Raw genomic sequence first — 112,372 nt, forward strand, 5'->3', positions numbered from 1 at the left:
CGGACGCGGCCCGCGAGGCCGCCCGGCTCCTGGCCAGAGGCCAGCCCCACGAAGCGGCGGCCGCGGTTCACGAGATAGCCCCGGCGGGCGCGAGCCTCGACATCCACCGGGCAGCCGACGCGATAACGGTCCGGGTAAGCGCCCACCCGGCAGGCGGTCTGCTCCCGGCGATCGACCTGAACGCGACGGCCTACGCGGTGGCCGAGCCGGGCACGGAGGCCACCGATGCAGCCGGCTGACCCGCGCCTGGAGGACAGCCGTGACAGCGGCGTGGCCACGATCTGGACGGCGATGGCGGTGGCCGCGCTGACGGGGGTGGCGGTCTTCGGCTGCTGGCTCGGCGTGGCGGTCCTGGCCCGCCACCGAGCAGAAAGCGCCGCGGACCTGGGCGCGCTCGCGGCAGCCTCGCACGCGGCGGAGGGCCCGGCCCGAGCGTGCGAGCGCGCCAGGTGGATCGCGGACCGGATGGCGGTGAGGCTTTTGACCTGCCGATGGCAGCGCCTGGACGCCTTCGTGGAGGTCCAGGCACCCAGCCTCGGCTTCGCCGGACTGCCAGGCCCCTCGGGTCGGGCCCGAGCCGGACCCACCGGCCAGCCACCGTGAGCCGCGGAAACAGGCGCGCTGCCGTGGGCAGTAGGGCGTCGGCACTCCGGGGTTGCGATCGGCCCGGCCCGGCCTCGCTCGGTCCGCCCACCGGCCCTTCCCCGTCTAGCCCCGGCCCATCCCCGGCGGCAGGCCCGCGCGCCTGTGACCCAGCCCACCTCGAGCCGGCCCAAGTCCTGGCCGCGACCCCACTCACGGCGACCGGCGCTCACCCCCGCTGCCCGTTCACCGGGACACCTCCCGCCACCGCCGCTCAGCGGACGCCGACTGGTCGGTATGCCGCGATGACCGGCTGATCCGTCCGGGCGGACGATGAGCGGCCGAGGGTCACGGGCAGCGGTCGGTAGTGCACGGTGAGCGGTCGAACCCGCCGCCTACCTGGGCCGATAGGACGCGTCTCGGCGACCACACGCCCCGCGGAAGGGCGCTCGATCCTGGGTTTTCGCACGACGAACGGTCCGTGGGCGGCTGCCGTTCACCGTCGACGGACGCCGCCGGGTTCGGTCGGGCCGTAGGGCTCACTGGGCGTTCATCGCGGCGTAACCACCGGTTGCCGCGCGGGGGTTCCGGGCAATGTGCAACTTGCCGTTAAGTGAGATGTGCGACACCACGACAGCGTTTAGCTCCGGGGTCGCGGAGAACCGGAACCTAAGGCAGGAAGACAATGTTGGACGCGAATTGGCCGGACAGCTGGCGCGGCGCCTTCCGCATCGAACTGCGGGCGGAGGCGATCGGCCTCGCTTGGCGCGGGTGGCCGGTGCTCCCGGGCGTCAACCCCGCTCCGCTCACCGGCGGCGACGACCTCACCTGGCGTCGTCCGGTCCCGGCCAGTGACAACTGGCGCGAGCAGATCGGCACCCACGCCCACGAGGTCGCCACCTGGTTCTCCGACCGGACCCACAGCCTGCTCGTCGCCACCGGCACCGTGCTCGACGCCATCGAGGTCGACGACGAACTCGGCAAGCGCGCCTGCCGCCTGCTCCGCACCCTCGGTCACCCGGCGCCGATCATCGCGCTGCCGAACGGCCGCTGGCTCTTCCTCACCACCGTCGCCGAGCACGTCCCGGCCGAGCTGGCGACCTGCGCTTCGATCCAGTGGCACGGCAAGGACAGCTACATCCCGCTGCCCCCGTCGCCCTTCCAGCACGGTGTCGTGCACTGGCGCGTCAAGCCGGAGGTCTGCGGCTGGCAGCTGCCGGACGCCGCCGAGGTGCACGACGTCCTCGTCCGCGCCCTGGCCGGTGCCGACGCCGCGCAGCTGGTTCAGACCACCGCGGCCTGACCCCCGAACCACCGCCGGCGGCCGGTCCCAGCCCGGCCGAGGCGGAGCAGGACACAACTCCATGAACCACGAAGTGGCCGTCTAAGCGCCGTGTTGACGCAACGCCCCGAGCACGGTGCTCAAGACAGCCACTGCCCCCGCCTTGTCCAGCGGATCGTTGCCGTTCCCGCACTTCGGCGACTGGACGCAGGACGGGCATCCCGTCGGGCACTCGCAGGAGACGATCGCCTCCCGCGTTGCGACCAGCCACGGGACAATCGCGGCATAACCGCGTTCGGCGAATCCCGCACCCCCGGGATGGCCGTCATGCACGAACACCGTCGCCTCCCCGGTGTCTTCGTGCCACGCGGTACTCACCCCGCCGATGTCCCATCGGTCGCACGTAGCAAAAAGCGGTAGCAGGCCGATCGCCGCGTGCTCGGCGGCATGCAGGGCACCGGGGACCCGTGCCGGAACCAATCCGGCACCCCCCGGTGCCCTGCCACCCTCGTGAACGGGCCCCCGACCGTTCGCCAGGGGTTCCTCCCCGGTCCCCACCGGCCCCGCAGATTCGGTCCCCACCCGATGGCCCCCGGTCCCCGCCTCGCCATCGGCCCCGGAAACGCGGACGCCGCGGCCGCCCGTGCGGCGCGGCTCCGCTGGCCCGAGCAGTTCCGACGAAACCGTGTACCAGACCGCCCGCGTGCGCAGGCTCTGCTCCGGCAGGTCGAGCGGAGTGTGGTCGAGCACCTCCCCCGACGGACGTCGCCGCAGGTAGCCCACCACCTGGGACGTCACCGCCACCTCGCCGAGGCACACGCTCACCCCGCCGAAGTCCTGCTTCTCCTGCGTGCTCAGCACCGCGATGTCCACGACCTCGCGCGGGGTCGTCGTCCAGTCCGGGTTCTCCGCGTGCACCATCGCCAGCCCCTGCTCCAGGTCCAGCTCGTCGACCACGTACGACGACCCCTGGTGCAGGTACACCGCGCCGGGGTGGACCGCGTAGCACGCCGACCCCGGATCGACCGTGCCCAGCATCCGCCCGGAATCCGACTCGACGACGGCGACCTGTTCGCCGCCCGTCCCGCGGAGCCCGACCTCGGCGTGCGGCCGGTCCCGGGACGTCCAGTACCAGCCGCTCGACCTGCGCCGGAGCAGCTTCTGCTCCGCCAGCTCGGTCAGCACTTCCTGGGCGGCCGTGCCGCCGAACATCTCCAGCTCGGGGACGGTCAGCGGCAGTTCGGCCACGGCGCAGGCGAGCTGCGGCCCCAGTACGTACGGGTTCGCCGGATCGAGCACCGCCGTCTCGACCGGACGCTCGAGCAGCGCCGCCGGGTGGTGCACCAGGTACGTGTCGAGCGGATCGTCCCGCGCCACGAACACCACCAGCGCCGAATCACCGGAGCGCCCCGCCCGCCCGGCCTGCTGCCAGAACGACGCGAGCGTGCCCGGATAGCCGGCCAGCACCACCGCGTCCAAGCCCGCGATGTCGACGCCGAGCTCCAGCGCGTTGGTCGTCGCGACACCCAGCAGGCGCCCCGACAGCAACGCCGCCTCCAGTGCCCGCCGTTCCTCCGGAAGATAACCGGACCTATATGCCGCAACAGTTTCCGACAATGCGGGATCCACTTCGGACAGTATGCGACGCGCACCCAGCGCGGCCAGCTCCGCGCCCCGCCGCGACCGGATGAACGCCAGTGACCGCGCGCCTTCGACGACCAGGTCGGCCAGGATCCGCGACGTCTCCGCGCCCGCCGAACGCCGGACCGGCGCGCCGTTCTCCCCGGTCAGTTCCTCCAGCAGCGGCGGCTCCCACAACACGACCGTTCGAGCGCCGCGCGGCGACGCGTCCTCCGTGACCGCCTCACACGAAACCCCGGTCAGCCGCGAAGCGAACGAAGCGGGCGAAGCCGTTGTCGCCGATGCGAGCACAAACACCGGCGAAGCACCGTAATGCTCGGCAACGCGCCGAAGCCGGCGAAGCAGCAGGGCGACATGGGAGCCGAAGACGCCGCGATAGCTGTGGCACTCGTCGACCACCACGCAGCTGAGCCGCCGGAAGAACCGCGCCCATCGCCCGTGCTGCGACAGGATCCCGCGGTGCAGCATGTCCGGGTTGGTGAACACCCAGTTCGCGTGCGCGCGCACCCAGTCACGCTCCACCATCGGCGTGTCCCCGTCGAACGACGCCGCCCGGACACCGGGGACGTCCAAAGAGGACACGGACCGCAGCTGGTCCGCCCCCAGCGCCTTGGTCGGCGACAGGTACAGCGCGTTCGCCTTCTCGCCCGCGGCCAGCCGGGACAGCACCGGCAGCTGGTAGGCGAGCGACTTGCCCGACGCCGTGCCGGTCGAAATCACGACATGACGACCCTCGTACGCGTGCGAAGCCGCTTCCGCCTGATGTGCCCAGGGAGCCTCGACCCCGCAGTCACGCAGCGCAGTCACCACTGCCGGATCGACCCATGACGGCCACTCTGCGTAGCGCGCGTTCCGGCCAGGAAGGTCCGCGACGTGCGTGACCGGATCTTCGCGCGACGGGATGCCGGCGGTCACCCGCCCCAGCAGCCGCCGCCCCCGTGAGTCGTCCACCAGCCGAGCTTGGCACAGGGGTCCGACAGTTCCCGCATCCCCAACCGCCCCAACGGATCGGCGAAGGAGTGATCGATCAAGTGAGGAGCCTCACAAGGTAACGGAATGTACCGTCACCGGGACGGCGTGAAGACGCTGGTTGCGATACCAATACACTCCCGCAATCCACACCCTCTGTGGTGAGCGTCATGTGAGACGTGCGTTGCTGCCCGGCTAGCGTGTCGCTCCGTACAGGGTCCATGCCAGCGCCGGCCGTGTCGAACCCTCGGCTTGCCGTCGACGCTGGCGATCGGCGACGTCTCCTGGAGGACGAATGTCACGGCAGTTCCTCGCGGAGGGCGGGTCCATCACGCTCTCCGGAGGTGGCTACACGATTGTCGGTGTAGTCGCCGTGGTCGCGCTTGCCGCACTCGTCATCGGCTACGTCCTGCTCAAGGAGGTGCTGGCCGCAGGCCAGGGCACCGCCAAGATGCAGGACATCGCCAAGGCGGTGCAGGAAGGCGCGGCCGCTTACCTCAAGCGGCAGCGGAACACCCTCGCGATCTTCGGCGTGATCGTGTTCCTCCTGCTCTTCGCACTTCCCGCCGACGACTGGAACGAGAAGATCGGCCGTTCGATCTTCTTCCTGGTCGGGGCGGCGTTCTCGTTCGCGATCGGCTACCTCGGCATGTGGCTGGCCACGCAGGCGAACCTGCGCGTGGCCGCCGCGTCGCGTGAGGAAGGCGGGCGCGAGATCGCGATGCGCGTCGCGTTCCGCACCGGTGGCGTGGTCGGCATGATCACCGTCGGCCTCGGCCTCTTCGGCGCCGCGGTCGTCGTGCTCGTCTACACCGGCCAGGCGCCCAAGGTGCTCGAGGGTTTCGGCTTCGGCGCCGCGCTGATCGCGATGTTCATGCGTGTCGGCGGCGGTATCTTCACCAAGGCCGCCGACGTCGGCGCCGACCTGGTCGGCAAGGTCGAGCAGGGCATCCCGGAGGACGACCCGCGCAACGCCGCGACCATCGCGGACAACGTGGGCGACAACGTCGGTGACTGTGCCGGCATGGCCGCGGACCTCTTCGAGTCCTACGCCGTCATGCTGGTCGCCGCGCTGATCCTGGGCAGCACCGCCTTCGGCGTGCACGGCCTGATCTTCCCGCTGATCGTGCCGGCCATCGGTGTCATCACCGCGGTCATCGGCGTCTACATCACCAAGGCGCGCGCCGGCGAAAGCGGCCTGGTCACGATCAACCGCTCCTTCTACATCTCCGCGGTCATCTCCGCGGTCCTGTCGGCCATCGCGGCGTTCGTGTACCTGCCGAGCAGCTTCTCCGACTTCGGCGCGGGCTACGAGAACGCGGGCAACCCGGCGGTCATCGCGACCATCGCGGTGATCATCGGCATCGTGCTCGCCGCGGTCATCCTGAAGCTGACCGGCTACTACACCGGCACCGAGTACAAGCCGGTCAAGGACGTCGCGCAGACGTCGGAGACCGGCGGCGCGACCGTCATCCTCTCCGGCATCTCGGTCGGTTTCGAGTCCGCTGTCTACACCGCGCTGGTGATCGGCGCGGCCGTGTTCGGGGCTTACCTGCTCGGCGGCGGCGTCGCGCTGTTCGCCGTGGCGCTGGCCGGCACCGGCCTGCTGACCACCGTCGGCGTCATCGTCGCGATGGACACCTTCGGCCCGGTTTCGGACAACGCGCAGGGCATCGCCGAGATGTCGGGCGACGTCGACGAGAAGGCCGCGCAGATCCTCACCGAGCTGGACGCGGTCGGCAACACCACCAAGGCCATCACCAAGGGCATCGCGATCGCCACGGCTGTTCTCGCGGCGACGGCGCTGTTCGGGTCCTACTCCGACGCGATCGCGAAGACGCTGTCGGGCATGGGCTCCGGGATCGCCCAGGGCATCTCCGGGGCGAACTCGTTCGTCAACGAGATCGTCAGCCCGAACACGCTGGTCGGCGTGATCATCGGTGCGGCCGTCGTGTTCATGTTCTCCGGCCTCGCCGTCAACGCGGTCTCCCGCGCGGCCGGCGCGGTGGTCTACGAGGTCCGTCGCCAGTTCCGCGACATCCCGGGGATCATGGAGGGCACCACCCGCCCCGAGTACGGCAAGGTCGTCGACATCGTCACGCGCGACTCGCTGCGTGAGCTGACGACGCCCGGTCTGCTGGCGGTCTTCGCCCCGATCGCGGTCGGTTTCGGCCTGGGCACCGGCGCGCTCGCCGGCTACCTGGCCGGCGCGATCGCCTGCGGCACCCTGATGGCGATCTTCCTCGCCAACTCCGGTGGCGCGTGGGACAACGCGAAGAAGCTGGTCGAGGACGGCAACCACGGTGGCAAGGGCTCGTCCGCGCACGAGGCCACCATCATCGGTGACACCGTGGGCGACCCGTTCAAGGACACCGCCGGCCCGGCGATCAACCCGCTGATCAAGGTCATGAACCTGGTCTCGGTGCTGATCGCGCCCGCCGTCGTCCAGTTCTCGATCGGCCCGGACGAAAACGCCGCGGTCCGCATCATCATCTCGCTGGTCGCGGTCGCCATCATCGTGGCGGCGATCGTCGTCTCGAAGCGCCGGGGGACGGTCCTTTCCGACACCCCGACGGAGATCAAGGCCTGACGCAGCAACCGTTCCGGGCCCGGCACGCAGCGTCGCGTGCCGGGCCCGGGGCGTGTCAGCTCATCCCACCCAGGCTCGGCGACTTGCGAAGCGGCACCGAGTCGGTACCGTCGGCCCTTCCGGGACGTCGTCGAGCAGGAGGTGTTCAGGTGCGGCCGCGGTCAACCGTCTTCGCCGCCCTACTGCGCCGTTCGTCACCGATCCGACCACAGTCACGGCCGAATCGGCCCCTGGCAAAGGTTACGTGCCGCTCGCGGGCCGGCCTGCTGTTGGCCGGATTGGCGACCGCGACGATCAGCATCGGCCTCGCCGGCTGCGGGCAGCAAGCCGCCACGCAGTCGCCGGCGCGGGATCAGGGTCTGTCGGTGACGACCGTGGTGCCGCAGGCCGATCCCGCGGCGAGATGGGCGGACGCCTACTGCGGCGCGGTGACGCACCTGGTCCGCAGCCTGGCTTCGCTGCCGGCCGTCGACCCCAGCACACCGCAGCAGGCCTCCCGGACGTCCAGTGATCTCCTGACGTCCGTGGTCGGCGGGCTCGACCAGAGCCTCGCCGGGTTGAACGCGCTCGGCGCGCCGCCGGTGCCCTCGGCGGACGGCGGTCGCAAGGACGTCATCGGGCAGTTCGCCGAGATCCGTGAGCAGGCCGAAAACGCGCGTCAGCGCATCGAAGCCGTCCGTGGCGACGCGGCGGCGACGAAGGAGGCCCTCGGCGAGGCCAGGGCCACGCTCGACCGCATCGACGCGCTCGACTACCTCAAGGGCCTCAAGGAGATTCCGGCCCTGGAAGCGGCGGAGCAGCGCGCCCCCGCCTGCCACCAGCTCGATCAACCACCTCGGTGAAGATCCGTGTGACTATCGCCATCTATCGAACTTGTGTTCTAGTATGGCGCGGTGGATCGGACGATCTCCCTCTTCTCCGCCGAGGCCAGCGGGCCGGGGCTGGGCGACCTGGCCGGGCTGTTGTGCTGCCACGGCCAGATCACCGGCTTCGGGCGCACGGCCGCCCGGTTGTCGGTGGTCGTCGAGGAACCGTGGCGGGCACACATCCTGGCGCGCGAGTTCCGCTGCCGCGGCGCGGACGCCCAGGTCTCGAAGGCCGACTGCGGCAACCCGCAGGTCCGGACGTCGTTCCGGGTCGACCTGCTCCCGCTGGCGCTGCGGTGGCTGCGTGAGGGCTGCGCGGGGCCGGCCGAGGACGATTCGGGCAAGGCGGTGCCGGACGGTTTCCGGCTGAGCGGGGCGATGCTGCGGATGTGGGCGCTGGCCGGCGGCCGGCCCGGCACGCAGGGCTACCTGCTGGGCGTCGACCCGCTCGCGCCCGGCATGCACGAGCGGCTGGTCGAGGCGCTGACGCCGTTGGGGGTCGCGGCGAAGCTGACCGGCCCGAAGGTCGAGGTCCCGGCCGTCAAGGTCACCGGGAAACGCCGGTTGGAGGCGCTGCTGGAACTGATCGGCGAACCGCCGCCGGGTGCCGAAGCGGCGTGGCCCGGCGCGGAGCCGCGGCCGGTCCCGCACCCGGAGGCCGTGACGAGCACGGCCTGACCGGGCGCGGGCGGCGCGTCAGGGCCGGGGCAGGGTGCAGCCGGCCTGGGTGAGGGCGATTTCGTTGGCTGCGGTGAGGCACGCGGGAATGCCGTAGGTCTCCTGGCCGTAGTTCGTCTTGTAGTGGACGGTGACGTTGCCGGCCTGGTCGACCTCGCACGGGTTGTTCTCCGTGCAGCGCGCGCCGTCCTCGTTGCCGGTGTTGTTCACGCCGACGACCTTGCCGCCGGAGACGATCGGCGAGCCCGACGTGCCGCCGATGGTCTGGCAGGCGGACGTGTAGCGGATCGAGTCCTTCCAGGTCCAGCTGCCCTCCTTCAGCCGGTAGACGAAGCCGTCGACGTTGCAGGAGTAGATCCGCTTCCAGTAGCCCGAGACGACGTCGATCGCGGAGCCAGCCGTCGGGTGCGCGTTGGACAGCTCCAGCGGCGAGATCCCGTAGCTCGACTTGATCTGCGCGTAGGTGGTGGTGAGCTGGTAGAGCGACACGTCGGTGTCGGTCATCGTCCCGTAGACGATCTTCTTCGCGCGCAGGGTGCCCGCGTTGCCGCCGCTCGCGTTGAGCAGCGTGAACGTCCGGCTGGACGTGCGGTTGGTGATGACCTGGCCGGGGGCGGGGAACCCGGTCTCGAGGCAGTGCCCGTTGGACATGACGAGCGCGGGTGCGGTGTCGGGTGTCGCGGCGGGCTTGACCACCGAACCCGAGCAGTTGGACAGGGCTACCGTGCCGGCGAAGTTCGCCGCGGCCGCACTCGCCGGGGTCGTCCCCAGTAATACTGTGGCGGTCGCGGCGGTGAGCAGGGCGCCGAGGAGGCGTCGGGTCATGGCGGATCCTTTCGGCTGAACGGGGAATTCAGTGAACCGGTCACGTCCCCGCGCCCACCACCGTCGAACGGAGGGTATCCACCCGGTCACGCGCTAGGCTGCGCGGGACGTGGCCGAAATCACGTGGCAGGTACGTTGGGGAAACATCGTCGAGGTCAGCGGCGATGCGCAGGGCACAGGACCGGCGGCGTGTTGGGCCACCTCCGCGCCGTCCGGGCCGGACCAGCGTGCACACTGGCAGGTCGAGACACGGGCCCGGACCCCTCAGGGGGACGGGGCGCAGTGCAGTCCCGCGGCGGTGGGACGAGATGAGCGGAGAGCAGGACAGCGTGGCAGGAGCAGGGACCAAGAAGAACGGAGCCGGGGCGGACAACGGCGCCGGGCACCGGCGGCTCGTGATCGTCGAGTCACCGACCAAGGCCCGCAAGATCGCCCCCTACCTCGGCGGCGGCTACGTCGTCGAGTCCTCCGTCGGGCACATCCGCGACCTGCCGCGCGGTGCCGCCGACGTCCCCGCCCAGTACAAGGGCGAGTCGTGGGCCCGGCTCGGTGTCGACGTCGACAACGACTTCAAGGCCCTCTACGTGGTCACCCCGGACAAGAAGTCCAAGGTCACCGAGCTCAAGGGGCTGCTGAAGGACGTCGACGAGCTCTACCTCGCGACGGACCCCGACCGCGAGGGCGAAGCCATCGCGTGGCACCTGCTCGAGACGCTGAAGCCGAAGGTCCCGGTCCGCCGGATGGTCTTCCACGAGGTCACCGAGCAGGCGATCCTCGCGGCCGCCGACTCGACCCGTGAGCTGGACGCCGACCTCGTCGACGCGCAGGAGACCCGCCGCATCCTCGACCGCTTGTACGGCTACGAGGTCTCGCCGGTGCTGTGGAAGAAGGTCATGCCGAAGCTTTCGGCGGGCCGTGTGCAGTCGGTGGCGACCCGGATCGTGGTCGAGCGCGAACGCGAGCGGATGCGCTTCACCTCGGCGTCGTACTGGGACATCTCCGCCACGATGGACGCCGGCGAAGAGGCGTCGCCGCGCAGCTTCCCGGCTCGCCTGGTCGCCGTCGACGGCGCGCGCCTGGCCACCGGCCGCGACTTCGGCTCGGACGGTCAGCTCAAGTCCTCGAACAACGAGATCCGCGTGCTGGCCGAGGCCGACGCGCGGCGCCTGGCCGACGCGCTCAAGCAGCGTGACTTCAAGGTCTCGAGCGTCGAGGAAAAGCCGTACACGCGGAAGCCGTACGCGCCGTTCATGACTTCGACGCTGCAGCAGGAGGCGGGCCGCAAGATGCGGTTCACCTCGGAGCGCACGATGCGGATCGCGCAGAAGCTGTACGAGAACGGTTACATCACTTATATGCGTACCGACTCGACGACCCTGTCGGAGTCGGCGATCTCGGCGGCGCGCAGCCAGGCCACGCAGCTGTACGGCAAGGAGTACGTCTCGCCGTCGCCGCGCCAGTACACGCGCAAGGTCAAGAACGCGCAGGAGGCGCACGAGGCGATTCGGCCGTCGGGCGAGGTCTTCCGCACACCGGGCCAGGTCGCGAGCGAGCTGGACACCGACGAGTACCGCCTGTACGAGATGATCTGGCAGCGCACGATCGCGTCGCAGATGGCGGACGCCAAGGGCACCACGATGTCCGTGCGCATCGTCGGCAACGCGACTTCGGGCGAAGAGTGCACCTTCGCCGCTTCGGGCCGCACGATCACGTTCGCGGGCTTCCTGAAGGCGTACGTCGAGGCCGTCGACACCGAGACCGGTGGCGAAGCCGACGACAAGCAGAGCCGCCTGCCGGTGCTCGAGAAGGACCAAGACCTCACCGCGACCGAACTGAGCCCGGACGGCCACACGACGTCGCCTCCGGCGCGCTACTCGGAGCCGAGCCTGGTCAGCAAGCTGGAAGAGCTGGGCATCGGCCGCCCGTCGACGTACGCGTCGATCATCAAGACCATCCAGGACCGCGGCTACGTCTGGAAGAAGGGCTCCGCGCTCGTTCCGTCGTGGGTCGCGTTCGCCGTGATCGGCCTGATGGAACGGCACTTCGAGCGGCTCGTCGACTACGACTTCACCGCCGGCATGGAGGACGAGCTCGACCGCATCGCCAACGGCGACGAGCAGCGCGGCCAGTGGCTGTCGAAGTTCTATTTCGGCGGCGACATGGGCGTCGACGGTTCGATCGGCCGCCTGGGCGGGCTGAAGAAGCTCGTCGAAGGCAGCGTTGAGGACATCGACGCGCGGGAGATCAACTCGATCCCGCTGTTCAGTGACGCCGACGGGCACACCGTCGTGGTCCGTGTCGGCCGCTACGGGCCCTACCTCGAGCGCGAGGTCGACGGCGAGTCGCAGCGCGCGAACCTGCCCGAGGACCTGCCGCCGGACGAGCTCACGCAGGAGATCGCGGAGAAGCTGTTCGCGACCCCGCAGGAGGGCCGCACGCTGGGCAATGACCCGGTGAGCGGGAACCCGATCGTCGCGAAGGAAGGCCGCTTCGGGCCGTACGTCACCGAGCTGCTGCCCGAGATCGAGATTCCCGAGGACGCCACGGCGGCGCAGAAGAAGGCCGCCAAGGCGAAGGCGCCGAAGCCGCGTACGGGATCGCTGTTCAAGTCGATGGACATCGAGACCATCACGCTCGAAGACGCGCTGAAGCTGCTTTCGCTGCCGCGCGTGGTCGGCAAGGACCCGGAGTCCGGTGACGAGATCACCGCGCAGAACGGGCGCTACGGGCCGTACCTGAAGAAGGGCACGGACTCGCGTTCGCTCGCGACCGAGGACCAGCTCTTCTCGATCACGGTCGAAGAGGCGCTCAAGATCTACGCCGAGCCGAAGCAGCGTGGGCGGTCCGCCACGGCGAAGCCGCCGCTCAAGGAGCTCGGCGAGGACCCGGTGTCGAAGAAGCCGATGGTGGTGAAGGACGGGCGGTTCGGCCCGTACGTGACCGACGGCGAGTACAACGCGACGCTGCGGAAGGGCGACGAAATCGAGTCGCTGACCGCCGAACGGGCGTCCGAGCTGCTCGCGGAGAAGCGGGCGAAGGGCCCGGCGCCGAAGCGGAAGGCGCCGGCGCGGAAGCCGGCTTCGACGACGGCGAAGACGGTCAAGGCGGGCACGAGCAAGACCGCCAAGACCGCGGCCGCGAAGTCGACCACGGCGAAGCGCAGCTCCACCGCGACGAAGGCCAAGTAGCACGGTCCGATGTTCGTGAAGGCCTCCTTACCGGCCATAAGAGCCGGTAAGGAGGCCTTCACGGCGTTTGCCCACACTTTCGGGTGACACCTCGAACGGATGTTCGGGAAATTGTCGGTGGTCCCGGGTTTCATGGACGTGTGACCAAGACACCACGCACCGTGCACACGGTGACCACCAAGATCCTCAGGCCGGTCCGGCAGGCGGCCCTCGGCAGTGCCACCGCCATGGAGCTGATGGAAACGCTCCCCGGCTTCATCGGGACCGGCGGCGTCTGCGGCGTAGCTGTGGCGATGTCCGACGAGCCGTGGACGGCGGCGTTCTTCGACGACGGCGAGAAGTTCGGCGTCGCCGGGGACGGCCTGAGCCTGTCCGGGCCTTCGCCGGGCTCGGTCGCGGAGCTGCTCCGCTTGGCGCTCACGCGCCTGCCTCCTCTGCCGCCGGCGCCGGGCGAGGGCGTGTGCCTCGACGCCGACGAGCGCGGAGTGCTCGAGCCCGAGCAGGAGTGTCTCGTCCTCGGCGTGCTGGATGATCTGCGGCGGACCCGGCTCGGCACCGTCCAGATCGACTTCGCCCGTGACGGCGACGGGCGGCCGTGGGAGATGCTGGCGTTCGTCGACGACGGCCGCGGCCGGCACCTGGCGGCGCTGGGCGGACGCCGGGGTGGCCACCGCCGGTTCTGGTGGCTGCCCGGGAGCGTGGAGGGGCTCGCGGACTTCGTCGAAGGGCGGGTGCCGGAGCATGTCTGAGCCGCTCGCCGACCGCTCACCGACCGATGTCACCCGGTCGAACATATGTGCGAGAAATTGTCGGTGCCAGGGTGTTCAATCTAGGGGTGAACACTTCAGTCGCCGTCTTCGACGTCATCGACGAGGTCATCGCCCCGCTGTCGGCCGAGGTGCCGGAGCGGCCCTCGGTGATGGAGTTCTACGACCCCGAGTTCGAGATCCCGCCGGTGTTGGCGGACACCGAACCGCTGCCGGGCCGTCGCTCCTCGCCCGCGCGGAGCCTCGCCGACGAGGTGGAGCAGTACACCCGGTTCGTCGCCGGGATGGCCGCGATCGGCCTCGCGCCGGGTGGCGAGGTCACGCCGGAAGCCGTCGGGCTGTACCGGGCGCTGCGGGGCGGTTTCATCCGCGGCGTGGTCACCGGCGTCTTCCCGGCCCGGCGGGAGCCGTGGGAGGTGCGGTTCTTCGGCGACGAGGACTACACCACGGTGCTGCACAAGCTGGGCAACCGCGCGCGCCTGCGGTCCGGCTTCCTGAGCGAACTGCCGGGCTGGGTGTTCGACGGCCTGCCCGACCGGCCGCCCGGCCCCGGGCAGCACCTGCGGATCGAGACCGACGAGGGCGGGCTGATCCCGCGCCGGTGCGAGCGGGCGGTCGAGCTGATCCGCGAGTGCGCGGCCCGGCCGCGGCTGGGCACGGTGCTGGTCGACCTCGCGGTGCGCGACGCGATCCTGGCCGAGTACCCGCACGGCGCGTTCGGGCTGGTGGACAACGACCTGGGCCGGTACCAGTTCAGCGCCGCGGTCGGCCGGACCGGGCGCTGGACCGTCACGTGGGGTCCGGCGTCGCGGAGCACGGCCGAGCAGTGGATCGTCGAGGCGGTGCAGAGCCATGCCTGAGGACGCGGTGGTGCGGACGACGGCCGGGGAGGGAGTGGATCGCGTGGTCGAGGCGGCGCCGAGGGACCTGACGGTTCGCGAGGCGATCCTCGCGGCGGCCGAGCTGAACGGCGGCGTACCGGAGCCGCGGGCGGACGCGGGCCGTTCGGAGGTCGAGTCGGGCGAGAGGAGGTGCCATGGCTGACCGCACGGCGGCCCGGGAGCTGCTCGAACTGGCCGCCGGTCCGGTGCTGGCGGCGATGCCGGATCGCGAGCCGGTCGACCGGCTCTACAACCCGGAGGTCAGCGACCACGACATCCTCGTGCACGGACCGGTCTCCGACGATCCCGCCGACCTGGTGGCCGAGGTCGAGCGGCACACGGCGTGGGCGGCCTGGATCGACGGCACACCGTTCGGCGTGGACGGCGAGCTCAACGAGGTCGGCTTCGAGGTGGTGTCGCTGATGCTGCGCGGTTCGGTCCGGGCGGCGCTGTGCGGCGTGTTCGACGAAGGCCCGGAGACGGCGGACATCCGCTGCTACGCGGACGGTGAACGGGCCTTCATGATGGGCTCGCTGCCCGGCCGCACGGCGATCCACCTCGCCGACTTCGAGGAGCTGCCGGAGATGCTGGTGGCGGAGCTGCCGGAGGCCCCGTTCGGCGCTTCGCCCCGCGCGATCTGGGTGTCGGTGGACGCCGACGGCCTGGTCCACGACGGCCAGGACGCCGACGTGGGTGCCATGCGCGAGCTGCTGGGCCGCCCGCGCTCGGGCACGGCGGTGCTGGACATGCTGGCGTTCGGCGGCCTGTGCGCGGAGTTCCCGGACCACGGGTTCGTCCTGGTGGACACGGACCTGGGCCGGTTCGCCCTGGCCGCCCTCGACCGCGGCGACGGCCGTCGCCAGCTGGTCCTGAGCCCCTTCAGCCGCGGCATGCTGCGCGACTGGTGCCGGAAGATGGTCGACCTGGGACAGGAGGAGATCCCCTGAGAAGAGGAAGGCGGCGGACCGGCCGCCGGTGACACGCCGACCCGACCGTCGGCTGGCCGCCGAGTTGCGGGAGGGGCCGATGCCGACCCGCGCGCTCGTGCGGAGGGACGGCGTTGGTCCGCGCGGCGGGGGACGGGCGGTGCCGCCCGTGCGGAGGACGGCTTCGGTCCGGCGCGGTGGCGGGACGGGCGGTGCCAGGCCGACCAGGTCGCCAGTGTGGCCCGTCGGGCTCGCGCGGTGGCGGCGGGAGGTCGCCGGCTCGGCGCGCCATCGAAACAGTCAGTGATCGCGCCCGCCTGGGCCGATGCTCCGACCGGCCGCTCCCGACCCGCCACCCGGCGCACTCCGTCCATCCGGCGCCTCCAGGCAAACCCGTCCCCGACCCGAGCGCGAACCGGCAAACTGGTCACCGGAGGCCCGTCCCTGGCCAGCCCCGCCCGAAGCGCCTTGTGACCCGACTCACTACGATCCGTCACCATTGGCGGTCGACCGGACCACCGGCGGACTGGACACTGCAGGGGGTTCGGGCACGGGCTTGCGCTGCGTGACCGACCCTCCATTACAGACAGAGCCATTGGGCGGATGCGTTATCCGCCATCGTCGCTACCCTGGAAAGGCGAGGACATTCAGTAGTGAGGTGGTCACCATGAGCGCGAACGGTGAGGCTCCCTTCTTCAATGCCCCCGAGCTCACTCAGCGCGACGGCACGTTGTCCGAAGCCCCCGGCGAAACGTTCGCCGACCCCGTCTCGGGACTGGTCACGGCGGCGCCCGAGCCACGCACCGCGGTCGCCAATGGCCACGAGCCCGCCGCCTTCCCGGTGGCCGGGCCCGTGCAGCACGACGAGGAAGCCGTGCGCCGGATGGTCGAGGAGACCCTCCGGGAGGAGGAGTCCGGGGCCCCGAGGCCGATTCCCCCGGCCGGCACCACGAGCAACGTCGGCGAAGAACCGTCGCCGCCGATGGGGCTCCTGCCGCGCCAGCGGAACCGGCGGCGCACCTGGCCGAGCCGGCCGCCGATGCTGCAGCGGCCCGTGCGGCAGAAGGCACCGGCCGAGGACGGCTTCGACGAAGACCTCGAGGTGGTTCCCGTCAAGCGGCGGCGGCTGCCGTCGATGTCGATGCCCGCCTTCAACCGGCCGTCGTCGAGTGCCGCGGGGGTCATGCTCGCCGTGGTGTTGCTGATCGTGTTCGGTTTCGTCGCCATCGAGCTGGTGTCGAGCCTGGTCAGCAGCGTGACAGGACTGTTCGACTAGCGTTCGCTCGCTGTTCCCCGCCCCACCGGCACCTCGGGGCCGTCCGCGAGGCAAGGGCCGATCGGGCTACCCTGACTTCACGGTCGGGCGACCTCACGAGGGCGTCCGGCGCCGCGGTGACTAGTGGGGTGGGCGTATCAGCGAGGGCTTGCGATCGGTACCCGGGGCCGGCCCGGGCGGATCGTCGGGCGCCGAAGCGTCCACGATCAACCGGGTCCGGCGGGTACTGGCGATCAAACCGTTCCGGCGCCTCTGGGGCGTCACGTACCTGTGCAGCGTGGCCGACTGGCTGAACATCCTCGCCCTGACCGGCCTGGCCACGAAGCTGACCGACAACTACTTCGCCCAGAACTTCGCGTTCGTCGGCGTGGTGCTCACCGGCCTCGCGCCGGGGCTGCTGTTCGCGCCCGTCGGCGGGCTGCTCGCGGACCGGTTCGACCGGCGCAAGGTCATGATCGTGGCGGACCTGCTGCGCTGCGGCTTCCTGCTGTCCATCGCCTTCGTCAGCGCGCCGTGGTGGCTGCTGGTCGGCAACTTCCTCGTCGGCAGCGCCGCGAGCATGTGGATCCCCTCGAAAGAGGCCGCGGTCCCGAACCTGCTCCGCCGCCCGGACCAGGTGGAGACGGCCAACCAGCTCGGCATGGTGATGACCTACGGCCTCGCCGTCGTCACCGCGGCCGGCGCGAACGCGATCATCACCGGCGTCAACACGACTTTCCACCTGTTCGGGGACAACGCCAGCCTCAGCATCGCGAAGCTGGTCGTCGTCATCACCGGCCTGCTCTACCTGTCCAGCGCGATCCTCATCGCCACGCGCATCCCCGAGCTGTCGCTGCGCAACGTCCACGCGCTGCCGGAACAGAAGGTCAAGCAGGCCGACGAGGAGAAGCTCGGCGTCGGCACCATGATCGCCGACGGCTTCCGCTTCGTCCGCAGCACGCCGCTCGTGCGCGGGCTGCTGGTGGGCGCGTTCGGCGCGTTCGCCGCCGGCGGCGCGGTGATCGGTTCGGCCAAGCCGTACTCCTCCAGCCTGCTGGCCGGCGACTCGGCGTTCAGCCTCCTGGTGCTGGCCGTCTTCGTCGGCCTGGCCTCCGGCATGGCGTTCGCGCCCAAGCTCGCCCGGCGGCTCCCGCACGACCGGCTGTTCGGTGTCTCGATCATCGCGGCCGGGCTTTCGCTCGCGCTGGTCGCGTTGTCACCGCACCTGTCGGTCTCGCTGATCACCGTGGTGCTGGTCGGCTTCTGGGCCGGGACGGCGTTCCTCACCGGTGTCACGATCATCGGCTCGCGCGTCGAAGACGCCATCCGCGGCCGGATCAACGCCATCTACCAGCTGATGATGAAGCTCGTGCTGTTCGGCACCACGGTCACCGTCCCGGTGCTGGTCGGTGTCATGGGGACGAGCACCTTCAGCGTCTGGGGCGGCAAGGTCTCGGTCGACGGCACCCGGCCGATCATGCTCGCCGGCGCCGCGATCGCGCTGATCGCCGGGTTCTTCGCCTACCGGCAGATGGACGACAAGCGCACCGAACCGATCCTGTCGGACCTGCGCAACGCGCTGCGCCGCACGCCGCGGCGTGTCAACGGCTTCCTCATCGCCGTCGAGGGCACCACCGCGATCAACACGGCGATCCAGGCCGTCAACCTCGCCGACTGGATGCGCGGGGGTACCCGGCCCGTCGTCGTCGCCGCGGATCCGGCGCTCGACGACAAGCGCCTCACCGCCCTCGTCTCCGGCGCTTCGCTGACCGGCGCGCGGGCCCAGGCGCTGGCCGCCGCCGCGGTGCGGGCCGACATCGTCGAGCGGCACGTGCAGCCGGCGCTCGACGCCGGTTCGGTCGTGGTGATGGAACGGTTCGTCGACTCGCCGCTGGCACACCTGTCGGCCGTCGCCGGGCTGGACAGCGACGAGCTCGAAGGCCTCGCCGACTGGGCGACCGGACGGCTGCGGCCGGACCTGACCGTTCTGCTGGACTCGGCCCCGAACGGCGCGCCGCGCGACCGGTCGACCACGATGAACGACCAGTGGCGCGTCCAGCACCTGCTCACCGAAATGGCCGCGGCCGACCCGGAGCGGTACGTCGTGGTCGACGCCGACGGCACCGACACCGAGGTCGCCGAGCGCATCCGCACCGCCCTGCGCGCGGTGTTCGTCGGCCGGCTGTCCGCGCTGGCCCCGCTGGCCGACGCGCCGGTCACCGGAGACCCGGCGACCACCGACGGGCCGACGACGGACCGGCCCACCGTCCGCCCGCTGGACATCGACGACCCCCTGCCCGTCGAGACCTCGGAAGAGCCTCGCGTGGAGGCGAAGTGACGACGACCGAACGCATCGGCGTCTGGAACCAGCTGGTCGGGCAGGAGCCCGCGGTCGAAACGCTGGCCACGGCGGCGTCGGCCGCCGCGAAGATCGTCGCCGGCGAGCCGGCCCCGTCCGGCGCGATGACGCACGCGTGGCTGCTCACCGGCCCGCCCGGGTCCGGCCGCTCGGTGGCCGCGCGGACGTTCGCCGCGGCCCTGCAGTGCAGCACTGGCACCGGCTGCGACGCCTGCCCGGGCTGCCACACGACGATGGCGGGCACCCACGCCGACGTCCGGCTCGTGGTGCCGGAAGGCCTGTCCATCTCGGTCGCCGAGATGCGTGCCCTGGTGCAGGCGGCCGCGCGCCGTCCGACCACCGGCAAGTGGCAGGTCGTGATCATCGAAGACGCCGACAGGCTCACCGAAGGCGCGTCGAACGCGCTGCTGAAGGCCGTCGAGGAGCCGCCGGAGCGCACGGTCTTCCTGCTCTGCGCGCCATCGGACCACCCCGACGACGTCTCGGTGACGATCCGCTCGCGCTGCCGCCTGGTGACGCTGCGGACGCCGCCGCCCGAGGCGATCGCGGACGTCCTGGTGCGCCGCGACCACGTCGACCCGGAGCGTGCGCAGTGGGCGGCTTCGGTGTGCGGCGGCCACGTCGGCCGCGCGCGCCGGCTCGCCACCGACGAGGCCGCGCGGCAGCGGCGGGCCACCGTGCTGCGGATCCCCACCGGCCTGCGCCGGCCCAGTGACGTCTTCACCTGCGCCGACCAGCTGATCAGCGCGGCGGAGGCCGACGCGGGCGAAGCGAGCAAGGGCCGCGACGAGGACGAGCGCAACGAACTGCGCACGGCGATGGGCGGCGACGGCATCGGCAAGGGCGTCGCCGGAGCGAAGCGAGCCGCCGAAGCGGCGGTGAAGCAGCTCGAGAAGAAGCAGAAGTCCCGCGCGACGCGCACCCAGCGCGACACGCTCGACCTCTCGTTGATCGACCTGGCGGGCTTCTACCGCGACGTCCTGGTGACGACGACCCGCTCCGGCGCGACGCTGAACCACCCCGACCACGCCGACCAGATCGCCGAAGCGGCGTCGGCGTGGACACCGGAATCGACGCTTCGCCGCCTCGAAGCGGTGCTGGAATGCCGCGAGGCGATCGACCTGAACGTCAAGCCGCGCATCGCCGTCGAGGCGATGGTCACGACGCTTCGCCAGGGCTGAGCACAAAGAAACCCGCCGAGAGCCGGAGCTCTCGGCGGGTTCCTTCACTGCCCCCGGGGCTGCCTCAGGTCACTCGCGCGGACGCGGTGACGGCTTGAACGGCTTCTCCTCGGCCGCCACGGCCAGCGGGCGACGTCGCGCGCCCGGCATCGCGGCCACCATGACCACGCCGAGCAGCAGCATCGCGGTGCCCGTCCAGAACAGCGGCACCGTGTCGTACGCGCCGCCGGTGTAGGCGAGGTTCTTCACCGGTCCCTTCGGGGCCTGACCACCCGCGGGCGGGGCCGACGTCGTCCCGCAGACCACGCCGCCGGTCGGCGCGTAGGCCCGCGCGACCTGCTCGCCGAGCGACAGCTGCGCCAGTGACGACGGCAGGTTCTTCGCCTGGTCGGCGGGCAGCAGGCTCTTGAGCTTGGTCGTGGGCAGCAGCTGCAGGTCGAACAGCCGCGCCGACGCACCCAGCTGGAAGCCCTTGAACGGCGTCGTCATCTGCGCGGACTTCTGGTCCAGCCCGGCGATGCTCAGCCGCAGGACCCCGAGGTCCAGCACGGTTCCGGCGGTGTTGCCGACCTGCTGGATGCCCTTGGTGAGCGTCGAGACCAGGCCGCCGACCACCGGGATGTCGTTGAGCTGCCCGAACTGGTCACTCAGCCCGGCCAGCGGCAGCCCGATCGGGATGTCCTTCGTCGGGTGCGCCGCGTCCAGCGTGTACAGCGTCTTGCCGGCCGCCTCGATGGTCAGCACCGGCGCGGTGTAGTCCACCTTGGACGTCTTCGCGTCGCCGGTGGAGGTCACCTTCAGCGTCGGCTGGCTGGCCACCTTGATGCTCAGCGCCAGCGGCGTCCCTTTGAGGATCTCGATGTCCGCGGCCTGCAGCGTCGACGTCGACTGCACGGCCTTGTTCTTCGAGCCCGGGACGTCGACCAGCTTCACCTGCGAACGCGACGACAGCGTGTTCGGCAGGCTCAGCAGCGAGCCGGCGCCGTTCGCCGCGGTCTGGCCGCCGCCCTGCAGCAGCCCGCCGAGGCTCTGCAGGCCCTTGGTCAGGTCGAAGCCCTTCGCGAGCGTGCTCGGGTCCAGAGCGAGCTTGTCGAGGCCCAGGTTCGGCATCGACGGGATGACGTTCAGCAGCGACAGGCTCGCGACCGACGTGCTCGCGTCCGCGATGGTGTCGACGCACGGACCGAGCGTCGGGCTCCACCGCGCGTGCGCACTCCCATTGAGCAGCCCCACGTTCAGCAGCGGATTCGGCGGCGCGTTCAGCCCACCGCTGATCGGCTGCGGGTTGTCCGGCAACGCGGTCTGCACGACACTGCCCGGCGTCTGCGGCGCGTTCCCGCCCACCGACAGCCCGAACGGCGACGCCTGCGCGATCGCCTTCTCATAGCTCAGGTAGGCGTCGGAGTTCGCCGACGCGCTCGAGAGGCCCATCCCGGCCTCGAGCGCCGACTGCTTCGGCAGGGTGTCGCCGAACCCGGGCAGGATCGTCTTCGTCGGCACGGCATTCGGCAGCAACCGGATGATGCCGAGCGCGGTCCCCGCATCCCCGACGGCCTGCCCCAGCGGCTGCGGCCCGATCGGCGCCGAGATCGGCGCCTGCCCCGGGTTCGCCGGCTGCGGGATCGGCGTCGTCGGATAAGTCGGATCGGCATGCGCCGGCGCCGCGCTGAGCAGGAGCAACGCCGCAGCCGCCGGCAGGGCCACCGAACGGGGCAGTCTTCGCCGCATGTGCCAGAGCCTCCAGATAGGTCGATCGGCGGATGAGACCGACGTCATAGGGCCCTAACGACAGTCCCCCCGGAAAGTGACGCAGACAGCCTCCGCTACACTTGTCGTCGTCGCCAGCGCGAGCCGGAGACATGCCGCCTTAGCTCAGTCGGCCAGAGCGATTCACTCGTAATGAATAGGTCAGGGGTTCGATTCCCCTAGGCGGCTCCGCAGGTCAGGCCCCATCCGAGACACCTCGGATGGGGCCTGACTCGTCTGGTGGGTGACTAAGTGGGTGACTACGACGCCCGGTCGGTGGGAGAAGAAACTTCCGCAAGTTCACCCGGCGCGGGGAAGCCGGTCCATCGCGACCGCACCCGACTCGACCACCGGCCTGATCTGCTTCCGGTAGACCAGCTCGTCACGGCCGTGCTGCTGTGCCCAACCAAACGCGAGATCTCCTCGATCGGCGTATCCCACGCCGAGCCTGTCGGCGTCGGCCTACAAGCCCACGCGTGTCGAACCGGGGGTGTTCAGAGGTTTCTTACTTGTTGAAGCGGCTCTCCGGGGCCGCTGAGCACTGTGTTTGACCCGCGGGCAAGCCCCGCCAGGGCGTGTGGGCCGGCGCCCGGTCCCCGGCGGTCGCCCGCGCAAGGAGCCCAGCGACCACCCGCTGACGGGGCACGCGATGTCCACTACGCCCCGATGAAGGCGCCGGTCACTGCCGGCGACTCATTGCTCATGAGTTCGATGCTGGACTCGGCGCGGTGCACGTGAGACTTCTCGTCTCGCCACGGGCCAGCAGCTTCACAGGTGACGATCGCTGTCACTGCAAATGCGGCCGAGACCCAGAAGTTGACGTGGGCTTTCATTCGCAAGTCAAACGAGTTCGACCTCCTCAAGGGCTATCACGTCGTGTCAAGGGGGCGGACGTCGCAGGCGGGTTCACCTGACGTCAATGCGCCCCCTCGACGCGATGTGACCGGGCTCTGTCAGGTCGACGAGGTGCCGAAAGGCCATCTGCTAGTTGATGGAGACGGCTGGGGTGTAGCTAGGCGGCGACCGCCAGTGCCACACGCACAACTCGGAACTTTGCGCGTGCCACCTCGCGTCCATCGATCTCTGCAGTCACGCAGTAACTCCGGGTTTGGGAGCACGTCGCCCCGCCGTGTGCGGTACGGGGCGACGTGCTGTGGTGCGTCGGGCGGGACCTTCCCCGTCTCGTCCAACGCACCTCACCGTAGAACATGTGTTCGACGGTGTACAAGTCGAAATGATCGATGGGTGATGCGTCGGGAACATGTTATGTCTGCCTAAGCAAGTCCTCGGCGCCCGCCTAGCGGTGCTAGAGGTTGCAAGATTCATTCTCGTATTGCGGAAAAACCTACGAATCTTTGGTTTCTGAGTGAGTTTCACGACGAAATCTCTGCTATTTCGTTGAATTGCCTCCTTGTTTGTTGACGTGATCAAGTCACTCAATCGGCGGTGTCCCGGTGAGAGAATCTTGTGCTTGCCTTGGAGTCGTCGACGGCTAGTTGACTCTTGAAAGAGGGGAAATAGAGAAATGAGAAAGATTCGAAGAAGCTTGCCGTTTTCGATGATGAGGGTAGTGCTTGCAAGTCTGCTTCTGCTGCTGTCCTCGGTAGGACTTGTCGGCGTAGCGAATGCAAGCGAGGATTCTCAGCCTGTGAGCGTTGAGAAGAAATCGGTTACGACTGCGCACTTTAAGGCTGGCATCAAGAAGGCTGGCGCGAGTACAAATTCTTTGGAGGCTGACCCTCCTGGTGGCGGCTGCGAGGGGATAATTCAGTTCGAGACTACTGCCCACTATTTGAATGGTGCGCTCACGGATAGTCGTACGCCGTTCTACGGCAACGTGAATTGCACGACGACCGCTGATGGGCAGTTCATGGCCGAATTGAGTACTGCGTCATCACTTTTCATTGACGGGCGCACGCTCACGGATGCCGAGCCTGACGTCTGCGTGAATAGCAACAACTGTACTTCTACGACTGTGGGCTACTGTATTCAGCCTGAGCAGGTTTGTTCGGGAACATACTATGCGACGAATGTTATTACGATGTTTCTGCCTGACGGCTGGTATTGGACCGGCCCGCCGTGGGAGCAATGTACGGTGATCGGCGATGTTGAGGCATACTGCCCATTGAGGTCGACCGACGCGTATTTCCCGCCGTTCATTTAGTAGTAAGGTTGGTGTCGGGCGACGGATACGCTTGCTGGTTCGTCGCCCGGCATCGGTCAGGACAGCGTGTCGTTTCGAAAGGTCGTGCCATGGCTACCAGCTTCTTCGAAGTGGTCGGAACCCGGACGCTGCAGCTCTGGGTTCCGCCTGCGGGAGACTTCTTGCCGGCTGTCGTGCCGATCGAAGACCGTCTGGTCCGCAGCGATCATGCCTGCGTCGCGATCGAGAGCGCGGCAGTGTGGCCGTCCGGGATCACTCTGACGGTGGTGGTGCTGCTGCGAGAGGACCTGGCGGCGGGTGAGTCGTTGCCTCAGGTGGTGCGACACCCGGCCCACCAAGAAGAGGTGGGTGAAACCGGCCTGCTGTTCGGCGTAGCTTTTTCTGACGACACGGCCGCTACCAACGTCGACCGACTTGAGCACGATCGTCGGCTGACCAGCGGGCCGACGCTGGATCCGGGTGTTACTCAGGCGGGAAAGCGATCACTGCGTCAGCAGGTTCACCTGCGGCCACTGCCGCCCGAGGGGCCGCTGACGTTCGTCGTTCGCTGGCTCGACCGCGGCATTGAAGAGACCACCTTGCAGGTGGATAGCGGCCCGCTCCTTTTGGCGGCGGAACGAGCCCGCCAGATCTGGTAGTCGCTACCCAGGTAGCTGTCGGGGCCTGAGGCCCCGGACAGGCGGACTCGGGCCGTGGAGTGCATCAAATTCGGCGGCCTGAGAGCGCCGTACGTGAGCGAACGCGAGTGCGCTGGTGAGGTTGGGACCTCAGTGGCCGGAGCAGGCCCTCTCAGGGCCGATTTCCGGCGGCGATTGTCGCCGACGACTCGCTTGCACCGTGAAGCGTGGCCGAGTGACACCCCCAGGTGTAGAGACTGTCACACCTGTCACTCTGTCACTCTAATCCGTCTGACCTGCGGATTTAGGTGTGACAGGTGAGTGACACCTATGGTGATAACTTCTCCCACTCTACTACTGTGTCTCTAGTCACGAGTAAGTGAAAGCGGCTGGAACACGGTTAGGGTGAGGACGTCCTCGCCTAACCGTGTCCAGCCGCTTTGGTCTGAGATGGGTGTCTAACTGGGTGGCAATCCGGGTGACTAACCCCGGACGTATGTGGACGTTCAAGGACCATGGACGCACAGGTCAGAGCTCTGCGATCAAGGTCAACAAGTGACGAATTGCGCTCGTAATGAATAGGTCAGGGGTTCGATTCCCTAGGCGGCTCAGCAAGTGGTTGGCCCCTGCCCCTCGAGGGCAGGGGCCTTTTTCTTGCTTCGCGTACCTTGCGGGGCTCCGCCCCGCGCCCCGTCCGGAGGGCTCCGCCCCCGGCCCCCCGCCCTGGTTGCGTTTGGGGGTTGGCCGGCGGAATTTGTTCACCAGAACCACTCTTATGGGTCAAGAGACGACGAAGGCCGCCTCTTGTGGAGGCGGCCTTCGGTGGGACAAGGGGGCTTACTTCGGGGGCGTTACCTTCAGGACCGTGGCCTTTGCGTCGCCTCGGGGGGTTCGGTAGGTGATCTCGTCGCCCGCCTTGCGGCCCACCAGGGCCAGGCCCAGGGGGCTGTCGGAGGTGATCGCGTCCGCGTCTTCGCCCGGGACCGTCACCACCTGGAACGTCTCTTCGTCGCCGTCCGAGAAGCGGAGGGTCACCGTTGTTCCGTCGGGGAGCTGGGCGTTGCCGTAGCCGCCGTGTTCCATCTTCGCGGCCAGATCCGCGATCTGGCGGTCGAGCCGGGCCGCCGCCTCCGCGCGGTCGATCACGTCCGCCTGGTCCGCCGCGTCGCCCGTGCGCTCCTGCTCGCCGGGTTGCGGCGCCAGCGCTTCGCGTTGAGCGCGCAGGTTCGCGATTTCCTTCTCCAGCTGGCTGCGCGCAGCCGGGCTGAGCCCCTTGTCCCCTGAGATCACCATGCGCGCATTGTCCGCCGACAAGACCGGGGTGGCCAATCCGGTTTTTCACCCCGAGGCCACCCGCAGGACGTCTGCCCTAGGATTCGGGGCTGCCGTCCAGGAAGAAGGTAACGAGAATCACCGTGAGCGCAGTCCCCGGTCGCAGCGAGCGGCTCTCTCCCAACCAGCTGGCCAAGCAGGAACAGATCGTCGAAGCCGCCCGCGTCGTCCTCGCGCGCGACGGGCTCGCCGGGTGCACCGTGCGGGCCATCGCCGACGCCGGACCGCTCACCAAGAGCGCGATCCACTACTACTTCGCCGACATCGACGTCCTCATCGACCGCGCCATGGCCGCGCACATCACCGCCTTCGCCGCGGGGCTGCGCGAGGTCGCCGCGAAGCACGACGAGCCCCGCAAGCGCCTCTTCGCCGTCCTCGAGGAGTACCTGAGCGTCTTCGCCGCCAACCCGAACGCGGCGTTCCTCTGGTTCGAGTACTGGATCGCGGCCGGCCGCGCGCAGCACCCGCAGGCCATCGACGTCATGCTCACGTCGCTCACCGAGCTGCTGGCCGAGCTGCTCGCCCCGCTCGACGTCGACGACCCGCGCGCCCGGGCCCGCGCGCTGCTGTCGTACCTGCTGGGCACGGTCGTCCAGCAGCGGGTGCGCCCGCGGCCGTTCGCCACACTGCGTGCCGACATCGAGGCGCTCTGCTTCGCCAACTACGGCTAGCAACGCCCTATAGATCCGTAGACGTACGGATTGCGCGGTACGTCCGGCTCCCGCCAAGGTCGAAGCACCCCCGAGGGCAGGAGACGTGATGCGCCCACGAACGTGCATGGCGGCGGCCGCGGCCGTCCTTCTGATGCTCGCCACCGGCGGCCAGGCCGTCGCCCAGCCGGCCGGACCGCAGGTGTACGAGGTGACCGGCACCGGCACGGCCCAGCAGCGCACCGAGGTCGCGAAGACCGGTGCCGACATCCTCGACAGCACGAACGGCACGACGACGGTCATCGCCAACCCGGGCGAAGCGGCCCAGCTGCGCGCGCTCGGCTTCGGCGTCAAGGCGCTCGGCGCGGTCGACCGGCCGCAGGGCACCGCGACTGTCGAGGACTTCCCGGCCGGCTACACCGGCTACCACACCTACGCCGAGACGCAGACGGAGCTGCAGAAGGCCGTCGCGAACTACCCGGCGCTGACGAAGCTCGGCAGCGCCGGCACGTCGTACGAAGGCCGCGCGCTGTCGCTGCTCAAGATCTCCGACAACGCCGCGACCGACGAGAACGAGCCCGAGGTGCTGTTCACCTGCAACCAGCACGCGCGCGAGCACCTCACCACCGAGATGTGCCTGCGCATCGTGCAGCGGCTGACCGGCGGGTACGCCACTGATCCCGCGATCAAGCGGCTCGTCGACAGCACCGAGATCTGGGTCGTCCCGAGCGTCAACCCGGACGGCTCGGAGTACGACATCTCCGGCGGCACGTTCCACAGCTGGCGCAAGAACCGCCAGGGTCCCGGCACCGACACCAACCGCAACTGGGGCTACAAGTGGGGCTGCTGCGGCGGCTCGTCGGGCTCGACGTCCAGCGAGACCTACCGCGGCACGGCGGCGTTCTCCGCCCCCGAGGCCCGGGCCGTCTCGAACTGGGTGAACTCCCGCGTGGTCGGCGGCGCCCAGCAGATCAAGACGCACATCGACTTCCACACCTACTCCGAGCTGGTGCTGTGGCCCTTCGGCTACACCTACGACCGGACCGCGCCCGGGCTCACGGCGGCCGAGGCGACGAAGTTCGAGACGCTCGGCAAGCAGATGGCGGCGACCAACGGTTACACGCCGCAGCAGTCCAGCGATCTCTACATCACCGACGGCAGCGTCAACGACTGGATGTGGGCGACGCACAAGATCTGGAGCTTCACCTTCGAGATGTACCCGAAGAGCAGCAACCCGGGCTTCTACCCGCGCGACACCCAGATCGTCCCGCAGACCACGCGCAACGACAAAGCCGTCGACATCCTGATCAACGCGGCGATCACGGGCTGACCCACGGTGCTTTCCGGGGGTTCCGGGTGGCGGAGCCCCCGGCCCGAGGCGGAGCCTCGGATGTCACAGCGCGGTCTAGGGTGCGGGCATGCCTCTGTTCTCGTTCGAAGGGCTCCGCCCGCAGGTCCACCCGGACGCCTGGATCGCGCCCACCGCCACCCTCATCGGCGACGTCGTTGTCGAGAAGGGCGCCTCGGTCTGGTACGGCGCCGTGCTGCGCGCCGACTTCGGCAAGATCATCGTCCGCGAAGGCGCCAACATCCAGGACAACTCCGTCGTGCACGTCAACGTCGGCAAGGTGTGCGAGATCGGCAAGAACGCCACCGTCGGCCACCAGTGCCTGGTGCACGACTGCACGGTCGGCGAGCAGGCCCTGATCGGGAACGGCTCCACGATCCTGGACGACGCGAAGATCGGCGAGCGGACGCTGGTCGCGGCCGGCGCCACCGTGACGCCGGGCACCGAGGTGCCGTCCGAGGTCGTCGCGATGGGCAGCCCGGCCAAGAAGTTCGTGCCGCTGACCGACTCCGCACGGCTTTGGGTGGAGCACAACGCGCCCGTCTACCAAGACCTGGCGAAGCGCCACAAGGCCGGCGTCGAGGCGCTGGATTGAGGTTGACTCTCCAGTAGCTGGAGACTCTAGCTTCGGGGCATGGCTCCGAAGAAACTCACCCACCAGGTCACCCTCGAACTCAGTGCGGGCAACGCCCCGGTCGTCGACCTCGGCAAGATGCTGGGGCAGACCGGGGTCAACCTCGTCGAGATCAAGAAGGCCTACGACGCGGCGACGGCGGCCCAGCGCGGCGACATCGTGCCGGCGGTCGTCTCGGTGTTCGAGGATCGCTCGTTCGCCCTGCGGCTCAAGACGCCGCCGACGTCGTTCCTCATCAAGAAAGCGCTGGGGGACAAGGGTTCCTCGCGGCCGGGGCACGAAGTCGCGGGCAAGATCACGACGCAGCAGCTGCGGGAGATCGCCGAGCGCAAGCTACCGGACCTGAACACGCCCGACGTCGAGAGGGCGATGCGCACGATCGCGGGCACGGCCCGGTCCATGGGCGTCGCGGTCGTGGACTGAGGCACGCGGTCGTGCTGGACTAGGCTCTTGCGTGCAGCAGCGACTGGCGCCATCGAGGTGGAGCACCACCGGGAAGCGACGACGAGGCCGGCACCGCGCGCCTGGGTGAAGGCCACTCCAGAGCCGGAGTACGCCATGACACACCAGCCGAAACTGAACGCGCTCGCCGCCGCCGACCCCGCGATCGCCGGGCTCGTCGAGGACGAAGCCAAGCGCCAGCACGACAAGATCCGCCTGATCGCGTCGGAGAACTACGTCTCGCAGGCCGTGCTCGAAGCGACCGGCACCGTGCTCACCAACAAGTACTCCGAGGGCTACGCGGGCAAGCGCTACTACGAGGGCCAGCAGTTCATCGACCAGGTCGAGCTGCTCGCCATCGAGCGCGCGAAGGCCGTCTTCGGTGCCGACCACGCGAACGTCCAGCCGTACTCCGGGTCTCCGGCGAACCTGGCCGTGTACCTCGCGTTCGCGCAGCCGGGCGACACGGTGCTCGGCATGGCGCTGCCGGACGGCGGCCACCTCACGCACGGCTGGAGCGTCTCCGCGACCGGCAAGTGGTTCACCCCGGTGCGCTACGGCGTCGCGAAGGAAACCGGCCGCGTCGACCTCGACCAGGTACGCGACCTCGCCCGCCAGCACCGGCCGAAGCTGATCTTCGCCGGCGGCACGGCCATCCCGCGCACGATCGACTTCCCGGCGTTCGCCGAGATCGCGCGCGAGGTGGACGCGGTGCTCGTCGCCGACATCGCGCACATCGCCGGGCTGGTCGCGGGCGGCGCGCACCCGTCGCCGGTCGGGCACGCGCAGGTGATCACGACGACGACGCACAAGACCCTCCGCGGCCCGCGCGGCGCGATGATCCTTTCGGACGCCGACCACGCGAAGGCCGTCGACAAGGCGGTGTTCCCGGGCCTGCAGGGCGGCCCGCACAACCACACGACGGCCGCGATCGCCGTCGCCCTCGGCGAAGCGCAACGCCCGGACTTCTCCGAGTACGCGCACGCGATCGTCGCGAACGCCAAGGCGCTGGCCGACGCACTGCTGGCGCGCGGGTACGACCTCGTGTCCGGCGGCACGGACAACCACCTGCTGCTGATCGACCTGACGAACAAGGCGGTCGCGGGCAAGCCGGCCGCGCAGGCCCTCGATCGCGCCGGCATCGAGCTGAACTACAACACGGTGCCGTTCGACCCGCGCAAGCCGTTCGACCCGTCGGGCATCCGCCTCGGCACGTCCGCGATCACCACCCGCGGTCTGCGGCCGGAGCACCAGGTCCAGGTGGCGGAGTGGATCGACCGCACGGTGACGGCGGCCGCGGCGGCCGACGAGTCCTCGCTGGACTCGATCGCCGCGGAGATCCGCGAGTTCCTGGCACCGTTCCCGATCCCGGGTTACTCCGCCTGAGTCCAAGTTCGTGAAGGCCTCCTTACCGGCTTCCAGGGCCGGGAAGGAGGCCTTCACGGCTTTGCGGGCCGGGTGAGGTGGGTCACAGGGAAGTTGGTTGCATCATACAAGCTTTGGGGCAATACTTGGCTCAGGCAAGTAGTTGGCAGGTACAAGCAACTACGGCGAAGGCTTACCAAGGGAGACCACCATGAGCGACACCACCACGGCGGAAGGAGCAGCCGCTACGAACGGCAAACTGTCCCACCGCCAGATCCTCACCGTCCTGTCCGGGCTGATGCTCGGCATGTTCCTCGCCGCGCTCGACCAGACGATCGTCTCGTCGTCGATGCGCACCATCGCCGACGAGCTCCACGGCCTGTCACTGCAGGCCTGGGCCACCACGGCGTACCTCATCACCGCGACGCTCTCGACGCCGCTGTACGGCAAGCTGTCCGACCTCTACGGCCGCAAGCCCATGTACCTGACGGCGATCTCGCTGTTCCTGGTCGGCTCGCTGGCCAGCGGCATGGCCACGTCGATGTACGAGCTCGCCGCGTTCCGCGCGTTCCAGGGCCTCGGCGCCGGTGGCCTGATGTCGCTGGCGCTCGCGATCATCACCGACATCACCGCGCCGCGTGAGCGCAGCCGCTACCAGGGCTACTTCATGGCCGTGTTCGGCATCTCGAGCGTCGCCGGCCCCGTCGTCGGCGGCTTCTTCGCCGGCATCGACACCTTCGCGGGCATCACCGGCTGGCGCTGGGTCTTCCTGGTCAACGTCCCGATCGCGCTCGCCGCGCTGGTCGTCGTCACCAAGGTGCTGAACCTCCCGCACACCCGCGTCGACCAGAAGGTCGACTACTGGGGCGCCGTGGCGCTGGCCGTGGGCCTGGTGCCGCTGCTGGTCGTGGCCGAGCAGGGCCGGGAGTGGGGCTGGGGCTCCGCCGCCTCGATCGCGATGTACGCCGTCGGCGCGCTGGGCGTGACCGCCTTCGTGTGGATCGAACGCCGGATGGGCGACGCCGCCCTGCTGCCGCTGCGCCTGTTCAAGGCCCCCGTGTTCCGGATGTCCACGCTCGTCACGGTCGTGCAGGGCGCCGGGATGTTCGGCGCGATGATGTCGCTGCCGCTGTACCTGCAGATCGTCAAGGGCGCGACGCCGACCCAGGCCGGCCTGCAGATGCTCCCGCTGACGCTCGGCATCATGCTCGCGAGCCTCGGCAGCGGCGTGGTGATCTCCCGGACCGGCCGGTACAAGATGTTCGCGGTGGCCGGGATCGGCCTGATGGCGGCGGCGCTGTTCGCGCTGGCGACGATCACCGTCGACACCTCGCTGAGCCTGGTCATGGTGATCGCCTTCGTGATCGGCCTCGGCCTCGGCGCCTCGATGCAGACGCTGGTGCTGGCCGCGACCAACGACGTCCGCCCGCAGGACATCGGCGTCGCCACCTCGGCGGCGACGTTCTTCCGGCAGATCGGCGGCACGGCGGGCACCGCGGTGTTCCTGTCGATCCTGTTCGGCACGGTCGGCGACAAGATCGCCAACGCCGTCCGCTCGGCGATGACCACGCCGGCCTACACCTCGGCGCTGGCCCAGCACCCGGAGTTCGCGCAGCAGATGAAGAGCGGCCTGGACGTCAACGACACGTCGTTCCTGTCCACGCTCGACCCGACGCTGGCCCGGCCGATCCTGCAGGGCTTCGCCGAGTCGATGAGCACGGTGTTCCTGGTCGGCGGGATCGTGCTGACCGTCGGCTTCGCGCTGGTGTGGTTCCTCAAGGAGAAGCCGCTGTCGGACAAGTCGGCGATGGAGCAGCGCGCGGACGCCGAAGCGGACGCCGCCCCGGCTCTCGCCCTGGCGCACTGACCCGCTGAAACAGAAAGAGGCCCCTCGGAACCGAGGGGCCTCTTTCGCGTGACGTCAGTGGGCCGCGCCGCCGTTGGCCTTCTCCTTGGCCAGGCGGTCGGTCTCGCGCTCGTACGACCGGGCGATCTCCGACTCGGCCTCCGTGCGGCCGACCCAGGACGAGCCTTCGACGCTCTTGCCTGGCTCCAGGTCCTTGTAGACCTCGAAGAAGTGCTGGATCTCCAGGCGGTGGAACTCGTTCATGTGGTGGATGTCGCGCAGGTGCTCGAGGCGCGGGTCGTTCGACGGAACGGCGATGACCTTGTCGTCCGGGCCCTTCTCGTCGGTCATCCGGAACATGCCGATCGCGCGGCAGCGGATCAGGCACCCGGGGAAGGTGGGCTCCTGGACGAGCACCATCACGTCCAGCGGGTCGCCGTCCTGGCCGAGGGTGTCGTCGATGAAGCCGTAGTCGGCCGGGTACTGCGTGGCCGTGAACAGGGTCCGGTCCAGCTTGATGCGGCCGGTCTTGTGGTCGACCTCGTACTTGTTGCGCTCCCCTTTGGGGATTTCGATCGTGACGTCGAACTCCACGGCGTCCTCACTGCTTCTTTTCGATGGATCCGGCGTGCCCACGCGTCGCGGGCGGCAACCTTAGTGACTGTCTTGACGTCTCCTAGTGTGGACTACGCCCTGTCTCGCGGTCGCATCGATGTCGGCCTCGCGGCATGTGAGCTTGGCCCCTTCCGGGGCAGGTGAGAAGGAGTGGTGGGTGCCGGAAAACGACCAGCCGATGTGGCCTTCGTCGGACGAAGATCGCTCGTCGTCCGGCGCGCGGAAGACCACGCCGATGTCGCTGCCCGACCCGCCCGCGAGCGCTTCGGGCGAGTCCGGCGTGCCCAAGGTCACAGGCAGTGAGGCGCCGAAGGGGTCGTGGTTCGCGCCGAACGTCGAGCCCGAGCCGATCCCGGGCCTGAACGCGCCCGCCGAGGAGCCGCCGCCCCCGCCGACGCCGGCCAAGCAGGACCTGGCCGACCGGCTCGGCTCGCGCAAGCCGGAGCAGAAGCCGGCCGAGCCGGAGCCGGAGTCACCGCCCGAGCCCGCTCCGGTCGCGGAGTCCACCCAGTACATCGAGGTGAAGCAGAAGCTCGAGGAACCGGCCGCGGAGAGCACCCAGTACCTGGAGGCGGAGCCGCAGTCCGATGCCCAGAGCACGCAGCACATGGCGCCGCAGCAGCCCCAGAAGGCGCCGTGGGTGCCCGTCGAGCGCAACGTCTGGCCCGGTGAGCAGCCGGATCGCCCCGCCGAGCCGCAGCCCGACAAGCCCGAAGCGCAGCCGTGGCGGGAAGAGCTGCAGCTGTGGCGCGAGGAGCAGCAGCGCCGCGAAGAGCAGCTGAAGCGCCCGGAGCCTCAGCAGCGCCCCGACGCACCCTGGGCGCAGCGCCTCGACGTGCCGGACGACCGCCGTCCCGCGCTGCCGCCGGAGCCGCCGCGCGGGGTCGTCCCGCCGGCGTCCGCGGGGTCGCTGGCCCGGCCGATGCGGATCGAGCCGGACGGGCAGCGGTTCGACGCCGAGGCGACCGTCGGGATCGAGCGGCCCACCCAGTTCCCCGGAGCCTTCCAGCAGCAGCCGCAACCACGCACCGACGCGCCCGCTGAGCCCCCGCCGCCGGCCGAGCCGGCGTCCGCCTCCGCGGAAGAGCCGCCGAAGAAGAAGCGCAAGGGCAAGATCATCGCGCTCGTCGTGGTCGCCCTGCTGGTGCTGGCCGGCGGCGGGGTCGCCGCCGCGACGCCGAAGGTGTCGAACCGCCTCGGCCTGCCGTGGGCGCCGAACGCGCCGAAGGGCGACAGCCCGGACCCGGCCGCCGCCACGCGCCAGCTGCAGGGACCGGATACGGCCGGGCAGGCGCCGACCGCGAACGGCGTCAAGTCCGTGCTGGCCGGCCCGGCCGGGAACGGCGCGCTCGGCCAGCTCAACGGCAGCGTCGTCGACCCGGTCAGCGGCACCACGCTCTGGGACCACAACGCGTCGGCGGCGGTGACCCCCGCGTCGACGACGAAGGTGCTGACCACGGCGGCCGCGCTGCTCGCGATGGACCCGAACACGCGGCTGTCGACGAAGATCGTGCAGGGCGCCGACCCGGGCACGGTGATCCTGGTCGGCGGCGGCGACGTCACCCTCACCGCGCTGCCGCTGGGCACCGAGTCGCCGCTCTACCCGGGCGCCGCGCACGTCGACGACCTCGTCGCGCAGGTGAAGAAGGCCAACCCGAACGTGAAGAAGGTGCAGGTCGACCTGAGCCTCTTCAAGGGCGCGACGACCGCGCCGGGCTGGGCCGCGGGCGACGCGCCCTCGACGTTCGCGACGCAGATCGGCTCGGTGATGGCCGACGCCGGGCGCCAGGACCCGAAGAACAACAACTCGCAGCGCGTGCCCAACGCGGGCAGCGCGCTGGCGTCGACGATCGCGTCGAAGCTCAGCGCCTCGGGCGGCGGCCAAGCGACCGCACCGAAGGACGCGAAGGTCCTCGCCGAGGTGAAGTCGGCACCGCTGACCGAGCTGGTCTCCGACACGATGGAGCTGTCCGACGACGTCCTCGCCGAGGCCCTCGCCCGGCAGGTGGCGCTGGCCACCGGCCAGGAGGCGACCTTCGCCGGCGGCGCCGCGGCGACGATCAAGGTGCTCAAGGACCACGGCTTCGACACCACCGGCGTCAAGCTCTCCGACGGCAGCGGCATCTCGACGGACAACAAGATCCCGGCGAAGCTGCTGACCCAGCTGATGGCGGCCGCGGCGGCGCCGGAGGGCAAGAACCCGAACACCGCGAAGCTGCGCGCGATGCTGGCCGGCCTCCCGGTGGCCGGCGGGTCCGGCACCCTCGCGGACAAGCGGTTCGAGACGCCGGCGTCCCAGCCCGGCCGCGGCTGGGTGCGGGCGAAGACGGGCACGCTCACCGGCGTCAACACGCTCGCGGGCCTGGTCCTCGACCAGGACGGCCGGGTGCTGGTGTTCGCGTTCATGTCCAACGGCTCCGACCAGCAGCCGGGCCGGGACGCCATCGACGCCCTCGCCACGAGCCTGCGCAAGTGCGGGTGCTCGTAGCCGGGGGTCACCGAACCGTACGAAGATCGTGGCCGGAAACCCGTCCGGGCCAGGTAGCGTCGGAAGGGTGAGTCAGGAAACCGAGACCCGGCCCATGGTCGACTGGGCGCTCGCCGCGCAGACCGGCGCGTTGCTCGTGCGCGGCGGCCCGCAGGTTCCGCGCGAAGAGGCCGAGGCGGCCGTCACCGACCTGCGTGAGCTGACCATGGAGGCCGAAGGGCACGTCCGGCAGCTGACGAACCTGGGTCTCGACCTGCCGCTGCTGCCCGGCGAGGTCGTCGACCGACCCGGCTGGGTGCGCTCGGCCGCGGCCGGCCTCGACGCGCTCACCGGGCGGGCGCTGCCGCAGCAGGGCGGGCCGTTCGGGCCGATCCTGGCCGGTGGCGCCGGCGTGCAGACCGGGCTGGTGCTCGCCTTCCTGGCCAGCCGAGTGCTCGGCCAGTACGACCCCTTCGGCGGCCCCGACCGGGAAGGCCGGCTGCTGCTCGTCGCGCCCAACGTCGTCGCCGCCGAACGCGCGATGGACGTGCCGGGCCACGACTTCCGGCTCTGGGTCTGCCTGCACGAGTGCACCCACCGGCTCCAGTTCACGGCGGTCACCTGGCTGCGCGACTACTTCGCCGACGAGGTCGAGCGGCTCGTCGCCGGGCTCGCCGGCGGCGGCACCGACAGCCTCGCCGACCTGGTCGGCCGGCTGCCCGAGGCGATCAAGCAGGGTCCGAAGCTGAACCTCGCGGAGCTGCTCCAGTCGCCGAAGGAGCGCGCGGTCTTCGATCGGCTGCTGGCCCTCTCGACGCTCCTGGAGGGCCACGCCGACTTCGTCATGGACGCCGTCGGCCCGCAGGTCGTGCCGAGCGTCGACACGATCCGCGCGCGGTTCACCGCCCGGCGCAAGGGCGGCGGCGTCTTCGACCGGCTGCTGCGCGCGCTGCTCGGCGTCGACGCGAAGATCCGTCAGTACGAAGAAGGCGCGAAGTTCACGAAGCACGTCGTGGACGCCGTCGGCATGGAAGGGTTCAACGCCGTCTGGCGGTCGCCGAACACCCTGCCCTCGCGCGCCGAGATCGCCGACCCGGCCACGTGGGTCCGGCGCCTGCACGGATGACCGGGCCGGCGGTCGCGGCCGTCCGCCGGGCCGTCCGCGCCTTCCTGGACGCGGTCGAGGCGCCCCCCGAGCTGTGTGTCGCGGTCTCCGGCGGCGCCGACTCCCTCGCACTCGCCGAGGCCACGGCGTACGTCGGGCGGCACCGCGGCCACCGCGTCCGCGCGCTGGTCGTCGACCACGGCCTGCAGGAGGGCTCGGCGAAGATCGCGCGCGACGCCGCCGCGGCCGCGAAGTCCCTCGGCGCCGACGAAGCCGAGGTGCGCCGCGTCGACGTCACCGGCCCCGGCGGCCCGGAAGCCGCCGCGCGCAAGGCCCGTTACGGCGCGCTGGCCGGCCACGACCTCGTCCTGCTCGGCCACACCCTCGACGACCAGGCCGAAACGGTCCTGCTCGGGCTCGGCCGCGGCTCGGGCCCCCGCAGCGTCGCCGGGATGCGCCCGCACGACCCGCCGTGGGGCCGCCCGCTGCTGGCGGTGCCGCGCGCGACCACCCAGGCCGCCTGCGCCGAGCTCGGCGTCGAGCCCTGGTCCGACCCCCACAACGCCGAACCGCGCTTCACGCGGGTCCGGTTGCGCACCGAAGTCCTGCCGTTGCTCGAAGACGTCCTCAACGGCGGGGTCGCCGCCGCACTGGCCCGCACGGCCGCGCAACTGCGCGAGGACAGTGAGGCGCTGGACACAATGGCGGACATGATCTTCACCCGCGCGGGCGGCCCCGAAGGGCTGGACGCCGGCGTCCTCACGGCCGAGCCCGCGGCGATCCGCCGGCGGGTTATCCGCAGGTGGCTGCTGCAATCGGGTGTGCGCGAGCTCACCGACGCGCACCTGCGGGCGGTCGACGACCTCGTCGCCCGGTGGCGTGGTCAGGGCGGCGTCTGGTTGCCGGGCAACTTGGAGGCACGGCGGCGCCGTGGCAGGCTCTGCGTCACCTCCCAACCCACCACCCGAGGGGAATGACCCGTGTACGAGGGCGAAATCGCCTCCGTGCTCGTCACCGAGCAGCAGATCCAGGACAAGATCGCGGAGCTGTCGGCGCAGATCGCCGCCGACTATCCGGCCAACGGGCAGGGTGAACTCCTGCTGGTGGGTGTCCTGAAGGGCGCGGTCATGTTCATGACCGACTTCGCCCGTGCGCTGCCGCTGCCGACGCAGCTGGAATTCATGGCCGTCTCCTCCTACGGCTCGGCGACGTCGTCGTCCGGTGTCGTGCGGATCCTCAAGGACCTCGACCGCGACATCGCGGGCCGGGACGTGCTGATCGTCGAGGACATCGTCGACTCCGGCCTGACGCTGTCGTGGCTGCTGAAGAACCTGGCCAGCCGCAACCCCGCGTCGCTCGAGGTCGTCTCGCTGCTGCGCAAGCCGGAGGCGGTCAAGGTGGACGTCCCGGTGAAGTACATCGGCTTCGACATCCCCAACGAGTTCGTCGTGGGCTACGGCCTGGACTACGCCGAGCGCTACCGCGACCTGCCCTACATCGGGACGCTGGATCCGAAGGTCTACACGGCGTAGTTCACCGACCGTTCACCGCATCTACCGGATCCGCGGAACCCCGGCTTCGCGGATTGCGTCATAGGCTCTGATCACGTGCGTTAACCTATGCGAAGACCATTCGTGCCCGCGGTGACCGGGTCGGGGGAACGGGAGAGAGCTCAGATGGGGAACAGCAGCGCTGCCGACGCGAACGCCTTCAAGGCCGCGGCCGCGGCGGGTCAGGTCGGAATCGACCCGGACGCCGCGCAGACCGTGCTGAACAAGATCCGCACCGGCAAGGACGCGGTCGAGGCCCTGCTCAGCGGAGCGGGCACCCTCGCGCAGCCGCCGAAGCTCGGGGACAACCCGGTCGGCAACGCGATGGCCGCCAAGTTCGTCCAGCGCGCCGACGGCGGGAACGACTCCTACGCCGCCGCGCTGCAGAACCTGCTCGACCAGTACACCGCCGCCGAGGAGGGCATCGTCACGGCGATGTCCCGGTACCACGAGATCGACCAGGCCGCGGCCGACCCGTTCCGCAACGCCTGAGCCCAGAGGGGGACTCGAAATCATGGCTCCGAACCACAGCGACCAGCCTTCGTCGACCGACCCGGGCTCACTGGTCCCGCTCGGCGACAACTCGTCGGCGCAGAACATCGTCGACAACGCCCGCGGCAGTGCCGGCGGCTTCGACATGGGCAGCGACCGCGCGATCGCCAACCCGCCGAACTGGAACGCGCAGGCCAGCCAGCAGCTGTACGAAGGCGCGGTCAACAACAACGACCCCGGCACGGCCGAGGCGACCGGGCACGCCTGGGCGCACCACGGCACCGAGCTGAAGCAGGTGTCCGACCACCTGTACAACGCGATCTCCGAGCTGGGCAACGCGTGGGTCGGCCGCGGTGCCGCCGGTGCGCAGGGCGCGCTGGTGGCCATCGCCAACTCGGGCTCGCAGGCCTCCGACGCCGCGCACACGATGTCCGACCGGCTCGCCCGGCAGGCCTCGGCGGCCGCCGAGGTCAAGAAGATGCCGGCCCCCAAGGACTACGACCCCAAGCAGGCCATGGCGGCCGCGCTGGCGGGCGGCCCGGCGGCGCTGATCGCCGACCAGAAGGCGCAGGCCGACGCGGCCAACGACGTCAAGGCGCAGCAGGTCGCGTTCTTCAACGCCTACACCAAGTCGATGAGCGAGGTCGACGGCTCGACCCCGAGCTTCGGCCCGGAGTCGCTCGGCATGAAGCCGACGGGTTCGCACAACTCCATCTCGTTCAGCGGCATCAGCAGCGTCGGCAGCACCGGCCCGGTCCAGGGCCTGTCCGGTGCGGGCGGCGCGGTGTTCGCTTCCAGCGGCTCGGGCTTCGGCGGCCACGGCGGCGCGTTCGACGCGCAGCACGCGGGCGTCGCCGGCCCGAACGGCGTCCACGGCGCCGGTGCCGGTGGCTTCGGCCAGGACGCGGCGGCGCTCGGCAGCGACGGCCCCGGTGGCCCCGGTGGGTCCGTCGCGGGCCCGGGTACGGCCACCGGCGCGGGCCACGCGGGCTCGGGCGCCGGGCAGCCGGGCGGCGGCAACCCGCTGAGCAAGATCGGCATGGGCCTCGGCCTCGGCGGTGCCGCCGGCGGCCTCGGCGCGCTGGCTTCCCGCGCGCTGGGCAAGGGCAACCGGTCCGGCGCGAAGGCCGAGAACGAGACGTCGCTCGCCTCGGCCGAAGGCCAGGGCCAGAGCGCCGCGTCGGCCCAGGCTCCGCAGCAGGGCCTCGTCTCGTCGGCGGGCACCATCGGCGGGCAGACCCCGCCGCCGATGAACCCGGGCGGCATGGGCGGCATGGCCCCGCACGGCGCTCAGGGCGAGCAGGACGAGGAGCACACGCACGCGTCGTTCCTCATCGAGGCGGACCCGGACGCGGCCTTCGGCGCGAACCAGGCGACCCCGCCGCCGGTCATCGGCGCGTGGTCCGAGGACGACGAAGACCGCTGATCCTTTCGGCCGGGCACGCCGACGGCGTGCCCGGCCGGTTTCTCATGGGGGTGGCTCGATGCCGAACGCGGAGCTGCTCACCCCGGCCGAGGTCGACTTCCTGTGGGAGTCCGCCGGGCTGGGCGAGCTGCCGTACCCGCTGCGCATCCGTTCGCACGGCGAAACCGTGGACGAGCGGTCGATCCTGCGTCAGCGCACGCTGGAGGGCTTGGTCGCACGCGGGCTCGCCGACGGCCGCGGCCGGCCGGAACCCCACGTCGAGGACTACTTCGGCGTGCTGGCGCAGTCCGAGCTGAGCCTGGACGCGGTCCAGCTGATCGCCCCGGACGCCGAACCGCTGCTGGCGATCGCCGGCGTGCTGGGCGGCCAGGGGCTGCTGGCGGTGCAGGACACGCGTGGCCTCCACCTGCAGCCGTGCCCGGTGGACGGGCTGGCGAGCGCGATCGTCTCGCTGCTCCCGGGCGCCCCGCGCGGGTCGGAGAAGTCGGTCACGGTCCCGCTGGAGCAGCTGGTCGGCGCCCACGGCGTCGACTTCCTGTCCCGCCGCGGCAACGGCGACGAGCGCGCTTCGGCCGATGAGGACCGCAAGGCGCTGGCGAAGCTGCACGCCCAGCCACGGCTGCGCGGCGGCCAGATCGCGGCCAACGCGCGCTCCCGCATGGGCGGCCGCACCCGGACCCCGGTGCTGAGCTGGTTCGACACGGAGACGGGCCGCTACTTCACCCAGGCGACCCGCGGCCACGACGGCCGGGACTGGATCACGATCGCCCCGGCCGACGCGGCGACGCTGCGCCACCGGCTCGGCGAGATGCTCGCGGGAGCGGCAACGACCAGCACGGTCTGACGCCGTCTCTCCCGCACCGCCCGCGAGGATGCCTTTCCGCGCACCGCGGCCACCGGTGGGTCCGCGCTCTCTGCCAAGATCGGGCTCCGGCTTCTCCGAGCGTGCCCGGCCGACGAGCACTTCTTGTCGGTGGTGCGGGCTACGCTGAGCAAGAGTCCGATCCGGGAGAGTAGTGATGCAAGAGTTCTTCTCGCCGCTGGCGTTCGACTTCCTCTGGGAGTCGGCGCAGGTCGGCGAGCTGCCGTACCCGTTGCTGGTCAGATCGCACGGCGCGACCGAAGACGAGCGGGTCTCGCTGCGCCACCGCGTCGACGTCGAGCTGAAGGCCCGGGGCGTCCGCGAACCGCGCGGCAGGCTAGCGCCGCCGATCGAAGACGCCCTGCACCTGCTGGCCTTCGCCCCGCTGACCATCGACGCCCTGCACATCCCGCAGTTCGAGGCGCCCACCGTCGGCGTCCTGGCGGCGGCCGACGACACCCAGGGCGTCCTCGCGGTCCAGGACGCCGCCGGCATCTGGCTGCGGGACGTCCCACCGGACGGCCTGGTCTCCGCCGTCGTCGGCGTGCTCCCGGCCGGGCCGCGCGGCAGCGAGGCGTCGGTCACACTTCCGCTGGACGACGCCCTGCGGACCGCGCCGATCCGGGTGCCCGTGTCCTTGCCGTCGAACCCGGCCGAAGAGCGGGGCAAGGCGCGCCGGACACCGCTCAGCGAACGCGTCACGGCCGACCCGCGGGAGGCCTACGGCCGCATCTCCGGGCAGCCGAGGCAGCGCGGCGGTCAACTGGCAGCGAACAGCCGTTCGCAGGTCGGGGCCAAGCAGCGGTCCCGCGTGCTGGCCTGGTTCGACACCGCGACCGGGCGCTACCTCAGCCTCTCCCGCGCAGGTACGGACGGCCGCGAGTGGGTTACGGTCGCTCCCGCCGACCCGGCCACGCTGCGGACGCGGCTGGGCGAGATGGTGAGCAGTGTGTCGGACGGCACGCGCTAGCGTGACCGGTGTGGACGCCGGGCGGGAACCCGGGCGCGGTATCGCCCGTTGACCTGCGAGAGGCTCACAGGGGATGAACGCGGCAGCGGACGGTACCCTGATGGGACGGGTGTCCAGGCACCACGGGTTGTCAAGATCGTGATGGCGGGTATCACAGGAGCCGCCCAACCAGGGAGGGTCGAGGCCACCAGGGCCGAGTCGTATGAACCGGAAGAGCGTGCTCAGGAACCCACTGCTGTGGATCGTCGCGGGGTTGCTGGCGTTGTTCGCGTACAACACGATCTTCGACAGTGATCGTGGGTACACCCAGGCACCCATCTCGGTGGCGAACTCCCAGATCTCCTCGAACAACGTCAAGGAAGCCAGCCTCGAGGACAAGGAACAGCAGCTCAAACTGCTGCTGGCCAAGCCCATCGACGTGGACGGCCAGCAGGTCACCCAGATCATTTCGCAGTATCCGGCGGATGCCACCCGCCCGATCTACGACTCGCTGACCGCGGCGAAGGCCGGCAGTCAGCCGATCAAGTTCACCACCAAGGTGACCCAGCAGGGCGTGCTGACGCAGATCCTCATCTTCGCCATCCCGCTCGCCCTCGTGCTGGGCCTGCTGATGTGGATGATGAACAACGCCCAGGGCGGCGGCAACCGCGTCCTCAACTTCGGCAAGTCCAAGGCCAAGCAGCTGAACAAGGACATGCCCAAGACGACCTTCGGGGACGTCGCGGGTGCCGACGAGGCCGTCGAAGAGCTGTACGAGATCAAGGACTTCCTGCAGAACCCGGCGCGCTACCAGGCACTCGGGGCGAAGATCCCGAAGGGCGTGCTGCTCTACGGGCCGCCCGGTACGGGCAAGACGCTGCTCGCGCGAGCCGTCGCCGGCGAGGCGGGCGTGCCGTTCTACACGATCTCCGGCTCGGACTTCGTCGAGATGTTCGTCGGTGTCGGTGCCTCGCGTGTTCGCGACCTGTTCGAACAGGCCAAGCAGAACGCGCCGTGCATCATCTTCGTCGACGAGATCGACGCGGTCGGCCGCCAGCGCGGCGCCGGCCTCGGCGGCGGTCACGACGAACGCGAGCAGACGCTGAACCAGCTGCTCGTCGAGATGGACGGCTTCGACGCCCGCGGCGGGATCATCCTGATCGCGGCCACCAACCGGCCGGACATCCTGGACCCGGCGCTGCTGCGCCCGGGCCGGTTCGACCGGCAGATCCCGGTGTCGGCGCCCGACATGCGCGGCCGTCGCGCGATCCTCGAGGTGCACGCCAAGGGCAAGCCGATCGCGCAGGGCACCGACCTCGGCAGCCTGGCCAAGCGGACCGTCGGCATGTCCGGCGCCGACCTGGCGAACGTGCTGAACGAGGCCGCGCTGCTCACCGCCCGCAAGAACGGGCACGTGATCAGCGACGTCGAGCTCGAGGAGTCCGTCGACCGCGTGGTCGGCGGCCCCGCCCGCAAGAGCCGGATCATCTCCGAGAAGGAGAAGAAGATCACGGCCTACCACGAGGGCGGGCACGCGCTCGCCGCGTGGGCGATGCCGGACATCGAACCGGTCTACAAGCTGACGATCCTGCCGCGCGGCCGGACCGGCGGGCACGCGCTGCTCGTCCCGGAAGACGACAAGGACCTGATGACCCGCTCCGAGATGATCGGGCGGCTGGTCTTCGCGATGGGTGGCCGCACGGCGGAGGAGCTCGTCTTCCACGAGCCCACCACCGGCGCGTCCTCGGACATCGAGCAGGCGACGAAGATCGCCCGCGCGATGGTCACCGAGTACGGCATGAGCGCCCGGCTCGGCGCGGTCAAGTACGGCCAGGAGCAGGGTGACCCGTTCCTGGGCCGCTCGGCCGGCCGGCAGGCGGACTACTCGCTCGAGGTGGCGCACGAGATCGACGAGGAGGTGCGCAAGCTCATCGAGACGGCGCACACCGAGGCGTGGCACGTGCTCAACACCTACCGCGACGTGCTCGACGAGCTGGTCATCGAGCTCCTGGAGAAGGAGACGCTGACCCGCAAGGACCTGGAGCGGATCTTCGCGACGGTCGAGAAGCGCCCGCACATCACCGTGTTCAACGAGTTCGGTGAGCGGACGCCGTCGGACAAGCCGCCGATCAAGACCCCGGGCGAGCTGGCGATGGAGCGCGGCGAGCCGTGGCCCCCGCCGGAGAAGGAGAAGCCGGTCCTGAAGCCGGAGCCGACCCCGGTCGGCACCGCCCAGGGCGCGGGCGACCTGCCCGGCGGCCCGCCGTACCCGGCGCCGGCCGACCCGAACGCCAACCCCTACGCCCCGCCGCAGCCGGGTGCCTACCCGAACGGCGGCCGTCCCTACGGCGGTCCGAACGGTGGCGCCAACGGCACGGCGCACTGGCCGCAGAACCACGGCAACCAGCAGGCCGGCGGTTACCCGGGTGGCCCGGTGGGCCAGAGCGGCCCGCCGAACTACGGTGCCCCTCCGGGCTGGACGCCCGCGACCTCCCCGGGCGGTCAGCCGGGCCAGTCGTGGCGGCCCGGTGGTGAAGAACGCGCTCGCGAGCATGGCTGGTTCGCCGACCAAGCCGGCGGCAACCAGCAGCAGAGCGAGGGGGAGCAGCGTCGTGACGCGGATGGACCAGACAAGTCCCAGTGACGCCGACCGCCCGGTCTTCGACCAGGACCGGGCGGAAAAGGCGATCCGCGAGCTCCTTCTGGCGTGCGGCGAAGACCCGGAGCGGGACGGTCTCAGGGAGACCCCCGCCCGGGTGGCCCGCGCGTACCACGAGATGTTCGCCGGCCTGTACACCGAGCCCGACTCGGTGCTGGACCGCACCTTCGACGAGGCCCACGAAGAACTGGTGCTGGTCACGGACATCCCGATGTTCAGCCAGTGCGTGCCGAGCAAGCAGACGGTGAACGCCGTCGGCGGTCGCAAGCGCGCGATGGACGTTGAGGTCGGCGACAAACTGTGGACGCTCGTTGGCGGCAACGTCGAGGAGACCGAGGTCACCGAGGTCAGCTCGCACCAGGTTCGCGAGCTGGTCGAGGTGAAGACCTCGGTGGGCAAGTTCCAGGTCACCCCGGACCATCCCTTGGCGACTCCCGAGGGCTGGAAGGAAGCCAAGGACGTCGAGGGCACCTTCATCGAGTGGACGCACGCGCGGAAGCTCTGCCGTGATCGCTGGAGGCCGACCCTCGGGTACGACTTCGGCTATGTGGTCGGAACCGTCTGTGCCGATGGCACGGTCGCCGACCGGTATGTGTCCCTCGTGGTCAATGACCGGGACTACGCGAAGAAGTTCGCCGAGTCCCTGCACCGTGCGTTCGGCATCGACGCGAAGGTCGAATCGGTATCCCGACCCTCGGGCTATCTCGGACGACCTGCCCCAGGATTCCGGGTGCGTGTGGTGTCCTCATACCTCGCTGATCTAATGCGGCAGTACGTTGGCGGCGACGCTCACCACATGCGACAGCGGTTCCCCGTGGTGGTCCTCAATGACTTGTCAACTTTCAACGGTTTCCTCGACGGATACATTGATGGGGACGGTTGCGATGACAAGCGTCATCCCGCCCGACTTGCCACGAGCGCCAACATCCCATTTCTCGAGGATCTAGCTACCATCATCGGGGCGCGGTTCACGCCGAGGAAGGCTCCGGCCTCGGTGTTGTACGTTGCCGACTCGTGGTTTCGTAAGCATGGCTTCCCGCAGGACGACTACGCGACCGATCTCATCGAGTCGGACTACGTCGCGGTCGAGTCGGTCACGCCGGTGACAGCGACGGGCACCAAGCCCTACACTGTTTACAGTTTCAAATGCGATCCGCATCCGACATTTTTGATTTCTGGACATTTGACTCACAACTGTGAACACCATTTGGTGCCATTCCACGGCGTCGCGCACGTCGGGTACATCCCGAACGCCGCCGGCAAAGTCACCGGGCTCTCCAAGCTCGCCCGGCTCGTCGACCTCTACGCCAAGCGCCCCCAGGTGCAAGAGCGCCTCACTTCCCAGGTCGCCGACGCCATCGTGCGGAAGCTCGAACCGCGCGGGGTCATCGTCGTGATCGAGGCCGAACACCTCTGCATGGCCATGCGCGGCATCCGGAAGCCCGGCGCCCGCACGACCACCTCCGCCGTGCGCGGGCAGCTGAAGAACTCCGCCTCTTCCCGGGCGGAGGCGCTCGCTCTGATCAGGGCGCGCCGGTGAGCGTGGGGCTTCCCGCTCCCGGCCGGTGCGTCGTGATGGGCGTGCTGAACGTGACGCCCGATTCCTTTTCGGACGGTGGCCGGTACCTCGGGCTCGACCAGGCGCTGGAGCACGCCCGCGGGTTGTGGGCGCGCGGGGCCGACCTGATCGACGTCGGTGGTGAGTCGACCCGGCCCGGCGCGGCCCGGGTGGATGCCGACACCGAGTTGCAGCGCATCATCCCGGTGATCCGCACCCTCGCCGGCGAAGGCATCCAGCTCTCGGTCGACACCACGCGTGCCTCCGTCGCCGCCGCGGCGCTCGGAGCCGGGGCGAAGGTGATCAACGACGTCTCGGGCGGGCTGGCCGATCCGGACATGGCGCGCGTCGCCGCGGAGTCCGGGGTGCCGTGGGTGCTGATGCACTGGCGGGGGCACAGCAGCGGCATGCGGGCCCTGGCCAAGTACGAGGACGTCGTCGCCGACGTCCGCGCCGAGCTGTTGTCCAGAGTGGACGACGCGCTCGCCGCGGGGGTCGCCGAGAGTGCGATCGTGCTGGACCCCGGGCTGGGCTTCGCGAAGGACGCCGAGCACGACTGGGCGTTGCTGCGCGGGCTGGATTCACTGCTCTCCCTGGGTTTCCCGGTGCTCGTCGGCGCTTCGCGCAAACGGTTCCTCGGCCGGCTGCTGTCCGATAAGGACGGCACGCCGCGGCCGCCGGACGGCCGTGAGGACGCCACCGCCGCCATCTCCGCGCTCGCCGCGGCCGCGGGCGCGTGGGGTGTGCGGGTGCACGAGGTCGGGGCTTCGCTCGACGCGGTCACCGTGGCCGCCGCATGGTGGAAGGGTTCGCCGGATGTCTGACCGGATCACGCTGACCGGCCTGCGGGTGTTCGGCCGCCACGGCGTGTTCGAGCACGAGAAGCGGGACGGGCAGGAGTTCGTCGTCGACATCACCGTGTGGCTGGACCTCGGGCCGGCCGCCGCGTCGGACGACCTGACCAAGACGCTGCACTACGGCGAGCTGGCCGAGCTGGCGGCGGGGATCGTCGCGGGCGAGCCGTACGACCTCATCGAGAGCGTCGCCGGGAAGATCGCCGACGAGGTCCTGCGCGACGAGCGGCTGGGCGCGGTCGAGGTGACGGTGCACAAGCCGTCCGCGCCGATCCCGCTGACCTTCGACGACGTCGCGGTGACGGTGCGGCGGGACCGATGAGCCGGGCCGTCCTGTCGCTGGGCTCGAACCTCGGAGACCGGCTCGGCTTCCTGGAGCTGGCGCTGGACGCCGTGCGGCCCGCGCTGGTCGCGGTGTCGAGCGTGTACGAGACCAAGGCGTGGGGTGTCGAGGACCAGCCGGACTTCCTGAACGCGGTCTGCGTCGTCGACGACCCGGCGCGCGACCACTGGGCGTGGCTGCGCACGGGCCAGGCGGCCGAGCAGGCGGCGGGCCGGGTGCGCGAGCTGCGCTGGGGCCCGCGGACGCTGGACGTCGACGTGGTCACGGTGGACGGCGTCACGTCCGGCGACCCGGAGCTGCTGCTGCCGCACCCGGGGACGCCGGACCGTGCGAGCGTGCTGGTGCCGTGGGCGGAGATCGAGCCGGCCGCGGTGCTGCCGGGGCACGGCCCGATCGCCGCCCTGCTCGCCGCCCGCCCGGCGGACGAGGTCGCCACGGTCCGCCGGACGGACTTGCCGCTGCGCTGACGCCGGGCCGGGTCGGGGCCTGTGGACAACTCGACTGCGTGGGCCCGGAATTGTCGGTCCCCGCGAGTAACGTTGAAACCGGGGGTCCCCCAGCGGCCGGCGGTCGGAAAGACCGCCTATCGGGGAACCTGAGGTGGCCGTTACCGGTCACCCCCGGTTCATCGCCGAGTCGCCGTTCCCGTGCGGTCAGCCGCGCAGCGCTTCGATCATGAACCGCACCGCGGGCTGGGCCGTCGGGACCGGCGGCCAGCCGTTGATGATCGCCAGCAGCTGCCAGTAGCGCTCGGCCCGCGGGTCGCCGCTCGTGGCGAACCGGTCCGCCATCTCCGTGCGGAACTCCGCCGACGCCGGGTCCTGGTCCGGCCGGGCCGTGGCCGCCGCGATCTCGGCCGCAAGCGCTTGCCCCGTCTCCGACGTGGGGGATTCCCCGGCCGCCAGCGCCGTCTCCGCGCGGGAAACCCAGCCGGGCCAGTTCTGCTGCCAGGCGTCCGCGGGCTGCTGGAACTCGCCTTCGCGGATCTGCCGGGCCTGGGTTTCGCTCATGCCGCGGATCAGTGCCCGGAACTCCGGGTCCTGCACCAGCTCGGCGAACTCGATCCAGGCCTCGAGCTGCTCGGGCGTCGGATCGTCGGGCAGCTCCGGCTTGCCCGCGCGCATGCGCTCGTAGAACTGCTCGTCGATCTCCAGCCCCGAGACCATCTCGTCCCAGAACTCGTCGACCAGCCGTTTGCGCTCCTCGTCGGACATCGACGCGAGACGGTTCATCAGGTTCACTTCCTCCAGCTCGGAATCACGCTTGGCCACCGCGCGCAGCACCGCCCGGCGCAGCCGGAGCCGCCGGATCTGCTCGTCCAGCGCCTCGACGTGCCGGGTCGCCAGCTCGCCGACGGTCGCCGACTGCGTCAGGGCCGCGGAGACGTCGGCGAGGCCCAGGCCCAGCTCCCGCAGGGTGCGGACCAGCTCGAGCCGGGCCATCGCCGCCGCGTCGTAGAGCCGGTAGCCGGCGTCCGTCCGGTCGGTCGGGGGCAGCAGGCCCTCGTCCGAATAGAACCGGATGGTCTTGACGGGCAGGCCGGTCCGCCGGGCCAGCTCGCCGATGGTGAAGATCGCGGTGGTGCCCACAAGACGCATGATGAACTCTCCAGTAGGGGGAGAGTCAACCTTATGCTCTCGGAGAGGTCGGGGCACCGGATGTCCCGGCTCGGTACGGTTGGGTCATGCACTTCACCCGGCCCCGTGACCTGGTGGTGGCCGGCCTGCTCGGCCTGGCCCTCGGCTACCTGCTCTTCGTGGTGGCGTACGGCTCACTGCCGCAGCTGCCGACGTTCGCCGGCGTCACCTTCGCCGTGCTGGCCGTGGTCGAAGCCGGGATCGCGCTCTCCATTCGTTCCCGGATCAAGCACGGCCGCGTCGTCGCCGCCATCGGGATCGCCCGATCGGTGGCCCTCGCCAAGGCTTCGTCACTCGCCGGAGCGTTCATGGGCGGCGCCTGGCTGGCCGCGCTGGCCTACGTCCTCCCGCGACGTGACGAATTCGTCGCGGCGGTGCTCGACTCTCGCGCCGGCGTCGTCGGCGTGGCGTCCTCGGCGGCGCTGGTAGCAGCGGGTTTGTGGCTGGAGCACTGCTGCCGGACCCCCCGTGACCAAGACCGGGAGCACACTCGCGGGACGACCGGTTAGCGCTGGAATCCCACCGCTCGCGGGACCGAGTAGGTCTCGTTCGGATTACGAGCAGGTACGGTGTCAGGCATGACCGGCGTGGGTGACGACTCGCGCGGCCGCCTACTGGGCAGGCCGTGGCTCGTCGTCGGATTCGTCCTCGCCATCGGAGCCACCCTCGCACTGGTGCTCAGCGACGATCTCCGCTATCTCAGGCTCGGGATCGTCGCCGCCCTCTGGGCTGCCCTGATCGGCGCTTTTCTCGCCGTGAAGTACCGCAAGCACGCGGCACAGAGCGAGGACGCGGTTTCCGAGGCGCAGGCTGTGTACGAGCTGGAGCTGGAACGCGAGATCGCGGCCCGGCGCGAATTCGAGCTGGAGGTGGAGGCGGAGAACCGCAGCGAGGCCGACTCCCGCGGCCGCGAGGAACTGCAGGCGCTGCGCGCCGAGGTGTCCGCGCTCCGAGACAGTCTTCAGTCGCTGTTCGGCGGCGAGGTGCTGCTCGAACGCGTCGCGCTGACCGCGCAGGCGACCCGCATGCGCAAGGTCTCCGACGACAACCGGATGATCCCCGACGCCGCGCCGAAGAAGAAGCCGGCGCAGCTGATGGCCGGGAAGAAGCCCGCCGAAGCGGGCGAGCGGCCGACCGAGCTGATCGACCGGGTCCTCGACGAGCGCCGCCGCAAGGCGTCGAACGGCAAGCCCGCGAACGGCAAGGGGCTCGGCAAGGGCAAGGGCTTCGGCGGCAAGCCGGCCCCGAAGGCCCCGGCGAACGTCAACGCGCAGAGCACCCAGCAGATGGCCCGGCCGAAGCCGCTGAGCGAACGCCGTCCGCCGGTGCCGGCCGTGGACCCGGCCCTGAACGCCGCGCAGCGTGAGCTGAAGGCCGCCGAGCTGCGCGCCGAGGCGGCCCGCCGCCAGGCCGAGTCGCAGCCGATGCGGCTGCCGAACGCGGAAGAGGTCGCGCAGCAGCCCGAGCGCCGTCCCGAGGCCGCCGCCGAGCCGACGCGCCAGGTGCCGCGGCCCGAGCCCAAGACCGAGATCCGCCGCGCCCCGGAGCCGAAGACGGAGATCCGCCGTCCCGAGCCGCCGCCCGCGCGCCGGGCGGAGCTGTCGCGGCCGGCCATGCGGCCCGCCGAGATGTCGCGACCGGACCTGCCGCGGGTCGACCCGTCGCGCCCGCCCGTGCGCCCGGGTGAGGTGTCGCGTTCGGACATCCCGCGCGTGGAGATGTCCCGCCCGGACATTCCGCGCGTGGAGATGTCGCGGCCCGACATCCCGCGTGTCGAGCGGTCGATGCCCGACATCCCGCGCGTGGAGCGGTCGATGCCCGCCATTCCCCGGGTGGAGATGTCGCGTCCGGACATTCCGCGCGTCGAGATGTCGCGTCCCGACCTGCCGCGCGTCGAACGGTCTCGCACGGACCTGCCGCGCGTGGAAGGGTCTCGCACGGACCTGCCTCGCGTCGAACGGTCTCGCACGGACCTGCCTCGCGTCGGCGGCCAGCCGAACGGCGCGCGTCCCGAGCAGCGCAAGGCGCCCGAGCCGCCGCGGCCCGCGCCGCCCCGGCCGGCCCCGCCGGTGAAGCCGTCGGAGATGTCCCGGTCGGACCTGCGGCCGGTGACCGACCTGAGCGCGGCGTTCCAGAACCGCGACGACTTCGCCGAGCGGCAGCGGCCGAACCGGCCGAAGCCGCCCGAGCCCAAGGCCCCGCCGATGCCGAGGGACGCTTCGGCCTCGCGTCGAGACCTTCCCCCGGTCGTCCCGCCGACGACGCCGGTGCCGAACAACAGCCCGGCCGCGCGGCAGCCGTCGCGCACGAACCTCCCGCCGGTGGTGCCGCCGACCACGCCGGTCCCGGCGGCCGACGGCCGCCGCCCGTCGCGGCTGGAGCAGTTCTCGCGGGCGGACATGTCGCCGATCCTCGACGAGCCGGCGTCCCGCCACGGGGGCTCGCACCGCGCGCCCGCCGAGGCCGCGAACGCCGACGCGCCGATGGTGAACCCGACGCTCCCGGAGTCGGTCCGCAACTTCCAGGGCCGCTCGGGTGGCCGTCGCCGCAAGCCGGACGAGTCGCAGCAGATGCCGCCGGTGCCCGCTCCGGAGCCCACGGGCGGCGGCCGGCGCCGTCGTCCGGACGGCGAGCCCCCGGCGTGGGAAGGCATGGTCGCCGAGCGGGCGTCGATGTCGCGCCGCAACATGGCCCCGGTCGACCCGGCGGACGTGCCGCAGAACGGCAACGGCCACAACGGCGCGAGCAACGGCCACGCCCACAACGGCCACCGGTCGCCCGAGGGCCCGCCGGGCAGCGGTTCGCACACGGCGGGCCGTTCGGTGAGCGAGCTCCTGGCGGCGAACGGCGGCACGGGTTCGACGCCCCGCCGCCGCCGTCGCGCGGAGGACTGAGCCGGCCGTACCGGCACCGGTCGACCCCGAGCGCCCCAATGTGGCGTTGGGTGCGTCAGACGCACCGAAGGCCACATTGGGTGCGTCTGACGCACCGAAGGCCACTTTGGGTGCGTGTCACGCACCGAAGGCCACATTGGGTGCGTCTGACGCACCGAAGGCCACATTGGGTGCGTCTGACGCACCGAACGCCGCATTGGGTGCGTCTGACGCACCGAACGCCGCGTTGGGTGCGTGTCACGCACCGAACGCCGCGTTGGGTGCGCCCCACGCACCGAACGCCGCGTTGGGTGCGTCTGACGCACCCAACGCCGCATTGGGTGCACCCCACGCACCGAACGCCACATTGGGTGCACCCCACGCACCGAACGCCACATTGGGTGCACCCCACGCACCCAACGCCACATTGGGTGCGTCCCAAGCCGCGCGTGGAGGAGCCGCCAAGCCGCCGCGGGCGGCGGAGCACACACGGCACGCCGTGTGTGCCAGGTGGCGTTCCGGTTCCTGTCCGGTCTGCGTAGGGTGACCGGCTGTGAGCGGAACCCTCTCGCCCGCGACGGGACTCGATCGCGGACGGCGGCCTCGCCGGATCACCGTGCTGCTGCCGGTGCTCGGGCTGATCGTGGTCGCCCTGTGCGGCCTGTTCCTGTTCGGCCTCGCCACGGCGCGGGTCGGCCCCCTCGCCGTCACCATCGGCGTCCTCGCCGCGCTCGTGCCGGTCGCGGGCGTGGTCGCCGGGTTCCTCTGGGTCGACCGCTGGGAGCCCGAACCGGCGAAGTTCCTGCTGCTCGCCTTCGCCTGGGGCGCCTGCATCGCGACGATCACCGCGCTGCTCATCAACACCACCGCCGAGGCGGTCGGGGACGAGCTCCTCGGCAAGGGCAGCGGCAACACCGTCGCCGCGCTGGTCTCCGCGCCCATCGTCGAGGAGGCCGCGAAGGCGCTCTTCGTCGTCCTCCTCCTCTGGCGCCGGTCCAGCGAGTTCGACGGCGTCGTCGACGGTGTCGTCTACGCCGGGTTCAGCGCCGCCGGCTTCGCGTTCACCGAGAACATCTACTACTTCGGCCGCGCCTTCAACGACTACGGCTTCGGCGACGGCCACAGCCAAGGCGTCATCACGGCGTTCTTCCTCCGGGGCGTCCTCGCGCCGTTCACGCACCCGCTGTTCGCCGTGCTCACCGGCATCGGGATCGGCATCGCCGCGCGCACGACCACGAAGGCGATGCGGGTGATCGCGCCGCTCGCCGGCTACCTGGCCGCCGTCTGCCTGCACGCGCTGTGGAACAGCGCCGCGCTGCTCGGCGGGTCCAAGTTCCTCACCGTCTACTTCCTGATCATGCTGCCGCTGTTCCTCGGCGTGGTCTACCTGGTCGTCCTCCAGAGACGGCGGGAGCAGCGGATCATCGCCACCGCCCTGCCGCACATGGCCGCGGCGCGGTGGATCGCACCGTCGGAGGTCGACCTGCTGGCCAGCCTGCCCGGCCGCCGGGCCTGGCGGCGACAGGCGAAACGCCAGTCCGGGAAGCGCGCCGCGAAGGCCGTCGCCGTGTACCAGGCGAGCGTGACGGAGCTCGCGTTCCTGGACCGGCGCGAGCTCACCACCGACGTCGACCGGCAGCGCCAGCAGGAGCTGCTGCGCACGTTGAAGGCCGCCCGGGCGGAAGCGACGCGCCTCGCCGACGAGGCCGCCCGAGGGTGACCCGGTCCGGGTGAAGCTGGTCACCCGGGTTCAACGTGGCACGCTCGATCGAGTTAGTCTCGCGCCGTTCGTCCGGTACCCGGAACGGGACTGGAACGAGAGCAGAGGGAGTCTGCCACCCATGAGCGTCCACAGGCGCACGCCATGAATCGGCCCGCTCGTCTCGCGGTCGGTGTCGTTTCCGCCGGCCGGGTCGGCAGTGTGCTCGGCGCCGCGCTGGCCCGGGCGGGGCACACCGTGGTCGCCGCGTCGGGGCTGTCCGCCGCGTCGCTGGCCCGTGCCGAACGCCTCCTCCCCGACGTGCCGCTGCTGCCGCCCGACGAGACCGTCCGCCGGGCGGACCTGGTGCTGCTCGCCCTCCCCGACGACGCACTGGCCGGCATGGTCCGCGGGCTCGTCGCGACCGGGTCGCTGCGGCCCGGGCAGATCGTCGTGCACACCTCCGGCGCGCAGGGCATCGACGTGCTGGCGCCGGCGGCCGAGGCCGGTGCGCTGCCGCTCGCGCTGCACCCGGTGATGACGTTCACCGGCCGCGAAGAGGACCTCGAGCGGCTGGCGGCGTGCAGCATCGGCGTCACCGCGGCGGTCGGCGACGACGCGGCCTGGAGCGTCGGCGAAGCTCTGGCCGTCGAGATGGGCGCCGAGCCGGTGCGCATCCCCGACTCCGCGCGAGCGCTCTACCACGCTGCGTTGACCCACGGCGCGAACCACCTGATGACGCTGGTCGCCGACTGCGCGGAAGTCTTGCGGGAAGCGGGAATCGGGCACTCCGAACGCCTGGTGGCGCCACTGCTTTCGGCGGCGTTGGATAATGTGCTCCGACACGGCGACCGCGCGCTCACCGGCCCGGTCGCCCGTGGCGACGTCGGCACCGTCCGCAAGCACCTGGAGGTGCTGGCGGACCGGGCGCCGGACGTGGCGCCGGCCTACCGCGCGATGGCCAAGCGCACGGTGGCGCGTTCGCTCGCAGCAGGAGTGCTGCAGGACACCGCGGCCGCCAAAGACCTCACCGAACTCCTCGACGATCCCGCCGAAGGGCACCAAGACCAGTGACCACACCGAAATTCAGCCGCGGCACGTTGAACACCTTCGCGTCGCCCGAGCAGATGAGCCAGGTCAGCAAGGCCCTGCACGGCGTCGGCCGCAAGCTGGCGCTCGTGCCGACCATGGGCGCGCTGCACGCCGGGCACCGCGAGCTGATCCGCCGCGCGAAGCGGCTGCCGAACAACGTCGTGGCGACCTCGATCTTCGTCAACCCGCTGCAGTTCGGCGAGGGCGAGGACTTCGAGGCGTACCCGCGGCCGTTGGAGAACGACCTGGCCGTGCTGGGCGAGGACGGCGTCGAAATCGCGTTCACGCCCAGCGCCGACGCCCTCTACGGCGAGGGCGCGGTCGTGACGGTGCACCCCGGCCCGCTCGGCGAGGAGCTGGAGGGCGCTGTCCGGCCTGGCCACTTCGCCGGCGTGCTCACCGTCGTGGCGAAGCTGTTCAACCTGCTTCGCCCGGACTACGCGCTGTTCGGGGAGAAGGACTACCAGCAACTCGTCCTGATCAAGCGGATGGTGCGCGACCTGAACATCGACACGCACGTCATCGGCGTGCCGACCGTGCGGGAGCGCGACGGGCTGGCGCTGTCGTCGCGCAACGTCTACCTGACGCCCGAGCAGCGTGAAGACGCCGTCGTCCTGTCGGCCGCCCTCACCGCGGGGGCGTTCGTCGGGCGCGACGGTGCCGAGGCGGTCCTCGAGACCGCGTGGAAGACCCTCGCCGCGCGGCCCGCGGTCGAGGTGGATTACCTGGAGTTGAGGGGAACCGACCTCGGGCCCGCGCCCGTCGATGGTGAAGCACGCTTGTTGATCGCGGCCCGGGTGGGGAGTACCCGGCTGATCGACAACGTTCCGGTGTTGCTCGGCGCTGCGGTCGAGCACCCGGAGCGGCTGGACGCAGGGGAATAGGAGTCCACTATGTACCGCACCATGCTCAAGTCGAAGATCCACCGCGTCACCGTGACCCAGGCCGACCTGCACTACGTCGGCTCGGTCACGGTCGACGAGGACCTGATGGAGGCCGCGGACCTGCTGCCGGGTGAACAGGTGTCCATTGTGGACGTCACCAACGGCGCCCGGCTGGAGACCTACGTCATCAAGGGCGAGCGCGGCAGCGGCGTCCTCGGCATCAACGGCGCCGCGGCGCACCTGGTGCACCCGGGCGACCTGGTCATCCTCATTTCGTACGGCCAGATGGACGATGCCGAAGCCGCGACGTACGAGCCGCGCGTGGTGTTCGTCGACGCGGACAACCGGATCGTCCACCGGCACGCCGACCCGGGCTACGCGCCCGAGGGGTCGGGGCTGCTGTCGGGCACGGTGACCCTGCCGCCGGAGGAGGAGACGGCGGTGTTCCCGGTCGCGGAGACGGCGGACGCGCGCCGCCTCGACGCGCTGCTGCACGCGGAAAGCTGACCCGCTTGCTGCTCACCGTCGACGTCGGCAACACGAACATCGTGCTGGGGCTGTATTCCGGCACCGAACTGGTCGGTGACTGGCGCATGCGCACGGACGCGCGCATGACGGCCGACGAGCTGGCGTTGACGGTGCGCGGCCTGCTGGGCCCGCACGCGGACGCGGTCACGGGCATCAGTGCCTTGTCGACGGTGCCGGCGGTGCTGCGCGAGCTGCGGGTGATGCTGGCGCGGTACTACGCACGCGTCCCGAAGATCGTGGTCGAGCCGGGCGTGCGCACGGGTGTGGCGCTGCTGGTGGACAACCCGAAGGAGGTGGGCGCGGACCGGCTGGTGAACACGCTGGCCGCGCACCACCTGCACGACACGGCTTGCGTGGTCGTCGACTTCGGAACCTCGACGAACGTGGACGCCATTTCCGCCCGGGGTGAGTTCCTGGGCGGGGCGTTCGCGCCGGGGATCGAGATTTCGGTCGACGCCTTGGCGTTGCGGGCGGCGGCGTTGCGAAAGGTCGAGCTGGTGCCGCCGCGGTCGGTGATCGGCAAGAACACTGTGGAGTGTCTGCAGTCCGGAATCCTGTACGGCTTCGCCGGACAGGTGGACGGGCTGGTCCGGCGGATCGTCCGAGAGCTGTCGCCGGGCGGGACGGAACCGGTTGCGGTGCTGGCGACCGGAGGCCTGGCACCCCTGGTGATCAGCGAGTCGGAGACGATCACCGACCACGTGCCGGATCTGACCTTGCTCGGGTTGCGGCTGGTCTTCGAGCGGAACGTCCGCGCCTAGCCAGGTTGTCCACAGGTGCCTTCGAATGTGGACAACGGGGCTGGGTGGGTTCCCGTTTCCGGTGTTTCGTCGGTGGCCACCGATACGCTGGACAAGGGCACGCCCCCCAGGGAGGGCGGGGGCCGGGTCAACCGCGAGCCAGCCTGCGCCGCTCCAGCACGTACCCCAGCGCGGTCACCGCCAGCGCCGGGAACGCCACCACCGCCTGCGGGAACTTCGCCGTCCCCGGCGGGTCGACGGCCTTCGATCCCGGGTAGGCCAGCGCCGAGATCTGCGTCAGCCAGTACAGCGACGCCAGCGTCGCGCCCGCGTCGAGACCTTCCCGGGCCGCCGGAGCCCGCCAGAGCTGCCACAGGCTGGTGACGCCCAGCGCGAGCCCGAGGCTCATCGTCTGGCCGTTGTGGAACTTCGCGTGCGGTGGCCAAGCGGGGTTCTTGACGTGCGTTTCGTTCCAGTCGGCACGGTACGGGCCGACGGCCGTCACCAACGACACCAGCGAGATCAGCGCCCGCCCCAGTGATTTTTTCGCCATCACCCCAGTATCGGACCTCCACCAGGATCGAGGTCAATCCCGGGCCGACCGGAAATCTCACCGGCGAAACCGATCGCTTTCGAACGGTTCGAACGCCGCGTGCACCACCTCTCGCAAATCGTCCGTTCGAGCCGGCTTCCGGGGCCCTTCACGGCCGTGAGGTGAACTCCGCCACCCACGTCCGCTCGCACCCGAAAGGCCCCGTTCGATCGCTTCCGCGGGTAGCCAGGCCGGTGCTCGGCGTACGCGGCCGCGCGGCTGCCGAAGGAGGAAGCCCGCCGGGAGTGGGTGGGGTCACCCAGGGGCCCAGGTTAATGGACGGAAAGGAAAGGTAATCCGGTTGGCGTAGCGCGCGGTCGGGTTCGTACCCTATGGCCATGACCGAAAAGCCCCCTCCCACCAGCGTGCCCGCCGAAGACGAACTGCCCGAGCAGATGCGGGTCCGCCGGGAGAAGCGCGACCGGATCCTCGCGGAAGGTATCGATCCTTATCCGGTCGAGGTCCCCCGGACGCATTCGCTCGCCGAGGTGCGGGCCGCGCACGCGGGGCTGCCCGTCGACACCGCCACCGGCGAGACGGTCGGCGTCACCGGCCGGGTGATGTTCCTGCGCAACACGGGCAAGCTGTGCTTCGCCAGCCTCCGCGAGGGCGACGGCACGGAGCTGCAGGCCATGATCAGCCTGGCGAAGGTCGGCGAGGACGCGCTGGCGGCGTGGAAGTCCGACGTCGACCTCGGCGACCACGTGTTCGTGCAGGGCGAGGTCATCACGTCCAAGCGCGGCGAGCTGTCCGTGATGGCCGACGCGTGGCGCATCACGTCGAAGGCGCTGCGTCCGCTGCCCAACGCCTTCAAGGACCTGGCCGAGGAGACGCGGATCCGCCAGCGCTACGTCGACCTCATCATGCGCCCGCGCGCGCGGGACGTCGTGCGCACGCGCGCCGGCGTGGTCCGGTCGCTGCGGGAGTCGTTCCACCGCCGCGGGTTCACCGAGGTCGAGACGCCGATGCTGCAGACGCTGCACGGCGGCGCCGCGGCCCGCCCGTTCGTCACGCACTCGAACGCGTTCGACATGGAGCTGTTCCTGCGGATCGCGCCGGAGCTCTACCTCAAGCGCTGCGTCGTCGGCGGCATCGAGAAGGTCTTCGAGATCAACCGCAACTTCCGGAACGAGGGCAGCGACTCTTCGCACTCGCCGGAGTTCGCGATGCTCGAGTACTACGAGGCCTACGCCACGTACGACACGAATGCGGTGATGACGCGCGAGCTGATCCAGGAGGCCGCGCAGGCGGTGCTGGACACCCAGGTCGTCACCCTGCCCGACGGTTCGGAGTACGACCTGTCCGGCGAATGGACCACACTCGGAATGTACGAGTCGTTGTCCGATTCCCTCGGCGAAGAGGTGACGCCGGAGACACCCGCCGCCAAACTGCACGGATTCGCGCAGGCCAGGGGCCTGGAAGTGGATCCGAAGCTGGGTCACGGCAAGCTGGTCGAGGAACTGTGGGAACACCTGGTCGGGGATCACCTGCACGCCCCCACGTTTGTCCGTGATTTTCCGTTGGAGACGTCGCCATTGACGAGGCAGCACCGCTCCCGGGCCGGCGTGGCCGAGAAGTGGGACCTCTACGTGCGCGGATTCGAACTCGCCACCGGATACTCCGAGCTGGTCGATCCGGTCGTCGAACGGGAACGGCTCACCGAACAGTCGCTGCTGGCCGCGCAGGGTGATAGCGAAGCCATGCGGCTCGACGAGGATTTCCTCCGGGCTCTGGAGTACGGAATGCCGCCGAGCGGCGGCGTCGGAATGGGAGTCGACCGGCTCCTCATGGCGCTGACCGGTCTCGGTATCCGGGAGACGATCCTCTTCCCGCTCGTGCGACCCGAATAACCCGCCGGTGTCGTTTACCGCAATGAGATTTGCGCTGTCCTCCAGAAGCGGGTACTAATGTTCTAGACAAAGACTGCTGTCCCGGGGCTCGCCCCGTAACCAGATCATTGCGCAAGTCCCCGCAGGAGGAATCGGATGGCACAGAAGGTGCTCGTCTCGCTGGTCGACGACCTCGACGGCAGTGAGGCGGAAGAGACCGTCGAGTTCGGTTTGGACGGCGTCAGCTACCAGATCGACCTCTCTTCGGATAACGCCGAGGAGTTGCGGGACGCCCTCGCCCAGTATGTCGAGCACGCGCGTCGCGCGGGTGGCCGCAAGCGCGCTTCGGTGCGCCCGGTCTCGGGTAAGGGTTCCGCCCGTCCCGCCGCCGTCGACCGCGAGCAGAACCAGGCCATTCGGGCGTGGGCGCGCAAGAACGGTTACGCCGTTTCGGACCGGGGCCGGATCCCGTCCGAGGTCGTCGAGGCCTACCACAAGAAGAACTGAGGATTCTTCAGCTCTCCGGGGGCCGCAGGTCACCGGGAGAGCTGGGGAAACTCCTCGAAGCGGGGTTCCAGCAGAGGCCGCCGGGCGAATTCGCCCGGCGGCTTTCTTCATGTCCGATCACTGTCCGGTGTCCGTCGCGCCGTCCGGGCGTACTCGGCGGGCGGCTGACCCGTCACGGCGCGGAAATCGCGGATGAAGTGCGATTGGTCGCTATAGCCCAGTCGAACCGCCAGACCGGCGTAATCCGGCTCTACTTCCGCGGCGATCCGCTGTGCGGCGTCGTTGAGGCGGTATATCCGGATTGCCCACTTGGGCGTGCAGCCGACGTGTTCGGCGAACAGTCGCTGGAGGGACCGGGTGGTCAGTCCAGTATCCGCGCGGAGTTGGGCCACCCGGGTAATTCCCGGATCCCGTGCGATTGATTCCACGGCCTCGGCGGCTCGCCGAGCGGCGGCCGACAGCTCGGCGGGATTTGCGATCAGCAAGTTGTCGATCGCGCGGACCATTTGCGCGTCATCGGCCGCGGTCCGCACCGATTCCGCGGCTTCGATCGCCTTCGGCCCGAAAACGTCGACGAGCGGGACAGCGCGGTCGGCGATGTCACTCACCGGGCCGCCGAGGAACGCGCGGAAGCACCCGGGCCGGAAACGCACGCCCAAGCCCTGGACGCGGCCTTCGAGGTGGTGGGAAAAGACGTCGTGGGCCGGGCCGTACACACCGGACGCGCCGGGGAAGAACGTCGCGTGCACCGAGAGGTTCGGCAGTACGCGCTGTTCGTGGGGCGGTTTGCCGCGCAGGTCCCAGCGCAGCACCCAGTGGTATTCGACGAACTCGGCGAGTTCGGGCGCGGGTGCGTGCCTGGTCAGCGTGAACATCGTGCGCGCGGTGGCCTCGGCCACGATGCCGCGCGGGATCCGGTGCACGCGTTCACGTTAGCTGTCGCGTTCCTTCAAGACGGCCTCTCGGTGGGTGGATTGGATCGCGGGATGACTGCCGAGCTCATGCGGCCCGCCGCGGCCGAATTCCTCCGGGTCGCCCACGCCGTGGCCGACCTTTCCGCCCCGACGCCGTGCGCCGGCTACGACGTCCGCGGGCTGCTCAACCACCTTCTGTACTGGGGGCCGTGGCTCGTGGCTGCGGGCCGCCGCGAGGACCCACCGTCGCCGGGGGCGGGCGAGGCGGAGTCGTCGCTGGTCACGGAGGACTGGCGCGCGGCGCTGGAGAAGCAGACGGAGACGCTCGTGGACGTGTTCGGGACGCCGTCGGCGTGGGAGGGCATGACGGCGCTGGGCACGGCGCGGATGCCGTCGTCGGTGGTCGGCGACATGGTGCTGGGCGAGTTCGTCCTGCACGGGTGGGATCTGGCCCGGGCCGGCGGGCACGAGCTCCGCTGCGCTCCGGAGGCGGCGACGGCGGTGTACGAGTCCGCGGTGGCGATGGGTGAGCAGGCGCGGTCGATGGGGGTTTATGGGCCGGCGGTTGCGGTGCCTTCGGACGCTTCGGCGTTGGAGCGGGCTTTGGGAGCCTCGGGGCGGGACCCAGCCTGGAGGTGACCCAAGCGCCCGAATGTGGCCTTCGGTGCGCCTGACGCACCGAAGGCCGCCTTGGGTGCGTCAGACGCACCCAATGTGGCCTTGGGGCGCTCTGAGCTCAGCGGGAGCAGGTGCGTGGGCAGCCGGTGCACTCCGGCTCTGCCGGGAGCAGGTACGAGAAGCAGCAGCTCTCGCGGCGCCGCGTCCACTCGCGGTCCGCCAGGCGCAGCGTCGACGCCGACGTCAGCGGCGGGTACCGCGCGTCGAGCACCAACGCCGCGTCGGCGACGCCCGCGCCCTCCGACTCCGGGGTTCCGCCCGCCCGGCCCGCTCCCCACAGGGCGTTCTCCAGGGCGTCGGTCGCCGCGGCCCAGAGTGTCCGGCTGCCGAAACGGCTGTGCGGCCCGTACGCCCGGATGAACTCGGCCGCGTGTGCCGTGTAGCGGGCACGGAGGACCGCTGCCAGGGCTCGCTCGTCGCGGACCACTGTCGCTCCCCGGGCCGCCGAAGCCTGGTCGGTCGGCAAGCAGCAGAACTCGTCGCCGAGCACCGCCAGGGCGTCCGGGTACGGCTGACCCCCGCCGACGTGGAAGGCCAGGTCCGCGGGCCGGAGCGAGGGCACCCGTCGCTCGTGGTGCAGCAGGAGCGCGCCGATCTGCGCCGGGACGTGCAAGTACCACGCGATCAGGTACGCGTCGGCCGTCCGGGGCGGTGCCTCGCCGTACTCGCGCGCCAGCCAGCCGGTCAGGCGAGTGCTCCACTCTCCGAAGAACTCAGGGGCGGCTGAGCAGCGGATCCAGCCCTCCGGGACGTCTTGCCGCAGGCCGAGCCGCCGCAGGGACGGCGCGAGGCCGTCCGCCGTCTCGCGGGTGCTCGGCTGGGTCAACGACATCCTCCTCAGGTATGCCTAACCTAACAGGACTGCGCCGATCGAGTGGCTGTCACCCCGGTCACTTCCAGGGTGCGGACCTGTTCGCGGTGAGCGGACACCGCGCGGATGGCGGAATCCGGGTGGCCGTTCGCACGTTGGGGTTGACGTAAAGGTGCAGGGCAACCTGAAGATGTAAGCATCCGGAAGACCCCACGTCCGGGTGCGGGAAAGACCGCGAACAGCCGTAGTGGTACGCCAGCGCGACCGCTTGGCTACTAGAGTGGTCTCACGGTGCTGAATCCATCGCGGTGAAAGCACGATGGAAACGGGCCGCCGGCGCAGCAGTCGAGGGAGTGCACATGTTTGAGAGGTTCACCGACCGCGCGAGGCGGGTGGTCGTCCTGGCTCAAGAAGAGGCCAGGATGCTCAACCACAACTACATCGGCACCGAGCACATCCTCCTGGGTCTGATCCACGAGGGTGAGGGTGTCGCCGCCAAGGCGCTGGAGTCGCTGGGCATCGCCCTGGAGGGCGTGCGCCAGCAGGTCGAGGAGATCATCGGCCAGGGCCAGCAGGCGCCGAGCGGGCACATCCCGTTCACGCCGCGGGCGAAGAAGGTGCTGGAGCTGTCGCTGCGCGAAGCGCTGCAGCTCGGCCACAACTACATCGGTACCGAGCACATCCTGCTGGGCCTGATCCGCGAGGGCGAGGGCGTCGCCGCGCAGGTGCTGGTCAAGCTGGGTGCGGACCTGAACCGCGTCCGCCAGCAGGTGCTGCAGCTGCTCTCGGGCTACCAGGGCAAGGAGTCCACCGAAACCGGTTCCGGCGGCCGTGGTGAAGGCACCCCGTCGTCGTCGCTGGTGCTGGACCAGTTCGGCCGCAACATGACCGTGCTCGCCCGCGAGGGCAAGCTCGACCCGGTCATCGGGCGCGGCAAGGAGATCGAGCGGGTCATGCAGGTACTGTCCCGCCGGACCAAGAACAACCCGGTGCTCATCGGCGAGCCCGGCGTCGGCAAGACCGCCGTCGTCGAGGGCCTCGCGCAGAGCATCGTCAAGGGCGAGGTGCCCGAGACGCTCAAGGACAAGCAGCTCTACACGCTGGACCTGGGCTCCCTCGTCGCCGGCTCCCGCTACCGCGGTGACTTCGAAGAGCGCCTGAAGAAGGTGCTCAAGGAGATCAAGACCCGCGGCGACATCATCCTGTTCATCGACGAGCTGCACACGCTGGTCGGGGCGGGTGCCGCCGAGGGTGCGATCGACGCGGCTTCGATCCTGAAGCCGATGCTCGCCCGCGGTGAGCTGCAGACGATCGGCGCGACCACGCTCGAGGAGTACCGCAAGTACATCGAGAAGGACGCCGCCCTCGAGCGCCGGTTCCAGCCGATCCAGGTCGGCGAGCCGTCGCTGGAGCACACGATCGAGATCCTCAAGGGCCTGCGTGACCGGTACGAGGCGCACCACCGCGTTTCGATCACCGACTCGGCGCTGGTCGCCGCCGCGACCCTGGCGGACCGGTACATCAACGACCGGTTCCTCCCGGACAAGGCGATCGACCTGATCGACGAGGCCGGCGCCCGGATGCGCATCCGCCGGATGACCGCGCCGCCGGACCTGCGCGAGTTCGACGAGAAGATCGCGAACGTCCGCCGCGACAAGGAGTCCGCGATCGACGCGCAGGACTTCGAGCGGGCCGCCCGCCTGCGTGACGAGGAGAAGACCCTCCTCGGCCAGAAGGGCGAGCGGGAGAAGCAGTGGAAGGACGGCGACCTCGACGTCGTCGCCGAGGTCGACGACGAGCAGATCGCGGAGGTGCTGGCCAACTGGACCGGCATCCCGGTGTTCAAGCTGACCGAGGAGGAGACCACCCGGCTGCTGCGCATGGAGGACGAGCTCCACAAGCGCATCATCGGCCAGGAGGACGCGGTCAAGGCGGTCTCGCAGGCGATCCGCCGCACGCGTGCCGGTCTGAAGGACCCGAAGCGCCCGTCGGGCTCGTTCATCTTCGCCGGCCCGTCCGGTGTCGGTAAGACCGAGCTCTCCAAGGCGCTGGCGGCGTTCCTGTTCGGCGAGGACGACGCGCTCATCCAGATCGACATGGGCGAGTTCCACGACCGCTACACCGCTTCGCGGCTCTTCGGTGCCCCTCCGGGCTACGTCGGCTACGAAGAGGGCGGCCAGCTGACGGAGAAGGTGCGTCGCAAGCCGTTCTCGGTGGTCCTGTTCGACGAGATCGAAAAGGCGCACCAGGAGATCTACAACACGCTCCTGCAGGTGCTGGAGGACGGCCGCCTGACCGACGGTCAGGGCCGCACGGTCGACTTCAAGAACACGGTCCTCATCTTCACGTCCAACCTGGGCACCTCGGACATCTCGAAGTCCGTCTCGCTCGGGTTCGCCGGGTCCAACGACACCGGCACCCGGTACGAGAAGATGAAGCAGAAGGTCAACGAGGAAATGAAGAAGCATTTCCGCCCGGAGTTCCTGAACCGGATCGATGACATCATCGTGTTCCACCAGCTGACGCAGGACCAGATCATCATGATGGTCGACCTGATGATCGGCCGCGTCGAGACCCAGCTGCGCGCGAAGGACATGGAGCTGGAGCTGACGGCGAAGGCCAAGGCTCTCCTGGCCAAGCGCGGCTTCGACCCGGTGCTGGGCGCGCGGCCGCTGCGTCGCACGATCCAGCGCGAGATCGAGGACCAGCTGTCGGAGAAGATCCTCTTCGGCGAGGTCGAGCCCGGCCAGATCATCCTGGTCGACGTCGAGGGCTGGAGCGGCAACCCCGAGGACAAGGACGACCAGGCGCGGTTCACCTTCCGCGGTGAGCGCCGGCCGTCCTCGATCCCGGACGCCCCGCCGGTCAGCATCGGCGCGGGCCACGAGGAGCAGAGCGGCGAAGCCGAGAACGAGTGATCGGCTGAGCAGTACGTGAAGGAGGGCGGTTCCCCGGAAGGGGAGCCGCCCTTCTCGCTGTCCGGGGTTCCGAGCGCCCCAATGTGGCCTTGGTTGCGTCTGACGCACCCAATGCCGCCTTGGGTGCGTCAGACGCACCGAAGGCCACATTGGGGCGCGTGAGACGATGCCCGCGGGCTCGGGAGGGGAATCCGCGTGGACGTGCTGTCGATCGACTTCGGGACTTCCAGCACCGTCGGGGTACTCTCCGCCTTCGGGCGCGGGCCGCGGGCCATCGAGGTCGATGGGTCCGTCACCATGTCCTCCGCCGTCTTCGCCGGTGAGGACGGCCTGCTCGTCGTCGGGCAGGATGCCGAACGGCGGGCTCGAATCGATCCCAGCCGGTTCGAGCCCAACCCCAAGCGGCGCATCGACGAAGGCGTCCTGCGGCTCGGCGATTCCACAGTGGAGATCACCGATGCCTTCGCCGCCGTCCTGCGGAGGATGGGTGAGGAAGCCGAACGGCAGCTCGGCCGGCCGCCCGGGCAGACGCGGATCTCGCACCCCGCCGGCTGGGGCGGCTCCCGGCAGGACGCCATCCGGACCGCCGCCGCCAAGGCCGGGCTCGGCGATGTCCGGCTGATTCCCGAGCCCGTCGCCGCGGCCGCGCACTACGCGAGCATCGGCCACCGGAACACCGGCCCCATCGGCGTCTACGACCTCGGCGCGGGCACCTTCGACTGCGCCGTCGTCGGCGTGTCCCAGCAGGGCTTCGCCGTGCTCGCCGAAGGTGGCCTGCCCGACCTCGGCAGCCTCGACATCGACCAGGCCCTGCTCGTGCACATCGGACGCTCGGTCTCGCACGCCGATCCCGCGCAGTGGCAACGGCTTCTGCGTCCGCAGTCCACCACCGACCGCCGCACCCGGCGCGCGCTGCTGCAGGACGTCCGCGACGCCAAGGAAAGCCTCTCCCGCCACACCCGGACCCACGTGCCGATGCCCGAGCCGTTCGGGGACGTCCTGGTCAGCCGCGACGAGCTCGAAGCGCTCGTGCGGCCCAGCCTGCTGCGCAGCGCCGAACTGCTCGCCGCGACGATCCACCGCGCCGGCCTGACCCCCGCGCAGCTCGCCGGCGTCTACCTCGTCGGCGGGCCGAGCCGGATGCCGTTGCTGGCCACGCTGCTCGGGCGCCAGCTCGGCGTCACGCCGACCACGCAGGACCAGCCCGAGACGGCCGTCGCGTTCGGTCTCCACCACGTCCCGCTGGGGAACACCGCCGACCTCACCGTGCCCGCCTTCGCGCCGGTCCGCCCGCCCGTGACGCCGCCGCGGCCGCAACCCTGGCAGCAGCAACAACGGCCGCCTCAGTACGCGCCGCCGCCGAAGCCGGAGAAGAACCGAAAGCCGTGGCTCATCGCGCTCGCCGTGCTCGTGGTCGTCGCGATCGTCGTGACCGTGATCGTCCTCGCCACCAAGGGCGAGTCCGCAGCCGAGTCCACTGTGGACTGCACGACGACGGCCCAGCGCGATCCAGCCGGGTTCACCCCGTGCCTGCGTTCGCTGGCCGGCACGGTCCCGGACCGCGCCAGCTGCCGGCAGGCCGACTCGGTGGCCCAGTTGGTGCACGCCCAGGCGGCCGTCACCTGCGGGTTCGGCAAGGGCGCCGCCGTCAGCTACTACCAGGGCGTGACCGTCCAGGAGATCGAGGCGGGCGCGAAGCTGCAGATGGGCGACGGCAGCGTCGAGCGCGGCACCTGGGACGGCGGCGGGCTGCACGGCCGGTACGTCGCCGGTGCCGGCAGCTTCGCCGGGATCGTGCTCTTCGGGGCGGACGATCGCCGGGCGGCCGGGCTCTACATCTCGATCGACCGTGCGCGGAGCGCCCCGGACCTCGTCGCCTACTTCACGGGAGAGCTCAAACCCGCCTGACAGCTCACCAGGCCTGGTCCATCCGCGGGCCCTGGCGGTAGAAGTCGTCGTCCGCCACCGGGCCGGGTGGCGGCGCGACGGCCGGCGCTTCGGCGGACCGGTCCTTCAGCACCGAGTCGGTCCGCTCTTCGCGTCGCGGGACCGAAGACGAAGGAGCGGGAGCCGGCTCGAACCGCATCCGCCAGCGCAGCCGGTCCATCAGGTAGCCGCCGCTGCCCAGGGGCGCCAGCAGTTCTCCGGTCCGCTTCGCCGAGTCCCGCTGCGCCTCGACGTAGGTCCGCAGGACGGCGTCGGCGATCTCGTCCGGCGACATCCGCGAGACGGCGTCGGAGAGCCGCAGCCGGGTCAGCACGCCGTCGGTGTTGACCGACAGCGAGACGGCGCCGTCGGCGGACGTCGCCGTCGCCGACAGCGCGGACAGCTCGTCCAGGAGGGCGTCGCGGTCCGGTTTCGGTGGTGGGGCGGCCATCCCGTCATGTAAACACCGTTCAGCCGCTCGTCGGAGTGGTTCGCGGAGGGTGTGCGTCAGATCACCGGAGCGCCCGGCGTACGGCCGAACGGGCGATGCTCGTACCTGCCCGGGACGGCCGGCGCTCTTACCTGCATGAGCACCGTCACGAAGCCTCACGCGCCGACCGTGCGGAGGCAGCTGCGCGAAGCGAAACGCTTCTCCTGGACCGGATTCGCCGTCACGGTCGCGGCGTCGCTGCTCGGCACGCTCGTCCCGGCGGCGATCGGTGCCGGGCCGAACGCGACGCTGGTTTCGACGCTGGTCGTCACGGTGCTGGCGGCCGGCGGGTTCACCGCCAAGGACGGCAGCGCCGCCCGCGGGATCAAGGCGATCGCCATCGTGCTGCTGGCCGTCGGTGCGCTGGTCCTGACGGTGACCGGCGTGACCGTGCTCGACGTCGTCCGCGGCCGCCCGGCGACGTTCCCGGTGGGGCCGGCCGCGGATCCGGCGGCGCTGCTCGTCCCGGAGTCGGTCGCGTGCGGGACGACCCCCGTGCACACGACGACGACCTGCGCGGTGGCGGTCCGCAGCGTCGGCGCCGGCCCGCTGCGGATCAGCGGGATCGAGCTGGACAGCAAGGAGTTCTCCGTGGACGCGAGCGCGTGCGCCGGCGTCGACGTGGCACCGGGCAGGCGGTGCACGCTCGTCGTGAGCTTCACGCCGGCGTGGACCGGCGACCGGGTGGCCGACCTGACGGTGCACCACAACGTCCCGGGCCCGGCGTCGTTCGTGGAGCTCACCGGCCGCGGCGGCTAGCGGACGCTGATCCGGGCCGCCCGCGCCACGCCGACGTGCAGAAGTGCGGAAACCACGGCCAGCAAAGCGATCCGGTACCCGCCGAGGGCACCGGTGACGTTGTAGACCACCACCGACGCCAGGGGCGCCAGCGAGGCGGTCAGCACGATCGGCGCCTTCGGCCCCATGCGCGTCATGCTGACGGCGAACCCGGTGAGCAGCGATGATCCGGCGACGGTCGCGAAGAAGACGACCAGGCCGAGCAGCCACACGCCGAGCCCGCAGGTTTCTTCGCCGCCGTCGCACACCCGGTCGTAGCGGCCGGACATCACGACCCAGAAGAGACCGGTGGCGGCGCCGGTGAGCCCACCGATCGCCCCTACCGCGACGAGTACCCGCGGCGTCGTCAATGCTCCGCGCCCGCGCTGACGGTCAAGTCCGCCGTCGTCTTCGACGCCGTGTCCACCAGGACCTCCAGCGCGTCGGCGACGCGGTCGACTCCGAGCGACGGCGCCGCCTTGCCGGACGCCGCCACCTGCTCGGGGCTGAACGGGACGTGGACGAACCCGCCGCGGACCCCCGGCAGGGTCGAAAGCAGGTGCATCAGCCCGTAGAAGACCTGGTTGCACACGTACGTCCCCGCGGTGTGGGACACCGACGCCGGCACGCCCGCCGCGCGGATCGCCGCCACGCACGCCTTCACCGGCAACGTCGTGAAGTACGCCGCCGGGCCGTCGGGGACCACCGGGACGTCCACCGGCCGCGCACCCGCGTTGTCGGGGATGCGGGCGTCGATCAGGTTGATCGCGACGCGCTCCGGCGTCACGTCGAGGCGGCCGCCCGCCTGGCCCACGCACACCACCAGCGACGGCCGGTGCTCCTCGACCGCGCGCCGCAGCGTGGGCAGCGACGCGGCGAACTCGCACGGCAGCTCCACCGCGGCGATGTCGGCCCGGCGCGCGCCGAGCAGGGAAACCGCCTGCCACGACGGGTTCACCGGCTCCCCGCCGAACGGCGCGAACCCCGTCATCAGCACCCTGGCCATACGTCCTCCCGAAAGCCGTCAAGGCCACCTTACGGGCGTCAGGTGGCCTTGACGGCACTTCAGGGACCACTCAGGCGGCGGGCTTCAGGCCACCCGGGAAGAGGTACTGGTCGGCGGGCTTGCCGGCGCCGTACACCCAGGCGTCGAAGAACCCCTGGAGGTCCTTGTGCGCGACCTTCTCGGTGTACCGCTGGAACTCCTGCATGCTCGCGTTCCCGTCGCGGTGCAGCGACGGCCAGGTCTTGAGAACCCGGTCGAACGCGGGCTGCCCGACGTAGTTGCGCAGCGCGTGCAGCATCATGGGGCCCTTGGAGTACACCGACGTGAACTCCTTGCCGGGCCCCATGTCGTACAGCTTGCCGTTCCAGAACGCCGTCGACGCCTTCTTGACGTCGTCCGCGTACTGCTTGTTCAGGTCGACGCCCTCCTTCGCCTCGTCCCAGAGCCACGTCGCGTACGACGCGAAGCACTCGTTGAGACAGACGTCGCGCCAGTGCGACACGGCCACCGAGTCGCCGTACCACTGGTGGGCGTTCTCGTGGACGATCGTCGGCACCGTGCCGGCCCAGCCCGCGGAGTAGATCGGCCGGCTCATCGTCTCCAGCGAGAAGCCGATCTGCTCGTTGAGGAAGATGCCGCCCGCCGCGTCGATCGGGTACTTGCCGAACTTCGACTCGAGGAAGTCGAGGATCTCCGGCAGCCGCGCCTCGGCCTGCTTCGTCGAGTCGGGCACGCCCGGGGCGAACGCGCTGACGATCGGCGTGCCGTCCTTGCGCTTCTGCCGGTCGAAGGTCCACTTGTCGATCGCGACCGTCGTCATGTACGGCACGATCGGCGTTTCCTCGGCCCAGACGTGCGTGGTGCCGCCCGGCGCCTTGAACGACGGCTTCTCGCGGCCGTTGGCGATCACGCCCCACTCGTCGGGCACGGTGATCGCGAGGTGGAACGTGGCCTTGTCGAGCGGGGTGTCGTTGACCGGGTACCAGGTGGTGGCCGACCTCGGCTCGCCGGCGGCGAACGCGCCGCCCGCCCGTGCGTACTGCCAGCCGTTGTTGCCGAGCACCGGGTCGTCGATCGGCTCGGGAACCCCGTGGTAGCCGATCCGGACCTCGAAGTGCTCGCCGCGCCGCAGCGAGCGCGACGGCGTGATGACCAGCTCGTGGTCGCCGGTCCGGCTGAACTTCGCGTCGCGGCCGTCGACCTTCACCGAGTCGACGGTCAGGCCGCGGAAGTCGAGGTTGAACGAGCTGAGCGCCTGCGTGGCCCGCGCGGAGATGTCCTGCGCGCCCTTGAGCTGGTGCGACGCGGGGTCGTAGCTCACCTTCAGGTCGTAGTCGGCGACGTCGTAGCCGCCGTTGCCGTCCTGCGGGTAGTAGCTGTCGCCGGCGCCGTCGCTGCCCGGCTTCGCGGCGCCCCAGTCGTTCCCGGCGGCCGCGACCCCGCTGCTCAAGCAGATGCCGGTGAGCAGCGCGGCGGCGAGCACGACCGGTTTCTGTCCCCTCATGAACGCTCCTGTCTGGGGTGGACGTGAAATCGCAACGTATCGCCACAAAGGTGCCATCCGGCGGGGTGATGTCGCATTTGTCCGGAAGATCAGCACTTCCGTCGGTGCCGCTCCGGCCATCCGCCCCCGGCGCCCCGGCGTGGTCTGGAAAGCTGGACGCATGCGCGTCGCGCTGCTGGGCCCGCTGCGGGCGACCGATGACGAAGGCACGCCGATCGACATCGGCGGCGCCCGCCTCCGCATGCTCCTGGCCAGGCTCGCGCTGGACGCCGGGCGCGCCGTCCCGGCCGACGCGCTCGTCGACGGCCTCTGGGGTGCCGAACCGCCCGCCGACGCTGCCAACGCCCTGCAGTCGCTGGTCTCCCGGTTGCGGAAGGCGCTGCCGGTGGCCGTCGAATCGGGCCCGGGCGGCTACCGGCTCGCCGTGGCCAGCGAAGACGTCGACGCCGAGCGGTTCGAACGACTCGCCGCCGACGGCCGCCGGGAGCTCGCCGCGGGCCGGGACGCCCGCGCGGCCGAGCTGCTGGCCGAAGCCCTCGGGCTCTGGCACGGCGGCGCGCTCGCCGACGTCCTCGACGCGCCGTTCGCGCCCGCGCCCGCCCGCCGGCTCACCGAGCTGCGGGCCGAGGCGGCCGAAGACCGGTTCGACGCGCTGATCCGGCTGGGCGAGCACGCCGGCGTCCTCGCCGACCTGGCCGCCGCGGCCGACGCCGATCCGCTGCGCGAGCGGCTGGCCGGGCTGCGGATCCGCGCGCTCTGCGCGGCCGGGCGCCAGTCGGAGGCGCTGGCCGTCTACACCGGGATCCGCCGCACCTTGGCCGACGAGCTCGGCGTCGACCCGTCGGCCGAGCTGCAGGAGATCCACCTCGCCGCGCTGCGCGGCGAGTTCGCGCCGCCGTTGCCGGTCACCGACCGGCTGCCGACCCGGCTGACCACCTTCATCGGCCGTGACGACGAGCTCAAGCTGCTGGCCGAGCTGCTCGGCGGCGCCCGGCTGGTCACCCTGGCCGGCCCGGGCGGGGCGGGCAAGACGCGGCTGGCCACCGAGGCGGCGTCGCGGCACCCGGCGCACGCGCGCGGCCGGGTCTGGTTCGTGCCGCTGGCCGGCGTCCGCGATTCCGCCGACGTCGTCGGCGCGGTGGTCAGCGCGCTGGAGGTGCGCGACATCCGCAGTGCCGACACCGAGGTGCGGCGGCGGCCGGACCTGCTCGGCCACGCCGTCGAGGTGCTGGCCGGCGGGGAAGCGCTGCTGGTGCTGGACAACTGCGAGCACGTCATCGACGCGGCCGCGAACCTGGCCGACGAACTGCTGAGCCGGGTGCCCGGGCTGCGGATCCTCGCGACCAGCCGGGAGCCGCTGGCCATCACCGGCGAAGCGCTCTGCCCGCTCGGGCCGCTGCCCGTGCCCGCCGAACGCGCGGCGCCCGCCGAAGCCGCCGAGCTGGACTCGACGCGGCTGTTCCTCGACCGGGCGAGCGCGGTCCGGCCGGACTTCGTGCTCGATGAGTCCACTGTGGACGACGTTGGCCAGATCTGCCGCCGGCTCGACGGGATGCCGCTCGCGCTGGAGCTGGCGGCCGCGCGCCTGCGGTCGATGACGCCGGCCCAGATCGCCGCCCGGCTCGACGACCGCTTCCGGCTGCTGACCTCGGGCAGCCGCACGGCGCTGCCGCGGCAGCGGACGCTGCGCGCGGTCGTCGAGTGGAGCTGGGACCTGCTCACCGAGCCGGAGCTGGTGCTCGCGCGGCGGCTCGCGGTGTTCCCCAGCGGTGCGCCGATGGACGCCGTCGAGCGGGTCTGCGCGGACGAGCTGCTGCCCGCCGTCGACGTCCCGTACGTGCTCGGCACGCTCGTCGAGAAGTCCATAGTGGACACGGTGAACCGGGGCGGGGAGCCGCGGTACCGGATGCTGGAGACCCTGCGAGCCTACGCCGCCGAGCGGCTCGCCGAGTCCGGCGAGCGGGACGCGTTCCAGCGCGCGATGGCGCTCTACTACGTCGGCCTGGCCGAGTGGGCGGAACCGTTGCTGCGCACCGGCGAGCAGCTGTCCGCGATCGACGTCTACGAGGCGGAGTCGGCCAACCTGACCGGTGCCCTGCGCACGGCCATCGAGATGTCCGAAGTGGACATCTCGGTGCGGTTGCTCAACGGGTTGTTCTGGTACTTCACCATCCTCGGGCAGGGCGAACGGGCCGAGGAGTTCATCGACGCGGTGCTCGGGTTCGGTGACCGGCTGCCCCCGGACGTCCTGGCGGCGTACCGCGCGATCACACGGCTGTTCCACCAGATGCCGTCCCGGTTCCCGTTCGAAGGCGTCCGCGACCTGATCGACGAGTGCGTCCGCACCGGCGCGGTGGGGAAGTACCCGGGGCTGGCGGTGGCGCTGCCGATGCTGGCGTTCCTCGGCGGCGACCGCGAGCTGGCGATGCGGGAGGTGCGCCGCTCGCAGGCCGCCGACGACCCGTGGACCCGCGCGGGCGGGTTCTGGGTCGAGAGCTTCCTGCTCGACGACGCCGGCGACATCGAGGGCGCGGACCGGGCGCGGGACCTGGCGTACGCGGGCTTCCGGGAGGTCGGCGACCGCTGGGGCACGGCGATGACGTTGAGCTTCAAGGCGAACGCGTTGTCGCAGGACGGCGAGGGCGAGAGCGCGATCGAGGTGTACCAGCAGGGGCTGGCGCTGTCGATGGAGCTGCGCTCGCGGGAGGACGTCGTCCAGCACTGGTGGCGCCTGGCCGTCGAACGCGCCCGGGTCGGGGACATCGAGGGCGCGTGGCGCGACCACGAGGCCGCCGAGCGCTACGGGCAGGGGGTCGAAAACCCGCAGCAGCGGGCGATCCTGATGTTCGGCCGGATCGAGCTGTGCCTGCGCGGCGGGCGGCTGGCCGATGCGCGCGCGGCACTTGCCCGGCTCCAGGCACTGACGTGGGAGACCGCGTTCCCCGAAGGCATGGGCGTGGAGTGGGTCAGCGCGTTCGAAGGGCGGCTCGCGCTGGCCGAGCACCGGCCCGAGCAGGCCGAAGCGCACGTGACCAAGGCGATCCTGGCGACCCGCGACCGCGGCGACATGCCGGATCTCGCCGGCGCCGTGGAGCTGCTGGCGCTGGTGCGCGGGGAGCAGGGCCGGCCGGTCGAGGCGGCTCGCCTGCTGGCGACGTCGGCGCTGATCCGCGGCCGGTTCGACCTCGGCAGCCCGGAGGTTCGCGAGCTGATCGCCCACCTGCGCGCGGAGCTTTCCGACGCGCGGTACGAAGAACTGGTCGCGTCGGTGCGTGCCATGTCCAAAGAGGACGCCATCGCCGAGGTCTACACGGCAATAAGCTGAAGGGGACGTCCTCGCGGACGTCCCCTTCAGCTCCCCCTGGCGCGACTCACCCCCGTGTGCCGGCGCCTTCTCAGACCCGCCGGCGGTAGGCCCAGGTGGCCAGCGGGAAGAACACGATCACCGCGCCGGCCATCCAGGCGAGCGCCCCGGCCAGCGGACCGGCGACGGCGCCGCCGTTCATCAGGCCGCGCAGCGCGTCCGCCATCAGGCTGACCGGGCTGATGTCCGCCCACGCCCGCAGCCAGCCCGGCATCGTCGACGTCTGGACGAACACGTTGCTGCCGAACGTCAGCGGCATGATGAAGACGAACATCAGGGCCTGCGCCGAACCCGGCGACTTCATCACCATGCCGACGAACACCGAGCCCCAGCAGAAGCAGAGCCCGAACGCCAGCGCGAGCAGGATCGCCACCGCGAACTCGCCCGGGCTGGTCGCGATCCGGTAGCCCATGATCGTCGCGACGACCATCAGCACGACCAGGCAGACGACGTACCGCACGACGTCGGCCAGCACCGCGCCGATCAGCGGGGCCGACCGGGCGATCGGCATGCTGCGGAACCGGTCGAAGACACCCTTGGTGATGTCGGTGTTGAGGTTCGTGCCGACCGAGAGGCAGGCCTGCAGGATGTTCATCACGATGATGCCGGGCACGACCATCTGCAGGTACGCGTCGGTCGAGCCGGACAGCGCGCCCCCGAACAGGTACACGAACATCACCAGGAAGATGATCGGCATCAGGGTGACGTCGGCGAGCTGTTCGGGGTTCTTGCGGATCTTCAGGATGCCGCGCCAGGCCAGCGACAGCGCGTGGCCGAGTCCCTTGGCGGGGCTGATGTGCCGCGGCGGGGCCGGGCGGTCGAGCGCCAGCGTCGTCATGCCAGGCTCCCTTCGAGATCGCGGGTGATGTCCTCAGTGGACTCTTCGGCCGCATGTCCGGTGAGGGCGAGGAACACCTCGTCGAGGCTGGGCAGCCGCAGTGCCAGCTCGTCCGCGGTGATCCCCGCTTCGTCCAGCTTGCGGACCAGGGTGGACAGCAGCACCGGGTCGTTGACCGGCGCGGTGAGCAGCCCGGTCGCGTTGTCGCGGGTCGGGTGCACGCCGGTGAGGTCGCCGAGGATCCGGTTGACGGCGTCCATGTCGGACAGCTGGGTCGGCCGGACCTGCAGCGTCTGCCCGCCGACGCGGCGCTTGAGCTCGTCGGCGCGGCCGTCGGCGACGACGCGGCCGTGGTCGAACACGGTGATCTTGTCGGCCAGCTGGTCGGCCTCCTCCAGGTACTGCGTGGTCAGCAGCACCGTCGCGCCCTCGGCGACCAGGCCGCGGACGACGTCCCAGACCTCGTTGCGGGCGTGCGGGTCGAGCCCGGTGGTCGGCTCGTCGAGGTAGAGCACCTCGGGCCGGCCGACGAGGCTGGCCGCCAGGTCGATCCGCCGCCGCATGCCGCCCGAGTAGGTCCGGACCGGCCGCTTGGCCGCCTTGGCCAGCTCGAACCGCTCGACCAGCTCGACGGCGCGGGCCTTGGACTGGGCGCGGGAGTGGCCGTACAACCGTCCGATGAGGACGAGGTTTTCGATGCCGTTGAGGTCCTCGTCGACCGACGCGTACTGCCCGGTCAGCCCGATCAGGCTGCGGACCCGCACCGGGTCGGTGACGACGTCGAAGCCGCCGACGGTCGCTCTGCCGGCGTCCGGTTTCATCAGCGTCGCCAGGATGCGGACGGCGGTCGTCTTGCCCGCGCCGTTCGGCCCGAGCACCCCCACGACCTGCCCGAACGGGACCTCGAGGTCCACCCCGTCGAGCGCCTTGGTGTCCCCGAAGTGTTTGACCAGGCCCTCGGCCTGGATCGCGTGCGACATGGGCGTTCCTCCTTCACTGTCGCTATTGGCTTCACTGTGTCGGCCGGCGCTGGCAGGGCACGCACAGCGCGCTGGCAGCCGCTGGCAGCCGCTGGTGGAGATCTTGTGGAGGAGTTGCCGGCGCCGGGGCCGGGCCGCCGCGGTCTCGGCATACTCGGCACATGACCGTTGCGGAAGAGACGCGAGTCCGGCGGAAGTATCCGCTGGTCACGGCCCTGTTGGTGGTACCGCTGGTGCCGCTGGCGGCCCTGGTCGCGCTGCGCCTGATCGGCTACGACGGCGGCTGGTACACCCTCGTCGCGTTGTCGCTCACGCCGTACGTGGCGGCCGCGAGCGTGCTGCTCGGCGGGCTGGCGCTGGCGCTGCGGCGCTGGTGGGTCGGCGGGACCGCGCTGGTGCTGGCCATCGTGCTGGCCGTTTTGGTGCTGCCGCGGCTGTCGGCGAGCGAGCAACGCGAAGTGCACGGCAAGACACTGCGCGTGCTCGCCTCGAACCTCCTCTACGGTCAGGCGGACCCGAAAGCCGTCGTCGACCTGGTGCGCGAGCAGCGGATCGACGTGCTGAACCTGGTCGAGCTGACGCCCCGCGCGGTCGACGGCCTGACCGCGGCCGGGCTGTTCGAGGCCCTGCCGTACCGGGTGCTGCACCCGGCGCCCGGCGCGTTCGGCTCGGGGATCGTGTCGCGCTTCCCGCTGAAGGAGGTCAACCTGACGGGTGACTCGGCGGCCAAGCAGCCGGGTGCGCAGGCCGACCTCGGCGACGGCGTGGTGGCCGAGATCGTCGCCGTCCACCCGATCTCCCCGGACGTCGACACCCCGCAGTGGGAGCGCGAGATCAAGGACCTTTCCCGCGCGGCCGGCGAGCACGGCCTGCGCATCCTGGCGGGCGACTTCAACGCGACGCTGGACCACGCGGCGTTCCGGACGGTGCTGTCCCGCGGCTACAACGACGCGGCGGAGGAACGCGGCTCGGGGCTGGCGCCGACGTGGCCGTCGTCGTCGCCGGTGGTGACGATCGACCACGTGGTGGTCGACAACCGGGCGGCGGTCCAGGACTACCGGGTGTTCGACGTCGCGGGCAGCGACCACCGGGCGGTGTTCGCCGAAGTCCGTCTGCCGTGACGCCGGTCGTGAGCGGCAAACAGTGTTCGGGCGAACCGTCTTTTGCCGACCTGCGGCTCGCTCGCGGAAACCGCGAGCCGAACTGGCCTCAAGGCCTGATCCATCGGGCAGTAGGTCACCAAATGCCCGTTCGCTCTAACCCTGTTTTCCGCTCACGAGGGCCCGCAGCGTTTCCAGCGCCCCGGCCGGGATCGAGACGCCGCGATTGTGGCGGATCTCCGGCTCACGCGGGTTGATGCGGATCAGCGCGCCGGTCGCCGCGCTCGCCAGTTCGCTGTAGCGGCGGACCGTCGGGACCGCCTGGCCCGCGCCCAGCTCCACCACCACGAGGTCACGCGCGGTGCGGCGCCACGTCGTCAGCTCGTCGAGCTGGGCCTGGCTGCGGTCCGGGACCCAGTCGAAGTCCCCGAACATCAGGATGTTGGGCCGGGCGAGCCCGCCGCACCGCGGGCACGACGGCAGCGGCGGCACCGCCCGCATCGTCTCTTCGTCGATGGCGACTTCGACGTCGGCGGGCCAGATGTCCGATGTGCACCTGGAAAGGCACTGCAGGTGGTGGATCGAGCCGTGCGCCTCGGCGACGTGCTCGAAGCCCGCCTCCTGGAACTGACCGTCCACATTGGACGTGAAGACGCGGGTGCCGCCGGGCGGGCCGAAGCCGAGCAGCAGCCGGAAACCGTCGTGCGGCACGGTCTTCCGGTACAGGTTCAGCCGGTGGCCGTAGAAACCCCAGGCCAGCTCGGGGTCGTCGGCGAAGTGCCGCGGGTCGGCCAGCTCCTCGAACCGCAGCCCCAGCCGGGCGTACGGCGGGTACGCGCGCCAGAACCCTTCGCCGCCGCGGAAGTCCGGCAGCCCGGAGTCGACGCCCATCCCGGCGCCGGCGCAGATCAACAGCGCGCCGGCGCCGTCCAGGAGCTCCGCGGCCCGGCCGAGAGCGTCACTCACCCGGCTGCGAACCGAGGACGACCTCGAACTCCAGCAGGTTCGCCCCGGTGGACACGGGCTTGGCCCGCTCACCCGAGTGCGCCGCCGCGGCCGGGCCGCCCTTGGCCCACGCCTGGTAGGCCTCTTCCGTCTCCCACTTCGTGTAGACGAAATAGCGCGTCTCGCCGGAAACCGGGCGCAGCAGCTCGAACCCGAGGAACCCGGGCTGCTGGTCGACGGAGTGCATCCGGGCGGCGAACCGCTTCTCCAGCTCGGGGCCGGCGCCTTCGGGGACCTCGATCGCGTTGATCTTCACGACACTCATGCCGTCCAGCGTACGGATTCAGCCGCTCTGGTCATCCTGCCGGTCCGCGCGGGCCCGCGTGAAGAGCAGCGGCAGCCGCCGCACGACGTCGCCCATGAGCTTGACGAAGTTCCGCTCGGCGAGCCGGTCGTCGGCACGCAGCTGGAACGCGCCGACGACGGTGACCAGGAGCACGGCGCCGACGACCACGACCGGAAGGGCCCAGAGCGCGAGGACGCGACCCGCGACCAGCAGCAGGGCGACCACCACGACCACGACGGTCAGGTAGAACAGGCCGGAGAACCACGGCGACCGCAGCCGCCGGGCCTCGCGCCGCTCGAACGCGCTCGCCGACAGCTGCCGCGACACCGCCTCCACCTCGATGGCGTCCTGGCCGACGACGTGGATCCGCGTCGCGCCCCGCGGCGTGATCGAGATCGTGACGCCGCACCGGGGACAGCGCACGGCGTCCGGTTCCCCGATGGAGTCGCAGTGCGGGCACACCAGCTCGTCGTCGGCCATCGGTCCATCATGGCGACTTCGCGACGGCGGGAGAAGGCCCGTTCAGCTGCGCAGTGAGCCCGGGAAGAGGTCCGCGTCCGCCGGGAGCTTCGTGCCGCGGAACCACTCGTCGAAGAACGACCGCAGGTTCTGGCCGCTCACCTGCGTCGCCATCGTCTCGAAGTCGGACCACGACGCGTTGCCGTGGCGGTAGCGGGATGGCCAGTCGTGCAGGAGGCGGTTGAACGCCGGGTCGCCGAGGCGGCGGCGCAACGCGTGCAGCGCCAGGATGCCCTTGTTGTACACGCCCTCGAACTCGTGGCCCTGGCCCATGCCGACCAGCTTCTGCGCCCAGAAGTCCGTGCTGCCGCGGGTGATCTCGATCGCCGCGCGGTAGCGGTCGTCGAGGCTCTGGCCCTCGCGCTCGGCCCACAGCCACTGCGAATACGACGCGAAACACTCGTTCAGGCAGATGTCCGACCAGTTCCGCAGCGACACCGAGTCGCCGAACCACTCGTGGGCGTTCTCGTGCACCAGCGTCGGCAGGTCGGCCCACTTCGCGTACGTCGGCCGCGTCTGCGTCTCCAGCGAGAAGCGGACGTCCTCGTCCAGGAAGATCCCGCCCGCCGCCGACTGCGGGTACGGCCCGAACTTGCCGCTCAGGAAGCCGAGCACCTCGGGCAGGCGGCCGCCGATCGCGCGGCGGTCCTCGGTGCCGGGCGCGTACGCGGTGACGACCGGGGTGCCGTCCGGCAACGTCGACCTGTCGACAGCGAACTTGCCGATCGCGATCGTCGTCAGGTAGCTCGCCACCGGGTTGGGCTCCGTCCACGTCCCCGGCGGGCCCTCCCGGCCGTTCGAGACCACCGTCCAGCCGGCCGGGACGTGCGCGGTGAGCGTGAAGGACGCCTTGTCGCGCGGGGTCTCGTTCACGGGGTACCAGAACGCCGCCGAGTGCGGCTCGCCGACCATGTACGCGCCGCCGTCGGCCGAGTGCTGCCAGCCGTTCTCGCTGCCGCCGTCGTGGGGTGTCTTCGCCGGGTCGCCGCCGTAGCGGACGCGGGTGCGGAACGTCGTCCCGGCGCGGATCGGTGCCGCCGGCGTGACGACCAGCTCGAACGCCTTCTCGCGGGCGAAGTGCGCCGGCTGCCCGTCGACCTCGACGCTGTGGACGTCGAGCCCGCGCAGGTCGAGGTCGAACCGGCTCAGGTCCTGGGTGGCCTTCGCGGTGACCGTCGTGTCGCCGTCGAGGTGGCCGCTCGGCGGGTCGTAGGTCGCGTCGACGTGGTAGTTCAGGGCGTCGTAGCCGCCGTTGCCGTCGTCCGGGTAATACGGATCACCGGCGCCGGCCGCGCCCGGCGCCGGATGCATGTCGGGTGCCGGTTGTTTCAGCGGGAGGGGCGCCGTGACGGCGTCACCGCCGCAGGCCGCGGCGACGATCACCGCGGCGCAGAAGGCGAGGGCGGCGAGTCGGCGGCGCATACGGCCCAGCCTAGGTCATGCTCCGCGATCGTTCGGTCACGTTCCGCACCAGCGGTTTTGTGGTTAGGTGACCGCGTGCTCTGTTTCGGCGGCACCGGCGTGCCGATCGTTCTGCTCCACGGTCTGATGGGCCGCGCGCGGACGTGGCGGCGTGTCGCGGAGTGGCTCCGGCCCTACGGCGCGGTGTACGGCCTCGACGCGCGCGGCCACGGCAGCGCCCCGCGTGTCGGACCCTGGACGACCGAGCGGTTCACCGACGACGTCGCCGCCGCGCTGCGGACCCTGGATGCCGGCCCGGCCGTGCTCATCGGGCATTCGATGGGCGGCCTCCACGCGTGGACGACCGCCGCGAAGTACCCGGAGCTGGTGCGCGCGGTCGTCTCCGAGGACTTCGCCCCCGACCAGCGCGGCCGGACCGTCGAGACGTGGCGCGGGTACTTCGAGAGCTGGCCGGTGCCGTTCAAGTCCTTGGAGCACGTCCGGGAGTTCTTCGGCGACGCGGGCGAGTACTTCGCCGACTGCGTCGAGGAGCGTTCCGACGGGTTCCACCTGGTCGCCGACCTCGAGGACCTGTACGTGATCGCCGCGGAATGGGGCCGCGTCGACTACTGGCCCACGGTCGACAAGATCCGTTGTCCGTTGCTGCTGATCGAGGGCGAGCACACGGCGATGCCGCCCGGCCAGCAGGCGCTCGTCGCGTCCCGGGTCGCCGGCGCGAAGCACCTGGTGGTGCCGGGCTCGGCGCACCTGCCCCACGACGAGGCCCCGGAGACCTACCGAGGCGCCGTCGAAGCCTTCCTGTCCGACGTCTTCCTGCGCTGAAGCCGCATCTTTCTCGGGGAAAGTGGCGGTTTTGGCACCCACATGGGGGCGCTAGATTTGGGAAAGGTCGGATCGCCAGGCTGCGGTGGAGCGGCCGGCGGGGACGATCAGGGGCCAGACGTCGGCGCCGAGGAAGCCGGTCTCGTCGGACGCCTTCGCAGCGGTGCACGTGTGGCGTGGCAGCCCGGCCTGAACGGACAAAGCGGCCACCGCGTCCTTTGTGGACTTTCCGAACACCCCGTCGGTCGGCACGCCGAAGCCGGACGCGCGCAGGAACTGCTGCGCGAGCTGGACCCGACGGCCCGTGTCCCCCGGCTTCAGCAGCGGCCACTCGGCCTCCGACCGCGCCACCTGGACGCCGAGGACGCGGCCCACCGCCGTCCGCAGCTCCGGCAACCGGTTGTAGAGCACCTGGCCGGGGCATTCGGTCGTGTTGAAGTCGCGGTGGCCCTTGATGAACTCGGGCGCGATGCCGTACTGGTGCGCGATGTAGGCGACGAGCGAGACCAGCGAGTTCCACAGCGCCTGCGGCACGTCCACCGTGCTGTACAGGCCCTCGTTCTCGATGCCGATGACCTCGCTGTTGTGGTTCCCGACGTTCGCGCCCTGCACGTGCTGCGTGCCGCCGCGCAGGATCTCCAGGCTGCGGTGCCTGCCTTCGGTGACGAACCCGCCGCGGCTGTTCGTGAACTGCTGGCCGCTGTCGATCCAGCCGTTCTTGTCCATGTGCAGGTTCTGGATGAACCGCGAGACGTAGAACGCGCGCGCCAGCGAGAAGTCGTTGTTCATCGGCGGGTCGACCGCGTGGTGCACGACGATGTAGGTCGGTTTGTGGTTTTCGACGACGATCGGGCCGGTGGCGGCCCGCGCGCCCCACTCGGAGGTGGAGTGGATCGTCGGTGTCGGCACGGCCGCCGAGGCCGTCCCCGTGGTCGTCATCCCCAGTGCGCCGGCCGCGCTCGCGGTCATCCCCGCTTTGAACAGGGTCCGGCGGTCAACAGTGACCATGCGGGAAAGGTAACCCCGCATCGCGTCGATGACAACTATTGACCAACTTTGGTCGTAGCGCGTTAGTGTTCGCCCGGCAGTGCGAAGAGCCCGCCGCTGGTCTGTTCGAGCAGGCCGTCGGCGAGCAGGGAAGCCAGGCAGCGGTCGCGCTGCCCGCCGTCGTGCCACACCAGGTCGAGGCGGGCCTTCTCCACCGGGCCTTCCGAGCCGCGCAGGACGTCCAGCAGCAGGCCGCGGACCTGCCGGTCGGTGCCGGCGAACTTCTGCACCGGCTTGGCCGGGCCGGCGTACTCCGGGCGGCCGGCGAGCTGCCACGCGCACTCGTCGTAGACCGGGCAGTCCGCGCAGCGCGGGCTCCGGGCCGTGCAGATCAGTGCCCCGAGCTCCATGATCGCCGCGGAAAACCGGGCGGCCGGCTCGTCTTCGGCCGGGAGCAGGGCCTCGACGTCGTTCATGTCACGGGTGTTCGACGCGGGCCCGGCGTCCCCGGCCCCGTGCACGGCCCGCGCGACGACGCGCCGCACGTTCGTGTCGACGACCGGCGCCCGCCGCCCGTAGGCGAACGCGGCGACGGCGCGCGCGGTGTAGGCGCCGATCCCGGGCAGCGCGAGCAGGGTGTCCACATCGGACGGAACGACGTCGCCGTGGTCCCGTGCGATCACCCCGGCGGCCTCGTGGAGCCGCAGCGCGCGCCGCGGGTAGCCGAGCTTGCCCCAGGCCCGCACGACCTCGCCCTGCGACGACGCGGCGAGCGCGGACGGCACCGGCCAGCGGGCCATCCATTCGTGCCAGATCGGCTGCACGCGGGCGACCGGCGTCTGCTGCAGCATGATCTCGCTGACCAGCACGCCCCACGCCGAGCAGTCCGGCTCGCGCCAGGGCAGGTCCCGGCCGTGCGCGGAGAACCAGTCGAGCAGTACGTCAGCGTCCACAGCCACGCCGGGCAGGCTACTTCGCGTACTTCGGCAGCTCGCGGGCGACCTCGTCCGGCGACGGCATCGCGGCGATCTCCTCGGCGATCGCGCGGGCCGCGTCTCGGCAGGAGGACGCCTTGCGGGCCTGCTCGGTGACGGCATCCGCGGTCAGTTCGCCGGGTAGGAGCCGCAGTGCGGCACCGGCGGAGCAGAGCGCTTCGGCGTTGGCGAACTGGTCGGCGCCCTGGGGCAGGACCAGCTGCGGGACGCCGGCGGCGAGCGCGCCGAGGGTGGTGCCGCTGCCGCCGTGGTGCACGACCAGGTCCGCCTGCGCGATGGCTGCCGCCTGCGGTACCCAGGCCCGGGCCGTCACGTGGGCCGGCTGCGGCCCGAGGGCCACCCCGCCGGTGGCCACCACGACGTGCGTGCCGAGCGCGGCCAGCCCCTCGATCGCCGTCGTGAGGACCTCCGGGGTGCCGAACGCGGTGCCGAGCGTCAGGTAGATCAGCGGCCCCCGGAAGTCGCCTGGCTCGGCGAAGGGCACTGGGCGCAGCGCGATCCGCTCGGCGGTCGCGAGGAAACCCGCGTCCTGCAGGGACGGCGGGCAGATGTCCAGGTGCGTCCCGCCGTCCGGGCGCTCGAGCCCGATCCCGTCGGGGAACATCCGCCCGAAACCGTGCCAGAGCGCGGCAATCCCGGCGCGCCGCGCGGCGACGCCCACCTCCGGGACGCCCCACCCGTGCACGACGAGATCGGGCCGGAGCCGCTTCAGCTCCGGCTCGATGTCCTCGGCGTAGATCTCGTAGAACGAGTCCGCGGGCCGGAACGGGTTCAGCCCGAGCCGGCGCAACGGCGAGTGGACGTGCTCACCGGCGGCGAAGTGCACCTCGTGCCCGATGTCCCGCGCCGCGACCGCGAGCGGGACCATCGGGTAGGTGTGACCGGCCGACGCGAGCCCGGCGAAGAGGACGCGCACGAGATCCCCGTTCAGATGGTGACGACATCTGAACGGAAGGCTACTCGACCTCGGTGAGCTTCCCGGTCTTGACGTCGTAGACGAAGCCGCGGACGTTCTCCGTGTGCGGCAGGTACGCGCTGCGCCGCACCCGCTCCACCGACGTCCGGACGCTGTTCTCGACGTTGCGGAACGCCTCCACCGACCAGGTCGGGCGCAGGCCGGTGTCGCTCTCCAGCTCGTCCTTGAAGTCGTCCTCGGTGACCATCGACAGGCCGCACTCGGTGTGCTGGACGATCAGCACCTCGCGCGTGCCCAGCTTGCGCTGCGAAAGGGCCAGCGAGCGGATCATGTCGTCGGTCACCACGCCGCCCGCGTTGCGCAGGACGTGCGACTCACCCTGCAGCAGGCCGAACAGCTCGAACACCCGGATCCGGGCGTCCATGCAGGTCAGGATGGCCACCTGCAGTGACGGCTTGGGCGAGGACCGGTCGCCCGGCGTCACCTCGCCGAGTTCCTGGTTGCGCTTGAGCAGAACGTCGATCGAGGTCATCGGTCACCTTCCGGCCAGTGGCCCCGCGGCGCGGGCGTGCCACTCCATTTCACCTGGTGAGTACCCCGATGGGCAATGCACTACGAGCTATGTCACGGGTCAGCCCCCGAACCAGGGCTCCTCCACCGTTCTAGGGGGTCCCGACGTCCGCCCGACGCGCAGCTCGGTCGGCAGCGTGATCACCTTCGGCGCGCTCCGCTCGGCCGAACCGAGCAGCAGCCGGCCGGCCACCTTGCCCTTCTCGAGCACCGGCTGGTGCACCGTGGTGAGGCCGATCCGCTCGGCCTCGGCGATGCCGTCGAAACCGGTGACGGTCAGGTCCTGCGGTACTCGCAGCCCTCGCCGCTCGGCCTCGGCCATGGCGCCGAGCGCGAGGATGTCCGAGGTGCAGATCACGGCCGTGATCTGCGGGTACGCGTCCAGTAGCTGGCTCGCGGCGGACGCGCCGTCGTCCACCGTGTGGTCGAAGCGCTCGATCACGGGGACGCCCGCCCAGTCGACGCCGGCCGCGGAGAACGCCACGGCGAGCGCTTCGAGCCGGGTGCGCTGGACGTGGAAGTGCGCGCCGCTCTGGCGTGCCGGGGAGACGAAGTCGTCGTTGCGCTCGCGGGCGAGCCGCATGCAGATGACGCCGACCTGCCGGTGGCCGAGGCCGACCAGGTGCTCGGCGATCTTGCCGACCGCCGCCGCGTCGTCCGGGCCGACGCGGTCGATGCCCTCGATGCTCGGCTGGTCGATGATCACCGTCGGCACCGGACGTTCCAGCACGGCGGCCAGGCTCGGGTCGTCGTCGGGCACGGAGTAGACGACGAAGCCGTCGACGCCCGCGCGGTGCACCGCGGCGACGTCCTCACGGCCCGGGCTCGCCGGCACCAGGTGGAGGCCGACACCGGCGTCTTCGCAGGCCAGGGCCAGTCCTTCGAGCACGCCGACGGCGGCGGGGTCGCGGAAGGCGTAGGAGAGGTTCTCGGTGAGCAGCAGCCCGACCGCGCCCGCCCGGCGGGTGCGCAGGGAGCGGGCGACCGGGTCGGGACCGGGGTAGCCGAGGCGGCGCGCGGTCTCGAGGACGCGGCGGCGCAGTTCGGGGGACAGCTGGTCCGGCCGGTTGTAGGCGTTGGACACCGTGGTCCTGGACACACCGAGCTCCGCCGCGAGCGACGCCAGCGTCGCCTGCCTCCGGGTGCGAATAGGACGTCCCATCAGCAAACCGTAACGGTTCAGATCGAATTCATGAAGAGACACCCCGGGTGGTCGATGTCTCGATCCGCATGCGCGAAGACGCATACACCAAAACACGAACGGATGGCCAGGATGTCATCCGGATGGGGTAAGGTGAATCTGACAACGGTTTCCATTAGCGTTACGGTCTCGATCCAGGAGAGTCTTCGATGAGTTCCCGTCGCACCAGGAGCGCGCTCGCCGCCGCTTCGGCCCTGTCCGTGCTCGCCCTGGCCGCGTGCTCGGGCGGAACCTCCGGCTCCGACGGCGGCGGGCAGTCCGGCGGGTCGGACAAGGTCAAGGTCGTCGCCTCGACGGACGTCTGGGGCAGCGTCGTGAGCGCCGTCGGCGGCGACAAGGTCGAGGTCAAGTCGATCATCCACGACCCGTCGGCCGACCCGCACTCCTACGAGACGACGGCTGACGACGCGCTGGCGGCGAAGGACGCGAAGCTGCTGCTGTCCAACGGCGGCGGCTACGACGAGTTCTTCGACAAGCTCACCGCGCAGGCCGGTGACGCGAAGAAGCTCGTCGCCTACGACATCGCCGCGACCGGCGACGAGAACGAGCACGTCTGGTACGACCTGCCGGGTGTCGACAAGGTCGCCGACCAGCTCGCGGCGCAGCTCGGGGAGCTCCAGCCCGCGTCGAAGCAGGTGTTCACGGACAACGCGACGGCCTTCAAGGCGAAGGTCGACGCGCTGGAGAAGCGGCTCGGCGAGCTGGGCGCTTCGCACCCGGGCACCAAGGTCGTCGTCACCGAGCCGGTGGCGCACTACCTGCTCGAGAGCGCGAAGCTGACGGACGCGACGCCGAAGGCCTTCTCGGACGCCGTGGAGAACGACACGGACGTCCCGGCCGGCGCGGTGAACGAGTACAAGCAGCTCATCGCCACCAAGCAGGTCAAGGCGCTGATCAACAACGCCCAGACCGTCACGCCGCTCACCCAGGACGTCGTGGCGCAGGCGAAGACCGCCGGGATCGGTGTCGTCGACGTGACCGAGACGCTGCCGCAGGGTGTGACGGACTACATTGGCTGGATGACCGGGGAAGTCGAAGCGCTGGCAGGAGCGTTGAAGTAGCCATGCCTCCTGTCTCCGTCTCCGACGACGTGCGCCCCGCGGTCCGGGTCCGCGGGGCGGGGCTCGCGTTCGGTCCCCGGACTCTCTGGTCGGGGCTGGACCTCGTCGTCGAGCCGGGCGAGTTCCTCGCCGTGCTCGGCCCGAACGGCTCCGGCAAGAGCAGCCTCCTCAAGGCGCTGCTCGGCATGCAGGGCCTGTCGGCGGGCGCGGTCGAGATCGCCGGCGGCCGGCCGGGTGGCGCGAACCGCAAGGTCGGCTACATCCCGCAGCAGCGCGCGATCGACGAGTCGCTGACGCTGCGCGGCGTCGACCTGGTCGGGCTGGGGCTCGACGGCCACCGCTGGGGGCCGGGCCTGTTCGGCATGGCAGCACGCCGCCGCCGGGTCTCCGAAGCCATCGAAGCGGTGGGGGCGACCCGGTACGCGAAGCAGCCGGTCGGGCGCCTGTCCGGCGGCGAGCAGCAGCGGCTGCGGGTGGCGCAGGCCCTGGTCGGCGACCCCGAGGTGCTGCTCTGCGACGAGCCGCTGCTCTCCCTGGACCTCGCGCACCAGCGCGCGATCAGCGAGCTGATCGACTCCCGGCGGCGCACGGCCGGCACCGCGGTGCTGTTCGTGACGCACGAGATCAACCCGGTGCTGCCGTTCGTCGACCGGGTGCTCTACCTGGTCAACGGGTCCTTCCGGATCGGCAAGCCGGACGAGGTCATGACCACCGAGACGCTGTCGGAGCTGTACGGCACCCGCGTCGAGGTGCTGAAGGTCGGCGGCCAGATCCACATCGCGGGCGCGCAGAGCGCGTTGTGCGAGGAAGAGCCGCACCACCACGAACACGACGTCGAAGAGCAAGTGGGCTGAGTCTTGGATCTGTTCGACTTCGGCAAGACGTGGGAGCTGATCACCGAGCTGCCCGGCGTCCAGACCGCTTTGCTGGCGGCTCTCATTCTCGGCCTGGTGGCGGGCGTGCTGGGCCCGCTGATCGTGATGCGGCGGATGTCGTTCGCGGTGCACGGGACGTCCGAGCTGGCGTTCACCGGCGGCGCGGCGGCGTTGCTGCTCGGCATCGGCGTGGAGTACGGGGCGTTGATCGGCGCGGTGGTGGCGGCGCTGCTGCTGGGCATCCTCGGCGCGCGTGACGCGGACCGCGACTCGGTGATCGGCGTGATCCTGTCGTTCGGGCTCGGGATGGGCGTGCTGTTCCTGTCGTTCTACAAAGGACGGTCCGGGAACAAGTTCGGGATCCTGACGGGCCAGATCATCACGATCGATTCGACGAACCTGACGTTGTTCGTGGTGTCGTCGGTGGTGGTGCTGGCGGTGCTGGCGCTGGTCTACCGGCCGTTGCTGTTCGCTTCGGTGGACCGGAACGTGGCCGTGGCGCGCGGCGTGCCCGTGAAGACGCTGACCGTGGTGTTCGCGCTGCTGGTGGGCGTTTCGACCGCGTTGAGCGTGAAGGTGGTCGGCTCGCTGCTGGTGGTGGCGCTGATGGTGACGCCCGCCGCGGCGGCTGCTCGGGTGACGGCGTCGCCTTGGAAGGCGACGGTGCTGTCGGTGGTCTTCGCCGAGGTGGCGGCGATCGGCGGGATCGTGCTGTCGCTGGCGCCGGGGCTGCCGGTGAGCGCGTTCGTGACGGCGATTTCGTTCTTGATCTACGTGGTCTGCCGGGTGATCGCCTGGCAGCGCGACCGCCGCACGCGCGTCCGCGCAGTCGACCCGGCCCCAGACCTCGTCGCGGCGGCCTAAGGACGTCACTTTCCCTAGGAAAGATGCGTCCAGGGGTCCTCCAGACGCATCTTTCCCAGGGAAAGTGATGCTTTGGCGGTGTCCTGGCGGCCTGACCCAAGCGCCCCAATGTGGCGTTCGGTGCGTTGGACGCAACCAACGCCACATTGGGGCGCTGTTAACCAAGCATCAGCAAGACCTGGAGCTCACCCACCACGAACCCGATCACCCCGCCCACCGCGATCAGCTTCCACTCGTCCTGCCGGAACGCCGGGCGCAGCAGCCCCTCGAACTCCAACGGCGTCAGCGCCAGCATGCGCTGCTCGATCATCTTCGCGACGTCCATCGCCTCGGTCAGGTAGCCCTCGGCGTACCGGGCCGTGTCGGGTAGCCGCTCGAGGGCTTTCACCGCCGCCGCGTGCTTCATCGACTGAAGGCGCGTGCCACCCACCGCGAAAGACAACGGCAGCTGCGCGTCGACCGCTTCCGAGACGAGGTTCTCCACCAGCGCCGCCAGCCGGTCCGCCCGGGGCCCGCGCAACACCGCGTCCAGCAGGTTCTGGACCGTCAGGACCTCGTTCGCGATCAGCTCGCCGTACTGCCGGGCCACCTCCGCACGCCGGCGCTGGAACTTGCCCTGGAGGATCACCCGCCCGACGCGGACCGGCTCGCGCGGGACGAAGATCAGCTTGATCGCCAGCCAGTCAGTGCACAGCCCGATCACGCCGCCGAACGCCGGGAGCACCCACGGCTCGTGCGTGAACGCCCACACGATCGTCTGCACCAGGCCCAGCCCGAAGCCGAAGTAGATGCCCATCCGCGCGATGAACGCCATCTCCGGCCGGGACGTCTCGCGGATCAGCCGCACCAGCAGCGCCTTGTCCCGCGTCAGGCGCTGGACCGTCATGTGCTGGACGTCGAGGACCTCGTCGAGGTTCTCGCGGACGTCGTCGAGGAACTCCCGCACCAGCCGCGGTGCCGACGCCTGGACCTGCTTGATCAGCATCTCCTGGGCCAGCGTCGGCAGGACCTCCCACAGCCGCGGGTGGTGCTCGGCGAGCACTTCGCGCGCGATGTGGTCGACCGCGCGCAGCAGCGGCTGCTCCAGCTCGCTCGTGATGATCACCGGGTCGATCCGGCCGAACACCTCACGGAGGTCGAGCAGGTTCGCGGTCAGCAGCTCGGTCGCCACCGCCGCCATCCGCCCGCCGTGCTTCGGGACGACGCCCTGCCAGCCCAGCAGCGGCGGGATCCCGATGAAGTCGAGCGGCCGGAACATCATCTCGATCGCGACGCGCTTGGTGACGTACCCGATCAGCGCCGCGACGAACGGCATCGCCGCGTACAGGGGCCAGTTCAGGGCGAGGTCGTGCAGGACAGCGTCCACCCCGACCTCCCTCGCTCACCCGAGAGCGAAACCGTACCGGCTACCCGAGCAGGGCGAGCACCTGCAGTTCTCCGACGAGCCCGCCGATCACCGCGCCGACCGCGATGAGCTTCCACTCGTCCTGCCGGAACGCCGGCCGCAGCAGCTGCTCGAACTCCAGCGCGCTCAGCTTCTTCATCCGGTCGACGATCGTGTTCCGGACGTCGAGCGCGTTGATCGCGTAGTTCTCGGCGTACCGGATCGTGTCCGGGATGCGCTCCGCGGCCTTCGCCGCCGCCGTCTGCTTCATCTCCTGGAACTTCCTCGTGCCGACGGCGATGGCGACGAACGGCTTGACGACGCTCGCCTGCGCGTCGATCGTCTTCTGCACCTCGCGGGTGATCATCGCGAAGAGCCGGTCGGACTTCGGCCCGCGCAGCACCGCTTCCAGGAGGTTCGGGATGGTGATGATCTCGCGGGCGATCATGTCGCCGTAGTCGGCGGCGACCTGGTCGCGGCGCTTCTGGAAGACGCCCTGCCAGGTGTAGACGCCGAAGAACCGGCGAGGCTCGCGCGGCAGGAAGATCATCTTCAATGCCAGCCAGTCGGTGAGCCAGCCGATGCCGATGCCGAACAGCGGCAGCACGATCGGCGACCTCGTCAGGGCCCAGACGACCAGCTGGACGCAACCGAGGACGAACCCGAACCAGATGCCGGAGCGCGCGATGAACCGCATTTCGGGGCGGGAGATGTCGCGGATCAGCCGGTTCAGCAGCGCCTTGTCGCGGACGAGGTTCGTCACGACCATGTGCTGCAGGTCGAGGACGTCCTCGATGTTGCCGGCGATCTCCCGCATGATCTTGGTGATCGCTTTCGGCGCCTCGGCCTGGACGCGCTTGAGCAGCAGCTGCTGCGCGCCGTTCGGCAGCACCTCCCACAGCCGCGGCTGGTAGGTCTCCATCACCTCGCGGGTGACGTCCTCGACGACCCGCAGCAGCGGCTGCTCGATCTCCTTCGCGACCTGCGCCGGGTCGAGCCGGGCGAAGATCTCCTTCGGGTCGACGAGGTTCGTCGTCAGCATCTCGGTGGCCGTCGCCGCCATGCGCTCGGCGTTGGCCGGCAGCACGCCCTGCCAGCCGAGGAACGGCTTGATCCCGGTGAACTCGAGCGGCCGGAACATCATCTCGATGGCGACGCGCTTGGTGACGTAGCCGATCAGCGCCGCGATGAACGGCATGGTGACGTACACCTGCCAGTGCGTGCCGAAGTCCACCCGCGCACGCTATCGGCCCTCGATCGGGGCGGCAGGGGCAGCACCGGGAGTTCACCCTCCGGGACGTCCACTGTGGCCTCCTCGCGGCAACCGCTGGTCAACCGAGGTCGGAATGCCAAGTGTGACCGGGGGTTCCCGAATTCGTGATGCATCCGTTTGGCGGTACGTCCTTGAGGTCCCTTGCTCATTAAGGTGGCCCGATGGTCGCGCCCGAGAAGCCCCACTCCGCCCCGAAGACCGCTCAGTTCGCCGTGGGTGTCCGCGGCTACAACCAGCGCCAGGTCGACGAACGCCTCGCCGAGCTGACCAAGGAGTTCCGCGAGACGTCCCGCAGCCGCGACGAAGCCGTCGCGACGTCGTCGGACCTTTCCAAGGCCCTCGCGTACGCGCAGAAGGAGCTCGCCGAGACGAAGGCCGCGCTGGCCAGGATGAGCTCGAGCCCGTCCGGCGCGGGCGCCATGGCCGAGCGCGTCCGGATGATGATGCAGCTCGCCGAGGAGGAGATCGCCGACCTGCGTTCGGCGGCCGAAGCGGATGCTGCGTCGACTCGCGAGCAGGCCGACAAGTACGCGCACGAGACGCGCCGCACGGCCGACAAGCTGGCGAAGGACGCGGAAGAGGAGCGCGCCCGCCTGCTGTCCGAGGCGAAGGGCGAGATCGAGAAGCTGAACGCCGCAGCGGGCGCGAAGCGCGTCGAGCTGGCCGCGGCGGCCGAGCGGGCCCGCAAGGAAGCGGACGCGAAGGCCGAGGCGGCGGCGGCCGAGGCGCGGGCCGAGGCGGACCGGAAGGCCGCGGAGGAGCTCGCGGCGCGCAAGAAGGCGTTCGACGAGGAGATCGCGCGGAAGAAGCAGGAGACCGAGGCGGCGCTGGCGTCGGCGAAGTCCCAGCAGGCCACCGCCGACCAGAACCGGAAGCTGGCTCTGGACCTGCGGTCGAAGGTCGCCGAGCGGATCGCGGCGACGGACGTGGCGGTGCAGGAGGCCATGCGGTTGCTGGCCCCGGTCGAGGAAGCTCCCGCCGCCGGCAACGGCGACCGGAAGCCGGCCCCTGCTCCGGCCGCGAAGGCGCCCGCCGCTCCCGCTCCCGCGAAGGCCCCGGCTACCCCGGCCAAGGCCTGACCTTTCCCCGGACGCCGGCGCCCCTCGGATCTTCGAGGGGCGCCGGGCCATTTCCGCGGAAGCGGTGCCCGGCGCAGGGCCGGCGGGTGGTGAACCGCACAAATCCCCCGGGCGGGGAGGTGGCCGAAGCTCGTGGGTGGCTGGCAGTGTTCAGCTCAGCTGCCGATCACCACGAGACGACGGGACCCGCACATGATCCTCGAGACCGAGCGGGCCGCCGTCTGCGCCTACGCGCGCCGGATGGTCGGGGACGGCCTGGTCGTCGGGACCTCCGGGAACGTCTCCGTGCGCGCCGGTGACCTCGTCGCGGTCACCCCGACCGGCGTCCCCTACTCGAGCATGACCCCGGCCGACGTGACCGTCGTCGACCTCGGCGGCCAGGTCGTCGACGGCTCGCTCAAGCCGACCAGCGAGCTGCCGATGCACCTGTCCGTGTACTGGGACGTGCGCGATCCCGACCGCGAGCCCGTCACCGCCGTCGTCCACACGCATTCGCCGCACGCCACCGCCGTGTCGACCCTCGTGCGCGAGGTGCCGCCGATCCACTACATCGTCGCCACGATCGGCCCCTCGGTGCGCGTAGCGCGCTACGCCACCTACGGGACCCCTGAGCTCGCGGCGGCCGTCCTCGAGGCCCTGGAGGGGCGCCGCGGCTGCCTGATGGCCAACCACGGCACCCTCACCTACGGCGACGGCCTCGAGGCCGCCTACCACCGCGCCCAGCAGCTCGAGTGGGCCTGCCGGGTGTGGCTGCTCGCGCAGAGCGCCGGCCGGCCCAGCCTGCTGCCGCCGCCCGAAGTGGCCAACGTGGTCGACCGGCTGCGCGGCTACGGCCAGGACCAGTACGGCCCGGCCTAGGACGCCAGCGCGTCGACGGCGTGGACCGCGTCCAGCAGCTCCGCCACCGTCGGGTCGTCGACCGCCTCCTTGATGCACTGCCACAGCTGGAGGTTCGCCGTCGCCCAGCGCGAATACGTCGCCGCCGCGTCGGGGTTGTAGAAGTAGTACCCCTCGTCGTGGACGTCGCACTGCTCGCCGACGATCTTGTGCGCCAGCTCGCGCAGGCTCAGCCCGTTCTCGCGCAGGTACCGGTGCGCGAGCACCACCGGCGTCACCGGCAGTGCCTTGAACAGCGTGTCCGCGTCGCTCAGCGCCTGCGCCTCCAGCGAAATGTCGCGGCCGCGCGTGGCCATTTCGGCCTCGTCGATGATGTCGTCGATCCAGCGCGCCACGTCGCCGGGGACGCCGCACTCCGTGAGGAGCTCCAGCCGCAGGCTCCGGCCCGCCGCCGCGGGCGAGTTGCGGAGCACGAGGTAGTTGACGTCGTGCACCAGCGCCGCGACCTCGACGACGGCGCGGTCGGCGCCGTTGTGCTCGGCGAAACCGGCCGCCTTCGCGCGGACGAAGCTCACGTGGTGCCAGCCGTGGAACGGCAGCCGTTCCGCATAGCGGCGGCACAACCGGTGAACCCGGTCTTCGACGGCGTCGACGATGGCATGGTCGATCGTGCTTTCCTGCGTGCGCATACACCTCTCCCATCCCGGCCGTGGTGTTCAGACGGGTGGAGTAATGGTAAGCGCCGCTGACGCCGGTGTGTAGCTAGATGCGGTCGGCCAATTCCCCCAATCGGACCTCTACCGGAACGTGACGATGGCCGATTCCCGTGGCGGGATCGAAAGAAAGGCTGAAACTGCTCACCGGGCGTGATTTCACGAGGAACGTCATCGTGCCGTCGGCCGCTTCGGGGATGCGGTGGAATTCGTCGGCCAGCATGGTGATGCTGGTCCCGGCGCGGCACACGGTGCTGCGCCGCCGTCTCGCGGAACTGATCAAGCCGGTGCCGGCGTCGATCGTCGTCTCGTACTTCTCGTGGCGGTAGTCACCGCGGAGAATGGTGGTGCAGAAGTGGTACCTGTGGTTGTGCACGGAATCCGCGTACCCTTCCCGCCAGTCCTCCTGCGCCTTGTATTCGTGCAGCCAGAAGGAAAACGAGTCGGACGGCGAATCGAGCAGGCACCAGGCGAAGTGCGTCGTGGTCTCCCGGGACGAGCGCAGGACTTTCGCGGATTCCGCGGTGGAGAGCGTGCGAAGCTGCGAGCGCAGCTCCGCGCGCAGGCCGGACTGGGCGGCCCACGGGCGGAACCACTCGTCGACCGCGCGCCAGTCCGCGGCGAGCGGGTGCCGGGCCGTGCGCAGGCGCATGGCCAGTTCGGACAGGGGGGACAGGCGGGTGAGCAAGGTCAGCTCCCTAGCTCGGCGACTTCGGAGAACTCCGTGCGGAAGGCGTGGAACTTGCTTTCCAGCTCACGGAACTGCTCCTCGGACAAGGGGGATCCGGTGATCTTTTCGAACAGCGCCAGGAAATCCGTCCGCGTCGTCGCGGACGTGATGCGGAAGTGGCGGCCGGTCCGGGACTGCGAGACGCGCACGAACTCGGCGCGTTCCATGTTGTAGAGGAAGGAACCTTCGGTGAACCGCAGGGTCCGCGGGTACAGCTTCGTGGCGCCGCGGACGTCGCTGTAGAGCGACACCCACACGCTGTCGTCGAACATTTCCAGCCGGTCCAGCGGCGGGTCGGCGACCACGGTGATGTCGACCTGCGCGCAGCGGCTGCGCGCCAGGAAGAGGCCGACGAGGCCGATCCGGATCTCTTCGTCGAGCCGGGTCTGGATCTGGTCGGAGTCGACGTCGCCTGCTTCGCGGCGCAGCAGGTAGCGGGCGCGCCCGCTGATTGCGCCGGCGTCACGCGGATCGGCGATGACGGCCCGGAGCTCGCGTTCCGTGCGGGACAGCAGCAGGCGGGCGGCCGCGTGCCGGCCGGAGAAGCCGCGGAAGAAGTACTGCCGGGTCGCGTCGAGGTCGGCCATCAGCGCCCGGTTGAACGCGGGGTCGGGGTCGGTGGTCGCCTCGAACACGTCGGTGGGGAAGAACTCCTTGTTCAGCGCGCGGTATTCGGAGCTCAGGTCTTCCAGCGCGCGCCGGCTTTCCTCGATCACCGGGGTCACCAGCGCCTTCTGTGAAGCGCTGGCGGTGATCAGCGTGGTGCCGAACCCCACGATCGCGGAGATCAGGGTGCCGGTGCCCAGCGACGTCACCAGGTTCTTCCCGGTGCCGGGGTCCATCAGGCCGGCGAGCCACAGGCTGAGGCCGGCGACGACGACGAGCACCGTGAGGAGCAAGCTCGTCCTGGTCCAGAAGATCTCCTGCAGTGGGGTACGGCGGCGGGATCCGCCATCCGCAGCCACTTGCTTCACCTCCCTCGAACCACCCGAACGGACGTATGCTTACGGTGTCTGTTCGAGTGCGGGGAGTCACTTTACGCGCCTGACGGGACGCGCGAAATAAGAAGTTCGGGGGACGGGACTGACGGACGGACGTCACTCTCGGCAATAATTCACCAGGTCCGCGAGTTTTCCGAAAACCACGAAATTCCCGGCTCAAAGCGTGGCCGGGAGACCCTTTCGTACCAGCCCGGACCGGGTTCGGCCGTCATCAGGAAATCCACGACGACCGGTGCGGGCGCCGGGTGGATCTCCGGGTGATCACGTTCGCCGCGCGCGAAGTCCACCGGCCAGGCCAGTTTCTCCTCGCCGAGCGAAAACTCGCCGCCGGCACCCGTGCGGTTGCCGCGGGCGTCGAGGCGGGACCACGTGCCGTGCAGATACACGGCATTCAGCCCGTGCAGCGCGGAGAGCTCCTGGTAGCAGAACCCGGCCGGAATCCCTTGTGCCCGCAGCAAAGCGGCGAGCAGGTGCGCTTTGGCGTAGCAGATCCCGACGCGCTCGCGCAGGACGTCCGACGCCCGCCAGGTGACGCGCGGGTCGCGCGCGTCGATCACGTGGTCGATCTCGTCCCGGACGAAGAGGAACGCGGCCTTCGCGCGCTCGACGGGATCTTCGCTCGTGGCTGCCAGAGCTTCGGCGCGCGCTCGGATCGATGGGTTTCCGTGGTCGACGACGGTGTCCGCGGCGAGGTAGTCGCTCAGCCGAACGGACGTGGGCGACGGAACGGGACTCATCCGGCCATCGTGACAGGTTCGGCCATTCGGGCGAGACTCATTTTCGGCGTCGGCGACGCTCCGCGTTCACTGGTTACGGAAGGTAAAAATCGGGTGAGAAGCCGGTCCACCGCAGTTCCGCGGGCAGGTGGCCGACGTCGTTGTAGGTCAGCAGCGCGGCCGGCCGGCCGGGCGAGTAGCGGATCACGGTGAGCGCGGCGTTGGCGTGGTTGAGCGCGAGCCACCGCCACGGCGGTGCGTCCTGCGAGGCGCGCACGAGCCAGCCGGCGAGGAAGTTGTGCGTCACGAGCACTTCGAACCGCGCCTCGGTGCCAGGCACGGGCCCGGTGAACCGCCGCTCGGCTTCGGCGGCTCTTCCTTCGTCCGCGGGCGGAAGCTGCCGCGCGAACGCGTGCAGGAGGTCACCGGAGGTCTCGGGGAGCTCCTCGCGCATGGGCGTGTACGGGACGAAGTCGCCGGCCGCGTCGTCGACGTAGATGGGGACGCCGGGGAGCTGGGTGGCGAGGAGCGCGGCGGTTTGCGAGGTGCGCGGGAGAGGGCCGTGGTGAACGGCGGTGATGGGGACCTCGCGGAGCCGCCGTCCGAGCAGGACGGCCTGCTGCCGGCCGGCGTCGGTGAGGTCGCCGGTGGGTGCCGCTTCGCCGTGGCGGGTCAGGAAGAGGTACCGCGTCGCGAGCATCAGCCGACGGGCACGAGGGCACCCTGCGGGCCTTGGCCGGGCGCGAACTGGGCGAGCAGCCGGATCGGGGCGGGGTGCGGTGGGAGGACGGTCGAGGCGAACGGCGTGATCGTGTGCTCGCGGCCGCTGTTCGTGTGCAGGTGGACGCTCACGTGGACGTTCCGGTCGGCGGGGATTTCGAAGCTCACCGCGCCCCATGAGACGACGTATTGGCGGCCGTCGATGCTCGCGATCGGGGCGTAGGCGCGGACGGTGTGGCCGAGGTGCGGGATCTCGACGGAGAGCAGCCGGCGGGGGCCGGTGTGGTGGTCGACGTAGGGGATCACGCCGGGCACCTTGGCGAGATCGGTCGGCTCGGTCATCCCTGCTGCCTTTCTGACTGGTCGCCGATCATGCTGCCAGGTCGGAACCAGCGGCGTGTGCGTTCCCTGCCAGCCGGGGGCGCGACGCTCGGCACATGATGATCAAACTGCGGCCCGGAAGCACCGTGATGTTCACCGGCGACTCGATCACCGACCTCTGGCGGCCCCCGGGTGAGGACCGGTGCGGCTACCCGCTGCTGGTCGCCGGCTCGTGGTGCTTCGAGCACCCGGAGTGTCCGGTGACCTGGCTGAACACCGGGCGTGCGGGTGACAAGGTGATGGACCTCGAAGCTCGATGGCAGGCGGATGTGGTCGACGTCCGTCCCGACGTGGTGTCGATCCTCGTTGGGGTCAACGACATGGGGTGGCACACGTTGGACCCTCGCGGGCGGGTGATCTCTGCCGACGAGTTCGCGGCGGGATATGACCGGTTGCTGGTGCCGCTTGTATCGCTGGGGACGGAGCTTGTTCTCGTCGAGCCGTTTCTCTTGCCGGTCAAGGGAGTTGTCGAGAAGGTGCTGCATTTGGGGGATGGGGATCGTCTGGTGCGGATCGACGAGGGGGTGCGTGAGGGGTGGCGGGCGGATCTGGATGCGAAGATCCGGGTGGTTCGGGAGCTGGCTGACGAGTACGGGGCGCAGCTTCTTGCTGCGGACAGCATGTTCGCGGAGCTGCGGGATCCGGGGAGGTGGTCCGATGATGGAATTCACCCGACTTCGGCTGGGCATGGGGTGCTTGCGGAAGCCTGGTTGCGATTGGTCGCTTGACCGCTGAAGGCGCTGCGTATCGGTTCGGTGGGGCGGCTATCAGAACTGGTAGTACAAGAATGGGCTGAATGTTCCCGTTGCGATCAAGATCGCCGCGTACAGCAGTCCTGCCGTCATCACGCCGATGCGTAGCGCCGTTGCCGGCTTGCTTCTTGACGACTCCAGTAGCGGGCCCGTCACCGGGTGGGCCGGGAGTGCGAACACCGCCAGGGCTGCCAGTAGCAGCACCAGCCTCTGGTTCGTGAACGCCTCCTCGACGCCCGTGCCCAGGCCGTCGAAGTCGGGGAGCAGCATGTGGCCGATCATCGACAGTGCGTGGCCCAGGTCCGGGGATCTGAAGAACACCCAGCCGAACACCACCAGGAGCATTGTCAACGCCCGGCGCAGGTAGCGCTTCCACTTCACTGCCGGGTCGAGGTCGAGACCGAAGCGGCGCTCGATCACCAGGAGCGCTCCGTGGTAGCAGCCCCACACCAGGAACGTCCACTGGGCTCCGTGCCAGAAGCCCGTCAGCACGAACACGATGCAGAGGTTGCGGTACGTGCGAGCCGCGCCGTGACGGTTGCCGCCCAGGGGGATGTACACGTAGTCGCGGAACCAGCGGCTCAAGCTCATATGCCAGCGGCGCCAGAACTCCGTGATCGTCACCGATGAGTACGGGCGCGCGAAGTTCTCCGGGAGGCGGAAGCCCAGCATGCGGCCCAGGCCGATCGCCATGTCCGAATAGCCCGAGAAATCGAAGAACAGCTGGAGCGTGTAGCCGATCGCGCCTAGCCACGCCGTCGCGAACGTCATCTGGTCCGAGGGCACCCTGAAACACGCCTCGACCAGCGGGCTGAGCGAGTCGGCGATGATCGTCTTCTTGCACAGCCCGAGCGCGAACCGGGGGAAGCCCGCCGCGAGGTCGTCGAGGCGGTGGGAACGCAGCTGCGGCAGCTGGTCGGCGATCTCGCGGTACCGGACGATCGGGCCGGCCACCAGCTGCGGGAACATCGCGATGTACGCGGCGAACGCCACCGGGTTCCGCAGCGCCTGACGCTCGCCGCGGTAGATGTCGACCACGTACGAAATGTGGTGGAACGTGTAGAACGAGATGCCGATCGGCACCACCAGGCTCGCCACCGGCACACTGCCGCCGAACCAGTGCGCGACGGCCGCGATCTGCTGCGTCGCGAACCCGGCGTACTTCCAGATCAGCAGCACCGTGACGTCGAGCGCCACGACCGCGATGAGGATCTTGCGGCGGCGCCCGCCGTTCAGGTCGAACGGGTCCGGCGCCAGCAGCGGCCCGGCCAGGAAGTTGACGACCATGCAGCCGAGCAGCAGGAACACGAACGCGCCGGCGCCGATGGTGTAGAACAGCAGGCTGGCGACCGCGACGATGCCGTTCCGCCACGTCCGCGGGCACACCAGCACGGCGATGAGCACCGCCGGCATGAAGTACCACAGGAACAGTGGCGAAACGAACGACATCGGGTCCCCTCGAGTTATCCGACGGTGACCTTAACCCGACTGGGTGGGTGGTGTCAGACCCGACCGGCGAGACGCCGCCGCCGCGCCACCTCGGCCAGCAGCACGCCCGCCGCCACCGACGCGTTGAGCGACTCCACGCCCGCCGCCATCGGGATCGACACCGTCGCGTCGCACGTCTCGCGCACCAGGCGCGACAGGCCCCGGCCCTCCGAGCCCAGCACGATCACCAGCGGGTCCGCCGCCAGCGCGAGCTCGTCGATGTCCACCGAGCCGTCGGCGTCCAGGCCGACCAGCATCATGCCCTCGTTCGCCCACGACTTGAGCTGGCGGGTCAGGTTGGTCGCCACCGCGATCGGCAGCTTCGCCGCCGTGCCCGCGCTCGTCCGCCACGCCACCGCCGTCATGCCCGCGCTGCGCCGCTCCGGCAGCAGCACGCCGTGGGCGCCGAACGCGGCCGCCGAGCGGATCACCGCGCCCAGGTTCCGCGGGTCGGTCACGCCGTCGAGCGCGACGAACAGCGGGACCTCGCCCGAGTTGCGGGCCGCCGCCATCAGGTCGTCCGGGTGGGCGTACTCGAACGGCGGAACCTGCAGGCCCAGGCCCTGGTGCACGGCCCGGTTCGTCTTGCGGTCCAGCTCCTCGCGCGGGATCTCCAGAATCGAGATGCCCTTGTCGCCGGCCAGCCGGACGGCGTCGTTCACGCGGTCGTCGATCTCGATGTTCAGCGCGACGTACAGCGCGGTCGCGGGGACGCCCGCGCGCAGCGCCTCGACCACCGGGTTGCGCCCGGCGATCAGCTCCGGCTTGTCGGCCTTCTTCTGCCGCGCCTGGTCGCGCTTGGCCTGGGCGTTGTTCTGGCGGTAGGCCTTGTGCCCGGGACGGTCTTCCGCCTTCGGGGTCGGGCCCTTGCCTTCGAGGGCCTTGCGGCGCTGACCGCCCGAGCCGACGACGGCACCCTTCTTGGTGCCCGTCTTGCGGATCGCGCCCTGGCGCCGCGAGTTGCCTGCCATGGTGAAAGTTTCCTTGCTGTGTAACGGGATCAGTCGGACTTGACTGTCCACTGAGGACCGTTGGGGGTGTCCTCCACCACGATGCCCGCCTGCTGGAGGCGGTCACGGGCGGCGTCCGCGCGGGCGAAGTCCTTCTCGGCGCGGGCCTGCTGGCGCTCGGCCAGCAGCCCTTCGACGATCCGGGACAGCGCGTCCTTGGTGGGCGAGTCGGAACCGCCCGCCTCCGACCAGCGCGCGGACAGCGGGTCGAGGCCCAGCACGTCGGTCATCGCGCGGACGACCGCGGCGAATTCGAGTGCCTTGGAGGTGTCGCCCGCGTCGAGGGCGGCGTTACCGTCCCGCACCGTGGTGTGGACCACGGCGAACGCCTGCGGGGTGGCCAGGTCGTCGTCGAGCGCGTTGGCGAACGCGGCCGGGATCGTGCCCAGCGTCACCTCGCCCGACTGCGCGGCGCGGCGCAGGAACGTCTCGATCCGCCGGTAGCCCTGCGCGGCTTCGGACAGCGCGCCGTCGGAGTACTCGATCGTCGACCGGTAGTGCGGCTGCACCAGGTAGTAGCGCAGCTCCGGCGCCCGGTAGCGCTCCAGCATCGACGGGATCGAGACGGTGTTGCCGAGCGACTTCGACATCTTCTCGCCGGACATGGTCACCCAGGCGTTGTGCAGCCAGAACCGCGCGAAGGCGTCGCCCGCCGCGTTCGACTGGGCGCGCTCGTTCTCGTGGTGCGGGAAGACGAGGTCGATGCCGCCGCCGTGGATGTCGAACTCCGCGCCGAGGTACGCCGTCGCCATCGCCGAGCACTCCAGGTGCCAGCCCGGCCGGCCGTTCCCCCACGGCGTCGGCCACGACGGCTCGCCCGGCTTCGCGCTCTTCCACATGGTGAAGTCGCGCGGGTCGCGCTTGCCGCGGGTCGGCGTCTCGCCCTGCTGGACGTCCTCGAGGACCTGGCCGGACAGCTTGCCGTACTCGTCGAACGACTTGACCGAGAAGTAGACGTCGCCGTCCGCGACGTAGCCGTGGCCGCCCTCGATGAGGCGCTCCATCAGCTCGACCATCTGGGTGACGTGGCCGGTCGCGCGCGGGTTGATCGACGGCGGCAGGCAGCCGAGCTGCTCGTACGCCTCCTCGAAGGCGCGCTCGTGCGTCGCGCCCCACTCCCACCACGGCCGGTCGTGCTCGGCCGCCTTGGTGAGGATCTTGTCGTCGATGTCGGTGACGTTGCGGACCAGCAGCACGTCCAGTCCACTGTGGACGAGCCAGCGGCGCAGGACGTCGTAGTTCAGGACGCCGCGGACGTGCCCGATGTGCGGAACGCCCTGCACGGTGGCACCACACACGTAGATCGACGCCGTTCCGCTACGGACGGGGTGGAACTCCCGCACGCTCCGGGTCGCTGTGTCGAAAAGGTGAAGGGCCACCCTGAAAGGGTACGGGGTCGGCGTGAGCGAGGTCGCAGCCCCTAGCCGACGCCGTGCGTGCGCAACGCCGTGAGCAGGGCGTCCGGCCGTTCGGCGGTGGGCAGCGGGTCGACCAGCGCGAACTCGCAGCCGAGCGCGCGGGCGCCGCCGTCGGCCTCCTCGCTGTCGCCGACCATCAGCGTCTCGGTGGCCGGGACGCCGAGCCCCTGCACGGCCTTGCGGAAGATCTCCAGCTCCGGCTTGATGGCGCCGACCTCGAAGGACAGCACGAACTCGTCGACGTAGGCGTCCCACCCGCGCGCGGTGAAGGCCGGCCGGATGTCGAAGGCGATGTTGCTCAGCACGCCCACCTTGAGCCCCCGCTCGGCGGCGGCCTTCAGCGCGGCTTCGGTGTCCGGGTACGGCGTCCACTGGCTGGGATCGATGAGCCGGTTGTAGAGGGCCTCGGCCTGGTCGGCGTGCGGGACACCGGACTTCTTGAGGACCTCGAGGTAGACCTTCCGGTGCAGCCCGGGGTCGCGGTCGCGGTGCTGCCAGGCGTGCACGTGCTCGGCGTCCAGCTCGACGACCTGCCCGACCGGCGCGGTCATCCGGCGCATCAGCTCGGCCTGCGCCTCGATGTCGAGCGGCGTGCCCTCGTGGTCGGTCAGTTCGGCGAGCCACGACTCGTCCTGCTCGAGCCGGAAGAGCGTGCCGGAGTAGTCGAACAACACCGCCCTGATCGTCATGGGATTCAGCCTAACGGGACCGTCAGGCCGAATGCCCTGTGATGTGTTCGGGAACAACGCGCACGAGCACGCGCACGACCTCCGGCGGCTCGGGCGGGAAGGTCGTGCCGGTGTACTTGCGGGCCAGTTCGTCGTTCAGCTCCCGGCCGCCTTCGACGCTGACCTCGGCGCGGCCGCGGATCTCGACGTAGTTCTCCGGATCGGCCAGGTCGAAGACGGAGAGCGACACCCGCGGGTCGCGCCGGATGTTGCGTTCCTTGCGCCGGCCCTGGACGGTCACGAAGAGCACGGTGTCGCCGTCGCGGCGCGCCCAGACGACGGAGCTCTGCGGCGAGCCGTCGGCGTTGGTGGTGGCGAGGACGGGGTAGTTGGTGCCGTCGAGCAGGGCCTTGGTGGCTTCGTTGAACATGGTCTGGACCCTATGTGACGTTGCCCGCGATCTTGTCGGCTTTCAGTCGCACGACGACGCGCTCGGTGCTCTCGCTTTCCGGCGGTGGGTCCTGGGCGAGGTACTTGTGGCTGAGGATCTTCGGGAGGGTCTTGCCGGGGTCGGGCTCGATGGTGACGGTGCCGCGGAGCTGGGTGTGGCGGTACGGGTCGGCGGCGTCGGTGATCGAGACGCTCACGCGCGGGTCGCGGCGCAGGTTGCGGACCTTCCGGCGGTCTTCGGTCGCGCTGAAGACGAGATCGCCGTCGTCGAGGCCGACCCAGACGACGGAGGTCTGGGGGCCGCCGTCGGGATCGAGGGTGGCGACGGTGGCGAAGTTCTTGCCGTCGATCAGCGCGCGGACAGCGTCCGAAAGGGTGAGGGCCATATCACGCGAAACCGGCGCGGGCTGGGCCCTATTCCGGGTGGGCCCACCCTGTTGGCAGGTTCCGGCAACGGTGGTTGCCGATCCCGCGCCGGTCGCCTTCGGTGCAGTGAATGACTCATTACTGGCGTCCGGTGCAGTGAATGGGTCATTCACTGCGCCGGGTTCGGGCCTGCGCGGCCGGCGTGGGCGGGGTCCCGAGCGCCCCAATGTGGCCTTCGGTGCGTAGGACGCAACCAAGGCGGCATTCGGTGCGTGAGACGCAACCAAGGCCGCCTTGGGGCGCTGGCGAGCCGTCAACAGCGCGAGCCTGGACGCAGTGAATGACTCATTCATGTCGTCGGATGCCAGGAATGAGTCATTCACTGCGTCCGAAGCGCCGGCGGGGACCTAGTCCGCAGCGAGCAGGAGTGCCGTCGCGAAGGCTGCGATGCCCTCGCCTCGGCCCGTCAGACCCAAGCCATCCGAGGTTGTCCCCGACACGCTCACCGGGCCGCCCACCGCCTCCGACAGCACCTTCTGTGCCTCTTCGCGCCGCTTCCCCACCCGGGGCGCGTTGCCCACGATCTGGACCGACGCGTTCCCCACCCGCCAGCCGGTCGCCGAGATCAACCCGCGGACCTCCGCCAGCATGTCCGCTCCATGCGCGCCGTTCATGCGGGGGTCGCCCGTGCCGAACACCGCGCCGAGGTCGCCCAAGCCCGCCGCCGACAGCAGGGCGTCGCACAGTGCGTGGGCTGCCACGTCGCCGTCCGAGTGGCCCGCGCAGCCGTCCACGCCCGGCCACAACAGCCCGGCCATCCAGCACTCGCGGCCCGCTTCGACCGGGTGGACGTCGACCCCGTTGCCGATCCTCACAGCGTCTCCTCGTTCTTCGGTGCCGCCGCGATCGCCTCGGCCAGGGACAGTTCGAAATCGGTCGTGACGCGCATCGCGTCCGGGTGCCCGGGCACCGTCGCCGCGCCGGTGACGTCCCACGGCTCGGCCGACCGGAAGGCCTCGAGCGTGTAGCCGATCGGGGTCTGGGCGGTGCGCAACCGGTTCCGGTCCTCGGTCCCGGCGATGAACGAGGCGTTGGTCACCTTCACCGTGTCCGCCATCGGCAGCACCGGTACCACGATCGGGGAGTCACCGACCGCGTTGATGACGTCACGCACGGTTTCCGCAGGAATGAAGGCCCGCAGAGCGTCGTGGAGGAGTACAACTGTGTCACGGGCAAGATCGGGCTCGACCGCGGCGAAGGCCTGCCGGGGCGAGCCGGTGACGACCCGGCAGCCGAGGCCGCGAACCGCCTCGGAAAACGAAAAAGCACACCGCTGGGGGGCCGCTACGAGCACCAGATCGATCTCCGGTACGCCGAGCAGCCCCCGCACGGTGTGCGTGAGTAGCGCCTCACCATGGACCGGCGTGAGAGCGAGCTCTCCGTCGGAGGCATGATGTGCGACGGTCACGATCACGACGACGTTCATCGGTTCGCGATCGTAGAGGCACCCACCCGCCCGTCGGGCAGGATGCCCTGGGCTAGACCGTCGCGGTTTCCAGAACTTCGTCGAGGAGGACTTCAGCCTTGTCCTCGTCGGTGCCCTCCGCGAGCGCGAGCTCGCTGACCAGAATTTGCCGCGCCTTGGCGAGCATGCGCTTCTCGCCTGCCGAAAGCCCGCGGTCCTTCTCTCGCCGCCAGAGGTCGCGCACCACTTCGGCCACCTTGTTCACATCGCCGGAGGCGAGCTTCTCGAGGTTGGCCTTGTACCGACGAGACCAGTTCGTTGGTTCCTCGGTGTGCGGAGCACGCAGAACGTCGAAGACCTTGTCCAGTCCTTCTTGCCCGACGACATCGCGTACGCCTACGATCTCGGCGTTGTCAGCGGGCACGCGAACCGTGAGATCCCCTTGCGCGACCTTGAGGACGAGGTACTTCTTTTCCTCGCCCTTGATCACGCGGGTCTCGATGGCTTCGATGAGTGCGGCACCGTGGTGCGGGTAGACGACGGTCTCTCCGACCTTGAAAACCATGTGTCCTCTGCCCCTTTCGCTGACTCCATCCTATCACGGTCCGCCAGTGCCCACCTAGCGGGCCGGACTCGTCCTCGCAGGTCAGCGGCCTGAGCGGGGGTTGACAAACGTCCGACCCCCATGCTCATGCAGGTGACCGGGACGGGTTTCGCCGGCAAACGGAAATCCTTTGTAGACGGTTGATCTTGGGCGCAACGCGGACCGGTTCTGCCCGGGAGATCGCCCCCGGCTAGTCTTCGCGGGGACGAGGCCGTGAAAAGGGAAGGACTGCGACGTGAGGCTGCAGAATCGTCGCGTGCTCGGCGCGGGCGTGCTGGCGCTCGGTGCCGCGCTCGTGCTCGCCGGGTGCGGGGCCGGCCAGATCACCCAGACCGACACGCAGCAGCCCGCGGTCAACGGCACGCATGCCCAGGTCAAGACGATCGTCCTGCGCGACGTCGCGGTGCAGTACCCGACGTCCGGCCCGGGCTACCCGGCCGGCGCGACCCCGGCGCTGACCCTGACGATCGTGAACCAGGGCACCCAGGACGACTCCCTCGTCTCGGTGACGACCGAGGACGGCGCCCAGGCGACCGTCGGCGGTTCGAAGGCCGTCGTCGCCGGGCACTCCCTGGTGATCGGCCCGGAAGACGCCGTCGAGTCCACCAACGAGGTGCAGACCACATCGCCGGCCACGCCGACGTCGTCCACCCCGCCTTCGAGCCCGACCGCCACCAAGTCGGAGACCAACACCCCGGGCAGCCTCACCGCGACGTCCACCTCCGAGGTCCCGTCGACCGGCCCGGCCGCGACGCCGACCCAGCCCGAGGTCGTCGGCAAGGGCACCGTGACGCTCGCCGCGCTGAAGCAGCCGCTCTGGCCGGGCCAGACCATCAAGGTCACCTTCGTCTTCCAGGGCGCCGGAGCGGTCACCGTCGAGCTGCCCGTCGCGGCGCCGGCGCACGTCAAAGAGTAGGTCCCCGGTTTTGTCGGTGGTCGCCGATAGCCTCGCGGGGTGAAGAAGGGGACCACCTACCGCTGCGCGAGCTGCGGGTACGAAGCGGCCAAGTGGCTGGGCCGGTGTCCGGAGTGCCAGGAGTGGGGCACCCTCGAGGAACGCGGAGCCCCGGTCAAGCCGGCCATCCAGCGGGTCGCCGCCGGGGCGCCGAGCGCGCCCGCGCGGCCGATCGGCGAGGTCGACGTCGAGGCGGCGCGAGCCCGCCGCACCGGCGTCTCGGAGCTCGATCGGGTGCTGGGCGGCGGCCTGGTGCCCGGTGCCGTGGTGCTGCTCGCGGGTGAGCCCGGTGTCGGCAAGTCGACTCTGCTGCTCGAGGTCGCCTACCAGTGGGCGAAGACGGTCGACCGCTCCCTGTACGTCACGGGCGAGGAGTCCGCGGGGCAGGTCCGGTTGCGCGCCGAGCGAACGGGCAACGTCCACGACGCCATGTACCTGGCCGCCGAGAGCGACCTGTCCGCCATCCTCGGGCACATCGACGACGTCAAGCCGGGCATGCTGATCGTCGACTCGGTGCAGACGATGGCGTCCCCGCAGGTCGACGGCTCACCGGGCGGGGTGACGCAGGTCCGCGCGGTGACGTCCGGGCTGGTCGCGGTGGCCAAGGAACGCGGGCTGCCGGTGGTGCTGGTGGGGCACGTCACGAAAGACGGCTCGGTGGCTGGCCCGCGCGTGCTGGAGCACCTGGTCGACGTGGTGCTGCAGTTCGAGGGCGACAAGCATTCGACGCTGCGGATGCTCCGCGGCATCAAGAACCGGTTCGGCGCGTCCGACGAGATCGGCTGCTTCGAGCTGCAGGAAGAGGGCATCGTCGGGGTGCCGGACCCGTCCGGGCTGTTCATCAGCCGCACGGCGGAGCCGGTGCCGGGCACGGCGATCACGGTGTCGATGGAAGGCAAGCGGCCGCTGCTGGGTGAGGTCCAGGCGCTGGTGTCGTCGACGTCGGCGCCGCAGCCGCGCCGCGCGGTGAGCGGCCTGGACTCCGCGCGGGTGGCGATGGTCCTGGCGGTGCTGGAGAAGCGCGGCGGGCTGAAGCTGGGCGACAAGGACGTGTACACGGCCACGGTCGGCGGCATGAAGATCACCGAGCCGGGGATCGACCTGGCGCTGGTGCTGGCGTTGACGTCCTCGTTCGAAGACGTGGCGCTGTCGCCGCGGCTCGTGTCGGTGGGCGAAGTGGGGCTGGCGGGCGAGATCCGCCGGGTGCCGAGCGTGGGACGCCGCCTGGCGGAGGCGGCCCGGCTGGGCTTCACGCACGCGCTGGTTCCGCCGGACTCCGGGAAGCCGCCGGCGGGGATCCGGGTCTTGGAGGTGGCGAACGTCGCGGACGCGCTGAACGCGGCCAGTCACGCCCGCTGATCACCCCGAGGTCGGGGTGATCGCGAACGAGTAGACCGTCTCCAGGTCCTGGACGAGCTGCGGCGAAACCGGGGTGGTGGTCGTCGTGGCCGGTGGACCCGCGCCGCCGCTCGATCGAGGCGGATTCTTGGACGTGCTCGTGGCCACTTCGCTGCTGCGGGTGGTCACCGGTGTGGGCGGGAACCTGCCGTCCCAGGACAGCAGCTGTGCTGTCGCCGGGTCGAGGAAGAGCCGCTGGCCCGTGTCCTTCGTGCCCAGGATCGTGGCGGCGCGGCCGTCCCTGGTCCGGCCCGGCACCACGAACGCGCCGGTGACCCCGCCGAACGCGTCGCGCAGCGCGAGCCGGACGTCCTTGCGGACCAGGCCGGTCTCCAGCGCGGTCCGCACCATGTCGAGCGCTTCCGTGGCGGTGTGCGCCTTCCCGTCGTCGTGCACGCTGACGGTGTCGAAGTTCAGGCGCTTGGCCAGCTTGCCCCGGTCGGGGGTGAGCGAGGCGACGAAGTCCGCGTCCGGGGACAGCCAGTTCTGGAACGGCGTGTTCCACGTCGGGGCGGTCTGCCCGCCCAGGTTCTGGCCGGTTCCGAACCGGCCGCCCGGGCCGTACTCGTCGAAGGGCAGCTGGTTCACCTGGACGTGCTTCGGCTCGTCGGGGCCGCGGACGGCGCCCGTCCAGCTCGTGCGCCGGTGCCAGACGCCGGTGGGGTCGGCCGGGATCCACAGCTCGACCCGCTGCTGGATCATGACCGGCTTGTCCTCCAGGATCTCGGGCAGCCACGAAAGCCGCTGCGCGTAGTGGAACTCGCCGCGCGCCAGCGGGCGGTCGATGTCCTGGAGCGTCGCCGCCGGCCGTGCCGGCTCCGAAGGCGGTGTCCTCAGCGAGGTGACGATCGCGAGCCCGCCCACCAGCGTGACGACCGCGGCGGCCACCGCGATCCACCGCCAGGTCCCGGACCGGCGCGGCTGGGGCGGTGCCTCCGAAGAGCCGGCCGCGGCCATCAGGGATGCGCGGGCGAAGGCCAGCCCATCGTCCTCGTCGAAGTCGCCGTGGAGGTCCGAGAGCGCCGCGTCGAGTTCGGCGTCGGACCAGATCTTCCGGACGTTGTCTTCACGCAAGGTCCTGCACCTCCTCCTGAGCCGGGGCGTTCGTCCTGAGCCAGCGTCTGATCCGGTGCAGCCGGGACCGGACGGTACCCGGCGGGATGCCGAGCGCCTCCGCGACCTCGGCCGGTTCCAGACCGGCCCACGACACGAGGAGCAGCGTGTCGCGATCGGCGGGGCTGAGCTTGGCCAGCGCACCGGCGAGCTGGGCAGCGCGCACCTGGGCGTCGACCTGCTCGGCGACGCGGCCGTCGTGACCCGCGTGGCTGGTGTCGCCGGCGCGGGCGAGCCGCGCGGTGGCCTGCAGGCCACGCAGCTCGGAGCGGATGTGGTGGCGCAGCAGGTTGGTGGCGATGCCGTAGAGCCACGATCGCGCGGTGCCGAGCTCGGGCCGGTAGCTCTCGCGGCGCCGGAGCGCGACGAGGAAGGTCTCGGCGACGAGGTCGTTCGCCGGTTCGGTACCGACCCGCCGGGCCAGGTACCGGCGCAACGCCGCGGCGTGGGCGTCGAAGAGCCGGCCGAACGCCGGCCCGGGCTCGGCTCCGCCCAGGTCCGGGCGGTCGTGCCCCCAGATCTCCGATCCCTCGTGGATCACCTGCATGCCCCCAGTTGCCCGCAGCCCCCGCCGGCGTTCACGGTGAACGTACGCGAGCGGGGATTCGATGATCATCCGATGTGTGGTGGACTCCGGTGGGCAGCGGGTGGTGCCTGCCTGCGGCTTGACCTACGGCTTTCCGGCGGCGTTCCTCGTCCGGAACGACGACCGAGCCCCCGAGTGGTACGCGACGCGTGCGGCAGGACGCACTTCGGGCCTTCGCCCGGCAGGCGCAGGCCCGGACCAGTCCCCTCCCGGTCGACGCGACGCCTTCCTTCGTGGCCGAACTCGACGCGCTCTTCGCCGCCGGGATGGACGACCGCCACGGGGCTCGTTTCGCTGCCCGCGGTCGCGAGTGCCACCACCGAAGCCGTGCTCAACGTTCAGTACCAAGTGCAGGAGACCGGGTACTGCTGGGGCCCCGCCGCCACGCGGATCGCCCTGTCCGTGCGGACCGGGGGCCTGCCGAGCCAGGGCACTCTCGCGTCCCGGCTCGGCACCACCACTGATCCCGCCGAAGGGCTACTCCGCCTAGATCCCCAGCAGTCCCCAATAGACCGCCCAGGGGACGAACACCACGCCGCCGGCCAGCGAGACCGCGAGCCGCGGGGTGCGGTGCCGCCACCACGCCACCGCCGTGCCGATGGCGGCGGCCACCGCGCCCAGCGACAGCAGCTGCAGTGCCAGCCACGGCAACGGCCGTCCCGCGAGCACCGGGCCCAGGTTCCGGCCCGTCGTCACCTGGATCAGCACGTCGAACGCCAGGAAGCCCAGGACCGCGAGCAGCCCGGTCGTGGTCAGCCAGCGTGCCGAAGCGGCCGAAGGACCACGCCGGAACAGCGGGTAGAAAGCGAACGCCAGCACCAGGAACAGCAGCACGGCGAGCTGGAGCCAAGTCGACTCGTACCAGGCCAACGAGGTCACGACCGTGCTCGGCCGGTCTTGAGCCGGTGCCGCATCGGCGGAAGACGCGGCGGGCGGATCGTGCACCCACGTGCCCACCAGTTCCAGGTAGCCCGGCGCATAACCGGGCAGCTTGTCGTAGCCGTCCGTGGTGCGACGCAGCTGGTGCTGCGCGTCCGGGAAGACCCGCAACGTGTAGCGCGCCAACGAGTCCCGGAAGATCTGCACGGCTTCACCCGGCGGCGTCAGGACGTCCTTCGCGCCCCACAACCCGAGCACCGGCTGACGCAGGCTCTTCAGCACCGCCACCGGGTCGTAGTGCGCCTCCGGGAACACGTCGCCGCCGACGAGCTGACGCATCATCGTCGACGACGCCATCCGCACCATCGAGCCGTCCATTCCCAGGCGCCGCAACTGGTTCTCGATCGCCCACGCCTGTTGCCGCGACGGTTCGACGCCGTTCGCCCCCAGCGTCACGACGAAAGCGACGTCAGCGGAACGAGAAGCCGCCAATGGCGCGACCCAGCCTCCTTCGCTCAACCCCCAGACGCCGACCCGCGCCGGATCGACCTCAGGCCGCTTCCGCAACGCTTCGACCGCCGCCAGAGCGTCGTCGGCGAGGGTCGAGTACGACCGCGAGAACTGCGAGTAGCCCTCGGTGCGCTTGTCGTAGATCAGTGTCGCGATGCCCTGCCGCGCAAAGGCTTCCGCTTCGAAGCGGTGGTCGTTCCGGGTGTGTTCCCCCGACCCGTCGACCATCACCAGGCCCGGCAGCTTCGTCCCGCCGGGTGGCGCGACGACGGTGCCGCGCAACGTCACCCCGCCGTTCGTGAACGTCACGTCCGCGCTGTCCGCCGCCGATGCCGGTGGCGCCCCCGCCGTGACGGCCAGGATCACCCCGGCCAGTAGTAGAGCCCCTCTTCGCATGTGAGATCCCCTGTCATGTCATTCCCCTGGTTCCGGGAACGCGAGCAGGCGCACGAGCACGCGCCGCGCTTCCGGTGACCGGTCGTCCTCGGCTCGCCGGTACCGGCGGAACAGCTCCATGTAGTCGTCCCAGAACTGCTTCAGCTCCTCGGCGGTGAGCCAGGTGCCGCCGCGCGCGTAGAACAGCGCGTCCGGCCAGTCGCCGGGCAGCTCCGCACGCTTTTCCGTGAACCGGTTGAGCTTCTCGAGATCTTCCTCGAACCCCTGGCGCTGCATGTCGTCGAACAGCACCCGGGACTCGGCGCTCTGCTCGCTGCGGCGCGGCCAGCGGATGTCCCGCGGCCGCGTCCGCCACCACCGTTCCTTGCCCCGCGCGAGCTCCGGGACGTCCTCGACGAACCCGAACCGCGCCAGCTCCCGCAGGTGGTAGCTGGTCGCGCCGGTGTTCTCGCCCAGGGCTTGGGCGAGTTTCGTGGCTGTCGCCGGCCCGGCCGACAACACGCCGAGTATCCGGCGGCGCAGCGGGTGCGTGACGGCCTTGAGGGCGTCCGGGTCGAGCTCTTCCGGTGGTGGAGCGCTGGTCATGACCCCAAGATAGCCGTGCAAAGGAAATCATGCAAAGAAATCTGTGCACGTGGGATTCCCGAGCTGTCGTACCCCGCCCTTACTATCCGTGCCCATGTGGTTCCGAGGGGTCAGACGTCGTGGGTGAGCCGAACCTGCCCGCCCGGCAGATGGGGCGCCAGCTCAAGCGCATGCGCGAACGGCTCGGCATGACGCAGGACGAAGCCGGCGCGCCGTTGCGCATGTCGACGAGCAAGATGTCCCGCATCGAGATGGGGTACCTGCCGCCCTATCACGACTTCCGCGCGCTGCTGGACCGGTACAACGTGGTCGTTTCGGACTGGGACGAGTACATCTCCGCTTACGACCGCGCGAAGGAGAAGGGCTGGTGGCACCACTACGGCGTGGGCAATCGCGGGTTCCTGCCCATCGAGGCCGAGGCGAGCAAGGTGCGGGTCTTCCAGTTCGGCTACATCCCCGGGCTGCTGCAGACCGAGGCGTACATGCGTGAGGTCTTCGCCGCGGCGCGTGTGCAGATGAAGCCGAAGGTGCTCGAGAACCAGGTCACCGTGCGACTGCTGCGGCAGACATCGGGGCCTACCCCGGTCAGTTCGGCAACCTGATCGTCGCCAGTTTCAACGACTCGGAAGAGCCTGATATCGCCTACGTCGAGCACATCTTCGGCTCGGTTCA

105 protein-coding genes, 1 tRNA gene and 3 pseudogenes (2 of these 109 cut by a window edge) are annotated in these 112,372 nt (G+C 70.5%); 64 read left to right on the forward strand and 45 right to left on the reverse strand.

The annotated features are described in order from the left end of the window. From ACZ4TR_RS04105 to ACZ4TR_RS04115, 3 genes are all read left to right on the forward strand, one after another. Positions 1–239, forward strand: the 3' portion of a protein-coding gene (locus ACZ4TR_RS04105) for a TadE family type IV pilus minor pilin (RefSeq protein WP_465286286.1). It extends 97 nt beyond the left edge of the window; only the last 239 of its 336 coding nucleotides appear in the window; the start codon falls outside the window, past its left edge; it ends in the stop codon at positions 237–239. Beyond that, positions 226–603 carry an Rv3654c family TadE-like protein gene (locus tag ACZ4TR_RS04110; RefSeq protein ID WP_465285671.1) on the forward strand — a complete coding sequence of 126 codons (378 nt, stop codon included), beginning with the start codon at positions 226–228 and terminating at the stop codon, positions 601–603. The genes ACZ4TR_RS04105 and ACZ4TR_RS04110 overlap by 14 nt, the downstream gene beginning before the upstream one ends. A gap of 664 nt (positions 604–1,267) precedes the next feature. Next, positions 1,268–1,885 (forward strand): bifunctional DNA primase/polymerase, encoded by a 618-nt coding sequence (locus tag ACZ4TR_RS04115; protein WP_465285672.1) that lies wholly within the window; start codon positions 1,268–1,270, stop codon positions 1,883–1,885. A gap of 81 nt (positions 1,886–1,966) precedes the next feature. On the opposite strand, the gene ACZ4TR_RS04120 is transcribed toward ACZ4TR_RS04115, so the two are convergent. Further along, positions 1,967–4,420: a DEAD/DEAH box helicase gene (locus ACZ4TR_RS04120; RefSeq protein WP_465286287.1), complete on the reverse strand. Its 2,454-nt coding sequence runs from the start codon at positions 4,418–4,420 to the stop codon at positions 1,967–1,969. A gap of 349 nt (positions 4,421–4,769) precedes the next feature. Between ACZ4TR_RS04120 and ACZ4TR_RS04125 the strand changes: the two genes are divergently transcribed. The 3 genes from ACZ4TR_RS04125 (at position 4,770) to ACZ4TR_RS04135 (ending at position 8,608) form a co-directional block, all read left to right on the forward strand. Beyond that, entirely contained in the window at positions 4,770–7,064 is a 2,295-nt protein-coding gene (locus ACZ4TR_RS04125) for a sodium-translocating pyrophosphatase (protein ID WP_465285673.1), read from the forward strand. A 278-nt stretch (positions 7,065–7,342) separates the two neighbouring features. Further along, on the forward strand, positions 7,343–7,906 hold the full coding sequence (locus ACZ4TR_RS04130; protein ID WP_465285674.1) for a hypothetical protein: 564 nt from the start codon (positions 7,343–7,345) through the stop codon (positions 7,904–7,906). A gap of 51 nt (positions 7,907–7,957) precedes the next feature. After that, positions 7,958–8,608 (forward strand): hypothetical protein, encoded by a 651-nt coding sequence (locus ACZ4TR_RS04135; protein ID WP_465285675.1) that lies wholly within the window; start codon positions 7,958–7,960, stop codon positions 8,606–8,608. Between the two features lie 18 nt (positions 8,609–8,626). Here the strand turns inward: ACZ4TR_RS04135 and ACZ4TR_RS04140 are convergent, their stop codons facing one another. Further along, positions 8,627–9,433 carry a S1 family peptidase gene (locus ACZ4TR_RS04140; RefSeq protein WP_465285676.1) on the reverse strand — a complete coding sequence of 269 codons (807 nt, stop codon included), beginning with the start codon at positions 9,431–9,433 and terminating at the stop codon, positions 8,627–8,629. 308 nt (positions 9,434–9,741) lie between these two features. On the opposite strand from ACZ4TR_RS04140, the gene topA reads away from it, so the two are divergent. The 8 genes from topA to ACZ4TR_RS04180 all read left to right on the forward strand — a co-directional run bounded on the left by topA (position 9,742) and on the right by ACZ4TR_RS04180 (position 19,990). Then, positions 9,742–12,621 (forward strand): type I DNA topoisomerase, encoded by a 2,880-nt coding sequence (gene topA, locus ACZ4TR_RS04145; RefSeq protein WP_465285677.1) that lies wholly within the window; start codon positions 9,742–9,744, stop codon positions 12,619–12,621. A gap of 170 nt (positions 12,622–12,791) precedes the next feature. Beyond that, positions 12,792–13,370 (forward strand): hypothetical protein, encoded by a 579-nt coding sequence (locus ACZ4TR_RS04150; RefSeq protein ID WP_465285678.1) that lies wholly within the window; start codon positions 12,792–12,794, stop codon positions 13,368–13,370. A gap of 86 nt (positions 13,371–13,456) precedes the next feature. Beyond that, on the forward strand, positions 13,457–14,248 hold the full coding sequence (locus tag ACZ4TR_RS04155; RefSeq protein ID WP_465285679.1) for an ESX secretion-associated protein EspG: 792 nt from the start codon (positions 13,457–13,459) through the stop codon (positions 14,246–14,248). Further along, entirely contained in the window at positions 14,241–14,432 is a 192-nt protein-coding gene (locus ACZ4TR_RS04160) for a hypothetical protein (protein ID WP_465285680.1), read from the forward strand. Before ACZ4TR_RS04155 ends, ACZ4TR_RS04160 begins: the two co-directional genes overlap by 8 nt. Further along, positions 14,425–15,216 (forward strand): hypothetical protein, encoded by a 792-nt coding sequence (locus ACZ4TR_RS04165; RefSeq protein ID WP_465285681.1) that lies wholly within the window; start codon positions 14,425–14,427, stop codon positions 15,214–15,216. Before ACZ4TR_RS04160 ends, ACZ4TR_RS04165 begins: the two co-directional genes overlap by 8 nt. 646 nt (positions 15,217–15,862) lie before the next feature. Then, complete coding sequence (locus ACZ4TR_RS04170) at positions 15,863–16,471, forward strand: hypothetical protein (RefSeq protein ID WP_465285682.1); 609 nt, start codon at positions 15,863–15,865, stop codon at positions 16,469–16,471. A 148-nt stretch (positions 16,472–16,619) separates the two neighbouring features. Then, positions 16,620–18,788: a bifunctional MFS transporter/dTMP kinase gene (locus ACZ4TR_RS04175; protein ID WP_465285683.1), complete on the forward strand. Its 2,169-nt coding sequence runs from the start codon at positions 16,620–16,622 to the stop codon at positions 18,786–18,788. After that, a complete protein-coding gene (locus tag ACZ4TR_RS04180; protein ID WP_364512497.1) occupies positions 18,785–19,990 on the forward strand; it encodes a DNA polymerase III subunit delta' in 1,206 nt (401 codons plus the stop codon). Before ACZ4TR_RS04175 ends, ACZ4TR_RS04180 begins: the two co-directional genes overlap by 4 nt. A gap of 69 nt (positions 19,991–20,059) precedes the next feature. On the opposite strand, the gene ACZ4TR_RS04185 is transcribed toward ACZ4TR_RS04180, so the two are convergent. After that, entirely contained in the window at positions 20,060–21,718 is a 1,659-nt protein-coding gene (locus tag ACZ4TR_RS04185) for a hypothetical protein (RefSeq protein ID WP_465285684.1), read from the reverse strand. Between the two features lie 133 nt (positions 21,719–21,851). On the opposite strand from ACZ4TR_RS04185, the gene ACZ4TR_RS04190 reads away from it, so the two are divergent. From ACZ4TR_RS04190 to ACZ4TR_RS04200, 3 genes are all read left to right on the forward strand, one after another. Next, positions 21,852–21,925, forward strand: a tRNA-Thr gene (locus tag ACZ4TR_RS04190). Between the two features lie 1,336 nt (positions 21,926–23,261). After that, the gene (locus ACZ4TR_RS04195; protein WP_465285685.1) at positions 23,262–23,900 is read left to right on the forward strand and encodes a hypothetical protein; all 639 of its coding nucleotides are present in this window, start codon (positions 23,262–23,264) and stop codon (positions 23,898–23,900) included. An 89-nt stretch (positions 23,901–23,989) separates the two neighbouring features. Beyond that, complete coding sequence (locus ACZ4TR_RS04200; protein ID WP_465285686.1) at positions 23,990–24,538, forward strand: hypothetical protein; 549 nt, start codon at positions 23,990–23,992, stop codon at positions 24,536–24,538. A gap of 816 nt (positions 24,539–25,354) precedes the next feature. Here the strand turns inward: ACZ4TR_RS04200 and ACZ4TR_RS04205 are convergent. After that, positions 25,355–25,810, reverse strand: coding sequence for a GreA/GreB family elongation factor (locus ACZ4TR_RS04205; protein WP_364512476.1), 456 nt, complete (start codon positions 25,808–25,810; stop codon positions 25,355–25,357). A gap of 122 nt (positions 25,811–25,932) precedes the next feature. Here ACZ4TR_RS04205 and ACZ4TR_RS04210 point away from each other — a divergent pair, with 122 nt between their 5' ends. From ACZ4TR_RS04210 to ACZ4TR_RS04235, 6 genes are all read left to right on the forward strand, one after another. Continuing rightward, positions 25,933–26,520, forward strand: coding sequence for a TetR/AcrR family transcriptional regulator (locus ACZ4TR_RS04210; protein WP_465285687.1), 588 nt, complete (start codon positions 25,933–25,935; stop codon positions 26,518–26,520). 106 nt (positions 26,521–26,626) lie between these two features. Further along, entirely contained in the window at positions 26,627–27,829 is a 1,203-nt protein-coding gene (locus ACZ4TR_RS04215; RefSeq protein ID WP_465286288.1) for a M14 family metallopeptidase, read from the forward strand. An 88-nt stretch (positions 27,830–27,917) separates the two neighbouring features. Next, positions 27,918–28,442, forward strand: coding sequence for a gamma carbonic anhydrase family protein (locus ACZ4TR_RS04220; protein WP_364512471.1), 525 nt, complete (start codon positions 27,918–27,920; stop codon positions 28,440–28,442). Positions 28,443–28,481: 39 nt separating this feature from the next. Next, the gene (gene rplK, locus ACZ4TR_RS04225; protein WP_465285688.1) at positions 28,482–28,904 is read left to right on the forward strand and encodes a 50S ribosomal protein L11; all 423 of its coding nucleotides are present in this window, start codon (positions 28,482–28,484) and stop codon (positions 28,902–28,904) included. Between the two features lie 135 nt (positions 28,905–29,039). Next, complete coding sequence (locus ACZ4TR_RS04230) at positions 29,040–30,308, forward strand: serine hydroxymethyltransferase (protein ID WP_465285689.1); 1,269 nt, start codon at positions 29,040–29,042, stop codon at positions 30,306–30,308. A gap of 190 nt (positions 30,309–30,498) precedes the next feature. After that, the gene (locus tag ACZ4TR_RS04235; RefSeq protein ID WP_465285690.1) at positions 30,499–32,154 is read left to right on the forward strand and encodes an MDR family MFS transporter; all 1,656 of its coding nucleotides are present in this window, start codon (positions 30,499–30,501) and stop codon (positions 32,152–32,154) included. 54 nt (positions 32,155–32,208) lie between these two features. On the opposite strand, the gene ACZ4TR_RS04240 is transcribed toward ACZ4TR_RS04235, so the two are convergent. After that, positions 32,209–32,727 carry an inorganic diphosphatase gene (locus ACZ4TR_RS04240; RefSeq protein ID WP_364512462.1) on the reverse strand — a complete coding sequence of 173 codons (519 nt, stop codon included), beginning with the start codon at positions 32,725–32,727 and terminating at the stop codon, positions 32,209–32,211. Between the two features lie 178 nt (positions 32,728–32,905). Here ACZ4TR_RS04240 and dacB point away from each other — a divergent pair, with 178 nt between their 5' ends. The 14 genes and pseudogenes from dacB (at position 32,906) to folK (ending at position 47,480) form a co-directional block, all read left to right on the forward strand. After that, the gene (dacB, locus tag ACZ4TR_RS04245; protein WP_465285691.1) at positions 32,906–35,236 is read left to right on the forward strand and encodes a D-alanyl-D-alanine carboxypeptidase/D-alanyl-D-alanine endopeptidase; all 2,331 of its coding nucleotides are present in this window, start codon (positions 32,906–32,908) and stop codon (positions 35,234–35,236) included. A gap of 94 nt (positions 35,237–35,330) precedes the next feature. Next, on the forward strand, positions 35,331–36,341 hold the full coding sequence (locus ACZ4TR_RS04250; RefSeq protein WP_465286289.1) for a zinc-dependent metalloprotease: 1,011 nt from the start codon (positions 35,331–35,333) through the stop codon (positions 36,339–36,341). Beyond that, positions 36,338–37,297, forward strand: a complete 960-nt coding sequence (tilS, locus tag ACZ4TR_RS04255) for a tRNA lysidine(34) synthetase TilS (protein WP_465285692.1) — start codon at positions 36,338–36,340, stop codon at positions 37,295–37,297. The genes ACZ4TR_RS04250 and tilS overlap by 4 nt, the downstream gene beginning before the upstream one ends. A 3-nt stretch (positions 37,298–37,300) precedes the next feature. Beyond that, entirely contained in the window at positions 37,301–37,852 is a 552-nt protein-coding gene (gene hpt, locus ACZ4TR_RS04260) for a hypoxanthine phosphoribosyltransferase (protein WP_155547788.1), read from the forward strand. A 144-nt stretch (positions 37,853–37,996) separates the two neighbouring features. Next, a complete protein-coding gene (locus ACZ4TR_RS04265; protein WP_086671412.1) occupies positions 37,997–38,362 on the forward strand; it encodes a hypothetical protein in 366 nt (121 codons plus the stop codon). 22 nt (positions 38,363–38,384) lie between these two features. Continuing rightward, positions 38,385–39,788 (forward strand): hypothetical protein, encoded by a 1,404-nt coding sequence (locus tag ACZ4TR_RS04270; protein WP_465285693.1) that lies wholly within the window; start codon positions 38,385–38,387, stop codon positions 39,786–39,788. A gap of 58 nt (positions 39,789–39,846) precedes the next feature. Continuing rightward, positions 39,847–40,632: an ESX secretion-associated protein EspG gene (locus tag ACZ4TR_RS04275; RefSeq protein WP_364512450.1), complete on the forward strand. Its 786-nt coding sequence runs from the start codon at positions 39,847–39,849 to the stop codon at positions 40,630–40,632. Between the two features lie 172 nt (positions 40,633–40,804). Continuing rightward, a complete protein-coding gene (locus ACZ4TR_RS04280) occupies positions 40,805–41,620 on the forward strand; it encodes an ESX secretion-associated protein EspG (RefSeq protein WP_465285694.1) in 816 nt (271 codons plus the stop codon). Between the two features lie 202 nt (positions 41,621–41,822). Then, complete coding sequence (gene ftsH / locus ACZ4TR_RS04285) at positions 41,823–44,243, forward strand: ATP-dependent zinc metalloprotease FtsH (RefSeq protein WP_364512445.1); 2,421 nt, start codon at positions 41,823–41,825, stop codon at positions 44,241–44,243. Then, positions 44,221–44,484 (forward strand): annotated as a pseudogene (locus ACZ4TR_RS04290) (GTP cyclohydrolase I); the annotation flags it as partial. The gene ftsH and the pseudogene ACZ4TR_RS04290, both read left to right, overlap by 23 nt. Before the next feature lie 969 nt (positions 44,485–45,453). Beyond that, positions 45,454–45,798 (forward strand): annotated as a pseudogene (gene folE, locus ACZ4TR_RS04295) (GTP cyclohydrolase I); the annotation flags it as partial. 35 nt (positions 45,799–45,833) lie between these two features. Then, positions 45,834–46,640, forward strand: a complete 807-nt coding sequence (gene folP / locus ACZ4TR_RS04300) for a dihydropteroate synthase (RefSeq protein WP_465286290.1) — start codon at positions 45,834–45,836, stop codon at positions 46,638–46,640. After that, on the forward strand, positions 46,633–46,992 hold the full coding sequence (gene folB / locus ACZ4TR_RS04305; protein WP_465285695.1) for a dihydroneopterin aldolase: 360 nt from the start codon (positions 46,633–46,635) through the stop codon (positions 46,990–46,992). Before folP ends, folB begins: the two co-directional genes overlap by 8 nt. Beyond that, the gene (gene folK, locus ACZ4TR_RS04310) at positions 46,989–47,480 is read left to right on the forward strand and encodes a 2-amino-4-hydroxy-6-hydroxymethyldihydropteridine diphosphokinase (protein WP_364512437.1); all 492 of its coding nucleotides are present in this window, start codon (positions 46,989–46,991) and stop codon (positions 47,478–47,480) included. The genes folB and folK overlap by 4 nt, the downstream gene beginning before the upstream one ends. 186 nt (positions 47,481–47,666) lie before the next feature. On the opposite strand, the gene ACZ4TR_RS04315 is transcribed toward folK, so the two are convergent. Beyond that, the gene (locus tag ACZ4TR_RS04315; RefSeq protein WP_465285696.1) at positions 47,667–48,602 is read right to left on the reverse strand and encodes a helix-turn-helix domain-containing protein; all 936 of its coding nucleotides are present in this window, start codon (positions 48,600–48,602) and stop codon (positions 47,667–47,669) included. 95 nt (positions 48,603–48,697) lie between these two features. Here ACZ4TR_RS04315 and ACZ4TR_RS04320 point away from each other — a divergent pair, with 95 nt between their 5' ends. From ACZ4TR_RS04320 to ACZ4TR_RS04350, 7 genes are all read left to right on the forward strand, one after another. Further along, complete coding sequence (locus ACZ4TR_RS04320) at positions 48,698–49,159, forward strand: DUF3180 domain-containing protein (RefSeq protein ID WP_465285697.1); 462 nt, start codon at positions 48,698–48,700, stop codon at positions 49,157–49,159. Positions 49,160–49,228: 69 nt separating this feature from the next. After that, a complete protein-coding gene (locus ACZ4TR_RS04325; RefSeq protein ID WP_465285698.1) occupies positions 49,229–51,544 on the forward strand; it encodes a DUF6779 domain-containing protein in 2,316 nt (771 codons plus the stop codon). A 595-nt stretch (positions 51,545–52,139) separates the two neighbouring features. Then, positions 52,140–53,243: a PrsW family intramembrane metalloprotease gene (locus ACZ4TR_RS04330; RefSeq protein ID WP_465286291.1), complete on the forward strand. Its 1,104-nt coding sequence runs from the start codon at positions 52,140–52,142 to the stop codon at positions 53,241–53,243. Positions 53,244–53,333: 90 nt separating this feature from the next. Then, positions 53,334–54,296, forward strand: a complete 963-nt coding sequence (locus tag ACZ4TR_RS04335) for a Rossmann-like and DUF2520 domain-containing protein (RefSeq protein ID WP_465286292.1) — start codon at positions 53,334–53,336, stop codon at positions 54,294–54,296. Continuing rightward, complete coding sequence (gene panC, locus ACZ4TR_RS04340; protein ID WP_364529088.1) at positions 54,293–55,198, forward strand: pantoate--beta-alanine ligase; 906 nt, start codon at positions 54,293–54,295, stop codon at positions 55,196–55,198. Before ACZ4TR_RS04335 ends, panC begins: the two co-directional genes overlap by 4 nt. Positions 55,199–55,207: 9 nt before the next feature. After that, positions 55,208–55,705 (forward strand): aspartate 1-decarboxylase, encoded by a 498-nt coding sequence (gene panD, locus ACZ4TR_RS04345; RefSeq protein WP_086674446.1) that lies wholly within the window; start codon positions 55,208–55,210, stop codon positions 55,703–55,705. Between the two features lie 5 nt (positions 55,706–55,710). Beyond that, entirely contained in the window at positions 55,711–56,487 is a 777-nt protein-coding gene (locus ACZ4TR_RS04350; protein WP_465285699.1) for a type III pantothenate kinase, read from the forward strand. Positions 56,488–56,614: 127 nt separating this feature from the next. On the opposite strand, the gene ACZ4TR_RS04355 is transcribed toward ACZ4TR_RS04350, so the two are convergent. After that, entirely contained in the window at positions 56,615–57,019 is a 405-nt protein-coding gene (locus tag ACZ4TR_RS04355) for a DUF6640 family protein (RefSeq protein WP_465285700.1), read from the reverse strand. Between the two features lie 377 nt (positions 57,020–57,396). On the opposite strand from ACZ4TR_RS04355, the gene lysS reads away from it, so the two are divergent. Beyond that, complete coding sequence (lysS, locus tag ACZ4TR_RS04360; RefSeq protein ID WP_364529079.1) at positions 57,397–58,908, forward strand: lysine--tRNA ligase; 1,512 nt, start codon at positions 57,397–57,399, stop codon at positions 58,906–58,908. Between the two features lie 135 nt (positions 58,909–59,043). Further along, complete coding sequence (locus tag ACZ4TR_RS04365; RefSeq protein ID WP_285477099.1) at positions 59,044–59,394, forward strand: histone-like nucleoid-structuring protein Lsr2; 351 nt, start codon at positions 59,044–59,046, stop codon at positions 59,392–59,394. Positions 59,395–59,501: 107 nt separating this feature from the next. Here the strand turns inward: ACZ4TR_RS04365 and ACZ4TR_RS04370 are convergent, their stop codons facing one another. After that, a complete protein-coding gene (locus ACZ4TR_RS04370; RefSeq protein WP_465286293.1) occupies positions 59,502–60,269 on the reverse strand; it encodes an AraC family transcriptional regulator in 768 nt (255 codons plus the stop codon). A gap of 111 nt (positions 60,270–60,380) precedes the next feature. On the opposite strand from ACZ4TR_RS04370, the gene ACZ4TR_RS04375 reads away from it, so the two are divergent. Beyond that, the gene (locus ACZ4TR_RS04375; protein ID WP_465285701.1) at positions 60,381–60,947 is read left to right on the forward strand and encodes a TIGR03086 family metal-binding protein; all 567 of its coding nucleotides are present in this window, start codon (positions 60,381–60,383) and stop codon (positions 60,945–60,947) included. A 97-nt stretch (positions 60,948–61,044) separates the two neighbouring features. On the opposite strand, the gene ACZ4TR_RS04380 is transcribed toward ACZ4TR_RS04375, so the two are convergent. Next, positions 61,045–61,818, reverse strand: coding sequence for a (2Fe-2S)-binding protein (locus ACZ4TR_RS04380; RefSeq protein ID WP_465285702.1), 774 nt, complete (start codon positions 61,816–61,818; stop codon positions 61,045–61,047). Between the two features lie 338 nt (positions 61,819–62,156). On the opposite strand from ACZ4TR_RS04380, the gene ACZ4TR_RS04385 reads away from it, so the two are divergent. Then, complete coding sequence (locus ACZ4TR_RS04385) at positions 62,157–64,715, forward strand: ATP-dependent Clp protease ATP-binding subunit (protein ID WP_364526791.1); 2,559 nt, start codon at positions 62,157–62,159, stop codon at positions 64,713–64,715. A gap of 195 nt (positions 64,716–64,910) precedes the next feature. Continuing rightward, entirely contained in the window at positions 64,911–66,623 is a 1,713-nt protein-coding gene (locus ACZ4TR_RS04390) for an Hsp70 family protein (protein ID WP_465285703.1), read from the forward strand. A gap of 4 nt (positions 66,624–66,627) precedes the next feature. Here the strand turns inward: ACZ4TR_RS04390 and ACZ4TR_RS04395 are convergent, their stop codons facing one another. Continuing rightward, entirely contained in the window at positions 66,628–67,092 is a 465-nt protein-coding gene (locus ACZ4TR_RS04395; protein ID WP_465285704.1) for a YbaB/EbfC family nucleoid-associated protein, read from the reverse strand. Between the two features lie 135 nt (positions 67,093–67,227). Between ACZ4TR_RS04395 and ACZ4TR_RS04400 the strand changes: the two genes are divergently transcribed. Continuing rightward, complete coding sequence (locus ACZ4TR_RS04400) at positions 67,228–67,890, forward strand: Ig-like domain-containing protein (protein ID WP_465285705.1); 663 nt, start codon at positions 67,228–67,230, stop codon at positions 67,888–67,890. On the opposite strand, the gene ACZ4TR_RS04405 is transcribed toward ACZ4TR_RS04400, so the two are convergent. The 3 genes from ACZ4TR_RS04405 to ACZ4TR_RS04415 form a co-directional block, all read right to left on the reverse strand. Continuing rightward, positions 67,887–68,279 (reverse strand): hypothetical protein, encoded by a 393-nt coding sequence (locus ACZ4TR_RS04405; RefSeq protein ID WP_465285706.1) that lies wholly within the window; start codon positions 68,277–68,279, stop codon positions 67,887–67,889. The two genes, ACZ4TR_RS04400 and ACZ4TR_RS04405, sit on opposite strands and share 4 nt — an antisense overlap. Further along, a complete protein-coding gene (pcp, locus tag ACZ4TR_RS04410; protein WP_465285707.1) occupies positions 68,276–68,914 on the reverse strand; it encodes a pyroglutamyl-peptidase I in 639 nt (212 codons plus the stop codon). The genes ACZ4TR_RS04405 and pcp overlap by 4 nt, the downstream gene beginning before the upstream one ends. Positions 68,915–68,984: 70 nt before the next feature. Then, positions 68,985–70,418, reverse strand: coding sequence for a M1 family metallopeptidase (locus ACZ4TR_RS04415; RefSeq protein WP_465285708.1), 1,434 nt, complete (start codon positions 70,416–70,418; stop codon positions 68,985–68,987). A 160-nt stretch (positions 70,419–70,578) separates the two neighbouring features. Here ACZ4TR_RS04415 and ACZ4TR_RS04420 point away from each other — a divergent pair, with 160 nt between their 5' ends. Then, on the forward strand, positions 70,579–73,743 hold the full coding sequence (locus ACZ4TR_RS04420; RefSeq protein ID WP_465285709.1) for an AfsR/SARP family transcriptional regulator: 3,165 nt from the start codon (positions 70,579–70,581) through the stop codon (positions 73,741–73,743). A gap of 70 nt (positions 73,744–73,813) precedes the next feature. Here the strand turns inward: ACZ4TR_RS04420 and ACZ4TR_RS04425 are convergent, their stop codons facing one another. Further along, the gene (locus tag ACZ4TR_RS04425) at positions 73,814–74,620 is read right to left on the reverse strand and encodes an ABC transporter permease (RefSeq protein WP_364526777.1); all 807 of its coding nucleotides are present in this window, start codon (positions 74,618–74,620) and stop codon (positions 73,814–73,816) included. After that, positions 74,617–75,600, reverse strand: a complete 984-nt coding sequence (locus tag ACZ4TR_RS04430) for an ATP-binding cassette domain-containing protein (RefSeq protein ID WP_465285710.1) — start codon at positions 75,598–75,600, stop codon at positions 74,617–74,619. Before ACZ4TR_RS04430 ends, ACZ4TR_RS04425 begins: the two co-directional genes overlap by 4 nt. A 161-nt stretch (positions 75,601–75,761) precedes the next feature. Between ACZ4TR_RS04430 and ACZ4TR_RS04435 the strand changes: the two genes are divergently transcribed. Next, positions 75,762–76,721, forward strand: a complete 960-nt coding sequence (locus ACZ4TR_RS04435; protein ID WP_364526773.1) for an endonuclease/exonuclease/phosphatase family protein — start codon at positions 75,762–75,764, stop codon at positions 76,719–76,721. Positions 76,722–76,856: 135 nt separating this feature from the next. Here the strand turns inward: ACZ4TR_RS04435 and ACZ4TR_RS04440 are convergent, their stop codons facing one another. The 4 genes from ACZ4TR_RS04440 to ACZ4TR_RS04455 are packed head-to-tail and all read right to left on the reverse strand — an operon-like array spanning position 76,857 to position 79,932. Next, entirely contained in the window at positions 76,857–77,666 is an 810-nt protein-coding gene (locus ACZ4TR_RS04440; RefSeq protein WP_465285711.1) for an SIR2 family NAD-dependent protein deacylase, read from the reverse strand. Next, positions 77,659–77,970, reverse strand: a complete 312-nt coding sequence (locus ACZ4TR_RS04445) for an antibiotic biosynthesis monooxygenase family protein (protein ID WP_285477085.1) — start codon at positions 77,968–77,970, stop codon at positions 77,659–77,661. Before ACZ4TR_RS04445 ends, ACZ4TR_RS04440 begins: the two co-directional genes overlap by 8 nt. An 18-nt stretch (positions 77,971–77,988) precedes the next feature. Next, complete coding sequence (locus tag ACZ4TR_RS04450; RefSeq protein ID WP_465285712.1) at positions 77,989–78,471, reverse strand: hypothetical protein; 483 nt, start codon at positions 78,469–78,471, stop codon at positions 77,989–77,991. A gap of 42 nt (positions 78,472–78,513) precedes the next feature. Next, positions 78,514–79,932: a M1 family metallopeptidase gene (locus ACZ4TR_RS04455; protein WP_465285713.1), complete on the reverse strand. Its 1,419-nt coding sequence runs from the start codon at positions 79,930–79,932 to the stop codon at positions 78,514–78,516. A 75-nt stretch (positions 79,933–80,007) separates the two neighbouring features. Between ACZ4TR_RS04455 and ACZ4TR_RS04460 the strand changes: the two genes are divergently transcribed. Next, the gene (locus tag ACZ4TR_RS04460; RefSeq protein WP_465285714.1) at positions 80,008–80,754 is read left to right on the forward strand and encodes an alpha/beta fold hydrolase; all 747 of its coding nucleotides are present in this window, start codon (positions 80,008–80,010) and stop codon (positions 80,752–80,754) included. A 51-nt stretch (positions 80,755–80,805) separates the two neighbouring features. Here the strand turns inward: ACZ4TR_RS04460 and ACZ4TR_RS04465 are convergent, their stop codons facing one another. The 5 genes from ACZ4TR_RS04465 to ACZ4TR_RS04485 all read right to left on the reverse strand — a co-directional run bounded on the left by ACZ4TR_RS04465 (position 80,806) and on the right by ACZ4TR_RS04485 (position 85,384). Continuing rightward, the gene (locus ACZ4TR_RS04465; protein WP_465285715.1) at positions 80,806–81,762 is read right to left on the reverse strand and encodes a peptidoglycan recognition protein family protein; all 957 of its coding nucleotides are present in this window, start codon (positions 81,760–81,762) and stop codon (positions 80,806–80,808) included. A gap of 62 nt (positions 81,763–81,824) precedes the next feature. Continuing rightward, positions 81,825–82,700, reverse strand: a complete 876-nt coding sequence (locus ACZ4TR_RS04470; protein ID WP_465285716.1) for an HhH-GPD family protein — start codon at positions 82,698–82,700, stop codon at positions 81,825–81,827. A gap of 10 nt (positions 82,701–82,710) precedes the next feature. Further along, complete coding sequence (locus ACZ4TR_RS04475) at positions 82,711–83,652, reverse strand: glycosyltransferase (RefSeq protein WP_465285717.1); 942 nt, start codon at positions 83,650–83,652, stop codon at positions 82,711–82,713. 40 nt (positions 83,653–83,692) lie between these two features. Continuing rightward, on the reverse strand, positions 83,693–84,184 hold the full coding sequence (locus ACZ4TR_RS04480) for a beta-class carbonic anhydrase (protein ID WP_004560727.1): 492 nt from the start codon (positions 84,182–84,184) through the stop codon (positions 83,693–83,695). Between the two features lie 99 nt (positions 84,185–84,283). After that, complete coding sequence (locus ACZ4TR_RS04485) at positions 84,284–85,384, reverse strand: LacI family DNA-binding transcriptional regulator (RefSeq protein WP_465285718.1); 1,101 nt, start codon at positions 85,382–85,384, stop codon at positions 84,284–84,286. A gap of 188 nt (positions 85,385–85,572) precedes the next feature. Here ACZ4TR_RS04485 and ACZ4TR_RS04490 point away from each other — a divergent pair, with 188 nt between their 5' ends. The 3 genes from ACZ4TR_RS04490 to ACZ4TR_RS04500 are packed head-to-tail and all read left to right on the forward strand — an operon-like array spanning position 85,573 to position 88,223. Continuing rightward, on the forward strand, positions 85,573–86,484 hold the full coding sequence (locus ACZ4TR_RS04490; protein ID WP_465285719.1) for a metal ABC transporter solute-binding protein, Zn/Mn family: 912 nt from the start codon (positions 85,573–85,575) through the stop codon (positions 86,482–86,484). A 2-nt stretch (positions 86,485–86,486) separates the two neighbouring features. After that, positions 86,487–87,338 carry a metal ABC transporter ATP-binding protein gene (locus ACZ4TR_RS04495; protein ID WP_465285720.1) on the forward strand — a complete coding sequence of 284 codons (852 nt, stop codon included), beginning with the start codon at positions 86,487–86,489 and terminating at the stop codon, positions 87,336–87,338. A 3-nt stretch (positions 87,339–87,341) separates the two neighbouring features. Continuing rightward, entirely contained in the window at positions 87,342–88,223 is an 882-nt protein-coding gene (locus ACZ4TR_RS04500) for a metal ABC transporter permease (RefSeq protein WP_364526750.1), read from the forward strand. A 157-nt stretch (positions 88,224–88,380) separates the two neighbouring features. Here ACZ4TR_RS04500 and ACZ4TR_RS04505 read toward each other — a convergent pair whose 3' ends face one another. Then, positions 88,381–89,589: a DUF445 domain-containing protein gene (locus tag ACZ4TR_RS04505; RefSeq protein ID WP_465285721.1), complete on the reverse strand. Its 1,209-nt coding sequence runs from the start codon at positions 89,587–89,589 to the stop codon at positions 88,381–88,383. Positions 89,590–89,629: 40 nt separating this feature from the next. Further along, positions 89,630–90,805: a DUF445 domain-containing protein gene (locus ACZ4TR_RS04510; RefSeq protein WP_465286294.1), complete on the reverse strand. Its 1,176-nt coding sequence runs from the start codon at positions 90,803–90,805 to the stop codon at positions 89,630–89,632. 236 nt (positions 90,806–91,041) lie between these two features. Here ACZ4TR_RS04510 and ACZ4TR_RS04515 point away from each other — a divergent pair, with 236 nt between their 5' ends. Both ACZ4TR_RS04515 and ACZ4TR_RS04520 read left to right on the forward strand, forming a co-directional pair. Continuing rightward, positions 91,042–91,959: a coiled-coil domain-containing protein gene (locus tag ACZ4TR_RS04515; protein ID WP_465285722.1), complete on the forward strand. Its 918-nt coding sequence runs from the start codon at positions 91,042–91,044 to the stop codon at positions 91,957–91,959. A gap of 192 nt (positions 91,960–92,151) precedes the next feature. Beyond that, the gene (locus ACZ4TR_RS04520) at positions 92,152–92,817 is read left to right on the forward strand and encodes a class II aldolase/adducin family protein (RefSeq protein WP_465285723.1); all 666 of its coding nucleotides are present in this window, start codon (positions 92,152–92,154) and stop codon (positions 92,815–92,817) included. On the opposite strand, the gene ACZ4TR_RS04525 is transcribed toward ACZ4TR_RS04520, so the two are convergent. The 6 genes from ACZ4TR_RS04525 to ACZ4TR_RS04550 form a co-directional block, all read right to left on the reverse strand. Further along, positions 92,814–93,485 (reverse strand): HD domain-containing protein, encoded by a 672-nt coding sequence (locus ACZ4TR_RS04525; protein WP_465285724.1) that lies wholly within the window; start codon positions 93,483–93,485, stop codon positions 92,814–92,816. The genes ACZ4TR_RS04520 and ACZ4TR_RS04525 overlap by 4 nt on opposite strands. Before the next feature lie 73 nt (positions 93,486–93,558). Then, a complete protein-coding gene (locus ACZ4TR_RS04530; RefSeq protein WP_364517206.1) occupies positions 93,559–94,197 on the reverse strand; it encodes a hypothetical protein in 639 nt (212 codons plus the stop codon). Between the two features lie 2 nt (positions 94,198–94,199). Beyond that, positions 94,200–95,213 carry a hypothetical protein gene (locus tag ACZ4TR_RS04535; protein ID WP_285477066.1) on the reverse strand — a complete coding sequence of 338 codons (1,014 nt, stop codon included), beginning with the start codon at positions 95,211–95,213 and terminating at the stop codon, positions 94,200–94,202. 140 nt (positions 95,214–95,353) lie between these two features. After that, complete coding sequence (locus ACZ4TR_RS04540) at positions 95,354–95,977, reverse strand: transglutaminase domain-containing protein (protein ID WP_465285725.1); 624 nt, start codon at positions 95,975–95,977, stop codon at positions 95,354–95,356. Positions 95,978–96,050: 73 nt separating this feature from the next. Then, positions 96,051–96,656, reverse strand: coding sequence for a histidine phosphatase family protein (locus ACZ4TR_RS04545; RefSeq protein ID WP_465285726.1), 606 nt, complete (start codon positions 96,654–96,656; stop codon positions 96,051–96,053). After that, positions 96,656–97,018 (reverse strand): hypothetical protein, encoded by a 363-nt coding sequence (locus ACZ4TR_RS04550; protein ID WP_465285727.1) that lies wholly within the window; start codon positions 97,016–97,018, stop codon positions 96,656–96,658. Before ACZ4TR_RS04550 ends, ACZ4TR_RS04545 begins: the two co-directional genes overlap by 1 nt. Before the next feature lie 95 nt (positions 97,019–97,113). On the opposite strand from ACZ4TR_RS04550, the gene ACZ4TR_RS04555 reads away from it, so the two are divergent. Beyond that, on the forward strand, positions 97,114–97,785 hold the full coding sequence (locus ACZ4TR_RS04555; RefSeq protein ID WP_465285728.1) for a GDSL-type esterase/lipase family protein: 672 nt from the start codon (positions 97,114–97,116) through the stop codon (positions 97,783–97,785). Between the two features lie 39 nt (positions 97,786–97,824). On the opposite strand, the gene ACZ4TR_RS04560 is transcribed toward ACZ4TR_RS04555, so the two are convergent. The 9 genes from ACZ4TR_RS04560 to ACZ4TR_RS04600 all read right to left on the reverse strand — a co-directional run bounded on the left by ACZ4TR_RS04560 (position 97,825) and on the right by ACZ4TR_RS04600 (position 105,239). Continuing rightward, positions 97,825–99,258: an MBOAT family O-acyltransferase gene (locus tag ACZ4TR_RS04560; protein WP_465285729.1), complete on the reverse strand. Its 1,434-nt coding sequence runs from the start codon at positions 99,256–99,258 to the stop codon at positions 97,825–97,827. A 53-nt stretch (positions 99,259–99,311) separates the two neighbouring features. After that, positions 99,312–100,268, reverse strand: a complete 957-nt coding sequence (gene rlmB / locus ACZ4TR_RS04565) for a 23S rRNA (guanosine(2251)-2'-O)-methyltransferase RlmB (RefSeq protein WP_465285730.1) — start codon at positions 100,266–100,268, stop codon at positions 99,312–99,314. A gap of 29 nt (positions 100,269–100,297) precedes the next feature. Next, complete coding sequence (gene cysS, locus ACZ4TR_RS04570) at positions 100,298–101,686, reverse strand: cysteine--tRNA ligase (protein ID WP_465285731.1); 1,389 nt, start codon at positions 101,684–101,686, stop codon at positions 100,298–100,300. A gap of 41 nt (positions 101,687–101,727) precedes the next feature. Continuing rightward, positions 101,728–102,414 (reverse strand): HAD family hydrolase, encoded by a 687-nt coding sequence (locus ACZ4TR_RS04575; protein WP_364517188.1) that lies wholly within the window; start codon positions 102,412–102,414, stop codon positions 101,728–101,730. 22 nt (positions 102,415–102,436) lie between these two features. Then, a complete protein-coding gene (locus ACZ4TR_RS04580) occupies positions 102,437–102,823 on the reverse strand; it encodes a PPOX class F420-dependent oxidoreductase (protein WP_364517186.1) in 387 nt (128 codons plus the stop codon). A 10-nt stretch (positions 102,824–102,833) separates the two neighbouring features. Continuing rightward, the gene (locus tag ACZ4TR_RS04585) at positions 102,834–103,229 is read right to left on the reverse strand and encodes a PPOX class F420-dependent oxidoreductase (RefSeq protein WP_465285732.1); all 396 of its coding nucleotides are present in this window, start codon (positions 103,227–103,229) and stop codon (positions 102,834–102,836) included. A gap of 387 nt (positions 103,230–103,616) precedes the next feature. Continuing rightward, positions 103,617–104,084: a 2-C-methyl-D-erythritol 2,4-cyclodiphosphate synthase gene (ispF, locus tag ACZ4TR_RS04590; RefSeq protein ID WP_465285733.1), complete on the reverse strand. Its 468-nt coding sequence runs from the start codon at positions 104,082–104,084 to the stop codon at positions 103,617–103,619. Beyond that, positions 104,081–104,695, reverse strand: coding sequence for an IspD/TarI family cytidylyltransferase (locus ACZ4TR_RS04595; protein ID WP_465285734.1), 615 nt, complete (start codon positions 104,693–104,695; stop codon positions 104,081–104,083). Before ACZ4TR_RS04595 ends, ispF begins: the two co-directional genes overlap by 4 nt. Positions 104,696–104,747: 52 nt before the next feature. Continuing rightward, positions 104,748–105,239, reverse strand: coding sequence for a CarD family transcriptional regulator (locus ACZ4TR_RS04600; protein WP_004559016.1), 492 nt, complete (start codon positions 105,237–105,239; stop codon positions 104,748–104,750). 274 nt (positions 105,240–105,513) lie between these two features. Here ACZ4TR_RS04600 and ACZ4TR_RS04605 point away from each other — a divergent pair, with 274 nt between their 5' ends. Together ACZ4TR_RS04605 and radA are read left to right on the forward strand one after the other, a co-directional pair. Then, positions 105,514–106,194 (forward strand): hypothetical protein, encoded by a 681-nt coding sequence (locus ACZ4TR_RS04605; RefSeq protein WP_465285735.1) that lies wholly within the window; start codon positions 105,514–105,516, stop codon positions 106,192–106,194. A gap of 39 nt (positions 106,195–106,233) precedes the next feature. Continuing rightward, entirely contained in the window at positions 106,234–107,592 is a 1,359-nt protein-coding gene (gene radA / locus ACZ4TR_RS04610; RefSeq protein ID WP_364517176.1) for a DNA repair protein RadA, read from the forward strand. Here radA and ACZ4TR_RS04615 read toward each other — a convergent pair whose 3' ends face one another. Both ACZ4TR_RS04615 and ACZ4TR_RS04620 read right to left on the reverse strand, forming a co-directional pair. After that, on the reverse strand, positions 107,593–108,705 hold the full coding sequence (locus ACZ4TR_RS04615) for a CU044_5270 family protein (RefSeq protein WP_465285736.1): 1,113 nt from the start codon (positions 108,703–108,705) through the stop codon (positions 107,593–107,595). Next, positions 108,698–109,291, reverse strand: coding sequence for an RNA polymerase sigma factor (locus ACZ4TR_RS04620; RefSeq protein WP_465285737.1), 594 nt, complete (start codon positions 109,289–109,291; stop codon positions 108,698–108,700). The genes ACZ4TR_RS04615 and ACZ4TR_RS04620 overlap by 8 nt, the downstream gene beginning before the upstream one ends. 333 nt (positions 109,292–109,624) lie before the next feature. Between ACZ4TR_RS04620 and ACZ4TR_RS04625 the strand changes: the two are divergent. Next, positions 109,625–109,789: pseudogene (locus tag ACZ4TR_RS04625) on the forward strand (C39 family peptidase); the annotation flags it as partial. Positions 109,790–109,816: 27 nt separating this feature from the next. On the opposite strand, the gene ACZ4TR_RS04630 reads toward ACZ4TR_RS04625, so the two are convergent. Further along, positions 109,817–111,085, reverse strand: a complete 1,269-nt coding sequence (locus tag ACZ4TR_RS04630; protein ID WP_465286295.1) for an alpha/beta hydrolase family protein — start codon at positions 111,083–111,085, stop codon at positions 109,817–109,819. A 48-nt stretch (positions 111,086–111,133) separates the two neighbouring features. Continuing rightward, positions 111,134–111,700, reverse strand: coding sequence for an ArsR/SmtB family transcription factor (locus tag ACZ4TR_RS04635; RefSeq protein ID WP_465285738.1), 567 nt, complete (start codon positions 111,698–111,700; stop codon positions 111,134–111,136). A 119-nt stretch (positions 111,701–111,819) separates the two neighbouring features. On the opposite strand from ACZ4TR_RS04635, the gene ACZ4TR_RS04640 reads away from it, so the two are divergent. Together ACZ4TR_RS04640 and ACZ4TR_RS04645 are read left to right on the forward strand one after the other, a co-directional pair. Next, positions 111,820–112,302, forward strand: coding sequence for a helix-turn-helix domain-containing protein (locus ACZ4TR_RS04640; RefSeq protein WP_465285739.1), 483 nt, complete (start codon positions 111,820–111,822; stop codon positions 112,300–112,302). Further along, positions 112,302–112,372 carry the beginning of a Scr1 family TA system antitoxin-like transcriptional regulator gene (locus tag ACZ4TR_RS04645; RefSeq protein WP_465286296.1) on the forward strand. The gene runs 106 nt beyond the window's last position, so only the first 71 of its 177 coding nucleotides appear in the window; the start codon lies at positions 112,302–112,304; its stop codon lies beyond the right edge, outside the window. Before ACZ4TR_RS04640 ends, ACZ4TR_RS04645 begins: the two co-directional genes overlap by 1 nt.

Source organism: Amycolatopsis sp. NPDC028719, from assembly GCF_055565395.1.

Bases quoted from the DNA above. Each gene is read 5' to 3' on its own strand.
- ACZ4TR_RS04110 (WP_465285671.1), top strand. From the start codon at position 226: ATGCAGCCGGCTGACCCGCGCCTGGAGGACAGCCGTGACAGCGGCGTG.
- ACZ4TR_RS04115 (WP_465285672.1), top strand. From the start codon at position 1,268: ATGTTGGACGCGAATTGGCCGGACAGCTGGCGCGGCGCCTTCCGCATC.
- ACZ4TR_RS04125 (WP_465285673.1), top strand. From the start codon at position 4,770: ATGTCACGGCAGTTCCTCGCGGAGGGCGGGTCCATCACGCTCTCCGGA.
- ACZ4TR_RS04140 (WP_465285676.1), bottom strand. From the start codon at position 9,433: ATGACCCGACGCCTCCTCGGCGCCCTGCTCACCGCCGCGACCGCCACA.
- topA (WP_465285677.1), top strand. From the start codon at position 9,742: ATGAGCGGAGAGCAGGACAGCGTGGCAGGAGCAGGGACCAAGAAGAAC.
- ACZ4TR_RS04160 (WP_465285680.1), top strand. From the start codon at position 14,241: ATGCCTGAGGACGCGGTGGTGCGGACGACGGCCGGGGAGGGAGTGGAT.
- ACZ4TR_RS04165 (WP_465285681.1), top strand. From the start codon at position 14,425: ATGGCTGACCGCACGGCGGCCCGGGAGCTGCTCGAACTGGCCGCCGGT.
- ACZ4TR_RS04170 (WP_465285682.1), top strand. From the start codon at position 15,863: ATGAGCGCGAACGGTGAGGCTCCCTTCTTCAATGCCCCCGAGCTCACT.
- ACZ4TR_RS04185 (WP_465285684.1), bottom strand. From the start codon at position 21,718: ATGCGGCGAAGACTGCCCCGTTCGGTGGCCCTGCCGGCGGCTGCGGCG.
- ACZ4TR_RS04195 (WP_465285685.1), top strand. From the start codon at position 23,262: ATGAGAAAGATTCGAAGAAGCTTGCCGTTTTCGATGATGAGGGTAGTG.
- ACZ4TR_RS04200 (WP_465285686.1), top strand. From the start codon at position 23,990: ATGGCTACCAGCTTCTTCGAAGTGGTCGGAACCCGGACGCTGCAGCTC.
- ACZ4TR_RS04205 (WP_364512476.1), bottom strand. From the start codon at position 25,810: ATGGTGATCTCAGGGGACAAGGGGCTCAGCCCGGCTGCGCGCAGCCAG.
- ACZ4TR_RS04215 (WP_465286288.1), top strand. From the start codon at position 26,627: ATGGCGGCGGCCGCGGCCGTCCTTCTGATGCTCGCCACCGGCGGCCAG.
- ACZ4TR_RS04220 (WP_364512471.1), top strand. From the start codon at position 27,918: ATGCCTCTGTTCTCGTTCGAAGGGCTCCGCCCGCAGGTCCACCCGGAC.
- rplK (WP_465285688.1), top strand. From the start codon at position 28,482: ATGGCTCCGAAGAAACTCACCCACCAGGTCACCCTCGAACTCAGTGCG.
- ACZ4TR_RS04230 (WP_465285689.1), top strand. From the start codon at position 29,040: ATGACACACCAGCCGAAACTGAACGCGCTCGCCGCCGCCGACCCCGCG.
- ACZ4TR_RS04235 (WP_465285690.1), top strand. From the start codon at position 30,499: ATGAGCGACACCACCACGGCGGAAGGAGCAGCCGCTACGAACGGCAAA.
- ACZ4TR_RS04250 (WP_465286289.1), top strand. From the start codon at position 35,331: ATGGTCGACTGGGCGCTCGCCGCGCAGACCGGCGCGTTGCTCGTGCGC.
- tilS (WP_465285692.1), top strand. From the start codon at position 36,338: ATGACCGGGCCGGCGGTCGCGGCCGTCCGCCGGGCCGTCCGCGCCTTC.
- ACZ4TR_RS04265 (WP_086671412.1), top strand. From the start codon at position 37,997: ATGGGGAACAGCAGCGCTGCCGACGCGAACGCCTTCAAGGCCGCGGCC.
- ACZ4TR_RS04270 (WP_465285693.1), top strand. From the start codon at position 38,385: ATGGCTCCGAACCACAGCGACCAGCCTTCGTCGACCGACCCGGGCTCA.
- ACZ4TR_RS04275 (WP_364512450.1), top strand. From the start codon at position 39,847: ATGCCGAACGCGGAGCTGCTCACCCCGGCCGAGGTCGACTTCCTGTGG.
- ftsH (WP_364512445.1), top strand. From the start codon at position 41,823: ATGAACCGGAAGAGCGTGCTCAGGAACCCACTGCTGTGGATCGTCGCG.
- folP (WP_465286290.1), top strand. From the start codon at position 45,834: ATGGGCGTGCTGAACGTGACGCCCGATTCCTTTTCGGACGGTGGCCGG.
- folB (WP_465285695.1), top strand. From the start codon at position 46,633: ATGTCTGACCGGATCACGCTGACCGGCCTGCGGGTGTTCGGCCGCCAC.
- folK (WP_364512437.1), top strand. From the start codon at position 46,989: ATGAGCCGGGCCGTCCTGTCGCTGGGCTCGAACCTCGGAGACCGGCTC.
- ACZ4TR_RS04320 (WP_465285697.1), top strand. From the start codon at position 48,698: ATGCACTTCACCCGGCCCCGTGACCTGGTGGTGGCCGGCCTGCTCGGC.
- ACZ4TR_RS04325 (WP_465285698.1), top strand. From the start codon at position 49,229: ATGACCGGCGTGGGTGACGACTCGCGCGGCCGCCTACTGGGCAGGCCG.
- panD (WP_086674446.1), top strand. From the start codon at position 55,208: ATGTACCGCACCATGCTCAAGTCGAAGATCCACCGCGTCACCGTGACC.
- ACZ4TR_RS04355 (WP_465285700.1), bottom strand. From the start codon at position 57,019: ATGGCGAAAAAATCACTGGGGCGGGCGCTGATCTCGCTGGTGTCGTTG.
- lysS (WP_364529079.1), top strand. From the start codon at position 57,397: ATGACCGAAAAGCCCCCTCCCACCAGCGTGCCCGCCGAAGACGAACTG.
- ACZ4TR_RS04365 (WP_285477099.1), top strand. From the start codon at position 59,044: ATGGCACAGAAGGTGCTCGTCTCGCTGGTCGACGACCTCGACGGCAGT.
- ACZ4TR_RS04370 (WP_465286293.1), bottom strand. From the start codon at position 60,269: ATGTTCACGCTGACCAGGCACGCACCCGCGCCCGAACTCGCCGAGTTC.
- ACZ4TR_RS04375 (WP_465285701.1), top strand. From the start codon at position 60,381: ATGACTGCCGAGCTCATGCGGCCCGCCGCGGCCGAATTCCTCCGGGTC.
- ACZ4TR_RS04380 (WP_465285702.1), bottom strand. From the start codon at position 61,818: ATGTCGTTGACCCAGCCGAGCACCCGCGAGACGGCGGACGGCCTCGCG.
- ACZ4TR_RS04385 (WP_364526791.1), top strand. From the start codon at position 62,157: ATGTTTGAGAGGTTCACCGACCGCGCGAGGCGGGTGGTCGTCCTGGCT.
- ACZ4TR_RS04395 (WP_465285704.1), bottom strand. From the start codon at position 67,092: ATGGCCGCCCCACCACCGAAACCGGACCGCGACGCCCTCCTGGACGAG.
- ACZ4TR_RS04400 (WP_465285705.1), top strand. From the start codon at position 67,228: ATGAGCACCGTCACGAAGCCTCACGCGCCGACCGTGCGGAGGCAGCTG.
- pcp (WP_465285707.1), bottom strand. From the start codon at position 68,914: ATGGCCAGGGTGCTGATGACGGGGTTCGCGCCGTTCGGCGGGGAGCCG.
- ACZ4TR_RS04415 (WP_465285708.1), bottom strand. From the start codon at position 70,418: ATGAGGGGACAGAAACCGGTCGTGCTCGCCGCCGCGCTGCTCACCGGC.
- ACZ4TR_RS04420 (WP_465285709.1), top strand. From the start codon at position 70,579: ATGCGCGTCGCGCTGCTGGGCCCGCTGCGGGCGACCGATGACGAAGGC.
- ACZ4TR_RS04425 (WP_364526777.1), bottom strand. From the start codon at position 74,620: ATGACGACGCTGGCGCTCGACCGCCCGGCCCCGCCGCGGCACATCAGC.
- ACZ4TR_RS04430 (WP_465285710.1), bottom strand. From the start codon at position 75,600: ATGTCGCACGCGATCCAGGCCGAGGGCCTGGTCAAACACTTCGGGGAC.
- ACZ4TR_RS04435 (WP_364526773.1), top strand. From the start codon at position 75,762: ATGACCGTTGCGGAAGAGACGCGAGTCCGGCGGAAGTATCCGCTGGTC.
- ACZ4TR_RS04445 (WP_285477085.1), bottom strand. From the start codon at position 77,970: ATGAGTGTCGTGAAGATCAACGCGATCGAGGTCCCCGAAGGCGCCGGC.
- ACZ4TR_RS04450 (WP_465285712.1), bottom strand. From the start codon at position 78,471: ATGGCCGACGACGAGCTGGTGTGCCCGCACTGCGACTCCATCGGGGAA.
- ACZ4TR_RS04455 (WP_465285713.1), bottom strand. From the start codon at position 79,932: ATGCGCCGCCGACTCGCCGCCCTCGCCTTCTGCGCCGCGGTGATCGTC.
- ACZ4TR_RS04465 (WP_465285715.1), bottom strand. From the start codon at position 81,762: ATGGTCACTGTTGACCGCCGGACCCTGTTCAAAGCGGGGATGACCGCG.
- ACZ4TR_RS04480 (WP_004560727.1), bottom strand. From the start codon at position 84,184: ATGACCTCGATCGACGTTCTGCTCAAGCGCAACCAGGAACTCGGCGAG.
- ACZ4TR_RS04485 (WP_465285718.1), bottom strand. From the start codon at position 85,384: ATGGGACGTCCTATTCGCACCCGGAGGCAGGCGACGCTGGCGTCGCTC.
- ACZ4TR_RS04490 (WP_465285719.1), top strand. From the start codon at position 85,573: ATGAGTTCCCGTCGCACCAGGAGCGCGCTCGCCGCCGCTTCGGCCCTG.
- ACZ4TR_RS04495 (WP_465285720.1), top strand. From the start codon at position 86,487: ATGCCTCCTGTCTCCGTCTCCGACGACGTGCGCCCCGCGGTCCGGGTC.
- ACZ4TR_RS04510 (WP_465286294.1), bottom strand. From the start codon at position 90,805: ATGCCGTTCATCGCGGCGCTGATCGGCTACGTCACCAAGCGCGTCGCC.
- ACZ4TR_RS04515 (WP_465285722.1), top strand. From the start codon at position 91,042: ATGGTCGCGCCCGAGAAGCCCCACTCCGCCCCGAAGACCGCTCAGTTC.
- ACZ4TR_RS04520 (WP_465285723.1), top strand. From the start codon at position 92,152: ATGATCCTCGAGACCGAGCGGGCCGCCGTCTGCGCCTACGCGCGCCGG.
- ACZ4TR_RS04525 (WP_465285724.1), bottom strand. From the start codon at position 93,485: ATGCGCACGCAGGAAAGCACGATCGACCATGCCATCGTCGACGCCGTC.
- ACZ4TR_RS04540 (WP_465285725.1), bottom strand. From the start codon at position 95,977: ATGAGTCCCGTTCCGTCGCCCACGTCCGTTCGGCTGAGCGACTACCTC.
- ACZ4TR_RS04545 (WP_465285726.1), bottom strand. From the start codon at position 96,656: ATGCTCGCGACGCGGTACCTCTTCCTGACCCGCCACGGCGAAGCGGCA.
- ACZ4TR_RS04550 (WP_465285727.1), bottom strand. From the start codon at position 97,018: ATGACCGAGCCGACCGATCTCGCCAAGGTGCCCGGCGTGATCCCCTAC.
- ACZ4TR_RS04555 (WP_465285728.1), top strand. From the start codon at position 97,114: ATGATGATCAAACTGCGGCCCGGAAGCACCGTGATGTTCACCGGCGAC.
- ACZ4TR_RS04560 (WP_465285729.1), bottom strand. From the start codon at position 99,258: ATGTCGTTCGTTTCGCCACTGTTCCTGTGGTACTTCATGCCGGCGGTG.
- rlmB (WP_465285730.1), bottom strand. From the start codon at position 100,268: ATGGCAGGCAACTCGCGGCGCCAGGGCGCGATCCGCAAGACGGGCACC.
- ACZ4TR_RS04575 (WP_364517188.1), bottom strand. From the start codon at position 102,414: ATGACGATCAGGGCGGTGTTGTTCGACTACTCCGGCACGCTCTTCCGG.
- ACZ4TR_RS04580 (WP_364517186.1), bottom strand. From the start codon at position 102,823: ATGTTCAACGAAGCCACCAAGGCCCTGCTCGACGGCACCAACTACCCC.
- ACZ4TR_RS04585 (WP_465285732.1), bottom strand. From the start codon at position 103,229: ATGGCCCTCACCCTTTCGGACGCTGTCCGCGCGCTGATCGACGGCAAG.
- ACZ4TR_RS04595 (WP_465285734.1), bottom strand. From the start codon at position 104,695: ATGAACGTCGTCGTGATCGTGACCGTCGCACATCATGCCTCCGACGGA.
- ACZ4TR_RS04600 (WP_004559016.1), bottom strand. From the start codon at position 105,239: ATGGTTTTCAAGGTCGGAGAGACCGTCGTCTACCCGCACCACGGTGCC.
- ACZ4TR_RS04620 (WP_465285737.1), bottom strand. From the start codon at position 109,291: ATGCAGGTGATCCACGAGGGATCGGAGATCTGGGGGCACGACCGCCCG.
- ACZ4TR_RS04635 (WP_465285738.1), bottom strand. From the start codon at position 111,700: ATGACCAGCGCTCCACCACCGGAAGAGCTCGACCCGGACGCCCTCAAG.